The sequence below is a fragment of the Enterobacter cloacae complex sp. 2022EL-00981 genome (genome assembly GCF_028737495.1).
GTDB classification, from domain to species: domain Bacteria; phylum Pseudomonadota; class Gammaproteobacteria; order Enterobacterales; family Enterobacteriaceae; genus Enterobacter; species Enterobacter cloacae.
This window is the reverse complement of the sequence record NZ_JAQZRK010000001.1, coordinates 171837-287179: the sequence shown is the minus strand read 5'-3', so window position 1 is coordinate 287179 and position 115343 is coordinate 171837. Positions and strand designations below refer to the sequence as shown.

The window sequence follows — 115343 nt, the reverse complement described above, 5'->3', positions numbered from 1 at the left end:
GCTGACAGTATCAACGCTGACCTCATTATCATTGCGTCCCATCGACCGGATATCACAACCTACCTTTTAGGTTCAAACGCGGCGGTTGTGGTACGCCATGCAAAATGCCCGGTGCTGGTTGTACGTTAGCGAGGCTGGTGAGAAACTTAAGCCCCGGAATCCCGGGGCTTATTTAAATCGTTGTACAATAAAATAATTTCGATAAACGGACTTAACAATGAAAAAAGTAGTGATGCTGGTATGCCTTGCCACAGCAATAACGGGCTGTGCCCCTCTCGCGCCTGAAGGTTGTCAGAAGAAAACCGCTCTCGACTCGTGCTCCTATAAGCAGTCCGGTAAAGTCTCCGATAAGGATATCTATGGTCAACAGGCTGCCGCGATAAAGAAAGCGCTGGACTCGGCGCTGACCGATCCGCACGCCTGGAATGGTAAGCGATGCAACATGCATCTCGACTTCACCGTCGACGGGCTACTGCAGAACCTGGAGATAAAAGGCGGAGACAAAGCGTATTGCCAGGCTTTAGCCGACGCGGCAACACGGGCCACCTTCCCGCCCTTCACAGACGAGCGTGTATTTCAGGATATGGGTTCTGCCCGCTGGAACATGCAGGGGCAACCGTAGAGGTAAGCCGCTAGAAAGACTGGCCATGTTCTGGCCAGTCCCGGAAAGTAGAATCAGAAACGATAACCTGCAGAGAACATAAATACCCATGGATCCAGACGGGTACTGATGCTTTGTTGCTGTCCGCCTGCCTTGAAGCGGACATCGGTATCGATATCCATATACCAGACTGAGGCGTTAATTAACCAGTCGCGGTTAATGAGATAGTCCATCCCCACCTGTCCTGCCACGCCCCATGAATCTTTCAGGCTGAGATCGGTCAGCCCGGCCTCTTTACCGGTATCGTTGAATTTCTCATCAAAGAAGGTGGTGTAGTTCACGCCTGCGCCAATATAGGGACGCAGTTTACTGCTTGAGTCACCAAAGTACCACTGCGCCATCAACGTTGGCGGCAGATGGTGCACCGTGGCGATATCACCGGTTGGGCCTAAACCAACGCGATGACGGAATGGCGTCGCTGCCAGCAGCTCAACGCCAATGTTATCCGTCGCCATATACGTGAATGTTAAACCTAACTGGGTGTTGTTGCTGACGTTGAAGCCGCCCATTCCCAGCACGTTATCAGAACCTTCAGTTGGACGTACCGTTGCCGAACCGGCACGAATAAAGAATTCACCTGCTTCATGCGCATACGCGCCGCCAGAGAGACTGCTTAAGATAAGGGCTGCCACCGCTAATTTTTTCATATCCGCTCCATCGTTGTGGTTTTAGCTGCGGATGAGAATATACTCACAAATGAGTAATAAGTGATCTGTCACAGATCACATTAAAACCAGTAACTTAACATTCATTGATCTGGGTTAATTTTTGGTGACACGCCGTAAGGCCAAAAGTTGTTCTTACGTCAATTTTTGGCATTTCCCGGTTACAAAATTTTCTGTTTCCCCCCTCTTGCTCTTCGAATGGCGGCTGGATAATTTAGCGCTCTCACAATGTGATTTGATGCGTTCTTTTTTGCAGGTGTGCCATGAGTGATATGAACCCGTGCATGACGTGCGGAGCCTGTTGTGCGTATTTTCGAGTCTCTTTCTACTGGGCCGAAGCCAGCGATGGCGGCGGCACCGTTCCGGTTCATCTCACTGAACCGTTATCCCCTTTTCTGCGCTGCATGAGCGGTACGAATCAAAAGCAGGCCCGCTGTGTGGCGTTACAAGGCGAGCCAGGCGTGTCGACCCGCTGCTCCATCTATGAGGATCGCCCCAGCCCGTGTCGGGACTTTACGATGTCTGGCGAAGAGGGTCAGGTCAACGAAGCCTGTAATCGCGCCCGCGCGCGCTTCGGATTACCGCCGCTTTACAAAGATATGCTTTTCCATACAAGCCTTGATGCTGCCACGACCGCGTTATCCGGTGTACAATTGCCGGCTAATTAACACCTGCAATACTCAAGGAGAGTGCATGTCTATCACGGCGAAGTCTGTCTACCGTGACACGGGAAACTTTTTCCGCAATCAGTTCGTAACCTTTTTACTGATCGCGTTGTTATGCGCCTTTATTACGGTGGTTCTGGGTCACGCGTTCTCTCCGAGTGACGAACAGATCGCCAGCCTGAGCCAGGGCGACCATCTTGCAGGTAGCGTGGGGTTGTTTGAGCTGGTGCAAAACATGACGCCAGAGCAGCAGCAAATCCTGCTGCGGGCCTCTGCGGCATCGACTTTCTCTGGACTGATCGGCAATGCCATTCTCGCGGGCGGCGTTCTGCTGATGATCCAGCTGGTTTCTGCAGGCCACCGCGTCAGCGCCTTACGGGCGATCGGTGCCAGCGCGCCGGTATTGCCTAAGCTGTTTATCCTCATCTTTTTAACCACCCTGCTGGTGCAAATGGGGATCATGCTCGTTGTGGTTCCAGGCGTGCTGCTGGCTATCGTCCTCGCGTTCGCTCCGGTGATGGTGGTGCAGGACAAAATGGGGATCTTTACCGCCATGCGCAGCAGCATCAAACTGGCATGGGCCAATATGCGCCTGGTGGCACCGGCCGTAATTAGCTGGCTGCTGGCCAAAACGCTCCTGCTGCTGTTTGCCCCAAACTTTGCAGTCTTAACGCCGAACGTCGGTGCGGTGGTAGCCAACACGCTGAGTAATCTGATTTCAGCGATACTGCTGGTTTATCTGTTCCGCCTGTATATGTTAATTCGTCAGTAATCCTGTGGCCGGGTGTATCGCAGCACCCGGCCCCACACAGAAGATGGAATCACAGAATGAAGCAGTTTCTTGATTTTTTACCGCTGGTCGTGTTTTTCGCGTTTTATAAGCTGTATGACATTTATGCAGCCACGATGGCGCTGATCGTTGCTACCGCTATCGTGCTGATCTACAGCTGGGTTCGCTATCGTAAAGTCGAAAAAATGGCTCTGATTACGTTCGCACTGGTGGCCGTGTTCGGTGGGCTGACGCTGTTCTTCCACAATGATGAATTCATTAAATGGAAAGTCACCGTGATTTACGCGCTGTTTGCCGGTGCGTTGCTGATCAGCCAGTGGGTAATGAAAAAGCCACTGATCCAGCGCATGCTGGGTAAAGAGCTGACGCTGCCACAGGAAGTATGGTCTCGTCTGAATATCGCCTGGGCGCTGTTCTTTATTCTTTGCGGCCTGGCGAATATCTACATCGCCTTCTGGCTGCCGCAGAGTATCTGGGTCAACTTCAAGGTCTTTGGTCTGACGGCGCTGACGCTCATCTTCACTCTGTTAAGCGGTGTCTATATCTACCGGCACATGCCGCAGGATGATAAACACTGATGAATCCCCGACCAGAACGTGCACAACAGGCGTTCTGGTCTATTCTCTCCTGCCAAAAATCATAGTAGCATCCCGCCTGAAGTCTTCAGTTACGAGTTTAAAACAATGACAACAAATGACGCCCCTCAGGGCGAACTGGTTTTACGCACACTGGCAATGCCTGCGGACACGAATGCCAATGGCGATATTTTTGGCGGCTGGCTGATGTCGCAAATGGATATGGGCGGCGCAATTCTGGCAAAAGAGATCGCGCATGGTCGCGTTGTGACCGTCCGGGTGGATGGGATGACCTTCCTGCGCCCGGTCGCGGTGGGTGATGTGGTCTGCTGCTATGCACGCTGCGTCAAGCGCGGTAATACTTCCATTTCCATTAACATTGAAGTCTGGGTGAAAAAGGTCTCATCTGAACCGATTGGACAGCGTTATAAAGCAACAGAAGCGCTGTTTATTTATGTGGCAGTCGATAGCGAGGGTAAACCCCGCCCGCTGCCTCAGGCCTGATCGTCAGACATAAAAAAGCCTCCTTTCGGAGGCTTTTCTTATTCCATCTGCGCCCCGCCGTTCAGGCGGAAAACAATATTAACGATCAACCCACTGCCTGGTTTGCCTGGCTCATAACGCCATCTGCGCATCGCCGATTTCACTTCACGCTCAAACATATTTGAAGGCTGAGCAGACAAGATTTCCACGTTATCAACACGCCCGTCCGGGGTGACGTCAAATTTGACCCGCACGCGACCTTCAATGCGCAACGCCTGAGCACGAGGAGGATATTGCGGCTGGTTGCGGCTCACGGCGCGCGGGCCAGCGGGCGCGGTTGGCGTCGTTTTTGCGGTCGCGGGCGTGTTATTCATCAACGGACGCGAAGGCGCAGTGTTTTCTACCCTCTGCGTAGCGCGTGGTTCAACCGGACGTTCTTCCCGTTTAGGGCGCTCCTCCACCTTTTTCACCGGTTTTGGTTTCGGCTTAGGCTTCGGTTTGGGTTTGGGTTCGGGCTTATGGATCACCACCGGCGCTTCCTTTGGTGGCTCCGGAACCGGCTCAGGTTCTGGTTCTGGCTCCGGCTCAGCAACCGGCTGCGGCGGTGGTGCAACCTGCGGCGGCTCAAGATCCGCAGGCGAGACCATCGTCACTGAAATGGGCTGCGAAGGCGCTGGCATTTCAATAACCTGATGAACCGAGGTATAGAGCAAACCCGCCACGACAGCACCGTGAATCACGACAGAAAGCAGCGTCGGCCAGGGAAAGCGGCGAGGTAAATCAAGGGTCATCGAAGTCATAATCATCAACGTTAAAAAACCGAATCCTGATTTTAAATGCAAATAGCAATCATATTCAATAAGACACTTTGTTCTGGCGCAATTTAGGCGCGGGAGAGGCCAAAAAAGAGGCATTCAGATCAGGGTAGTAACATTGTTTTTATTTTACATTGCAGTCAGTTGTCCTTTCACATAACGTAACTGACACTTTTAATGGTTAAGGAGCTTCACCGTGTTTTACGTGATTTACTCTGAAGATGTCGCTGATTCCCTGGAAAAACGCCAGTCTGTACGCCCTGCTCACCTCGCACGCTTACAGTTGCTGCAGGATGAAGGGCGTTTACTGACTGCGGGCCCTATGCCGGCCGTCGACAGCAACGATCCGGGTGCTGCCGGTTTTTCTGGCTCCACGGTGATTGCCGAGTTTGAATCCCTGGAGGCCGCTCAGGCCTGGGCCGATGCCGATCCGTACGTTGCTGCGGGTGTTTATGCGAAAGTGACGGTTCGACCGTACAAAAAAGTGTTCTGATACTAAAAAAGGCTCCCTCAGGAGCCTTTCTTTCAATCAATGCAGCGATGCTAACCGCGCCGCAAACCCGACAAACAACAGTCCTATCAGGCCGTTCCCCAGCTTTGCCAGTTTCTTTTTCGTTTTCAGATAACGTGTGACAAAAGCGCCTGAGAAGATCAGGAAGCTCATATACATAAAGCTTATTAGCTCAAGCGTGGTCGCGAGGATCAGGAAAGAGGTACCGGTATTCTTCGCATTCACATCGATAAACTGAACAAAGAACGAGACGTAGAACAGAATCGCTTTCGGGTTCGTCAGGCTCAATACCAGCGAGCGTTTCATGATCATGCTGGCAGGCTCGGTACCGCTTTCATGTGTATTATTCTGACGGGTAATAACCGACCAGAGCATTTTACCGCCCAGCCACAGCAGATAAAAAGCACCTAAATAACGTACGATATTAAACAGTACCGGTGTGGTCTGAATTAACGCGGCAACGCCCGCCCAGGCCAGGAACATCAGTACGGCATCGCCGATAAACACGCCGGTGGCGGCGAGATACCCTTTTTTAACGCCGTGACCAATCCCGGTTTTCAGCACAAATAAAGTATTCGGCCCTGGCACCAGCACGATAAAAAATGCGCCGACAACGTATGTCCAGAAATTCAGTACGCCAAACTCCGCAAACACTTCTCCCTCCTTTTGCTCAACACAACAGGAATAGCGCTGCAAAGACGCTATTCCCAACAACCAGACGCCATAAAATCATTGGGCACCTTGCGGTGCCCTGATGGTTCTCAGAAATCCTGGACTGCGAACAGCAACGCATTGCGGTGCCGGGTCATTCCACATTTCCTGATGGCGTGTATACGCATATTGCGGCGGGATTGTGCTTCCAGCCAACGAGCCTTACGACGGTTCACCTGTCGCAACATGCGCCAGCGCCCTACTTCAGTTCTACTGCGCTTCATGTCTACAACTCTTTCTTTAAAAGAGAGGCCATTATAAACCCAACCCTGCAGCAAACCAGCGCTTTTACCTGGCGTTTTTATTTGCCAGATGATTCCTGATGCGTACACTCATAACAATACGCTTTCAAAAGGATTTTTTTACCTATGACAACCTTCTACACCGTGGTGAGTTGGCTGGTCATTCTGGGATACTGGCTGTTAATCGCGGGTGTGACATTGCGCATCCTGATGAAGCGCAGAGCCGTACCCTCTGCCATGGCCTGGCTTCTTATAATTTATATCCTGCCGCTGGTAGGAATTATTGCCTATCTCTCTTTCGGTGAACTTCATCTGGGCAAGCGTCGTGCCGAGCGTGCCCGGGCCATGTGGCCTTCCACCGCCAAATGGCTGAGCGATCTCAAAGCCTGTAAACACATCTTCGCAGAAGAAAACAGCAGCGTTGCCTCCTCATTATTTAAACTGTGCGAACTCAGACAAGGTATTGGTGGGGTAAAAGGCAATCAGCTCCAGCTGCTGACCTCTTCTGATGACGTCATGCAGGCCTTGATCCGCGATATTCAACTGGCTCGTCACAATATCGAGATGGTGTTCTATATCTGGCAGCCCGGCGGGATGGCAGACCAGGTAGCGGAATCACTGATGGCTGCCGCACGTCGTGGCATTCACTGCCGTTTGATGCTCGACTCCGCAGGCAGCGTCGCCTTTTTCCGTAGCCCCTGGGCAGGGATGATGCGTAATGCCGGCATCGAAGTGGTCGAGGCGTTAAAGGTCAATTTACTGCGCGTTTTCCTGCGCCGGATGGATCTTCGCCAGCACCGCAAGATGATCATGATCGACAACTATATTGCCTATACCGGCAGCATGAACATGGTTGACCCCCGCTTCTTCAAGCAGGACTCGGGGGTCGGCCAGTGGATTGACCTGATGGCAAGGATGGAAGGGCCGATCGCCACCTCCATGGGGATTGTCTATTCCTGCGACTGGGAGATAGAAACCGGTAAGCGTATTCTCCCGCCGCCACCGGATGGCAATATCATGCCCTTTGAAGAGGCCAGCGGACATACCATCCATACCATTGCCTCCGGGCCGGGTTTCCCGGAGGATTTAATCCATCAGGCGCTGCTGACCGCCACTTACGCGGCGCGTGAATATTTGATCATGACCACGCCCTACTTCGTTCCGAGCGATGACCTGTTGCACGCAATCTGCACCGCAGCACAACGCGGTGTCGATGTCAGCATCATTCTGCCACGCAAAAATGACTCACTTCTGGTGGGCTGGGCCAGCCGTGCGTTCTTTAGCGAACTGCTTGCCGCCGGGGTAAAAATCTACCAGTTTGAAGGCGGGCTCCTGCATACCAAAAGCGTCCTCGTGGACGGTGAGTTAAGTCTGGTGGGCACGGTAAACCTGGATATGCGCAGCCTGTGGTTAAACTTTGAAATCACGCTGGTCATTGATGATGCCGGATTCGGCGGTGATCTGGCGGCGGTACAGGACGATTATATCTCCCGTTCGCGCCTGCTGGATGCCCGGCTGTGGGTAAAACGTCCGCTGTGGCAGAGAATTGCTGAACGACTGTTTTACTTCTTTAGTCCGTTGCTGTAAAACGTGCCCAACGATGTTTAACAGGTAGTCATCATGGAAATGGATCTGAACAATCGCCTGACCGAAGACGAAACGCTCGAGCAGGCCTATGACATTTTTCTCGAACTGGCGGTTGATAACCTCGATCCCGCAGATGTGATCCTCTTTAATCTGCAGTTCGAAGAGCGCGGCGGTGCGGAGTTATTCGACCCTGCAGAAGACTGGGCTGAGCACGTGGATTACGATCTCAATCCTGACTTCTTTGCCGAAGTGGTGATTGGGCTGGCAGATGAAGATGGTGGCGAAATTAATGACATCTTCGCCCGCGTGCTGCTCTGCCGCGAGAAAGACCATAAGCTGTGTCATATCATCTGGCGCGAATAGTAAAAGGCTGCGGATGCAGCCTTTTTGTTTAATCCGGTAGCGCACTCCCGCAACGGTTACAGAAGCGGGCGTTAAGCTCATGTTCAGCCTGGTGACAACCCGGACATTTTCGCTGCTGTTTGCGGCTCTGAAATGCGCTGCTCATATGGGTTGTGATAAGACCTGTCGGAATGGCAATCACCGAATACCCAATCAGAATCAGCACCGATGCGACGATACATCCAAGCGGCGTATGCGGCGTGATATCCCCGTAGCCAACGGTCGTGACGGTGACAATGGCCCAATACACAGAGGCATTCAGCGTTGTGAAGCCATATTTTGGACCTTCTATCAGGTACATCAACGCACCGAAAACAATCATGACGATCGCGATAAACGAGTAAAACAGAATGAGCTGATGCCGGGCACTGACTATTGCGCTCCAGAAGACCCGCAGAGACGGCATAAAACGCAGCAATTTCAAAATACGTAATACACGAATAACGCGCATCGCCCGCCATGCAAAGACATAGCTCAGGCTAATCTCGGGCCACAACCACATGACGTAGAGCGGCAGGACGGTGGCTAAATCGATAAATCCCCAGAAGCTGAAAACATATCTCGCCGGGTTGGGCCAGCAGACGACCCGCAGCAGATATTCGGCAGTAAAGACCAGGGTAATAATCAGTTCGATCCAGACAAATATATGCCATTCATCATAGGTCAGGTGATACTGCGTCCCGGCTCCCGATTCAAAGAAAATAACCACCACGCTGATGAGTGCAAACAGCCCGCAGATCCCTTCGAAGCGGCGTCCGGATATCGTTTTAGGATCGAATAAAAAATGATAAAGCCGCCGACGGGCAGAGGTGAATAGACTCGACACGGTAACCTCGCAAAAAATAAGGGCTGACATCATGTCAGCCCTTGCGATTATAACGGGTCTACTTTCAGGCAGGAAACCGCATGTCGGAAACTGCCTTCCAGAACCGGTCGTGTTTTCGCACACTCCGGCCCGGCCAGTGGGCATCGCGTACGGAACACGCAGCCTGATGGCGGATTAATCGGCGACGGCAATTCGCCTTCCAGCAGCTGGATGGTTTTATTTTTTTCCAGATCGGGATCGGGAATTGGCACCGCGGACATCAGCGCTTTGGTGTAGGGGTGCAGTGGATTGTGGTACACCTCATCATAGGTGCCCAGCTCCACGGCATGGCCCAGGTACATGACCAGTACGCGGTCAGAAATGTGCTTCACCACCGCCAGGTCGTGCGCAATGAAGATCAGCGACAGCCCCATTTCACGCTGCAGCTTCTGCAGCAGGTTAACCACCTGCGCCTGAATCGACACATCCAGCGCGGAGACAGGCTCATCGCAGATGATCAGCTTCGGCTCAAGGATTAACGCGCGGGCAATACCGATGCGCTGACACTGGCCGCCGGAGAATTCGTGCGGATAGCGGTTGATGAGGTTTGGCAGCAGCCCCACTTTCATCATCATCGCCTTAACACGATCGCGTACTTCCTGACGTGGCATCTTCGGATGATAGGTCCGCAGCGGCTCGGCAATGATTTCACCAATGGTCATACGCGGGTTTAAGGAGGCCAGCGGATCCTGGAATATCATCTGAATATCGCTGCGTACGTCGCGCCACTCTTCGGGCTTCATCCCCAGCAGATCTTTACCCAGCCACGCCACTTTACCACCGGTCGCTTTCACCAGACCGATAATGGCACGCGCAAAGGTCGATTTACCGCATCCGGACTCACCCACCACGCCCAGCGTTTCCCCTTCATACAGACGAAGCGTTACGCCATCCACAGCTTTCAGGGTCTTGGGCGGCTGCCAGAACCACTGTTTACCGTCTTTGATGTCGAAATGCACTTTAAGATCGGCAATTTCGAGCAGCACATTTCTTTTTTCATCTAATGCGTTCATACCAGCTCCTCCTGCGGCTTAAAGCAGGCGCGCAGACGGCCTGGTGCAAACTCTTCCAGCGGCGGAGCGCTGTTACAAATCTCCATCGCGTGCGGGCAGCGCGGCTGGAACGGGCAGCCTTTCGGCAGGCGCAGCAGGTTTGGCGGGTTGCCCGGAATGGTCAACAGGGATTCCCCTTCCGCATCAAGTCGTGGCACCGCATTCAACAGGCCGATCGAGTACGGGTGCGCAGGCTGATAGAAAACATCGCGCGCTTTGCCATATTCCATCGTACGGCCGGCATACATCACCAGCACTTTGTCACAGATACCGGCAACCACGCCCAAATCGTGGGTGATCATGATAATCGCCGTGTTGAACTCACGCTTAAGCTCGTTCAGCAGGGTCATGATTTGCGCCTGGACGGTCACATCCAGCGCGGTGGTGGGTTCATCGGCAATCAGCAGTTTTGGACGACACAGCAGCGCCATGGCAATCATCACACGCTGACGCATACCGCCAGAGAACTCATGCGGGAACATGCGCATGCGCTTACGCGCCTCTGGCATTTTTACCGCATCGAGCATTTTAACGGACTCTTCAAAGGCTTCAGCTTTGCTCAACCCTTTGTGCAGCATCAGGACTTCCATCAGTTGCTCACCGACGCGCATGTACGGGTTCAACGAGGTCATCGGATCCTGGAAAATCATCGAAATCTGCTCAGCACGCAGCTTGTTCAGCTCGTGTTCAGGCAGGTTGAGGATCTCACGTCCGTTGAATTTGGCGGATCCGCCAATTACACCGTTTGCGGCCAGCAGCCCCATCAGCGCGAACGCCGTCTGAGATTTCCCGGAGCCGGATTCGCCCACGATACCCAGCGTTTCACCCGCGCGCAGGTTGAAGTTGAGATCGTTTACGGCGGTGACATCCCCGTCCGGTGTCTTAAAGGTGACGCGGAGATCGTTTACATCCAGCAGAAGGTCACTCCGCTGTTGCGCCTGTGGCGCAGTTGCCGTTTCAATAATTGTCATGACGGCGCTCCTTAACGGTCTTTCGGGTCGAGGGCATCACGCAGGCCATCGCCGATAAAGTTGAAACAGAACAGGGTCACGACCAGGAAACCCGCCGGGTATAACAGCAGCCACGGTGAAACTTCCATTGAGTTTGCGCCGTCGCTCAACAGCGCGCCCCAACTGCTCAGCGGCTCTTGCGTGCCCAGCCCCAGGAAGCTCAGGAAGGATTCAAACAGGATCATGCTTGGTACCAGCAGTGAGGCATACACCACCACCACGCCCAGTACGTTAGGAACAATGTGGCGGACAACGATATTCCCTGTCGATACCCCCCCCACCTGCGCCGCTTCGATAAACTCTTTGCGTTTAAGGCTCAGCGTCTGGCCACGTACGATACGCGCCATATCCAGCCAGGAGACCATGCCGATGGCCACGAAGATTAACAGGATGTTCTGGCCGAAGAAGGTCACCAGCAGGATCACGAAGAACATGAACGGGAAGGAGTTTAAAATTTCCAGCAGACGCATCATGACCGAGTCCACTTTCCCGCCGAGATAGCCGGAGAGCGAGCCGTAGAGCGTACCGACGATCACGGCAACCAGCGCCGCTGCAATCCCCACCATCAATGAAATACGGCCCCCAATGGCGACGCGGACCAGCAGGTCACGGCCGGACGAGTCCGTACCAAAGTAGTGGCCGGACTCCATATCCGGCGCGCTGGACATCATGCCCCAGTCCGTATCGAAATAGGTGAATTGCGACAGCATCGGCGCCAGGGTCACAAACAGCGCGATCAGCACCAGAACAACCAGACTGGCGACCGCTGCGCGGTTATGCATAAAGCGACGGCGGGCGTCCTGCCAGAGGCTACGACCTTCGACTTCCAGTTTTTCACTGAAGTTTTCCAGCGCCTCGCTGTTTTTCTTACTCAACATCATGGCGTGCTCCAGTTAGTAACGGATTTTCGGGTCGATAACGGCATACAGCACATCGACAACAGCGTTAAAGAGAATGGTCAACGCACCCACGAGGATCGTCAGGCTCAGCACCAGAGAATAGTCGCGGTTAAGGGCACCGTTAACAAACAGCTGGCCAATACCCGGCAGACCGTAGATGGTTTCAATAACCATTGAACCGGTAATAATACCGACGAACGCCGGTCCCATGTACGAGAGCACAGGTAAAAGAGCCGGCTTGAGCGCATGTCGGAAGATAATCCGGCGCATCGGCAACCCTTTCGCGCGCGCGGTACGGATGAAGTTTGAATGTAACACTTCAATCATCGAACCACGGGTGATACGCGCGATACTGGCGATGTAAGCCAGAGAAAGCGCCACCATCGGTAAAATCATGAATTTCAGTGCCCCGCCGTTCCAGCCGCCGCCGGGCAGCCATTTCAGCGTGATGGCAAATATCATCACCAGTAACGGCGCGACAACGAAGCTGGGGATAACCACCCCGGTCATTGCGACCCCCATTACCGTATAATCCCATTTGGTATTTTGTTTAAGCGCGGCAATAACGCCTGCGGTGACCCCGAGAACCACGGCCAACAAGAATGCCGCAGCACCCAGTTTTGCCGATACCGGGAAGCTGGATGCCACCAGGTCGTTAACGGAATAGTCTTTATATTTGAATGACGGCCCGAAATCGCCATGCGCCAGTTGCTTCAGATAGTTGAAGTATTGCGTGGAGATAGGATCGTTTAAATGATATTTCGCTTCGATATTCGCCATCACTTCAGGTGGCAGCGTACGTTCACCCGTGAATGGACTTCCCGGCGCGAGACGCATCATAAAGAAGGAAATTGTAATTAGAATAAATAACGTTGGTATCGCTTCTAAACAGCGACGCAGGATAAATTTCAACATTGCCCGTACCTTCTGGCGTGTGCCTGATGAATGTTACAAAGTAGACACGGTGGGGCAAGCCAGGCCCGCCCCACGTATTGCCATTAATGCTTGATAATATAAAGATTCTTAACGGAAATATTATCCAACGGGTCTTTACCGGTATAGCCGCCAACCCATGGTTTCACCAGGCGGGCGTTCACGTAGTAGTAAACCGGTACAATTGCCGAGTCTTTATCGAGCTGTTGTTCTGCTTTGGCGTACAGGTCTGCGCGTTTTGCATCGTCAGTAACCTGCAGCGTTTCAGCGATAAGCTTATCGAATGCCGGGCTCTTATAGTGCGCCGTGTTGTTCGAGCTGTCGCTGAGCATGGTATTCAGGAAGGATGTCGGTTCATTATAGTCCGCACACCAGCCTGCACGCGCCACGTCAAAGGTGCCCTGATGACGGGTATCCAGGAAGGTTTTCCACTCCTGGTTTTCCAACTTAACGTTCGCGCCCAGGTTTTTCTTCCAGATAGAGGCAACGGCAATCGCCAGTTTTTTATGCAGATCGGACGTGTTGTACAGCAGGTTAAACGTCAGCGGCTTATCTGCGGTGTACCCTGCTTCGGCCAGCAGTTTTTTCGCTTCTTCGTTACGTTTTTCCTGTGACCACTTGAACCACTCAGGTTCAACCAGTTTCATGCCGTCGGTGTACGGTGGAGTGTAACTGTAGGCTGGCAGATCGCCCTGGTTTTTCACTTTGTTCACGATGATATCGCGATCCAGTGCCAGCTTCAGCGCCGTACGGACACGTACGTCGGTGAACGGTGCTTTCTGGTTGTTAATTTCGTAGTAATAAGTACACAGGTATGGATCGACGTGAACTTCTTTCGGGATCTCTTTCTTCAGTTTCTGGAACAGTTCAATCGGCATGTTGTTATAGGTCATGTCGATTTCACCGCTGCGGTAGCGGTTCACGTCAGTCACTTCAGAAGAGATTGGCAGGTAGGTCACCTGGTTAATCACGGTTTTGGCGTTATCCCAGTATTGCGGGTTACGCTCCAGAACCATACGTTCGTTGACCACCCAGTCTTTCAGTTTATAAGCACCGTTGGTCACAATATTGGCAGGCTGAGTCCATTTTTCACCGAATTTTTCCACTGCGGATTTCGGTACCGGGGAGACAGACGGGTGAACCAGCAGCTTATAGAAGTACGGAACAGGTTCGCTCAACGTCACTTCAAACGTGTTGGCATCAATCGCTTTTACACCCAGATCGGTGACCGGTTTTTTACCGGCGATGATGTCATCGATATTGGCGATATGGCCATATTGCAGATAGCTCGCATACGGAGAGGCGGTGTTTGGATTCGCCAGGCGCTGCCAGCTGTAAACGAAATCTTCGGCGGTAACCGGTGTACCGTCGGACCATTTAGCATCTTTGCGCAGATGGAAGGTCCAGACTTTAAAATCTTTGTTTTCCCACTTTTCGGCGACGCCCGGCGCCGGGTGGCCTTCTACGTCAGTGACCAGCAGCCCTTCAAACAGGTCGCGGTTGACGTTTGACTCTGGCACGCCCTCAATTTTATGCGGATCAAGAGATTGTACTTCCGCCCCGTTGTTACGTACCAGCGTCTGCTTCTCAGCCAGCTGTACCCCTGCAGGCACGTCCGCAGCCATTGCAGCGTTGCCCGCGATTAGCGCAGTTAAAATCCCCGCCGCTACCAGATTTTTTTTTGTGATGATGGACATTGTGTTGGTACTCCACTCATTATAATTACTGGCCTTCGCCAGCTGTGTAATCCCCTGTTGGGGCCTGTACAGCGCAGGAGTTTTTTTTGCTGCTGTCAGGTTCTTTTTTTACTTCTTGCTATCACCGACTTCTTTATTACTGACCGCTCGTATGGCCGTCTTGCGTCGATTCTTTACACGTCTCCCCTGTCTGAGACATGTGTTGGATATTCGCGAAGATGACTATATGAAAATAATTCTCATCTTCTTGTTTTATGCTGCAAAATATTAGGCCGGAAAGTATCAAAAGGCGTAAACGCACGCCAATACATTTTGCAAATTTGTTAAGCAATTCTCTTTTACGAAGTGTACTAAATCGTTGAGGGCAGCCCTGCCTGACATGAAAGGACAAGAAAAATCTTTTCATTCAAAGAGATAAAAAAATCAGTCTCTCTGCGCGCGTCGCTGCGCTACCATCACGTCATTTTGTACAAAAATTTAACAACTGATTATTATTTAGCACATTCCTCTAAGGGAACGTTGAATTTACTAATATCATTTCGGTTATCACTCAGCAAGCCCCAGAGTATCGTGTGAGTAAAATAACAGAATGATCGCAGGTTTTCTGTGCAGGCGGGAAACGGTGGGATTAATAACTTGTTGAAATATAAGAATTGAACATTATTAGTAGAATTTATTATGACAGGTTAGCATTTCAACTTTATTTATATGATTTGCTGATATTCACGTAAAAAAACGGAGCCGTTGGCTCCGTTCTTTCGTACGAAATGTCAGTGCAATAAGCCGGGGAAAATGCTTTTGATGCCGGTCACAATGAATTCGATGCCCAGGGCCATCAATAGCAACCCCATAATACGGGTAATGACGTTGATGCCTGTCTGCCCAAGCAGACGCACCAGCCAGGGTGCCATGCGGAAGACGCCCCAACAACAAAGCGCAAAAATGGCAATGGCGACAGAAAAGCCAATCAGATGCATCCAGTTGTGGTAGCGCGTACCCCAGACAATCGTCGAGCTGATAGCGCCGGGACCGGCCATCAGCGGTAACGCCAGCGGCACTACGCCAATGCTCTCGCGAATGGCGGTTTCTGATTTTTCCTGCTTGTTCTGTTTGTCTTCCCCCAGCTTACCGCTGATCATCGACATAGCGATGGTGACCACCAGGATCCCACCCGCAATACGGAAAGAATCAATCGAGATACCGAACACCTGAAGAATGGCATCCCCAAGGTAAAGGGAGGTCAGGAGAATAATCGCCACTGACAGGTTAGCGGTAAGATTGGTTTTGTTTCTGGCCGCCGCCGTCTGGTAACTGGTCATACTAATGAAGACAGGAATGATCCCCACCGGGTTGACCAATGCAAACAAACCAATAAAAAACTTAAAATATGTAGGAAAATCAAAGAGCGATAAGATCACATTTTGCTCCGCTTATGCGTATGCCCCGGGGCTGACAACTGTCAGTGAAAATCGCGCTGAAGATACGCTTTTTATCAGCATACTTCACCAGAAATCTGTGCCAAAACGTTATCAATTCATGATGTTAAATATTTGTATAAGCAATGATAGCGCCACTTCCAATAGTTACTTAATTATTTAACACTGGAATAATCTCAAAGAAATAACCCTGCTGAAAGGTATCAGCTTGGGGGAAAATTGACGCAGATCATGATTTTCGTACTCAGAAGTGAGTAATCTTGATTACGCCCCCAGGGAGATGACCTGCCAAAAAAGGATGATGCTAAGGTAAGGCTCTTTTAGTAAATTAGTGTGCTGGTGCAGGAAGTAACCCATTGTTTTACTGTGTGTTACGCAAGTCGTATTGGCTCTGTCTATACTGTCTGACGTATCGAGCGCTGGTTTACTAAAAGAGTTTAAACATTATCAGGAGAGCATTATGGCTGTTACTAATATCGCTGAACTGAACGCCCTCGTCGAGCGCGTTAAAAAAGCCCAGCGTGAATATGCCAATTTCACCCAAGAACAGGTTGATAAAATCTTCCGCGCGGCCGCTCTGGCTGCTGCAGATGCTCGAATCCCTCTCGCTAAAATGGCCGTTGCCGAATCCGGCATGGGTATCGTTGAAGATAAAGTGATCAAAAACCACTTCGCTTCAGAGTATATCTACAACGCCTATAAAGATGAGAAAACCTGTGGCGTGCTGTCTGAAGACGACACTTTCGGTACTATCACCATTGCAGAACCTATCGGCATTATTTGCGGTATCGTTCCAACCACCAACCCAACGTCTACCGCTATCTTCAAATCTCTGATCAGCCTGAAGACCCGTAACGCAATCATCTTCTCCCCGCACCCACGTGCAAAAGATGCGACCAACAAAGCCGCTGACATCGTTCTGCAGGCTGCGATTGCTGCCGGTGCCCCTAAAGACCTGATCGGCTGGATCGACCAACCGTCCGTTGAGCTTTCTAACGCGCTGATGCACCACCCGGACATTAACCTGATCCTGGCGACCGGTGGTCCTGGTATGGTTAAAGCGGCATACAGTTCCGGTAAACCTGCTATCGGCGTAGGCGCGGGTAATACCCCAGTGGTTATTGATGAAACGGCCGATATCAAACGTGCTGTTGCGTCCGTGCTGATGTCCAAAACCTTCGACAACGGTGTTATCTGTGCTTCTGAACAGTCTGTTGTTGTTGTTGATTCCGTTTATGATGCTGTTCGCGAACGTTTCGCCAGCCACGGCGGCTACCTGCTGCAGGGCAAAGAGCTGAAAGCGGTTCAGGATATCATTCTGAAAAATGGCGCGCTGAACGCGGCTATCGTAGGTCAGCCAGCGTATAAAATCGCTGAACTGGCAGGCTTCACTGTTCCGGCAACCACCAAAATTCTGATTGGTGAAGTTAAAGTTGTCGACGAAAGCGAACCATTTGCTCACGAAAAACTGTCCCCTACTCTGGCGATGTACCGCGCCAAAGATTTCGAAGACGCAGTAGAGAAAGCAGAGAAACTGGTTGCGATGGGTGGTATCGGCCACACCTCTTGCCTGTACACTGACCAGGATAACCAGCCAGAACGTGTTGCTCACTTTGGTCAGATGATGAAAACTGCACGTATCCTGATCAACACCCCGGCTTCTCAGGGTGGTATCGGCGACCTGTACAACTTCAAACTCGCACCTTCCCTGACTCTGGGTTGTGGTTCCTGGGGTGGTAACTCCATCTCTGAAAACGTTGGTCCAAAACACCTGATCAACAAGAAAACCGTTGCTAAGCGAGCTGAAAACATGTTGTGGCACAAACTTCCGAAATCTATCTACTTCCGCCGTGGTTCTCTGCCAATCGCGCTGGATGAAGTGATTACTGATGGCCACAAACGTGCGCTCATCGTGACTGACCGTTTCCTGTTCAACAACGGTTACGCTGACCAGATCACCTCTGTTCTGAAAGCCGCTGGCGTAGAAACTGAAGTGTTCTTTGAAGTTGAAGCTGACCCAACCCTGAGCGTTGTGCGTAAAGGTGCGGAGCTGGCTAACTCCTTCAAACCAGATGTGATTATCGCACTGGGTGGTGGTTCCCCAATGGACGCCGCGAAAATCATGTGGGTGATGTACGAGCATCCAGAAACCCACTTCGAAGAACTGGCGCTGCGCTTTATGGACATCCGTAAACGTATCTACAAGTTCCCGAAAATGGGCGTAAAAGCGAAGATGATCGCCGTTACCACCACTTCCGGTACAGGTTCTGAAGTTACGCCGTTCGCGGTGGTCACTGATGACGCAACGGGTCAGAAATACCCACTGGCTGACTACGCGCTGACCCCAGATATGGCCGTCGTTGATGCCAACCTGGTGATGGATATGCCGAAATCACTGTGTGCATTCGGTGGTCTGGACGCTGTGACTCACGCCCTGGAAGCCTATGTTTCCGTACTGGCTTCTGAGTTCTCTGATGGTCAGGCTCTGCAGGCGCTGAAACTGCTGAAAGAAAACCTGCCAGCGTCTTACAACGAAGGGTCTAAAAACCCGGTTGCCCGTGAGCGTGTCCACAGTGCAGCAACCATCGCCGGTATCGCGTTTGCTAACGCCTTCCTCGGGGTTTGCCACTCCATGGCTCACAAACTGGGTTCTCAGTTCCACATTCCTCACGGTCTGGCGAACGCCCTGTTGATCAGCAACGTTATCCGTTATAACGCGAATGACAACCCAACCAAGCAGACTGCTTTCAGCCAGTACGACCGTCCGCAAGCACGTCGTCGTTACGCTGAAATCGCAGACCACCTGGGTCTGAGCGCACCGGGCGACCGTACTGCTGCGAAGATCGAGAAACTGCTGGCATGGCTGGAAAGCCTGAAGGCTGAACTGGGCATTCCTAAATCTATCCGCGAAGCGGGTGTTCAGGAAGCTGACTTCCTGGCACACGTTGATAAGCTGTCTGAAGATGCATTCGATGACCAGTGTACAGGTGCGAACCCGCGTTACCCACTGATCTCCGAGCTGAAACAGATCCTGCTGGATACGTTCTACGGACGTGAGTTCAAAGAAGGTGACGTTGCTGCTGTGAAAACAGAAGCACCAGTCATTAAAGCTGACAAAAAAGCGAAGAAAAGCGCTTAATTGACCGCTGTTAAAAAACCCGCCTCTGGCGGGTTTTTTTATGTCTGAAGATCAGGCTTTGAGTTCTTTGAAACTACTTCCGGTTATCGTGCTGAATCGCCGTCAGGGAGCCCACAGACAACGCCTCTTTATAATGCTTACGACAGACCGACACATAGCGTTCATTGCCCCCTATCACCACCTGCTCACCGTCTGCATAGGGTTTACCAGACTGATCAAGACGAAGCACCATACTGGCTTTACGGCCGCAAAAACAGATGGTTTTCAGTTCGACCAGTTTATCGGACCAGGCAAGCAAATACTGGCTACCGGCAAATAGCTCCCCGCGAAAGTCCGTGCGCAAACCATAGCAGAGAACGGGAATATCAAGTTCATCTACGACCTCTGAAAGCGCATGCACCTGTTCACGCGTCAGGAACTGGCTTTCATCGACCAGAACGCAATGAATGGGCTGGGAAGTATGCTCGGCACGGATATCCTGCAACAGGTCCGTTTGTGGGTTAAACAGTCTGGCCGGAGACGAGAGACCAATTCTTGAACTCACCTTACCTGCACCGAAGCGATCGTCGATTTCAGCGGTGTAAACAACGGTGCGCATCCCTCGTTCCTGATAATTGTAGGAGGATTGCAGTAACGCCGTGGATTTTCCGGCATTCATTGCCGAATAGTAGAAATAAAGTTGTGCCATTGGCCGTCAAACCCTAATCAATGTGTAATATTCCCAATGATTCATTGTACCATATTTTGTCTGGTCATCAGCGATACACCACACAGAGTATGGGGTTCAAGCCGCTGTTAACCACGAGATGCACAGGAAAATAATGCGATAAAACAGGAGGTAAACGGATTCAGCATGCTCTATTTGTCGCGAACCCACTAAACATAACACTTCTTTTTATACTGGAATCCACGTTCATTAAAATTCACTATTTATTAACTATTTTTGCTCTGGCAACGCTGGCAGAAACTAATACAAAAGGCTGATATTTATCCGCCGCAACTATAATTCCTGCGGTAAATGTCACAAAAAAAAGATGCAACCGAACGGGTTAAGCAGGTAAGCGTGATAACAAGCGAGCCTGTGTGGGTATGAAATTTAAGTTAGCGTAATTAATAATAGCGACCATTATTCCGTATTTTTTGAATTCCTTACATTCCCACCTATTGCACAACTGAATTTATCGCTCTATTATTAGGACAACAAACCACCCCCCATTATAAGTTTGAGATTACTACAATGAGCGAAGCACTTAAAATTCTGAACAACATCCGTACTCTTCGTGCGCAGGCAAGAGAATGCACCCTGGAAACGCTTGAAGAAATGCTGGAAAAATTAGAAGTTGTAGTTAATGAACGTCGCGAAGAAGAAAGCGCTGCTGCTGCTGAAATCGAAGAGCGTACACGTAAACTGCAGCAATATCGTGAAATGCTGATTGCTGATGGTATCGATCCAAATGAATTGCTGAACAGCATGGCTGCAGCGAAGACCGGTACTAAAGCAAAACGCGCTGCTCGTCCTGCTAAATATAGCTATGTCGACGAGAACGGCGAAACTAAAACCTGGACTGGCCAGGGTCGTACACCTGCTGTTATCAAAAAAGCCATGGATGAGCAAGGTAAACAGCTGGACGACTTCCTGATCAAGGATTAATCCTAACGTATTCAGAAAAATCCCGCTTAATGCGGGATTTTTTTTATCCTCAATTCCTGCAAACATCCCCTTACATGCCGTCATATTGGGACATCGTACTATTTAACGTTCCTTACAGACCGGCGTGGTTACCCTGAGTTGTGGGCATAAAAAAACCGGTGGGCATCGCCTCACCGGTCTTGATCATTTGCAGACGGGGTTATTTTTTAATACCCACGCTCTCTTTCAGCCAGGCTTTAAATTCTTCACCCAGTGAATTGTGGCGGATGCCATATTCCACGAACGCCTGCATATAACCGAGTTTATTACCGCAGTCATGGCTCTTACCTTTCATATGGTAGGCTTCAACGGTCTCTTTCTCGATCAGCATATCGATAGCATCGGTCAGCTGGATCTCATCTCCTGCTCCTGGAGGCGTTTTCGCCAGCAGTGGCCAGATTTCAGCACTCAGGACATAGCGACCTACTACCGCCAGATTAGACGGCGCTACGTCGGCTTTAGGCTTCTCTACGACGCCTACCATTGGCACGCTTTCACCGGGTTCAAGATTAACGCCTTTACAGTCAACAACACCGTAAGCCGTCACGTCTTCAACAGGTTCAACCATAATCTGGCTGCTACCCGTTTCGTCAAAGCGCTTGATCATCTCAGCAAGGTTATCCTGAGACAGATCGGATTCATATTCGTCCAGAATGACGTCTGGCAGAATGACCGCAACAGGTTCATTACCCACAACAGGATATGCACAAAGTACCGCGTGGCCCAGACCTTTCGCCAGCCCCTGACGCACCTGCATAATGGTAACGTGCGGAGGGCAAATAGACTGAACTTCTTCTAACAGCTGACGCTTAACGCGTTTTTCCAGCATGGCTTCGAGTTCGAAACTGGTATCGAAATGGTTTTCGATAGAGTTTTTAGATGAATGTGTAACCAGCACAATTTCAGTGATGCCGGCCGCGATACATTCGTTTACGACATACTGAATTAATGGCTTATCAACCAGTGGCAACATCTCTTTAGGAATTGCCTTAGTTGCTGGTAACATCCTGGTCCCCAATCCCGCTACCGGGATGACGGCCTTTCTGACTTTCGAATTTAGGGCAGCCATTCAAATTCTCCTGAGCTGTTCAAGTTTTGAACTTTTATGCATTAAATAACGCGTTGAGTATATCAGCCTCATCACACAGTCCGGGTCTGAAAAGAACGCGTTGCCGATCAATTAGGATAAATACGCATGAATCTGGGCAGCGATAGTAGCACTCCCCACAAAACACAGGTAAGGCAATCTTAAAATTAAGATCCAACTGCTTATTCCGTGGACAACATTAACCGCAACCGCCCGCCGGCACCCCAAATTTGGCACTGCCAGGAAGAACAGCGATGGCTAATTTGATTAAGATAAGCCGTACCCAATGTCCCCAGCGGGACACCGTTGCTAACCTGAATATGATGTTCCCCGGTATTCAGAGAGGCGTTCAGACCCGCTGAAACGAGGATAAGATTTTTCAATCCACTATGGTAATAGCCAACCAGCAATGGAAATTGTCCTGGTAAATTGGCCTGGCGAAAAAGCTGGTTAACCTGTTTAAGTAAACTGCCTAACTCCGGAAGCCGTTGCCCCTGATGCGATAACTGTTCCTGCAACAGCCCGTTAAATAGCGCACGAAGTAATAATGCTGCTAATACACCATTATCCCCTGCACGGGTAACATCCAGGGAATAAAACGCAAGATCGGAATCCGATAATGGCGCAATATCCAGCACCAGACCGGGCTGATCTGCGGCCACAAGTTGGCGATAATTTATTCGACAGTGTGAAAAGGTCTGTTGTACCGGCGGCTGAAGTTCCTGCAATAGCTTGGCCGCGGCAGGCGGATTACTGACTAAAGCATCCCAGTCCTGGAAAAGGCGCTCTTCTTCCTCGACGCGGGAATTAAACATATTCGGATAAAGGCAGGCCAATACCGTTTCACGCAAACGGTTCAGATCTTTTACTGGTTTCAGCAGAATATCCTGCACCCCCAGACGCAATGCTTTGGCAATATCCGCCATATTTTCCGTCGCGGAGATCACCAGTATGGGCGTCTGGTTGCCCTCATTACGCAGATGTTCAACCAAATTCAGACCATTCATCCGCGGCATTGCAATATCACAGATCATCAGATCGGGCGTGATACTGACCATTTTTTCCAGGGCATCAACACCATCTTCAGCCAGGGCAGTGGTTGCCCCCAGCGAGGATAACCACGAATCCAGTAGCGATCGGAAAACGGGCTCGTCTTCAACAATCAAAATGTGTTTTCCGGCCAATGGCTGCGTCATGGTTCCTCCCCTGGCTGACAGTTACTAAATAGTGGCATGCTATCGGCACTATCGCCTGTCAGATTTTGCTGAAGTAGTCAAAAAAAGGTGCTCAACGTGCGGTTCGCACAAATGGCAATAATTCGTCCATTTTCTTTTCGACGGCTAAAGAGCCCGCTGCGATGGCGGCCTCAGCCCGATGGAAATCAAGGGTAGAGATTTGTGGACAATAGGGTTGAATCAGAATATCCGGTGGGTCGCCCGCCATACGGTTACGTTTCAGGCGGTTTTCCAGCACCTGGATTGAGGTGGTCATAATCTCCATTGCCGTGGGTGCAGCGACCGAGCGGCGCGCGGCTATCCGACCAATTCGCCCGCGTAAGCGCTCATGCCAGGCCAGTTTTTCCGCCTCGGCATCTTCGCTTTGCAAATTGACCGGCATGAGGTCTTGCTGCATCAGGTGAGCGTCGTGTTGTAAATCGACCGCGATCACGATGTCAGCCCCCATTGCCCGCGTCAAAGAGATTGGCACAGGGTTAACGACACCGCCATCAACAAGCCAATAACCATTATGCGGGACAGGAGCCATAAGGCCCGGCATACTGCAGGAGGCGCGAACGGCAAGGTGGATATCCCCTTCGGTCAGCCACAGCTCACGTCCCGTACTGAGATTCGTCGCCACGGCGCCAAATGGCAACTGACAATCGCTGTAGTCCTGAAGAGGCATAATCTGACGGAACTGGTTAAAGACGCGTTCACCGCGAAGCAACCCACCGCGCTGCCACGAAAGGTCCATCAGGCGCAGCACGTCCCAGTAACTGAAGGATCGCACCCACGCTTCAAGTTCAGGCAATTTGCCGCACGCATAGGCGGAACCTACCAGCGATCCAATCGAACATCCTGCAACAATATCGACATCGACGCCCATCTGGTTTAAGGCATTTATCACGCCGATGTGTGACCATCCGCGGGCTGCACCTGAGCCCAGCGCCAGTCCAATTTTAACCTTTCTCATTAGCCCTGTTTTACTTCCCCTGGATTCCCGACATAGCGTCAACGCAACAGCTCAGTTAACATGGTGCTACCCGAAGCGTTTTACGCCCTTAATTTTTTGTTCCAGGAAGAGAATCGTGTCTCAACTCTGCCCCTGTGGTAGCGCTCTGGAGTATAGCCTATGTTGCCAGCGATATCTTTCTGGCGATCAGGTTGCACCAGACCCATCACACCTTATGCGTTCACGGTATACCGCTTTTGTGATCAAGGACGCAGACTACCTGATTAAAACCTGGCACCCCTCATGCCGAGCCGCCAGTTTCAAACAGGAGATCGAAGCCGGGTTCGCCAATACCCAGTGGCTCGGTCTTACCGTTTATGAATCCGCACCCGGTAGTCACGAAAATGAAGGTTACGTCAGCTTTGTTGCCCGGTTTACTGAACACAATAAACCGGGTGCCATTATCGAGCGTTCCCGGTTCTTAAAGGAAAGCGGGCAATGGTATTATATTGACGGAACGCGCCCGCAGTTTGGTCGTAACGATCCCTGCCCTTGTGGTTCTGGTAAAAAATTTAAAAAGTGTTGCGGGCAGTAACGCCCGACAACCGAGACTTCGCAAATACTCAAACAGGATTTCCCGGCGATGCAATCACTACAACGTAAAGTTCTGCGCACCATCTGTCCCGATCAAAAAGGACTGATCGCACGAATTACCAACATCTGTTACAAACATGAATTGAATATCGTGCAGAACAACGAATTCGTTGACCACCGTACCGGTCGTTTCTTCATGCGTACCGAACTGGAAGGTATTTTCAACGACACCACTCTGCTTGCCGATCTGGACAGCGCGTTGCCGGAAGGTTCCGTACGCGAGCTGACGCCAGCAGGCCGTCGTCGCATCGTGATTCTGGTGACCAAAGAAGCCCACTGCCTGGGCGATTTGCTGATGAAAGCAAACTACGGCGGTCTGGATGTCGAAATCGCCGCCGTTATCGGTAACCACGAGACGCTGCGTACGCTGGTAGAGCGTTTTGATATTCCCTTCGAGCTGGTGAGCCATGAAGGCCATACGCGTGAAGAGCACGACAACCTGATGGCTGAGGCTATTGAAGCGCACAACCCGGACTACGTTGTCCTGGCGAAATACATGCGCGTGCTGACACCCTCCTTCGTGGCGCGTTTCCCGAACAAAATTATCAACATTCACCACTCCTTCCTGCCCGCCTTTATTGGCGCACGTCCCTACCATCAGGCCTATGAACGCGGCGTGAAGATCATCGGCGCAACGGCGCATTACGTGAATGACAATCTGGATGAAGGCCCAATCATCATGCAGGACGTGATTCATGTGGATCACACCTACACGGCGGAAGACATGATGCGTGCCGGACGCGATGTTGAGAAGAACGTTCTGAGCCGCGCACTCTATCAGGTGCTGGCGCAGCGCGTATTCGTGTACGGTAACAGAACGATCATTCTTTAATCGACAGTGAAATGAATTGGTTAGCTTTACAGCTTTGCGGGTAAAAATCAGGCAACCAGTTTATTTTTCTTGTGGTAACGCTTTACAGGGGCGTGTCATTTGATATGATGCGCCCCGCTTCCAGCAGGAAGCAGGCCAGTACAAGCATTACCCCGTGGTGGGGTTCCCGAGCGGCCAAAGGGAGCAGACTGTAAATCTGCCGTCATCGACTTCGAAGGTTCGAATCCTTCCCCCACCACCATCTCTCAGCACGACCTCAAAATTTGAATTACCCCTGGTGGGGTTCCCGAGCGGCCAAAGGGAGCAGACTGTAAATCTGCCGTCATCGACTTCGAAGGTTCGAATCCTTCCCCCACCACCATTACTTCCATGTCGTATCAAACTCACACTTCGCTAAGTGCTCTATATTCATCGCATGCGGGAAGGATGAGAAGCTTCGACTAAGGTTCGATTCGAGCGTAGCGAGAAAGCGTTGCCGCAGGCAACGACCCTAAGGGCGAGGCGCAACGCGCCGAGTAATCCTTCCCCCACCACCAATACTTCCATGTCGCATTAAACCCACACTTCGCTAAGTGCTCTATATTCATCGCATGCGGGAAGGATGAGAAGCTTCGACTAAGGTTCGATTCGAGCGTAGCGAGAAAGCGTTGCCGCAGGCAACGACCCGAAGGGCGAGGCGCAACGCGCCGAGTAATCCTTCCCCCACCACCATTAATTCCAAAAATCATAATAAAACCTAACCGAGCAAACTTTCGTAGGCCGGGTAAGGCGTAGCCGCCACCCGGCGACAGACGGCTACATCGGCGGCAAGCGTCGCTTCACCGGTGAGCTCTTCACAATCGACGTATTACACTGGGCATGCTCCGCCAGCCCGTCCAGCAACACATCCAGTTGTTCAATCGACCGCACCACCAGCCGGATGACAAAACAGTCTTCACCGGTCACTTTGTCGCTTTCAATGCACTCCGGCATCGCCTGGATGTATTTATCCACTTTATGTAACAGTCCAGGCAACGGGCGAACCCGCACCAGCGCCCGTAGCGTATACCCTAACGCCGCCAGATTGACCCGGGCACCGTAACCCTGAATCACTCCACGCTCTTCCAGCCTTTTCAGGCGTTCTGCCGTGCTGGGCGAGGTCAGACCGATACGGCCGCTGAGCACCTTCAGCGACATACGCGCATCGTCGACCAGACAAGCCAAAATTTGCCGATCGATATCATCGAGAAGGTATTCCATCGTTTTAACCTAATTTTAAAAAGTCATTCGCGTATTTAACCTTATCTCAACCCTGTAAAACCCGACAGCAATTTTCGACAATAGCGTCATCAACCAGGAGGTGAATGATGCGTGACTTACATAAAGGCGTCTGGCAAATGAGCCTGGCGATGTTAATTTCCGGCTCGATTGGCGCGTTTGTTTTACTCTCCGGACTGCCAGTGTCAGAAGTGGTTTTCTGGCGCTGTCTGATCGGCGCAATCGCACTGTTCATTTTCATTCGGATGAGCCAAAAACCCTTTAGTCCCCTCACCCGTACCTCTCTGCTGCTGGCTATTCTCGGCGGGGTAGCATTAGTGGTGAACTGGCTGCTGCTGTTCGCTGCCTATGAACGTATTTCGATAGGCCTTTCCACTGTGGTCTATAACACTCAGCCCTTTATGCTGGTGATGATGGGTATGTTATTAGGCGAACGCGTCAGTCTGGTCAAATGGGGCTGGCTGTTTCTTGCCTTCGGCGGGGTTGTAATTTTGCTCTCAGGCGAACTGTCCGGTTCCCATGGCTCAGCCTGGCTCGCGGGGATCGGTCTGGCACTGGGTGCGGCGTTCTTCTATGCGTTGACGGCGATTATTGCCCGCAAACTGAAATCCATCGCGCCACAGCATATAGCCTTTATTCAGGTGCTGACAGGCGTAGTAATGCTACTGCCGTTTGCCCATATGCCCGCTTTGTCCGCTGATTTTCCGTGGCCACTTTTACTGACGCTGGGCATTGTCCATACCGGTATCATGTATCAGCTGTTGTATAGCGCCATCCAAAAACTTCCGACGCCCATTACCGGTTCACTGTCCTTTATCTATCCGGTAGTAGCCATCGTTGTCGATAACGTGGTCTTCGGGCATTCGCTGGATATTACCCAACTGGCGGGCGGCGCGCTGATCCTGTTTGCTGCGGCAGGCAATAATCTGGGCTGGGGCGAAAAAAAACCCCGCGAATGCGGGGTTAGTATCAAAACGACAAATTAGCGACGGGCACGCACAATCTGGTATTTGCGCGTCAGGTACTCCACCGGCGCGCTCCAGATGTGCACCAGACGAGAGAACGGGAACAGCACAAACAGGGTCATACCCAACACCAGGTGCAGGCGGAAGATAAACGCCACCCCATCCAGATGTTCAGATGCGCCTCCGTGGAAGGTCACTACGGACTGCGCCCATCCCACCAGCTTCATCATCTCGCTGCCGTCCATATGCTGCGCCGAGAATGGAATGGTCAGCAGACCCAGTGCGCACTGAACCATCAGCAGAGAGAGGATCAGGATATCCGCCGTGGTCGTGGTAGCCCGCACGCGCGGACTGAACAGACGGCGTTTCAGCAGCAGCAGACCACCAACCAGGGTCATCACGCCGCAAGCGCCACCGGCGATCATCGCCATCTTCTGCTTCACTTCGATGGGCAGCCACGCTTCATACATCCAGTGTGGCGTCAGCATTCCCAGGAAGTGACCGGCAAAAATCCCCAGAATACCGATGTGGAACAGGTTAGACGCAACGTGCATCCCTTTACGATCCAGCATCTGGCTGGAGGCAGCACGCCAGGTGTACTGGCCATAGTCATAACGCAGCCAGCTTCCCACCAGGAACACGGTGCCCGCGATATACGGGTAAATGTCAAAGAAGAACATATTCAGGAAGTGCATTAGTGCCGTCCTCCGTTAGAGATATTCAAATATTGCGGGGCAACCGCGCCGGCAAAACGACGCTGGTGAGCCGAAATTTCAGATTCGCCGCAGCTCTGGTCAGCAAAGAATTTCACCTGCTCTTCTTCCCAGACTGCATCCAGCGCCTGTGGCGTGTCGTCGCGGGCTTCGTCCGCAATTTTCTCCGCCACTTTTTCACTGTCGACCGAGGCATTCGCCAGCTTCACCAGCACCCCGAACAGCGCCGCATAGCGGCTCTCGCGCTGCTGAAGACGGGCGCTGAGCAACGCCAGAATCGGCGCGATGTCCTGCAGACCACCCAGCGCTTCTTCTTTTGGCAACTGCGCCAGATACTCCAGGTACAGCGGCAGATGATCCGGCAGCTCGCGGCTGTCGAGCTGCAGGCCGTGCTGCTCGTACTGGGCCATCAGGTCCACCATCGCCTGCCCCCTATCGCGGGATTCACCGTGAACGTGTTCAAACAGCAGCAGCGAGGTTGCGCGACCGCGATCAAACAGCTGGCTGTAATCCGCCTGCGCATCGAGAAGATCACGCGCTAACAGGTCGCGGAGGAAAACGCCCAGTGTCTGGGCATCTTCTTTATCCAGGTTTTCAGAGGACGCGAGCGCATCAAAGAGTTCCTGCTGATGCTGCGCCAGCGCGGCATCCGGGTACTCCAGCAGACGCGAAATAATCACGAGTTCAATCATGGGTGCGGCTCCGTTTTGCTGGTCACATCCATGGCGTCGATGCGGCGGCTGTTGAACAGGTTGAATTTGCTGTCAGACCCGTGGCAACCGTCGCCAAAGCTAAAGCCACAACCGTTTTTCTCCGGGAAGGCTTCGCGGGCCAGTTCACGGTGGCTGCTTGGTACCACGAAACGATCTTCGTAGTTGGCAATGGCCAGGTAGCGGTACATCTCCTGCGCCTGCGCTTCGGTCAGGCCGACCTCTTCCAGCGCACGGGTGTCGGTCACGCCGTCCACGGTTTCCGCACGTTTGAAGTGGCGCATCGCCAGCATACGTTTCAGCGCCAGCAGTACCGGCTGGGTATCGCCTGCGGTCAGCAGGTTTGCCAGGTACTGTACCGGGATACGCAGGCTCTCCACGTCCGGCAGAATGCCGTTGCTGCCCAGCTCGCCTGCATCCGCGGCTGACTGAATCGGCGACAGAGGCGGCACGTACCAGACCATCGGCAGCGTGCGGTATTCCGGGTGCAGTGGCAGGGCCAGCTTCCAGTCCATCGCCATTTTGTATACCGGAGACTGCTGCGCCGCGTCGATTACGCTCTGCGGAATGCCGTCTTTCAGCGCCTGCTCAATCACTTTCGGATCGTTCGGGTCAAGGAACACGTCCAGCTGACGCTGGTACAGATCTTTCTCGTTCTCGGTGCTCGCGGCATTTTCAATCGCGTCCGCGTCATACAGCAGCACGCCGAGGTAACGAATACGGCCTACGCAGCTCTCAGAGCAGACAGTCGGCATACCGGCTTCGATACGTGGGTAGCAGAAGATGCACTTCTCAGACTTACCGCTCTTCCAGTTGAAGTAGATTTTTTTGTACGGGCAGCCGGTGATGCACATACGCCAGCCGCGGCACTTGTCCTGGTCGATCAGCACGATGCCGTCTTCTTCACGCTTGTAGATGGCACCGCTCGGGCAGGTCGCCACGCACGCCGGGTTGAGGCAGTGCTCACACAGACGCGGCAGGTACATCATGAAGGTGTTTTCAAACTGGCCGTACATCGCCTTCTGCATGTTCTCGAAATTCTGGTCTTTGGCGCGCTTTTCGAACTCGCCGCCCAGAATTTCTTCCCAGTTTGGACCGCTGGTAATTTTGTCCATGCGCTGGCCGGTGATCAGCGAGCGAGGACGGGCGATCGGCTGGTGCTTACTTTCCGGCGCGTTATGCAGGTTCTGGTAGTCGTAGTCAAACGGCTCGTAATAATCTTCGATACCCGGCAGATGCGGGTTGGCGAAGATTTTACCCAGCAGCATCGCACGGTTACCCATGCGCGGCTGCAGCTTACCGTTGATTTTACGGATCCAGCCGCCCTTCCACTTCTCCTGGTTTTCCCAGTCGGTCGGGAAGCCGGTACCCGGCTTACTTTCCACGTTGTTGAACCAGGCGTATTCCATCCCTTCACGGCTGGTCCAGACGTTCTTACAGGTGACTGAGCAGGTATGACAGCCGATGCATTTATCCAGATTCAGCACCATGCCGACTTGTGAACGAATTTTCATTTTACGCTCTCCTGTACCTGGTCATTACCTTCGCCATCTAACCAGTTAATATTTTTCATCTTACGTACCACCACGAACTCATCGCGGTTAGAACCTACCGTACCGTAGTAGTTAAAGCCGTAGGCCAGCTGTGCATAGCCACCGATCATGTGGGTCGGCTTCGGCGTAATACGGGTCACGGAGTTGTGAATACCGCCGCGCTGCTCGGTGATCTCTGAACCCGGCAGGTTCACGATACGTTCCTGCGCGTGGTACATCATGGTCATCCCGGCCGGTACGCGCTGGCTCACCACCGCACGCGCCGTCAGGGCGCCGTTGCTGTTGAACACTTCGATCCAGTCGTTATCTTCAATACCCAGATCTTTGGCGTCCGCTTCACTCATCCACACAATCGGACCACCGCGGGACAAGGTCAGCATCAGCAGGTTGTCGCTATAAGTAGAGTGGATCCCCCACTTCTGGTGCGGCGTCAGGAAGTTCAGCGCCTTCTCCGGGTTGCCGTTCGATTTCGCGCCCATCACCGCTTTCACGGAGCGGGTGTCGATTGGTGGACGGTAAACCAGCAGGCTTTCACCAAAGTCACGCATCCACTGGTGATCCTGATACAGCGACTGACGACCGGACAGAGTACGCCATGGGATCAGCTCGTGAACGTTGGTATATCCGGCGTTATAAGAGACATGTTCATCTTCCAGGCCAGACCAGGTCGGGCTGGAGATAATTTTGCGCGGCTGCGCCTGAATATCGCGGAAGCGGATTTTTTCGTCTTCTTTGTTGAGCGCCAGATGCGTGTGGTCGCGACCGGTAAATTCGCTCAGCGCTTTCCAGGCCTTCACGGCAACCTGGCCGTTGGTTTCCGGTGCCAGGGTCAGGATCATTTCTGCCGCATCAATCGCCGTATTCAGCATTGGCTGGCCTTTGGCCGGGCCGTCCGCTTTGGTGTAATTGAGCTTGCGCAGCAGATCCATTTCGCTCTGGGTGTTCCAGGCAATCCCTTTCCCGCCGTTGCCGATTTTCTCCATCAGCGGGCCGATAGAGGTAAAGCGCTCGTAGGTCGCCGGGTAGTCACGTTCCACCGGAATAATGTGCGGTGCCGTTACGCCCGGGATCAGGTCACACTCGCCTTTTTTCCAGTCCTTCACGTCCAGCGGCTGCGCCAGTTCAGCAGCGGAGTCGTGCTGGATAGGCAGCGTCACCACGTCGGTCTCTTTGCCCAGGTGCCCTACGCAGACTTCAGAGAATTTCTTCGCGATGTCTTTGTAGATATCCCAGTCGCTTTTTGATTCCCACGCCGGGTCAACGGCCGCAGACAGCGGATGAATAAACGGATGCATATCCGAGGTATTCATGTCGTCTTTTTCGTACCAGGTAGCGGTAGGCAGCACGATATCGGAGTACAGGCAGGTACTGGAGAGACGGAAGTCGAGGGTCACCACCAGATCCAGCTTGCCGTCGAGACCGTTGTCTTTCCACTCCACCTCTTCCGGCTTCACGCCGCCCTGCTTGCCGAGATCTTTACCCTGGATACCGTTTTCGGTACCGAGCAGGTATTTCAGCATGTACTCGTGGCCTTTACCGGACGAGCCCAGCAGGTTGGAACGCCAGATGAACAGGTTACGCGGATGGTTTTTACCGTTTTCCGGCTGCTCGGCCGCAAAACGGATTGAACCGTCTTTCAGAGACTTAACGGTGTAATCCACCGGCGACATCCCTGCCTGCTTCGCCTCTTCTGCAATACGCAGCGGGTTAGTACCCAGCTGAGGCGCGGACGGCAGCCAGCCCATGCGTTCGGCACGGACGTTAAAGTCGATCAGATGACCGCTGTAGCGGGATTTATCTGCCATTGGCGACAGCAGCTCCTGCGCGGTAACCGTCTCATAGCGCCACTGGCTGGAGTGGTTATAGAAGTAGGAAGTGCTGTTCATATGACGCGCCGGACGCTGCCAGTCAAGGGCAAACGCCAGCGGCTGCCAGCCGGTCTGCGGACGCAGTTTTTCCTGGCCCACGTAGTGCGCCCAGCCGCCACCGCTCTGACCGACACAGCCGCAGAAGATCAGCATATTGATCAGGCCACGGTAGTTCATATCGAGGTGATACCAGTGGTTCAGACCGGCACCGACGATAATCATTGAACGACCGTGGGTTTTGTCGGCGTTTTCTGCGAACTCACGGGCGATACGGGTGATCTGCGCACGCGGTACGCCGGTGATCTGCTCCGCCCAGGCTGGGGTGTACGCCTTCACATCGTCATAGCTGGTCGCGCAGTTTTCATCGTTCAGACCGCGCTCCAGGCCGTAGTTGGCCAGCGTCAGGTCATACACGGTGGTCACCAGGGCGCTAGAGCCGTCGGCCAGCTGCAGGCGTTTCACCGGCAGTTTGTGCATCAGGACGTTCTGTAGCTCGACCTTGTTGAAGTGCTCAGAACCTTCGCCGCCAAAGTACGGGAAGCCCACTTCTGCGATCTCATCCTGGCTGCCCAGCATGCTCAGACGCAGCTCGGTCTCTTCGCCGGTTGTACCGTTACGTTGTTCAAGGTTCCATTTGCCCTTCTCACCCCAGCGGAAGCCGATTGAACCGTTTGGCACCACCAGCTCACCGTTGCTGTTATACGCGACGGTTTTCCACTCAGGGTTGTTTTCCTGGCCCAGCGCATCCACAAGATCCGCCGCACGCAGCGTACGGCCTGCCGCGTAGTATCCGTCACGCTCTTCCAGCATCACCAGCATTGGCATGTCGGTATAACGACGCACGTAATCGGTGAAGTACTGGCTTGGTTTATCGAGGTGGAATTCACGCAGCATGACGTGGCCCATCGCCAGCGCCATCGCGGAGTCAGTACCCTGTTTAGGCGCCAGCCACAGGTCACACAGCTTGGCAATTTCGGCGTAGTCCGGGGTCACCGCAACGGTTTTGGTGCCTTTGTAACGCACTTCAGTAAAGAAGTGGGCATCCGGGGTACGGGTCTGCGGTACGTTTGAGCCCCAGGCGATAATGTAGCTTGAGTTATACCAGTCGGCGGACTCTGGCACGTCGGTCTGCTCACCCCAGGTCTGTGGAGACGCTGGCGGCAGGTCGCAGTACCAGTCGTAGAAGCTCAGACAGGTTCCCCCAATCAGGGAAAGATAGCGCGCGCCAGAAGCGTAAGAAACCATCGACATCGCCGGGATCGGCGAGAAGCCTGCCACGCGGTCAGGACCGTAAGTTTTGACGGTATAGACGTTAGAGGCGGCGATCAGCTCATTCACCTCTTTCCAGGAGGAGCGAACAAAACCACCGCGGCCACGCGCCTGCTTGAAGCTTTTCGCTTTGTCGGCGTCTTCGATGATGGATGCCCACGCCTCTACCGGATCGCTGTGCTGCACCTTCGCTTCACGCCACATTTTCATCAGGCGCTTGCGCATCAGAGGATATTTAAGACGGTTCGCACTGTAGAGATACCAGGAGTAGCTGGCACCACGCGGGCAGCCACGTGGTTCATGGTTCGGCATATCCGGGCGGGTGCGCGGATAGTCGGTCTGCTGCATTTCCCAGGTCACCAGACCGTTTTTAACGAAAATCTTCCAGCTACACGAGCCAGTGCAGTTTACACCGTGGGTTGAACGGACGACTTTGTCATGCTGCCAGCGCTGGCGGTAACCGTCTTCCCAGTCCCGGTTGGTATCCAGAACCTGGCCGTGCCCATCGGCAAAAGTTTCACCCTTCTGTTTGAAGTAGCGAAACCGGTCCAAAAATTTGCTCATCGGGTATCTCCTGTGTGGAGCCTGTGGCTCTCTAAATCGACATTGCTGATTTGCAGCGAAGGTAACGTCCTGTAAGAGAGGGAGAATTGATAACGATCAAGACGGAGGGGGACTATGAAGTAAGGTGTTATAGCGAATACCACCAAAGCGGTAGAATTTTTATTTTTATATCATACTGATTTTTAAAGGAATCTTCTATTTATCGTACAATAAGCCCGCCTGTTTTTAACATCTCGGGTATTAAGGGGTAGGCTCGGCTGAAAAGCGATGGCGATCACAGAGTTACCTGCGGGCGGGACGTTAGAAAACTCATCAGTATGTTGTAACTACTGAGAAAACAAAAAAACGCGACCCGAAGGTCGCGTAAACGGATAATCAAACTTACTTATTTTTCTTGGAATTACGGCCATATACCAGCCACGTGATGGCGACACAGGCGATATAGAAAACGAGGAATACTTTCATTGCTCCTGCCGGGGAGCCGGTCAGGTCCAGAGAGATCCCGAACGCTTTTGGAATAAAGAAGCCACCGATAGCGCCAATCGCGGAGATAAAGCCCAGCGCTGCCGCCGTATCCGTTGCCGCTTCGCGCATGGCCTGCTCTTCGCTACCGCCCTGCGCTTTCACGCGGTCCATGGTCAGCTTACGGAAGATGACGGAGATCATCTGGAAGGTAGAAGCACTTCCCAGCCCGGCCGTCAGGAACAGCACCATAAACACGCCGAAGAAGGCGATGAAGTTACCGCCCTGTCCGTCGGCTGGCAGGGTCAGGAACAGCAGCGCACAGAAGACCGCCATCACAACGAAGTTAATCAGCGTCACGCGGGTCCCGCCCAGACGGTCAGAGACCATGCCGCCCAGCGAACGCGCCAGCGCGCCAATAAACGGTCCGAAGAAGGCGAACTGCAGAATTTGCACCTCCGGGAACTGGGTTTTCGACAGCATGGCAAAGCCCGCAGAGAAACCAATGAACGAGCCGAAGGTCGCCAGATAGAGCAGCGCCATCACCCACAGGTGGCCGCGTTTCAGCACCGGCAACTGCTCGCTCAGGGATGCCTTCGATGCAGACAGGTCATTCATAAAGAACCAGGCCGCAAGGGTAAAGACCACAAGGAACGGTACCCAAATCCAGGCCGCGTTTTGCAGATAGAGGGAAGAGCCATCTGCCTGCGTCACCCCACCGCCGCCAAACGCCGCGAAGATAGAGACGGAGATCGCCAGCGGTGCAATCAGCTGCATTACGCTGACGCCCATGTTACCCAGGCCGCCGTTAATCCCCAGCGCACCGCCCTGCTTCGCTTTCGGGAAGAAGAAGCTGATGTTTGCCATGCTGGACGCGAAGTTTGCGCCCGCAAAGCCGCAGAGCAGAGAGATGATCACGAACACGCTAAATGGCGTGGAGGTGTCCTGCACCGCAAAACCGAGCCACACGCAAGGCACGATCATGATACCGGTACTGAACGCCGTCCAGCGACGGCCGCCAAAAACCGGCACCATGAACGCGTAAGGCACGCGCAGCAAGGCTCCCGACAGCGACGGCAGCGCGGTCAGCATAAACAGCTGATCGGTGGTAAAGGTAAATCCGACCTTAGGCAGGTTCACCGCTACCGCGCTGAACAACATCCATACGCAAAACGCTAACAATAAACATGGAACGGAAATCCACAGATTTCGGCTTGCGACACGGTGGCCGCGCTGCTGCCAGAACGCCGGATCTTCCGGACGCCAGTCAGTTATAACGGCACCATTTTCCCTTTCGGGAGCGGATGTGTGACTCATAGACACCTCTGATTCTCGAATGATGCTGCAAACATTAGGGTTTTAGGGCGGCGGTAAGTTGATATAAATCAAAGGAAAAGTGGGAGGATTTGCGGCGAAAAAAAAGCCATCATCCTTAGTGAGTAGAGTAAAACGGTAAAAAAGACGTGGTTTTTCACAGAACTGACGTCTCGCTGTCCATTCCTCCCCCTGAGCCTTACCCCATTGGCAATTTAGAGGTAATCCTTTATTGGTATGGGTATACTCCAGGGTATGCACCAGAATAACGCCATTCCTGCAAGCAGGCCACGTCAGGAGCCCGGCAACTCTATGTTAAAAAGATGTTTATCTCCGCTAACACTCGTCAATCAGGTCGCCCTGATCGTTTTGCTGTCCACCGCCATCGGCGTGACCGGCATGGCGATTTCCGGCTGGCTGGTACAGGGTGTACAGGGTAATGCCCATGCCATCAACGAGGCAGGCTCACTACGCATGCAGAGTTATCGTCTACTGGCATCGGTGCCGTTAACCCAGGACGATCAGAAGCTGCTGGACGATATGGAACATACCGCTTTTAGCACCGAACTGGAAAGTGCCGCGATTCGTGCCGGTCAGGAATCCCAGCTTAAAGCCCTACAGGGCTACTGGCACACTCAGCTGGAGCCGGGGTTAAAGCAGGCGAAAAATCCTGATACCGTTGCCCATGATGTCGCCGGGTTCGTTTCCCGCATCGATACCCTGGTCTCCTCTTTCGATCAAACCACCGAATTACGCATCGACCGGGTGGTGATGATCCACCGGGCGATGGCGCTGTTTATGGGGCTGCTGCTGATTTTCACCATTGTCTGGCTGCGCGCCCGGCTGCTGAATCCCTGGAAGCAACTGCTGGCGATGGCCCGCGCGGTGACTGCCCGGGATTTTACCCAGCGCACCCACATCAGCGGACGTAACGAAATGGCGATGCTGGGCCAGGCGCTGAACACCATGTCAGATGAACTCGCCGAGAGTTATGCGGTACTGGAAAAACGCGTACAGGAGAAAACCGCGGGGCTGGAGCAGAAAAACGAGATCCTCTCGTTCCTGTGGCAGGCTAATCGCCGCCTGCATATGCAGGTGCCGCTGTGCGAACGTCTCTCCCCGGTCCTTAATGGCCTGCAGAATCTGACCCTGCTGCACGACCTGGAGCTTCGGGTGTACGACATGGAAGATGAAGAAAATCACCAGGAGTTTACCTGTCAGTCAGACATGACCTGCGATGACAAAGGCTGCCACCTGTGCCCACGCGGCTTACCGCCGCTGACCACCAGCGGCACGACGCTAAAATGGCGGCTGACAGACAGCCACACCCAGTACGGTATTCTGCTGGCGACCCTGCCCGCCGGGCGTCATCTGAGCCACGACCAGCAGCAACTGGTGGATACGCTGGTTGAACAGCTGACGGCCACGCTGGCCCTAGACCGCCATCAGGAGAAGCAGCAGCAGCTAATCGTGATGGAAGAGCGCGCCACCATCGCCCGCGAACTCCACGACTCTATCGCCCAGTCGCTCTCCTGTATGAAAATGCAGGTCAGCTGTCTGCAAATGCAGGCCGCAGAAATGCCGGAAAGCAACAAAGCGCTGCTGAGCCAGATCCGCAACGAGCTGAACACCTCCTGGGTACAGCTTCGCGAACTGCTGACCACCTTCCGCCTGCAGCTCACCGAGCCCGGCCTGCGCCCGGCGCTGGAAGCAAGCTGCCAGGAATTTAGCGCCCGACTGGGGTTCCCGGTGAAGCTCGATTACCAGTTACCGCCTCGTTTTGTGCCTTCTCATCAGGCCATTCATTTACTGCAGATCGCCCGCGAAGCGCTGAGCAACGTGCTAAAACACGCTGACGCGACGGCGGTCACCGTTACCGTTAGCCAGCACGATAATCAGGTGAAGCTCACGGTTCATGACAACGGCCGCGGCGTGCCGGAAAATGCCGAACGGACAAACCATTACGGTTTAATTATCATGCGAGACCGCGCCCAAAGCCTGCGCGGTGATTGCCAGGTTCGTCGGCGAGAAACAGGTGGCACAGAAGTGGTTGTCACCTTTATCCCCGAAAAACCCCTCACAACTATCCAGGGAGAAACCCATGACTAATCAGGAACCGGCATCCATCCTGTTGATTGACGACCATCCGATGCTGCGTACTGGCGTAAAACAGCTGGTCAGCATGGCACCTGATATCACCGTGGTTGGCGAAGCCAGCAACGGTGAACAGGGTATTGAACTTGCCGAATCGCTTGATCCTGATTTGATCCTGCTCGATCTGAACATGCCAGGCATGAACGGTCTGGAGACGCTCGATAAGCTGCGTGAAAAATCGCTGTCGGGACGCGTGGTGGTCTTCAGCGTCTCAAACCATGAAGAAGATGTGGTCACGGCGTTAAAACGCGGTGCAGACGGCTACCTGCTGAAAGATATGGAGCCGGAAGATCTGCTCAAGGCCCTGCAACAGGCTGCCGCAGGCGAAATGGTACTGAGCGAGGCGTTAACCCCGGTGCTGGCCGCCAGCCTGCGGGCAAACCGCGCCACCTCCGACCGCGACGTCAGCCAGTTAACCCCGCGCGAGCGCGATATTCTGAAGCTGATTGCCCAGGGTCTGCCGAACAAAATGATCGCCCGTCGTCTGGATATCACCGAAAGCACGGTCAAGGTGCATGTGAAACATATGCTGAAGAAGATGAAGTTAAAATCCCGCGTTGAAGCCGCAGTGTGGGTGCATCAGGAACGCATTTTCTGAGGATTACTCATCCGGGAGTAACTTCCAGCGCGGGTCGTCGTCAGGTAACGCGACAAGCGGCTGAACCACAGTAAGCGTGATCTCATTGGATGAGACGCGCTGTCCTTTTTCATCTTCAACCACCGCCGACAGGTGCCAGCGGTTCTTCGCCCCGTCACTGTCATCCCAGGCAGGCATAATCACACTCCAGCCATCGCTGCTGTGCGTGTTGGCCGGTGCGGTCAGGCTCAGTGCCTGGGTATCGCCCTGCCAGTGGATCTGCCGAATACCGTGAGTGCTGCGTACCTGAAGCTTGAGCATCACGGTCTCGCCCCCTTTCAGATCCCACGGCGGGGTCGCCAGCCAGACGGAGAGCGTTTTGCGCTGGCGGAACTCCATTACCGGCAGGTTATCCCGCTCCGGTGAATCATAGCGACTGCCGCGCAGGGAGCGCGTGGCGGCAACTTCGCTGGCGGAAAGCTGCCTGGCAAGGGGCACACCAAAGCGGTAGTTGAGCTTAAGCCCGAGGTTGTTCTGACTCGCACCGCTCTCCCCCTGCTTATGCGCCGCCGTCAGGGTGACCAGCGGAACAGGCGTATAGTTAAGCCCCAGGTTGACCGCCACCGGGTTGTGATAGCCGGTTCCACTGTTGAACAGGTCAACGTTGTCACCAAAGTACTGCTCAAAGCTGACGCTGGTGTTGAAATGATGAAACCACGGCAGCCAGGCTTTAGCGGTCACGTCATAGCCACGCGCCATGCGCTGCTCCTGCACGTCCGAACTCTCGCGCCAGCTGGCCAGCGGTTGATAGTAATTGGCAGACAGACGCAGATTCTCGCCCCACGCCTCCGCACCCAGCCCGGCACGCTGCAGGTTTTCATCAAGCAGGTTATCGTAAAAGGTGTTGTAGCCGAGCAGCCATTTTCCGGCAACCCAGCGCTGACCGATGCCGGCATTGCTCACCAGGCCGTCACTCTGCTGCGTCAGCCCCAGCTGGCTCCAGCTCAGGTAACGGTTGTTATCATTCCAGGGGATGAACCAGCTCCCGCTGCTGCCGTTAAAGTTCCCCTCGTCATCCACCAGTAAATTGACGCTGGCGTTGCCCCAGGGCGAGAGCCAGGACTCAATCTGCTGATTCACCTCGCCGCTCACCGCGTCACGCACCTTACCAAACGCGAACTGACGCGCCTGCTCGCCGGTGGTGAGGCCGTTATCGGTCATACTGGCTTCGCCAAAGGCTTTTGCCATTTCGGCCAGGTGCTTTTCCCCCTCGTCTGTTGGCGTCGCCATGCCGAGATCGGGCAAACTGTCCCCGTTGTTATCAAAGGGGTTTTCTGCCTGATGCATAAAGGAATTCGGGGCACCGTGAACGGCACCCGCCGTAAGAAGTGGGAGTAATAACAGAAAGCGAATGCGGGACGATACAGCCATCAACGTCGTAAATAAGAACCTGTGTTTATGAGGCAACGCTTTTAATGTTAACGCGATAAGCTGTGAAATGCAGTCTTAGCGCAAATTTCAGGAATATCCTGAACATTATTGTCGCTTTACCCGACACTATTAGACCATTATCCAAACAGCCCTTTCAGCTCCGGCACGCAGGAGCCGCAGTTGGTGCCACACCGTAGTTTCGCCCCCAGCGCGGCAACGGAATCGCACCCGCCGACAATCGCCTCCCGTATCGCATTTTCCCCGACGCAGTAACAGCTGCAGATTATGCGTCCCGGATCGACACTCTCCCCCACGCCCGCGCCGTTCAGGAGCGCATGCCGCTCCGCAAGCGTCTCTGGAGCCCGACGAAAAGCCTCTTCAATAGTCACATGCGCCAGCGCTGGCAACGTAGTCCCTTCCCAGAATCCGAGCATCAGCTCGCCGTTATGCCATGCCAGTACGCTGCTGCGCGCATCCGTCCGGGCAAGTTGCAGCTGCCAGCCCTGCTGTTCAGCATACTCTTTCACCCACGGCATCAACGGTTCGTCAGCCGCCACCGTCAGGCGTGATGCTTTGCGCCACCAGTGTACCGAAGGCGGCAGTTCCGGCAGCACACGGGCATACAGCTCTCCCTGCCATTCAGGCTGCCATGGCATGATCCTGACGGCGGTCTGTTTACTCTCCGGCTGGCCAGACTGCGGATCGCAGCGCCCCTCCACCAGCGTATTGACCTTTCCCTGACGGGCAAACTGCGCATTCCAGTGCATGGGCGCGAATACTTCACCTTCCCTTTGTCCATCGTTGATACGTACTTTTGCCACCATCACTCCACGCGGAGAACTGATCCGTGCCAGTTGCCCGTCGCAAAGGGCGAAACGCGCGGCATCTGCAGCGCAGATCTCAACGCAGGGCTCAGAGATATGCTGCATCAGCCCGGGAACATATCCCGTACGGGTCATGGTATGCCATTGATCGCGGATGCGTCCGGTATTCAGCAGCAACGGATATAACGCATCTGGCACCGCGCCGTGCGGACGCGGGTCAACGGGCACCACATTCCGGTGGGGAAAATCGCCCGCCGCCCACTGATAAGGCTCAAGCTGATCCCAGTCCTCACGGGTAAGCCCCGCCAGCGCATGCAGATTAAACGCCCGTGCCCCGTCATTCTCAAACGCCGACAGCGCCGCATGTTCACAAAAAATCTCCTGCGGATGTTCCCAGGCAAAGGCCTCACCATAGCCCAGCTGTTTCGCCACCTGGGCAACAATCCACCAGTCCGGTTTTGCCTGGCCCGGGGCAGCCAGAAAGGCGCGCTGGCGCGAAATCCGCCGTTCGGAGTTGGTGACCGTACCGTTTTTCTCTCCCCAGCCCAGCGCCGGGAAACGAATATGGGCGTAGCGGCTGGTGTCGGTCTCCTGCATCACCTCAGAAACAATGACCAGCGGACAGTTCGCCAGCGCCTGGCATACCGCGTGACTATCCGGCAGCGAGACAGCCGGATTGGTGCCCATGACCCATACCGCCTTTACCTCACCGCGGGCAATGGCGTCAAACAGCTCAACGGCCATCAGGCCCGGCGTTTGCGCCAGCCGTTCGGTTCCCCAGAAACGTGCCACCCGCGAGAGATCGTCCGGCTCGAAGTTCATGTGCGCCGCCAGCTGATTCGCGAGGCCACCTACTTCCCGTCCCCCCATCGCGTTTGGCTGGCCGGTCAGCGAAAACGGCCCGCAGCCCTGACGGGCAAATTTCCCGCTGGCAAGATGGACGTTAATGATGGCGTTGCACTTGTCGCTGCCGCTGGAAGACTGGTTGATCCCCATGGTGTAGAGCGTAATGGCACGCGGCGCCGTGAGGAACCAGTCGTAAAACGTGGCAATCTCCTGTGCATCAAGACCACAAAACCCGGCCACGCGGGTAATCGGCCAGTCGTCGGTACCCTGGATCAGGTTGAGCAAACCGACAAACAGTCCGGCGTCACTGCCGGGCGCGAGCGCCAGATGCAGGTCGGCGATATCACAGGTGGCGGTTTTACGCGGATCGATCACCACCACTTTCATTTGCGGATTGTTTTGCCGCGCCTGAACCAGCCGCTGATAAAGCACCGGATGCGTCCATGCCGCGTTTGAACCCACCAGCACCACCAGATCGCTGTTCTCCACGTCCTCATAGCTACACGGCACCACATCTTCGCCAAATGCGCGCTTATAGCCTGCTACCGCCGACGACATGCAGAGCCGCGAGTTGGTATCGATGTTCGCCGCGCCGATAAACCCTTTCATCAGCTTATTGGCGGCGTAGTAATCCTCGGTGAGTAGCTGGCCGGAGGCGTAAAACGCCACCGCCTGCGGCCCCCAGGTGTCGATAATCGCCCGCAGCCGCTCGCCGGCCGCGCTTAACGCCTGCGGCCAGTCCACCTCCAGCCCGTCCACCACCGGGTGCAGCAGCCGCCCCTGCAGGCCCGTGGTTTCACCTAACGCCGCGCCTTTGACGCACAGCCGTCCAAAACTGGCGGGATGGCGTTCATCGCCGCGCACCATGACCTTGTCGCCCTCAACCCGGGCCACCACGCCGCAACCGACGCCGCAGTACGGGCACGTTGTTCGGGTTTCATTCATGATGCCTCCGCACGGACCAGCAACGCGTCGTTCCTCACCCACACCTTGCCGTTTTCGATTTTCACCGGCCAGGCGCGCACCGCAGGCTCACCGTTATCCACCTGGCAGCCGTCGCGCAGGCGAATACGCTGTTTATAGAGCGGCGAGATGACCACCGGCTCACCCGCCGCATCGCCAAGAATACCGCGTGACAGCACGTTCGCATCGCTGCCTGGCTCCCGATCGTCAAGGGCATAGACCGCTTTGCCAAAGCGGAACAGCGCGATCGGCTTACGCCCCAGCCGGGCGCCGATCCCCGCCTGCTCCGGGATTTCATCCAGACCGCAAATTTCCTGCCAGCGTTTGCTCTCTTCCGTCGCCGGACCGTTCACCGCCGTGCGGAACAGCGCCAGACGGTTCGGATCGTTAAGCGTGGTCTGCCATTCACACTGATACGTTTCCACCACACGGGCCATCTCCTGCTCCAGCTCCTGCGCAATACCGAGGCTATCGTCGAGGATCACCTCCCGCAGATAGTCTAGACCGCCTTCAAGGTTGTCCATCCAGGTGCTGGTCCGCTGCAGGCGATCCGCCGTGCGAATGTAGAACATCAGAAAACGGTCGACGGTACGGATCAGCGTCTCTTCATCCAGATCGCTGGCGAAGAGATCCGCGTGTCGCGGCTTCATGCCGCCGTTGCCGCACAGATAGAGATTCCAGCCCTTGTCCGTGGCGATCACGCCGACATCTTTGCTTTGCGCCTCGGCACACTCGCGGGTACAGCCGGACACCGCCATTTTGATTTTGTGCGGCGCGCGCAACCCCTTGTAACGGTGCTCCAGTTTGACCGCAAGACCAGTGGAGTCCTGCACGCCATAGCGGCACCAGGTTGACCCGACGCAGGATTTCACGGTCCGCAGGGATTTACCGTACGCATGCCCGGTTTCAAATCCGGCCTCCACCAGCGCCTGCCAGATCTCCGGCAGCTGCTCCAGCGTGGCACCAAACAGGTCAATACGCTGGCCGCCGGTGATCTTGCTGTACAGCCCGTAGCGCTTTGCGATCTGCCCGATAGCAATCAGCCCGTCGGCCGTTACTTCCCCGGCGGGCATTCGCGGAACGATGGAGTACGTTCCGTCCTTCTGAATATTGGCAAAGTAGCGGTCGTTGGTGTCCTGCAACGGCAGATGCGCCGGTTTCAGCAGGTATTCGTTCCAGCAGGAGGCCAGCACTGACCCCACCAGCGGTTTACAGATCTCACAGCCGTGCCCCTGGCCGTAGCGGCTAATCAGCTGGTCGAAGGTACGAATATGGTTGACCCGCACCAGGTGATATATCTCCTGACGTGAGTACGGGAAGTGCTCACAGATATCTTTTTTCACCTCCACGCCCTGCTCAGCCAGCTGGAACTCCATCACCTGTTTCACCAGCGCGCTGCACCCACCGCAGCCGGTCGCCGCTTTGGTGCACTGCTTGATGGCACCGATGTCCGTCGCACCGACGCTTACTGCCTGGCAGATATCACCTTTGCTGACGTTATGACAGGAGCAGATCTGCGCGCTGTCCGGCAGCGCCGCCACCCCCAGCGCTTTTGGCGCGTTACCGGAGAATGCTGGCAAGATGAGCGTTTCAGGCTCTTTCGGCAGGCTGATTCCGTTAAGCATCATCTGCACCAGCGTGGCGTATTCGCTGGCATCCCCCACCAGCACGCCGCCGAGCAGGGTTTTGTTGTCATGGCTGACGACAATTTTTTTATAGATTTGCTGCGGGCCGTGGGTCCACTGGTAGCTCAATGCCCCCGGCGTACGGCCATGGGCATCCCCAAACGAGGCCACGTCCACGCCCAGCAGCTTAAGTTTGGTGCTCATATCCGCGCCGGTGAAGGATTTCTCCTCACCCGCCAGCGTGGCCGCCGCCACGCGTGCCATCTGATAACCCGGCGCCACCAGGCCGAAGATTTTACCTTCCCACAGCGCGCACTCCCCGATGGCGAAGATGTCCTTATCTGAGGTCTGGCAGGCGGTATCAATGCAGATCCCGCCGCGCTCGCCGATCGCCAGGCCGCTGCTGCGCGCCAGCGCATCCTGCGGGCGGATCCCGGCAGAGAAGACCACCATATCGGTGTCCAGCTGTTCACCGTCGGCAAAACGCAGGACCAGTCCATCGTCGGTGGCCGCAATTTCAGTGGTGGCTTTGCTGGTGTGAACCCCGACGCCGAGCGCTTCAATTTTTTTACGCAGCATCGCCGCGCCGTCGTTGTCGAGCTGTACCGCCATCAGGTTGGGGGCGAATTCCACCACGTGGGTTTCAAGCCCCAGCTGTTTGAGGGCGTTGGCCGCCTCCAGCCCGAGCAGGCCACCGCCAATGACTACGCCGCGTCGGGATCCCTTCGCATGCGCGGCAATGTTATCGAGATCGTCCAGCGTACGGTAGACAAAGCAGCCCGGCAGCGTGTTGCCCGGCACCGGCGGCACAAACGGATACGAGCCGGTCGCCAGCACCAGTTTGTCCCAGTGGATTTCGTGACCGCTGGCGGTACGCACCACGTGCGCGTCGCGATCGATGGCGATAATTTGCTGCGACAAACGCAACTCTATGCCGTGTCTGGCAAAGAAATCGCCCTCCACCAGCGAGAGGGACTCCGCGCTGCGGCCGCCAAAATACTCTGAGAGATGTACGCGGTCGTAAGCGGCATAACGCTCTTCGCCAAAGACGACAATCTGGTATTGCTGATGCAGATTGCGGTTTACGCAGTCTTCAAGAAAATGGTGGCCGACCATACCGTGCCCAACCACCACCAGAGTAGGTTTTGTCATAGCGTTCTGTCCTGCAACCTGCGGTTGCGTCGTAGTGAATCGATCGAACAGCCAGTCCACGTGTGCGGGCGCAGCCGTTGCCAGTAAATCGGTAAATGTTGCCGCGCTGCGGCAATCTCCCATCAGCAGTACGCCAGCCAGCGCACCGCGATGAATCAGTAAGCGACGGTAGTGACGGGTCAGCGGATCCCACGCGTCCCAGACCGTATCCTCCGGTTGCGCCGTTACGCGCCCGGCGCTGAAGAGCTCCACACCGGTGACCTTCAGGCGCATCCCGCTGTCGGTATGGGCAAAAGGCACAGGGGCGTCCCCTGCCAGCCGGGCGGCGAGAATGTCCGCCTGTGTCAGGCAGGGGGCAACCAGGCCAAACGTCTGACCGTCGATTTCGCAGCACTCCCCAATGGCGCTGATAGCCGGGACGGAGGTCCGCATCTGCTGGTCGACCACAATGCCACGGGCGCAGCGAATACCGCTGGCGCTTGCGAGGGCGATGTTGGGCTGTACGCCAGTGGTCAGCACCACGCGCGCAGTATTAACCCGGTGTCCGTTGAGCAGCGTCACTGAATCCGGCGCGATTGCCGCGATCCCGGACGACAGCTCGCAGCGCACGCCTCGCTCCGCCAGCGCCGTCTCCAGCAGCAGCCCCGCCTGCCGATCCAGCTGTTGTTCCATCAACCACGGTCCACGATGCACCAGCGTGACGTTGTCACAAGTTTGTGCCAGCGCCGCTGCCGTCTCAACGCCCAGCACGCCACCGCCCAACACCACCGCTGGCCCCGGGATCTGCGCAATGGCTCGCGTATCCTCAAGGCGGCGGAAGGTAAAGACGTGTGGCGCATCGCCCCCGGGGATCGGCGGCACGAACGGTATCGACCCGGTGGCGAAGACCAGTTCATCCCACGCCAGCGTGGTCTGCGCGGTACGAATTTCCCGTTTCGCCACATCCACGGCGAGCACCTTTTGCCCCCTGAGCACCGTGACGCCGCGCTCGCGGTACCAGGCATCGTCCTGCAGGCGGATCTGTTCCGGACGTTTTTCCCCACCCAGCACCGGCGAAAGCTGGATGCGGTTGTACGCATGCTCAGGCTCCTCACCCAACACGGTGATCGCGAAGCGGCCAGGCGTACGCCCGGTCAGCGAGGCAATCAGCCGTGTCGCTGCCATTCCATTGCCGATAATGACCAGTCGCATCGTGGTGCCCCCACTACGCCGCTTTGGGCTGTTTTTCATAGAGGAAATGGAGGATCTGCTGGCGCATGTGGTGGTAGCGGCTGTCGTCCGCCAGCTGCACCCGGTTACGCGGACGCGGCAGGTCAACCTCCAGGATTTCGCCGACGGTCGCCGCCGGGCCGTTGGTCATCATCAGCACGCGGTCAGAGAGCAGCACCGCTTCGTCCACGTCGTGGGTGATGAGCACAATGGTGGTGTTGAGCGCCTGCTGGATTTGCATCACGGAGTCCTGCAGATGGGCACGCGTCAGGGCATCCAGCGCGCCAAACGGTTCATCCATCAGCAACACTTTCGGCTTCATCGCCAGCGCACGGGCAATGCCCACGCGCTGCTTCATACCGCCTGAGATCTCCCCCGGGCGTTTATGCAGGGCGTGCCCCATCTGCACGCGATCGAGGTTGTGTTCAATCCACTCACGACGCTCCGCCTTGCTCATGGTGTGGCGGAACACCTGATCGACCGCCAGCGCAACGTTGTCGAAACAGGTCAGCCACGGCAGCAGGGAGTGGTTCTGAAAGACCACCGCACGCTCCGGTCCCGGACCCGCAATTTCACGGTTGTCACAAATCAGTCCCCCTTCCGTCGGCAGGGTGATCCCGGCGATCAAGTTCAGCAGCGTTGATTTGCCGCAGCCGGAGTGGCCAATCAGGCTCACAGTTTCCCCTTCGTGGATATCAAACGAGACGTTCTGCAGCGCCAGAAATTCTCCGCTGGCGGTAGAAAAACGCTGGCTTACGGCCTGGACCTGAATGATTGGTTTCATGTTCGCTCCTTATTTTTCCTGCCAGCTAAAGCGACGGGCGATCAGCATCAACCCCTGCTCCAGCAGTAACCCGACCACGCCAATGATGACGATGGCGATGAGAATGTTTTCGACGTTGAGGTTGTTCCACTCATTCCAGATCCAGAAACCGATCCCTAAGCCGCCTGTCAGCATTTCGGCGGCGACAATCACCAGCCAGGCGATACCGATGGAAAGACGTACCCCGGTCAACACCGCCGGCAGCACCGCCGGGAAGAGGATCCGACGCAGAATGGTCCACTCAGAAAGCTGCAACACGCGGGCGACATTGAGGTAATCCTGCGGAATACGGCGTACCCCTTCGGCGGTGTTAATCACCATTGGCCAGATCGAACAGATAAAAATGGTCCAGCTGGAAGCCGGCTCTGCTTTCTGGAACAGCAGCAGGCCGATAGGCAGCCAGGCCAATGGGCTGACCGGGCGCAGCAGCGCAATCAGCGGGCTGAACATGCGTGAGAAAAAGGTGAAACGGCCAATCAGAAAACCGAGCGGGATACCGACTAACGCGGCCAGGCCAAAGCCCACCGCCACGCGCTGCAGGGAGGCAAGCACGTTCCAGCCGATCCCCATGTCGTTTGGTCCGTCGCGATAAAACGGATCGGCAAACAGGGTGATGGCAGAATCCAGCGTGCTCAGCGGCGTCGGAAAGCCTTTGCTGTTGATTGCCGCCAGTTGCCAGAGCACCACCAGCAGCCCCAGCCCCAGCAGCGCCGGAACGATACGCTGGAGCACATCGTTAATCCGGCGGGCAATCGCCGGAGGACGACGGCGAACCTGAACCGGTGGCAGGGTAATCACCTCGCCACTCACCGGCGTCTCGTGTTTTGCTTTCGTGCTGTGCAGATGCTGCATAATCAGGCCCCTTTACGGTGAATAGCGAAGCGGTTGGCATAGCCTTCAGGATCGGTACCGTTCCAGACGGTGCCGTCCATCAGGGTGCTACTGCGTAGTGGTGAAGTCGGTGTGGTAATGCCCCCCACCGCGGTGGCGGCATCCTGCCAGACCGCGGTCTGGTTAATGCGCTGCGCGATGCCCGCGTAGTCCGGCGAGGCTTTAAGCAAACCCCAGCGGCGGAACTGGGTTAAGAACCACATGCCGTCGGAGAGATACGGGTAGCTCACAGCCCCCTCGTTGAAGAAACGAATCGGATGCGCGTCCTGCCAGCGCGTGCCCACCCCGTTGTCGTACTCACCCAGCATCCGTCCGGTGAGGTACTGCTCTTTGGTGTTCAGCCATGCGCGACGCGAGAGGATCTGCGCCGTTTCACGTTTGTTTTCCGGTGAAGCGTCGATCCAGCGCGCGGCTTCCAGTACTGCGCTCACCAGCGCTCGCGCGGTGTGCGGATTTTTCTCCACCCAGTCGCGACGGGTACCGAGGATTTTTTCCGGGTGGTCAGCCCAGATAGACTGCGACGTTGCAGCGGTAAAACCGATGCGATCGTTAATGGCCCGGGCATTCCACGGCTCGCCGACGCAAAAGCCGACCATATTGCCAATACGCATGTTCATGACCATCTGCGGCGGCGGCACCACCACGGTGCGAACATCGTCAAACGGGTTAATGCCCGCACTGGCCAGCCAGTAATAGAGCCACATGGCGTGCGTGCCCGTCGGGAAGGTATGCGCGAAGGTGTACGTGCCCGGTGCCTGCTGACCAATCAGTTTCTTCAGCCCGTCGAGATCGCGAACGCCCTTCTCTGCCAGATCGGCAGAGAGCGTAATCGCCTGGCCGTTCTGGTTGAGGGTCATCAGATTCGCCATCTGCTGTGGCTTACCGGCGATCCCCAGTTCCAGTCCGTACAGCAGACCGTAAAGAATATGCGCCGCGTCCAGCTCCCCCGCGACTAACTTATCGCGCACGGCCGCCCAGCTCGCCTCTTTGGTGGGCACGATGGTAATGCCATGCTTTTTATCGAACCCTTTCAGCGCCGCGATGACCACCGGAGCGCAGTCGGTCAGCGGGATAAACCCGATGCGCACCGTCTCCTGCTCGGGTTTATCCGAGCCTGCCGCCCACGCGGCCTGCATGACACCCGGTAACAACATTGCACTGCTCGCCAGCACGCTGGCCTGCAAAAACCGCCGTCTCGACAAATCCGCCATGACCACTCCTGAAAAAAAGACAAAAAAAAGCGCCCGACAGTGCCGAAGCACCGCTGGACGCCTTTATCCCGAAGACTGATGCACCGCCGTTGGCGCACCGTCAAAATTGGTTACTGAATTAATGCAAAGCTAATGCCAGGTTTTAATGCCTTGTTTTTGTGGCTTTTGCCCCACTGGCTCTGCAAAAACGCACCTCAATCAGGCACAACGTGCCCACTGATTGTGCAGCTACTCCTTAGGAGTTAGCTGCCATAACCGCTTCACGGTGAGCAGCGCACGGGCGATATCCACCATGCGCTGATTCTTGTCCATCGCCATTTTGCGCAGCGCCGTCCACGCCTGTTCCTCACTCATATTGTGGTGGGTCATCAGCACGCTTTTGGCTTTATCAATGGTCTTGCGCTCTTCCAGCGTATCGCGCAGCGTCGCGAGCTGGCGGGAAAGCTGTTCTATTTCACGAGCCTGCTGGCGAACCAGCGGCAGCAAAGGTTTGTCCGGATAAAGCGCGAGCGGATCGTCATTCTCATCGGCACTTACCGGATGTTGAGGGTCATGATGGATACGCTCATCAACCGCCAGCATCAGGTCGGCGATAACCATCTCCTCCAGGGTGCGCAGGTGCTCAAGACGCGACGTTTGCAGGGCGAACCAGTTCAGCGCCGTATCGCCATTATCCGCAGCAGGCTGGCGGGTACAGGCCACACGCCGGAGTTGCTCCGTCTCGCGGTCGGGCTGGCAGTCCCGGGAAAAGGTGCTCTGCACATCCGCCGGGCTGTGGCTTAAAAAGATCTCAAAACAGGCCTGCTGCCCGTCAATGCGATCCACCAGCCTCTGGCGGGTGACATCATCAAAAAAACCCTGCGTGAAGCCGATAGCCCCCAGCGCCCGCTCTTGTCCCGCCAGCTCTTTGCCCTGCATCAGGCTGTACAGGGCAACAAAACGCCCCGCCAGTTGCGGATCGTCAATACTGTCGTTGAGCTGCGGCACGATACTGAGCAGATGGCGAAGCATGCGACAGTAATGTTCCATCGCCTGCGGGGCGGTAACGGTTTGTTGATTCACCCCTTCTCGCAGGGCGCGGAGTGATTCAAGGCTCTGCAACGCAGCGGCGATGCGCTCACATACGGCGCTGCCCGGCACTGGGGAGTGTTTATCCAGAATGCCATACAGTATAGTGAGATTTTCATCCACCAGCGCCCGGCTGGCTTTGCATTCGGGGGCATAGAGCTTACCCTGTGAGCAGAGCCAGACGTTTGATGCACCGCGCTCGCACTGTAGCATATGCACCAGTTGGCTAATGCCATTCACCAGTACGCCCAGCTGTGCCAGCTTGCTGAGCTGCTCCTGGCGCAACGCTTTTGCGCGCTGGAGCCATTCGGTTGCACCCGACGAATTGCCAGCCATTAATGTCATGCTTACTCTCCCGGATAACCCTACCTGGGAGAATCAAGCAATATTCGTGCCTTAATATAAACAGGAGTTAACATGCAGAAGATTGTGATCGTCGCCAACGGGGCGGCCTACGGCAGCGAATCCCTTTTTAATAGCCTGCGTCTGGCCATAGCATTGCGCGATAACGCGAGCGAGCTGGATCTGCGGATCTTTTTGATGTCCGACGCGGTCACCGCTGGCCTGAAAGGCCAAAAACCGGCAGAAGGCTACAACATTCAGCAGATGCTGGAGATCCTGACGGCGCAAAACGTGCCGGTTAAGCTCTGCAAAACCTGCACCGACGGGCGCGGTATCACCGGGCTGCCGCTGATTGACGGCGTGGAAATTGGCACACTTGTCGAGCTGGCCGAGTGGACGTTAGCCGCCGAAAAAGTATTAACTTTTTAATAATAAACCCGTAAAAATATTATTTTCTTATGGACGCGGTTTCAGCATCAAGTTTACCTGCGGGGTTGCCGATAGGCATGGAAACAACACAGCAGGTATTTCACTTATGTTCAGATCGATTCGTGCTCGCATCATTGCCGCGACGACAGGCTGTCTGGTCGTCGCCCTTCTTCTCAATACCGTCATTAATTTCCAGGTCACGCGCCAGGATAATCAGCAGTCGCAGCGTGACATTCTGACCAGCACCAGCGCCAGCCATAACATGGCGATTGCCGACTGGGTGAAAAGCAAAATGACGGTCATTACCTCCGCCCAGAGCGTGGCGCTGAGTGACGACCCGGTACCGGTCTTTAAACAACTCGCCCAGGCGGGAGGCTTCACCAACGTCTATGTGGGCTATGCCACTAAAACGGCGAAATTCTCTGAGCCTGCGGGCGTGCCTGCGGATTATGACCCGACCATTCGCCCCTGGTATCAGCAGGTGGTCAGCCAGGACGGACCGGTGGTGACCGCGCCTTACGTGGACGCCGGAACCGGAAAACTGGTGGTAACTTTTGCGGTACCGGTAAAAGAAAACGGGACCCTGAAAGCGGTGGTGGCGGGCGACGTGGCCATGGATAGCGTGGTGGCTAACGTGCGCGGCATTCACCCGACCCCGGCCAGCAGCGGGTTACTTCTGAACAGCGACGGCAGCGTTATCGCCGCCAACGATCCGGCCCTGACGTTAAAACCGTTTGCAGAGACCATTACCGGCACCGATTTAGCGACCCTGAAAAGCGGTGAACCGGTTGATGGCACATTTGACGGCGGTGATAAAACCCTCGTCGCCACGGCCGTTCCGGGAACAAACTGGATGCTGGTGGTCGCGCTCGACAATAACGACGCCACCTCCGGCATGCGCTCGCTGCTGAAAGCCTCGGCACTCTCGCTGGTGATCCTCGCCCTGCTGAGCGGCGCGCTTGTCCACATTCTTATTGCCCGCCTGCTCAAGCGATTGTCCGATATCCGCGACGCGATGCATAACATCGCCAACGGTACCAACGACCTCTCCCAGCGCCTGCCGGAGAGCGGTAACGACGAAGTGGCGCAAATCGCCCAGGCGTTTAACGCCTTTAGCGATAAGCTCTCGGTGGTGATGATCCAGCTGCGTGACGCCAGCGCCTCGGTGAAAAATGCCGCCCAGGAGATTGCGGCTGGCAATCAGGACCTCTCCGGGCGCACCGAGCAGGCAGCCTCCAGCCTGCGTGAAACCGCCAGCGCCGTAGAGCAGATCACCGCGTCGGTGACTCAGTCAAATGAGTCCGCGGCAGAAGCGAATGAACAGGCCAGTAAAGCCTCCGCTGCGGCCTCACGCGGCGGTGAGGTCGTCTCTCAGGCCATCAGCACCATGCAATCCATTGAAGTGGCTTCGGCAAAAATTGGCGATATCACCAGCGTGATTGACGGCATCGCCTTCCAGACCAATATCCTGGCGCTGAACGCCTCGGTGGAAGCGGCGCGCGCCGGTGAGCAGGGCCGCGGATTTGCCGTGGTGGCAGGCGAAGTGCGTAACCTGGCGAGCCGCAGCGCCCAGGCGGCGAAGGAGATCAAATCGCTTATCGACTCCACCACCGACAGCGTGGCAACCGGCTCCCGCTATGTACACCTGGCCGGGGAAAGCATGGATGAGATCCGCGCCAGCATCGGCAGCGTCTCGGGTATCATGCGTGAAATTTCCATCGCCACCAGCGAGCAGATGAAAGGCATCCATGAGATCAACCATGCTGTCACGCACCTCGACAGAATGGTGCAGCAGAACGCTGAACTGGTGGTGCAATCCGCCGCAGCCGCCAGCGCCCTGCAGAGCCAGGCGGGCGACCTTGCTGAAACTGCCGGACATTTCCGCATTTAATTTTCTTCTGGCGCGCCTTCACCGTGTAAATGCGCTCCAGCTGAATGCTTTCAGGTATTTTGTCATTTTTGTTTAAACGTTATGCCATTTTTTGATCAAAATCAGCATCCCGACGCTCCCCCTTTGGTGTTATGCCATGAGTGAATTGTGAACAACATCACGCTCGGAAATGGCAGCAGGGAGAGCGTTGTTTAAGACTACGGGGTAAATAAATGGCACTGGTAAAAACAAGTTTGAAACTGTTTGGCGGGGATACGGTAGTGGTGCGTTGTTCAGAGCGCTGCCGTATTCATTTGATGAGTGCGAAGGCACAAAAACAATCGCAGGCAGATATCCTGACCGTGCAGGATGATAAGGCGTGGCTAACCGTCCCTTATACCGGCACATGGGATGTCCTGATTGACAGCCATAGTCAGTCACTCGAACACTCAGTCAGCTACGTGGCCGCTTAAAAACAGACGCCCGGTCTGCACTCTCGCAGCCGGGCGTATTATCAGGCAAAACCCGGACGCAGCGGGTTATTCAGCGGATTTCCTTCCAGCAGTGCTTTCACCTTCGCTACCAGCTCATTCAGACACTCGTCCTGCATGCCGAGGCGCGTCAGTTCCTGATCGAGTGAAAACAGATACTGCGCGTTTGTGCCGAGCGGTCCACTGGCCGCCGCAATCAACGGCGCGATCACCTGCGTGCGGGTATCCGCTTCATACAGGGGATGGCGCGGATCCATAATAAACACCAGCGCGTTGACGGTGCGTCCGTCATCAAGTTCCAGCTTGCACCAGCTTGGCATATAGCAGCCGGTGATCATCTCGCGCTTCCAGAGCAGCGTCAGCTCCTCTTCGAGGGTGGCATCCGGCAGGCGATACGCCACCCCCGTGGTGCGTCCGCCCTCTTTCAGTGCAAGCATACGTCCCGGCTGACAGGCACTTCCGCGTCCGGCGGTTAATCGCAGACAAAATGCGCGATGCCACCCCGGGAGCGTACCTGTCGCCGATTCGACAAATTCCAGAGCCGGGTTCCACATCAGCGAACCGTAGCCAAAAATCCATACCGGGCCATCATCCGGGCGGCAGGCAAGCGTGGCAGCGAGCGATGCCGCACGTTGTTCAGCTGACCAGAGAAGCGATTCCTCAATAGCACCAAATGCCGTCTTACAATCTGCCTTCATTAAGAAATCACGCGTTAACACTTTACACCTCCGCCACTGCATGCTTCCTTGCGACATCTGTAATTCACCTTCCCGGCATTATCTACTGGTCATTTTGCCAGCAGTTGAATAACGATAAGCAATTCGCGGGCCAGTTGCAATACAACGGCAGTTCAACCGCCTGAAAAGTCAAAATGAAGGCAGCTTATTATTTTACGGCTATTTCTTTTTATGCCATTTATCATCGTCTCCTTTCTCGTAGTCATGTTTTACTGCCGCCCAGGCCACTTTATGCGCCGTCTCTTCCCGGCTGGCATCGTCCCGACGATCGTCTTTATCTTTGTATTGATCCCAGGCGCTGTTAAACGCCTCTTTATAGATATCCTGCGCATGTGCGGGCAGTACGTTTTGCACGTTATCGGGTAAATCGCGTTTCGTTTTATATGGCATCACTAACCTCTCTTTTGCTTAAAAACATAAGTGTGGGCGACGATGCTGCAAGCTGCCAGTCGTGGATCAATTTTGAAGAATTAATTAAGTTAATTACATGTTATTTAATATGTATTAATCAAAAATATGACATTATGGATATCAGGAGACTTAAAACAGGATTAGGGTAAAATTAAGTAAAATATAAAGGGTATTTAACAGAGATCTGTTAATGTAATGACCTCAAAATTCTATCTATAATTACAAGCACCTGCATTGATGGAGAAGCACATGACAGCAGCACACGAGGCGGTAAAAACCCGCCACAAGGAGACGTCGCTCATTTTCCCGGTTCTGGCACTGGCTGTGCTGCTCTTCTGGGGAAGCAGTCAGTCACTGCCAGTGGTGGTTGGTATCAATATTCTTGCGCTGGTAGGGATTTTAACCAGTGCCTTTAGCGTGGTTCGCCATGCCGATGTCCTGGCCCACCGTCTGGGCGAGCCGTATGGATCGTTAATTCTCAGCCTTTCCGTTGTGATTCTTGAGGTCAGCCTCATTTCCGCGCTGATGGCGACCGGCGACGCCGCACCAACCCTGATGCGCGATACGCTCTATTCCATCATTATGATTGTGACCGGTGGTCTGGTGGGCTTTTCACTGTTGCTGGGCGGCCGTAAGTTCGCCACCCAGTATATGAACCTGTTTGGCATTAAACAGTATTTGATCGCCCTGTTCCCGCTGGCGATTATCGTGCTGGTTTTCCCGATGGCGCTGCCGGGAGCAAACTTCTCTACCGGTCAGGCGCTGCTGGTCGCATTGATTTCCGCCGCCATGTACGGCGTGTTCCTGTTGATTCAGACCAAAACGCACCAGAGTCTGTTTGTGTACGAGCATGAAGACGACAGCGACGACGATGACCCGCACCATGGCAAACCATCTGCCCACAGCAGCGCGTGGCACACGGTTTGGCTGATCGTACATCTGATTGCGGTTATCGCCGTCACCAAGATGAACGCCAACCCGCTGGAGACACTGTTAACCGAGATGAATGCCCCGGTGGCGTTTACCGGCTTCCTGGTGGCGCTGCTGATCCTCTCGCCGGAAGGGCTGGGCGCGCTGAAAGCGGTGCTGAACAATCAGGTACAGCGCGCCATGAACCTGTTCTTCGGCTCGGTACTGGCGACCATTTCGCTTACCGTTCCGGTGGTGACGCTGATTGCCTTTATGACCGGTAACGAGCTGCAGTTTGCGCTGGGGGCGCCGGAGATGATTGTGATGGTTGCATCACTGCTGCTGTGTCAGATTTCGTTCTCAACCGGGCGCACCAATGTACTCAACGGCGCGGCGCATATGGCGCTGTTTGTGGCGTACTTAATGACAATTTTTGCGTAGCCTTTTTGCCCAGCGGCGCTTCGCTTGCAGGGCCTACGGGTTTTGTAGGCCGGGTAAGCGCAGCGCCACCCGGCAATATGTCCCATAAAAAAACCCGCCGAAGCGGGTTTTTTTATTAGTTGCTGGTATCCAGCTCGTCGAAGCTCTTCACCAGATCGTCAATCGCTTTGATCTGTTTCAGGAACGGCTCCAGTTTGTCCAGCGGCAGCGCGGATGGACCGTCGCATTTCGCATTCGCCGGATCCGGGTGCGCTTCAATGAACAGACCCGCCAGCCCGGTCGCCATACCGGCGCGCGCCAGTTCGGTCACCTGCGCACGACGGCCGCCAGACGCGGCACCAAACGGGTCGCGGCACTGCAGAGAGTGGGTCACGTCAAAGATCACCGGAGACTGGTTAGAGACGTTTTTCATCACGGTGAAGCCGAGCATATCCACAACCAGGTTGTCGTAACCGAAGTTGGAACCACGGTCGCACAGGATAACCTTGTCGTTGCCGCCTTCGATAAACTTATCGACGATGTTCCCCATCTGGCCAGGGCTCACGAACTGCGGCTTCTTCACGTTGATGACCGCACCGGTTTTGGCCATCGCTTCCACCAGGTCAGTCTGACGAGCCAGGAACGCTGGCAACTGAATAACGTCAACCACGTCAGCCACAGGCTGCGCCTGAGACGCCTCGTGAACGTCGGTGATCACTTTCACGCCAAAGGTCTGCTTCAGTTCCTGGAAAATTTTCATCCCCTCTTCCAGGCCCGGGCCACGGTAGGAGTGAATGGAAGAGCGGTTGGCTTTGTCAAAAGAGGCTTTAAACACGTACGGGATGCCCAGCTTCTGGGTCACGGTCACGTAGTGCTCGCAGATACGCATGGCGAGATCGCGGGATTCCAGCACGTTCATACCGCCAAACAGCACGAACGGCAGGTCGTTTGCCACGTTGATATCACCAATGCTAACCACTTTTTGTTTCATAGGATCGCCTTATTCAGGTGTGAATCGGAATTAAGATTAATGCAGTGTAATTTGTTTGTGCGAGATCGCGTTGATCTGCGCGCGAATCATTTCGCTGATCGGGTCTTCCGGGCATTGCTCGACGAAATAGCTTAAATCGTTCAGCGCCACATGCTCACAGTCGAGCTGGGCATAAATCAGCCCGCGGTCGCGAATTTCGTACGGGTCTTCCGGATTAAACTGCAGCAGCACTTCGCTGGCGCGCAAGGCCAGCTCCATCTGCCGCTCTTCCATCAGCGCAGATTTCAGCGTATCCAGCAGCTTGCGAATAACCTCGGCGTTATCGGCCTCGTCGAGATCTTCGTTAAAGAGCTCGGCCACCGGGCTGATATTACCTTTCAGCCAGACATCCAGCGTATGTTCATCCAGCGTATCGCCGTTAAACGGATTGATTAACCACATCTCCCCGTCCAGCCACTCGGCACGCAGGATCATCTGCGTCGGGAAAATGACCGGCACCAGTGGAATATCCAGACGGTGCGCGATCCACAGCAAAATAGAGCCCAGCGCAACGGCGCTGCCCTGACGATTTTTTAAGACCTGGTCCAGCCATAATGCGTCAGACAGGCGATACACGCCACGCGTGTCGCAGAAACCCCACTCGCCGTAGAAAAGCTCCAGCAGCTTTTCCAGTTGCCAGTCCTGCGGACGCGCCTGATTGATCTCTTCGCGCGCCAGGCTGACCAGACTCTCCAGCTCATCGTAGACATACTGCGACGTAAAATCGTCGCGAATCATCTCCGAAATCAGGATCATGCCATCGCAGAGCGGCACTTTATTAAATTCGAAATCGGCTAAGGACCTCATGACTTACCCCAGTAACGGTATTCTAGTGGTGGCGAGTTTAATGATGATGTACAGCACCACCAGACCCAGCAGAAAGGCGATAAACCCGACCTGCTGGCTGCGCGGACGACGACGTCCAGGCGCGATAAAACCCAAAACGATATATACCCATCATACTTCAAGCTGCATGCGCGTTGGCTGCGCTCGCTCACCTCAGTCACATAGTTAACTATGCTCCTGAGGACTCGCTCTCTTGCCGCCTTCATGCAACTCGAATTATTTTGGGTATAGATGATAACGCCAAACAGCTTTTCAGTCAGCCATGCGCCTTTATCAGTAAATGGCAGATAACCTGTTTTCACTGCCACTGCCCCAGCGTCAGACGCTCGTTACCGCCGTAGTCGCGGCAGGTCTCGACAGCAGCATAACCCGTCTGCCTGAAGAGCCCACGCACCGCCTCCCCCTGCGTCCAGCCATGCTCCACCAGCAGCCAGCCGCCGGGCAGGAGATGTTGTCGTGACGTTGTCACAATGTGTTCCAGATCGGCCAGCCCTGCATTACCTGCGACCAGCGCCGTCAGCGGTTCAAAGCGAACATCCCCCTGCGCAAGATGCGGGTCATGTTCGTCAATATAGGGCGGATTACTGACAATCATCGCGAACGTCTGCTTCTCCAGCGCACTGAACCAGCTGCTTTGCTGCACGGTCACATTAGTCACGCCCAGTCGCTCAACGTTACGCTGCGCAAGTGCCACCGCGTCGGGCATCACATCGACAGCCGTTACCGCGCAATCGGGCCGCTCGGTGGCGAGCGCCAGCGCGATTGCGCCAGTGCCCGTTCCGAGATCGAGAATGCGGCTGGCCACTGCGGGTAACCGCGCCAGCGCCTGCTCCACCAGACATTCGGTGTCGGGACGCGGGATCAGCGTCGCCGCTGAGACGAACAAGGGTAACGACCAGAACTCGCGCTCCCCGACCAGATGCGCCACCGGCTCGCCGGTTTTACGGCGGGCGAGCAGCGCGGCCAGTTGCGCTTCCTGCTCTACGGTCAGTTCGGTTTCACCGAAGGCCAGCAGATACGTGCGGGCTTTTCCCGTCACATATTCCAGCAAAATTTCGGCGTCGCGCTTCGGGCTTTCACTGTCAGGGAGCGCGCCGGTGGCCAGGCGTAACCAGCTCTGAAAATCCATTATTCCTGCTCGGACAATGCCGCCAGCTGGTCGGCCTGGTATTCCTGCACGATAGGCTCAATCAGCATATCGAGCTTGCCTTCCATCACCTCATCCAGACGGTATAACGTCAGGTTGATGCGGTGGTCGGTCACGCGGCCCTGCGGGAAGTTGTAGGTACGGTTACGGTCGCTACGATCGCCGCTGCCCAGCAGGTTACGACGGGTTGACGCTTCCGCCTGCTGCCGTTTTGCCATTTCCGCCGCGTGAATACGCGCACCCAGCACGGACAGCGCTTTGGCTTTGTTTTTATGCTGAGAACGTTCGTCCTGACACTCCACCACAATGCCGGTTGGCAGGTGGGTAATACGGATGGCGGAGTCGGTGGTGTTAACGTGCTGACCACCCGCCCCGGAAGAACGGAAGGTATCAATACGCAGATCGGCCGGGTTAATGTCTGGCAGTTCCGCTTCCGGCAGCTCTGGCATCACCGCAACCGTGCAGGCTGAAGTGTGAATACGGCCCTGCGACTCGGTCGCCGGTACACGCTGCACGCGATGGCCGCCGGACTCAAACTTGAGACGGCCGTACACGCCGTCACCGCTGATTTTGGCGATCACCTCTTTAAAACCGCCGTGCTCGCCTTCGTTGGCGCTCATGATCTCCACGCGCCAGCGACGCGATTCGGCGTAACGGCTGTACATGCGGAACAGGTCTCCGGCGAACAGTGCCGCCTCATCACCGCCCGTTCCGGCGCGGACTTCCACAAACGCATTACGCTCGTCGTCTGGATCTTTCGGCAGCAGAAGCACCTGCAGCTGTTGCTCCATCTCTTCTGAGCGCGCTTTGGCATCCTGCAGCTCTTCCTGCGCCATTTCGCGCATTTCAGGATCGTCGAGCATCATCTGCGCGGTTTCGATATCTTCCTGAACCTGTTGCCAGTCGGTAAAGCATTTTGAAACATCACTTAACTGCGCATATTCACGCGACAGTGCGCGAAAACGTTCTTGGTCCGCAATGGTCCCGGCATCGCCGAGCAGCGCCTGGACTTCTTCATGGCGCTCGTGCAGAGCTTCCAGTTTAGCGACGATAGAAGGCTTCATAGGCGTAAGTGCACCTTGTAATAGAAAATGGGTATAGAGCGCTATTCCAGCCCGAGGCTGTTGCGCAGAATAGTCAGGCGTTCATCGTCCCCGTCACGGGCAGCCTGCTGGAGTGATTTGGTTGGTGCATGGATCAAGCGATTGGTCAGTTTCCAGGCCAGATCCTGCATAATAGCGTGTGCGTCGCCGCCCTGTTCCAGAGCTGCTAACGCTTTGGCAGTCAGGTCATCACGCACCTGCTCCGCCTGACCGCGATATTCGCGGATGGTCTCGCTGACGCTTTGCGCGCGCAGCCAGGCCATAAATTCACTGGCTTCCTGCTCGACAATGGTTTCCGCCTGCACCGCTGCCGCTTTACGCTGGGCAAGGTTGTGCGAAATGATGCTTTGCAGATCATCCACGCTGTAGAGATAGGCGTTGGCCAGTTTGCCGACCTCCGGTTCGACATCACGCGGTACGGCGATATCCACCAGCAGCATTGGCTGATTACGACGGGATTTCAGCGCGCGCTCTACCATCCCTTTACCGATAATCGGCAGCGGGCTGGCCGTCGAGCTAATGATGATGTCCGCCTCTTTCAGACGTTCGTCGATCTCGCTCAGCGCAATCACCTCGGCCCCGACTTCGTCTGCCAGCACCTGCGCACGCTCGCGGGTGCGGTTAGCGATAACCATCTTTTTCACTTTATGCTCGCGCAGATGGCGCGCCACAAGCTCAATGGTTTCGCCCGCGCCGACCAGCATCACGGTGACGGTCGACAGGGATTCGAAAATTTGACGTGCAAGGGTACAGGCCGCGAACGCAACAGAAACCGCACTGGCACCAATGTCGGTTTCGGTTCGCACACGCTTCGCCACGGAGAATGACTTCTGGAACATACGCTCCAGCTCGCTGGCTTTCAGATGCCCTTTTTGCGAATCCGCAAACGCTTTTTTTACCTGACCGAGAATTTGCGGCTCGCCCAGCACCAGCGAATCCAGACCACTCGCGACACGCATAAGATGGCTCACCGCATCGTTATCCTGATGCCAGTACAGGCTCTTACGCAGCTCGTCTTCGTTGAGATTGTGGTAGTCGCATAACCAGCGGATCAGCGCTTCATGCAGGTTATCCTGCTCTTCCACGCTTAAGTAAAGCTCGGTACGGTTGCACGTCGAGAGCACCACCCCGCCCTGCACCATCGGTTGTGCAAGCAGGCTATCCAGCGCCAGGTCAAGCGTATCCGGCGAAAACGTGACGCGTTCTCGCAGCGAAACCGGGGCGGTTTTGTGGTTGATGCCGAGTGCTAATAGGGTCATGTTGAGCGGGAGTAGTACCAGCGTTAATAAGGTTAGCAAGACGCATCATACAGGATGCGCGAGATCAATAAAAGAGACTGCCCCCTTTCGGAGTAATAGGTTACTCAACGCTTTGAGATAATTTGAACGTAGACGGTGACACCCTTCAACGCTAGCATTAACAGTTATAACTGCAACGTATCTCAAGGATTTGTCCTCATTATGACCCGACTGATTCGCCTGCTGCCGCTGGCAGCACTGGTTCTGACCGCATGTTCTGTCACTCAACCAAAAGGCCCGGGCAAAAGCCCTGACTCACCACAGTGGCGTCAGCACCAGCAGGACGTACGTAATTTAAGTCAGTACCAGACCCGCGGCGCGTTTGCTTATCTCTCTGACGAACAAAAGGTTTATGCCCGCTTCTTCTGGCAGCAAACGGGGCAAGATAACTACCGCCTGCTGCTGCTGAACCCGTTGGGCAGTACCGAGCTGGAGCTTAACGCTAAGCCGGGTGAAGCGCAGATCACGGATAACAAAGGCCAGCACTACACCGCCACCGACGCGGAAGAGATGATTGGCAAACTAACCGGAATGCCTATCCCGCTGAACAGCCTGCGCCAGTGGATCCTGGGCCTGCCGGGTGACGCCACCGACTACACCCTGGACGATCAGTACCGTCTGAGCCAGGTGAACTACACGCAGAACGGTAAAACCTGGAAAGTAATGTACAGCGCCTATGACAGCAACAGTAAACCGTCGCTGCCATCGAATATGGAGCTGACGCAGGGTAGCCAGCGCATCAAGCTGAAAATGGACAACTGGATCGTTAAATGATGACCCACTGGCCCTCTCCGGCAAAACTTAACCTGTTTTTATATATCACCGGCCAACGTGCTGACGGGTATCACACCCTGCAGACGCTGTTTCAGTTTATCGATTATGGCGACACGCTCTCGATTGAGCTGCGTCAGGACGGGCAGATCTGTCTGCTGACGCCGGTGGAAGGCGTAGCGCATGAGGATAACCTGATCGTGCGCGCCGCGCGTCTGCTGATGAACGCAGCGGCTGACACCGGGCGCTTGCCCGCCGGGAGCGGTGCGGATATTCGCATTGAGAAGCGTCTGCCGATGGGCGGTGGGCTGGGTGGCGGTTCATCCAATGCCGCGACCGTCCTGGTCGCCCTGAATCATCACTGGGGCTGCGGATTGTCAACGGATGAACTGGCCGCGTTAGGGTTAACGCTGGGGGCGGATGTCCCGGTGTTTGTGCGCGGTCATGCAGCATTTGCTGAAGGGGTGGGTGAAATCCTCTCCCCGGTTGAACCGCCGGAAAAATGGTACCTCGTAGCCCATCCAGGCGTCAGCATTCCGACTCCGGTCATCTTCAAAGATCCTGAGCTGCCACGCAATACCCCGGCGCGGTCAATAGAAACGTTATTAAATTGTGAATTCAGCAACGATTGCGAGGTTATCGCAAGAAAACGTTTTCGCGAGGTTGATGCGGCGCTTTCCTGGCTGTTAGAATACGCGCCGTCGCGCCTGACTGGTACAGGGGCCTGTGTCTTTGCTGAATTTGACACCGAATCCGCCGCTCGTCAGGTGCTTGAGCAAGCGCCGGATTGGCTGCATGGTTTTGTAGCCCGCGGGATGAACATCTCCCCTCTACAGCAGACCATTCTGGCGCAGACTGAGTTTCGGTGACAACGTCACCCTGTTCCAGACGTTGCATCGCGCTCTTTAATACACCGCCTGGATAGCATTTCGCCTGGCCCCGCACAGTTTGCGGCGAACGCTATCCACCACTGGACGCATGCCTGAGGTTCTTCTCGTGCCTGATATGAAGCTTTTTGCTGGTAACGCCACCCCGGAACTAGCACAACGTATTGCCAACCGCCTGTACACTTCCCTCGGCGACGCCGCTGTAGGTCGCTTTAGCGACGGCGAAGTCAGCGTACAAATTAACGAAAATGTACGCGGTGGTGATATTTTCATCATCCAGTCCACCTGTGCTCCAACGAATGACAACCTGATGGAATTGGTTGTTATGGTCGATGCCCTGCGTCGCGCTTCTGCAGGCCGTATCACTGCTGTAATCCCTTACTTTGGCTATGCCCGCCAGGACCGTCGCGTCCGTTCCGCGCGTGTGCCAATCACCGCTAAAGTTGTCGCGGACTTCCTGTCCAGCGTTGGCGTTGACCGCGTACTGACCGTTGACCTGCACGCAGAGCAGATTCAGGGCTTCTTCGACGTCCCGGTTGATAACGTATTCGGCAGCCCAATCCTGCTGGAAGATATGCTGCAGCTGAACCTGGACAACCCGATTGTGGTTTCTCCGGACATCGGCGGCGTGGTACGTGCCCGTGCTATCGCTAAGCTGCTGAACGATACCGACATGGCAATCATCGACAAACGCCGTCCGCGCGCTAACGTTTCTCAGGTGATGCACATCATCGGTGACGTTGCTGGCCGTGACTGCGTGCTGGTTGACGACATGATCGATACCGGCGGTACGCTGTGTAAAGCCGCTGAAGCGCTAAAAGAGCGTGGTGCCAAGCGCGTGTTCGCGTACGCGACTCACCCGATCTTCTCCGGTAACGCGGTAAACAACCTCCGTAACTCCGTCATTGACGAAGTTGTGGTATGCGATACCATCCCACTGAGTGACGAGATCAAGGCACTGCCAAACGTGCGTACCCTGACCCTGTCCGGGATGCTGGCCGAAGCGATTCGTCGTATCAGCAACGAAGAATCCATCTCTGCAATGTTCGAACACTAATCGAACACGGCCGAAAAACCCGCTGCGGCGGGTTTTTTTGTTTCTGATATTTATTAATGCTCTAAATAATTCGGGTTGCAGGAAGGCGGCAAGTGAATGAATCCCAGTCACTTACTTAAGTAAGTGACTGGGATGAATGAACGCAGCCAACGCATCTGCAGCGCGAAGTATGACGAGCAATGATTAATGCCTCCTTCACCTGCCATTGATATGACAGATGATGCGCATACGGATGATAGATAATTGTGAAAAACATCACTTCCTCACATGTTCTGCCCTTTCGCGCCCTCATCGACGCATGCTGGAAAGAGAAATACACCTCGTCACGCTTTATCCGTGACCTGATTGCCGGGATCACCGTTGGTATTATCGCCATTCCGCTGGCCATGGCGCTGGCGATTGGCAGCGGCGTGGCTCCACAGTATGGCCTGTATACCTCGGCCGTCGCCGGGATCGTGATTGCCCTCACGGGCGGTTCGCGTTTCAGTGTGTCCGGCCCTACCGCTGCTTTTGTGGTGATCCTCTATCCGGTATCACAGCAGTTTGGTCTGGCAGGCCTGCTGGTTGCCACGCTCATGTCTGGCCTCTTTTTGATTCTCTTTGGCCTGGCCCGCTTTGGCCGGCTGATTGAATATATTCCCCTTTCCGTAACGCTGGGATTCACCTCCGGGATCGGCATCACCATCGGAACGATGCAAATTAAAGATTTCCTGGGGCTGCAGATGCCTCACGTTCCTGAGCACTATCTGCAGAAAGTGGGGGCACTGTTTATGGCACTGCCCACGGCCAACATAGGCGATGCCGCCATCGGGATCGTTACGCTGGGTACGCTCATCGTCTGGCCGCGCTTAGGCATTCGTCTGCCTGGCCACCTGCCCGCGTTGCTGCTGGGCTGCGCGGTGATGGCCATCGTCAACATGTTTGGTGGTCATGTCGCCACCATCGGCTCGCAGTTCCACTATGTTCTGGCGGACGGTTCTCAGGGCAGCGGTATTCCCCAACTGTTACCGCAGCTGGTTCTTCCCTGGGACATGCCCGGCTCCAGCTTTACCTTAAGCTGGGATTCGCTGCGCGCACTGCTGCCCGCCGCCTTTTCAATGGCGATGCTGGGGGCGATTGAATCTCTGCTCTGCGCCGTAGTGCTCGATGGCATGACCGGTACCAAGCACAAAGCCAACAGCGAGCTGGTCGGCCAGGGCTTAGGTAACCTCATCGCTCCGTTCTTCGGCGGTATTACAGCCACCGCGGCTATCGCCCGTTCTGCGGCCAACGTGCGCGCGGGTGCAACCTCACCGGTTTCAGCGGTTATCCACTCCCTGCTGGTGATCCTCGCGTTGCTGATCCTCGCGCCGCTGCTCTCCTGGCTGCCTCTCTCCGCCATGGCCGCCCTGCTGCTGATGGTGGCCTGGAACATGAGCGAAGCGCATAAGGTGGTGAACCTGCTGCGTCGCGCACCGAAAGACGACATCATCGTCATGCTGATCTGTATGTCGCTGACCGTGCTCTTCGATATGGTGATCGCCATCAGCGTCGGCATCGTGCTGGCCTCCCTGCTGTTTATGCGCCGGATCGCGCAGATGACGCGCCTTTCCCCGGTAAACGTGGAGGTGCCTGATGATGTGCTGGTGTTGCGGGTAATCGGTCCGCTGTTCTTCGCTGCGGCGGAAGGCCTGTTCAGCGATCTGGAATCCCGCATTGCGGGCAAACGGATTGTGGTGCTGAAATGGGATGCCGTACCGGTGCTGGACGCCGGTGGGCTGGACGCCTTCCAGCGCTTTGTAAAACGTCTGCCGGAAGGCTGTGAGCTGCGGGTGAGTAATCTGGAATTTCAGCCGCTGCGCACTATGGCGCGCGCTGGCGTGCAGCCGATCCCTGGCCGCCTTGCCTTCTATCCCAACCGCGACGCCGCGTTAGCGGATCTGTGATTCATCTGATGCGGAGAAACGTCTCTGCATCATTATCCCTATCGCCTGCTGGAGCCATTCAAGCACAGCAGGCGTCATCCACGTCCCTTTCATCAGATGCGGCTCCTGCTGCATAGCAGCGCGAAACTTTTGCTGCGTCTCAGGGTTTGTTCCTGCGTATGACTGGAACAACGCCAGCCAGGTTTCAGCCAGCTTTTGCGCCTCGTCAGAGGTGGGATCGAGATTTTCCCGCTGCGCCTGGTGCAGCTTCGCCACCAGCGGCGGCCACTCCATCATGCGGTCAAAGTAGTGTTTCTGGGTAAAAGCCATCTCATCGGCAGAGAGATATTTTTCCCAGATGACCAGCTTCGATTCGGCAAACGCCCGCGTGATGTAGTCGGTCATCTCTGCGGTGATGCCCGTTTGCTCACGCATTTGCGGTTCGACGCTGTGCATCTCGTTCAGCCGGGTGAGAAACTCCGGCTTGCCGGCAGTGTCCTGCTCCAGGCGCTCCATCCAGCGCGTCGCGAGATCCATCGCCCGCGGGTCAGAAACGGGTATGTGCTGTTCCAGCAGCGTGTTGGCCTCGGTAACCAGCCCTGACCATACAGCCGCCAGCGCATCTTTCTGCACCGCAAACGGCAGTTGCTGTAACTCTTCTTTGCTAAACCAGCGATCGTACATATTCATTAACTCCAGAGTCTGTAGCCAGGATTCCAGATCGGGCGTTTCATCGCCGGTAAGCCCGGTGCGCAAGTCCACCAGCCTGTCACGCAGCGTGTTAATGCTGCGCAGCTGTTTATCCAGCAAACTGATTTGCGCATCGAGGAGTTCCGTTAACGAAAGCGACTCCTGCTCCAGAAAATCCCTGATTTCAGCAAGCTCCAGCCCCGCTTTTGCCAGTGCCTGAATCATATGCAAGCGCTGTACATCCGCCAGATTATAAAGCCGGTAGCCTGCCGCGCTTCTGGCAGAAGGCAGCAATAACCCTGTTTGCTCATAGTGATGCAATGTGCGCACGGTGATCCCAGCGCGTTTTGCCAGTTTACCCACCTGAATCAACATAACTGCTCCTTTTATTTTGCCAGTGACGCCACTCTGGTGCCTTACGTTACGTGAGGGTCAACCCCTCAGGCAAAAAAAAACGACTCCATCTGGAGTCGTTTCAGTGTTCTTTATTCTATGCGCACTAGCTGTGCTTATGCTGGTCGCGGCGGCAGCGTTTGTCGTAATGGCGCACCCACCAGTATTTATCACACACTTCCTCATGACCGCTCACACGCGCCCCGGCGAGCCACAGTACCGCCCCCAGGAAGATGCTCAATACCGCACCATGCGCGAAGTATTGTGGGAGATCAAGCTGCGGCAATTGGTTTAAAATTGAATAACCCACACCGGCTACCATCACGAACAGCCCCAACCCCATCAGCACGTTACCGAGTAACGAAGCGTTTTTGCGTTTCATATGTCACCTCCGGAACTTTGGGTTGTAGGGAATAAGTCCCTATTCCTTGTGTGTAAAGTATAGACAACGCCACTTTTATGAGTTGCGTGAATGATCACAATTACAGATTACTCCCAAACAAAAATTTACAAATAACGCATTGAACAGCTTGAAATTCTAATTGTTCAAATAAGTAATTATTCGTATTTCGCTGTTAAGGTCGCAGAATTTTGTCAAGCGGCGCGCCAGACAGTAAACTACGCGCCAGATCTGGAACCCATTAGGAATTGAATCGTGACGATTAAACTGATTGTCGGCCTCGCCAACCCAGGCGCAGAGTACGCTGCAACCCGCCACAATGCCGGGGCCTGGTACGTTGATCTGCTGGCCGAACGGTTACGTGCTCCCCTGCGTGAAGAACCAAAATTCTACGGGTATACCTCACGTATCAATCTCGCCGGTGCGGATGTGCGCCTGCTGGTGCCTACCACCTTTATGAACCTGAGCGGCAAGGCCGTGGCGGCAATGGCAACGTTTTATCGCATCAATCCGGATGAGATTCTGGTTGCTCACGATGAGCTGGACCTGCCGCCAGGGGTGGCAAAGTTTAAACTGGGCGGCGGCCATGGCGGACACAACGGTCTGAAAGATATCATCAGTAAGCTGGGTAATAACCCGAATTTTCACCGTTTGCGCGTAGGAATCGGCCATCCGGGCGATAAAAACAAAGTTGTTGGTTTTGTGCTGGGTAAGCCCCCGGTTTCTGAGCAGAAACTGATTGATGAGGCGGTAGACGAAGCGGCGCGCTGCACTGAAATCTGGCTCAAAGATGGGTTAACCAAAGCGACAAACCGCTTACATGCTTTCAAAGCGCAATAATCTGCCCGATACGGCATTTTTACCGCGCGGTAGGCGGGTTACGTGTATAATAGGCGTAGTTATTTACTTTTCATCAGTCGGTTATCGTTAACGGATTGATTATCAAGATATTAAGGTGATTTAGAAATGGGATTCAAATGCGGTATCGTCGGTCTGCCAAACGTGGGCAAATCCACCCTGTTTAACGCGCTTACCAAAGCGGGTATCGAAGCGGCGAACTTCCCGTTCTGTACCATCGAACCTAACACTGGCGTTGTGCCAATGCCTGACCCGCGTCTGGACCAGCTCGCGGAAATCGTGAAGCCGCAGCGCATTCTGCCAACCACCATGGAGTTCGTGGACATCGCGGGCCTGGTGAAGGGTGCATCCAAAGGTGAAGGTCTGGGTAACCAGTTCCTGACCAACATCCGTGAAACCGAAGCGATCGGTCACGTGGTGCGTTGCTTCGAGAACGACAACATTATCCACGTAGCGGGCAAAGTAAACCCGGCGGAAGATATTGATGTCATCAACACCGAGCTGGCGCTGTCGGATCTGGATACCTGCGAACGTGCGATCCACCGTATCTCCAAAAAAGCCAAAGGTGGCGATAAAGACGCCAAAGCCGAATTAGCGGTGCTGGAAAAATGTCTGCCACAGCTGGAAAACGCAGGTATGCTGCGCTCACTGGACCTGAGCAAAGAAGAGAAAGAGCTTATCCGCTACCTGAGCTTCCTGACGCTGAAGCCAACCATGTACATTGCCAACGTGAACGAAGACGGTTTTGAAAATAACCCGTACCTCGATCAGGTTCGTGCTATCGCCGAGAAAGAAGGTTCTGTCGTTGTTCCGGTTTGTGCCGCTGTAGAATCCGATATCGCCGAGCTGGATGACGAAGAGCGTGACGAGTTCATGGCCGAGCTGGGTCTGGAAGAGCCAGGTCTGAACCGCGTTATCCGTGCAGGTTATGCCCTGCTCAACCTGCAGACCTACTTCACCGCTGGCGTGAAAGAAGTGCGTGCATGGACTATCCCTGTTGGCGCAACGGCTCCACAGGCTGCGGGCAAGATCCACACCGATTTCGAGAAAGGCTTTATCCGTGCGCAGACTATCGCGTTTGAAGACTTCATCACCTACAAGGGTGAGCAAGGCGCGAAAGAAGCTGGCAAGATGCGTGCTGAAGGGAAAGACTACATCGTTAAAGATGGCGATGTGATGAACTTCCTGTTTAACGTCTGAGTCGTTATGAATGAAAAAAATCCACGCTTTGGCGTGGATTTTTTTATTATTAGAAGTAATCGGCGGAATTATCTTTATATTATGGCTTTAGCGCCTAAATACACGGCACGGGAGAATAACCGTACTATGTTGTATTTATAAAAAAGTATCCTCAGGTGCCCTATCGAACAATTCACCTGCCATTTGGAAAATTCTATCGTGCTGGACCAGCTTGTTTTTCCACTCCAGCGGAATACCGGAATAACCATACAACGCACCTGCTATTTGTCCCGCCGTCGCCGCAACGCTGTCAGCGTCATCGGCAAGATTGGCAGCCAGCAGAATCGCATCCCGGAAATTATCAGTATTCCATACGGACCACATCGCGGCCTCAAGCGTATCGATTACATAACCACTTGAACGAATCTGATCGCGTTTTTTTTGCTTATACTCACCTGCGTTGATAATCATTACACGTGGTTGAAGCGGCATAACGTGCGGAGAAAAAACAAAATTTTTGTTGCTACCGTTAATCATATGCACAAGTAAATAACTTAAATACTGTGTGCTATTTATTGCTTCCGCGGCACCGTGTGTTGCGATACTTTGTTTTTTAGCTTCATAAAACGCTTTGCTTAATGATTTTCTAAAAAAAATAGAGACAGGTGCTTGTCTGATAATGGAAGCATTACCTGCAGTTTCTGGCGCAGTATTACCGCTCCACCCAGGACCAACAGTTAAATATTGCTCTAAAGCAAATCGAGTTGTATTACCTATATCAAAACAGATGCCATTTGAACTGTTATAACCATGCTGATACCATTCCAGAAGCTTATTCCTGAAGCATATAGTATCAGCATCACCTTTCTCAAGTAGAGTTTCCGCAAGACATAATGCCATGGATGTATCATCCGTCCATTCGCCTGCGCGGAGTCTAAATGGCCCACCACCTATCATATCCTTAACGTGTGCTCTGTCACGTGGTAGAAATTCAAGTGTGGTACCTACAGCATCTCCAACCGCAAGACCAATAAGCGCACCGACAGCACGATCCCGTGATTCCGCTAGTGAGATGTTACATGATGGTGTTACATCCCATTGTTTTTGAGCATCACTATTTGAGGATGATTCTAGGGGTTTATCATCATATGTATACTGCATCCTCCGCTGTACTGAAGCACTGCTAACGGGTAAGTATTGTCGATATTTATCCACGTACTTTAATAACGTATTTAAATCAGAGTGCAGATCGATCATTATAATTCCTTATACGTGAGCTCGGTTTTACCACCAGAATCAACGCGCTCAATAACTTCAAATTTGGTGCCAGGTTTAAAAAGTACTTCCGTTTCAGTTCCTTTATATTCGGAGAGAAAATCAATAGGCTTGCCCGTTTTACCATTAATCTTGATTGTGGTATCGCCGGAAAAAGGAACTTTCTGATCGGTACTCATAAATGCGGGATCAGAAACAACACGACCAACCTGGTTTTCCATTAGTACGTTTTCAGGTAACGTTGCCCCTCGGTATGTTATCCCCTCATAGGAAGGAAGCTTATCAAGAGCGTTGGTGGCATGATCCGCAAAAGCCTGAATTTCTGGTGTCAGTTCAGTCTGGCCTCTTAGCGCATTGTTAACCATCGGATAACCTTCATTCGTAGTATAACCGTAAAGAGCCCCTACTTCATCATCGGTTAGCAGGGAGGAGAGTCGTTTATCCCCTTGTTCAGCAAGTTGTCTTCCCCTTGTTACCCAAGTATTTGCAAGGTCTTTACCTACAGCCTCGGATAAACTCATTTTCGGTTTATTTAAAACTGTAGCGCCTAATGGATTTGCTTCAACAGGTTTAACTGCCGGTATTTTACCAGCACGCCACGCATCAAACCGTGCCCCGCCCTTCATGCCAGCCCCGCCGCCGATAACGGAGCCGATTAGCATCCCCCATTTCTGACCGTCGCTACCTTCGCCAAAAAGCATCCCACCCGCGTAACTACCAATAGTTCCACCGCCCATTGCACCGAGAGTGCTCAGAAGTGCAATTGCCGGACTGGCCAGCACCGCCACCGCTCCGGCACCAACGGCGAGCATCGTCCAGTTTACCCATTCAGGAATTTCAGGACTTATTTCATCGGTCTGGACCTTGCCTCCACCAATGATAACATTACGCGAACCCTGGCTAATCTCAGCGCTGCATGTCAGCTTATCGCCAGTGCGAGAAGCAGGAAAGTTGTTGATGTAAACCTTTATCGAACCTTCGGCAACCCGTTGCAGGCTGCCGCTGTGTTCGTCACACTCTCCAGCCGATAGATGAGCGCGGATAGCCTTTCGGCTGTTGATAAAAACATTGGGCGAACCTTCTTTCAACGTACCCGTAGTGTGACGCGGTGCCCATGACATACTTCCCAGGACCTCACCCAAACCACCGGCAGCACACGCCCCTGCGGCGACAGCAGAAACGGCTACCAGAGCGGTCCCACCGGTAACAACAACGGCAGCTGCTCCCAGAATTGCCCCACCTACAAGCCCAGCGATCATCCATCCTTTTGAGGCTGTATGAGCAATCTCGTCATCTACACGTGCGGCCAGACATTCGGACATGACTATTTGGCTCTCTGCGCCATCAGATACTTGCGGATCTGATCTGTTGAGTTAAGGTCGTCAGAACCTGAGACCTGGCGGCAAACAGAAAGCTGTGAAACTAAGTGGTGGGATTTTTCTGCAGAAAGGGTCCACAGCGCGTAACGAAGAGGCTGACTGCCCGGGACAGGCGCAATACTTAAAGGTGCCCCCTGCTTATCAAAAAGTAAATAGTGTCCCTCTTTCGCCCGCTGAAGCGAAAGATGCCCGTAAAGCTCCTGAATGTTTTTAAACACGCTGAGTATCTTACTCTCGCTATCAAGTGCAAAAAATGGCCCCTCTGTGTTGGCCTCAAGCATGTCTCTGGTTTCGGTCGGAGCTGGCTTATGGAACTTGATACTGCGGATAATTGCTTGATATTGATTGTGATAATAATCGCTAAACTCACCAGGACAGGTACCGATGTAACACACCATTTTTCGCCCAGCGGGATGCTCGTCCATTAAAATAATGGTCTGCTTCTGAAAAACGGTCGTACCATCATTTTTAAAATGATAAAAAAGCTCCGCAGCCGCGTGATTATCAACAGTGGTCATATGCGAGGACGTCAGGTTAAAATCTGGTACGGTAATTTCTAACTCACGCACCAGACGAGTTGCCACATCATGCACACTCTCATCTTTTTTTACACTGGCACGAGAAACAACGAAGGTAAACTCACTGGCACCATTTTCGCTCAGGGTAAATAAATTCATGGTTCTGTCTTTATATACATCTGGTAACGCCAGGGTAGCTTCCTGGAGAATATATTCAGCCATTTGAGTTACTCTTATTTGTTGGCATTAATAACAAAAAAACCATCCACTTCCTGCTGAATTGCCGTCTGGTGGGATGCCCCTGGTGCATCAATGGCATTGCTGCCATCAGCAGGGTTAAGATGCAATTCCCCGGAAAGCGTGTTTATTTGTGCACTCTGTTTTGCGGTAAAGTTAAAGTTATTGCCAATGATGTTCACGCTCCCGTCTTTTGATAATTCGATGGCGCTTTCACCACACTCCAGCCTCAACGTATTGCCCGCTGAAATAATAAAGTTATTAACAACTTTATCGCTGCGACTGTTGCCCGTCAGGCAAACCACATCTCCTTTAACCCCTGCCTTCTGATTTTTTGCCACCCGTAAGGTTTCATCCTCTCCCACAAATTGGGTTCGATTTTTTTCCGTGGCATGCGATTCATCATTTTTGACGTTGATATCGAGATTGCGCTCGGCCTGAATCCACACCTGTTCCGCACCCGCCTTGTCCTCAAACCGCAGGGCGTTGGCGTTATCCACGGAGCCATCTTTCGTGCGGCTCATAAAGCCCATCTGCGTCGCCGCTGCCGGCAGCGCCCACGGTGGCATGCTGGCATCGTTGTACACGCGCCCGGTAATAATCGGACGGTCCGGGTCACCGTTGATAAAGTCCACCACAACCTCATCGCCCACGCGCGGGATCTGCACCCCGCCGTAGCCCTGGCCCGCCCATGCGCTCGACACACGCACCCAGCAGGAGCTGGTGTCGTCCCCTTTTGCCAGACGGTCCCAGTGGAATTTCACCTTCACGCGGCCATATTTGTCCGTCCAAATGCTCTCTCCCTGTGGCCCGACAACCTTCGCCGTCTGCGGGCCGTAGGTACGCGGCCATGCCGTGCTCTGCGCCGGACGGAACGACACCGACGCCGGGATAACCGTGAAATCGATGCGGTGGATGGTTTCACCTTCGCCGCTGGCATAGCGGTTCTCTTCCAGATGATACCCGGCCGCCGTCACCAGATAGTCACCGTTATCGCTGAAGAACGGTGCATTGGTCAGGGTGAAGGTGTGACCCGGCGCAATACCCGCTGCCGTGGCGGTGGCCTGAATCTGCTGATGCTCCACCTGCCAGCGCTCCTGGCGAATGCGGGCGTAGAACTCCGCATGCCCGGTCTCCACAAAGCGCCCCGGCCAGTCGTACACGTCAATGCTGCCCGGTGTCGGTGACGCCGGGTTCTGCTGCGCCTGGAACAGCCACGCGTTCGGCTTGCGGAAGTCGTAGTCGTCGAGGCTGTAAATGCCCGGCGTGACGCTGTCCTCCAGCGCCCACTGGCTGATGCCCTCTTCGTCCGTGCTGCCGCCGGACGGCGTCTGGTGATAGGGGATGACCTCGTAGCCGCTGAAGGGCTGATGCTGCGTCGCGGCGTCGGTGAGCACCAGGGTGTGTTTGTCGGCCTCGTGGCTGAAGTAATACGCGATTCCCTCCAGCTCCATCAGGCGGCTGATAAAGTCCAGGCTCGACTCCTGATACTGGACGCAGTAGTCCCATACCCGGTAGCTGCCGGTAAGCTTATCTTCCACGTTGACCTGATGCTCGCCCAGCAGGGTTTTCACAATCTGCGGCACCGTCTGGCCCTGGAAGATACGCAGGTTACGGTCGCGCTTCATCGGCCACAGGTCCGGCTCCACCATCAGCTGGTACACCGCATAGCGCGTGCCCGTCAGCTCAACGGCGCTCACCGCCACACGCGTGACTTTGCCGTTGATGTAGCGCGGGGTAAGCAGGTTCTGGGTCGGGATGGTCACCGTGACCGGCTGGCCCAGCAGTTTGCTGCGGTCGATACGCGCATCCGTGCCGAGCAGGGTCAGCGTCAGGGCGAACGACTCGGACATCGCCTCACGGCCGGAGAGTTTCCAGAAGAGCAGCCCCTCGACGGGGAGCTGAACGGTAATTCGGTTGAGCATAATCGTTATTCCATATGGCTTATGCGACACAAATGATTACGTCAGTAGATCTGACATGCTGAATACTATTCTGATTCAGCCGACTTATTTATGGCGGATTGACTTTTTATGAGATAAATAAGTGAACCTATCTTTACTATTTCAGACAGGACAAGAAGAGAGATATTTACTTTTAAACCACCCCATCCTAATCCACCTGCAATCATAGGAAAAAAAGGTACTGAGCTTCGTAAAGTGATAATGCGCAAAACCTCAAGCGCCAATGAAAATTTGACAGCATAATGCTTTTTCTTGAAAAAAAACCACGCAGAAAAAAGCAATACCAGCGGTATCAACACATAAACAAGGTAATACGTCCCCTGCAACGTATCATCTACCCCTCCGAACCATGTCATGTACACTAGCAAAGCCAGATTCACTAATGCTGAAACCCAGTTTCCACCCAGAAAACTCCAAGAATCAATGGCGTAATACACAGCCCCAATGACATCCATGCCCCCCCAAAAGTAGAATATTTTTTCTCTCGCAGTCATACTGGGCACCAACGTATTTTAAATTTCGCAAAAAAAAAATTATTTCCAGCAATCAACGCAAGCCATTTAAACTACGTTCTGTTTGCCTGTTGCTCATCACATAGAGCATAGAATATAATTTCAGACACTCAGATAAAATAAACAACCCTAAATTCAGCCAAATGCTTGATATTCCAAACACGGTTACTAACAGAGGAAATAGTGTTACCGAACATCTGAAAGAAATAAGCCGCAAAACCTCTTGGATAATCGCAAACTTAATCGCATATGTTTTTCTTTTAAAGAAAAACCAGGCCGAAGCAAATAGCGAAAGTAAGAGAAGCAAATCCAAAATAAAAAAAAGCAATACCAGAGCGCTATAACCACCGCTTGCAACATCGCTGGAAAGGCCACTAAACGCCACGATATCAGAAATAAATGGAATTCTATCCTGTCGAATTGTATTCACACAATAAAGCATGACTGCCAGGACATCCATACATCCCCAGAAATACCATAATTTATTTTTTAAATTCATAATCTTCTTCTCTGACTCCCGGTATCCATTGCCATGATTTACCACTTACAGCCCAGGCATCATCCCCTTCCTGATACTTTTGATAAATCGATCGTGCTTCACCATACCGCCTGATTACAGATTTTTCCGATATTAAGGCACGAGAAACACTATCCAAATCAGCAGGTAAAGGCGTCCAATGTTGAATTTTATCACGTGACGTATTCATATAATCTTTACCGTCAGATCCAAAAACTCGCCCCTCATCCCCCATACTCGTCAGTCGGTTTATCGCCATAATCAGAACATTTTTTGTGCCATGATAATCATTGTCTACCGTCTTCCAATATCCAGGCCCATATTGAGCCGTGGCGGGAACAAACGTATCTCTCGTTGGAGAAGGTTTTCCGAACAGAGCCACATTATGGCGATAGCGTTCGATGATGTAATTTACAAAAGCCGAGTTGTACATCGCCGGATCAACACAAAATAAATCACCCGATTCAGCGATGAAAAAAGGGTAAGTGGATTTTGTGCGTTGGCGTTGAGCAATTAAAACCACTTCCCCTGAGTCAATTAATCGCTCAATCTTATTCAGGTTCTGAGCATATAGCGGATCGAATACCGCATTAGGGTTAAATTCGAAGCGATGTCGTAAACTCAGGCCGTCTATGCTGTGAAATGGATTCGATACTCCACGAACCACGACAAATTCACGACCTACATCGCTCCGTGCATACACAGGAGAGACAATCTTTTCGAATTCCTTTGGATGAAGTCTTTGGCTTCTAAGATCGTACACTTCCATAACATCTCCTGTTTATATTCCTACGGATTCAACAGCCAGGTGCCAGGCTTCACGATATCCAGCGTCTGGCTACGGGTTCTGCCGTTGCCCTGCAGTTCAATGCTCACCTCACCCGCTGGCAGCTTGAGTGATGCATAACCGTTGTTCGCCGGACGCAGCGCTTTCGGCTCGCCGTTCACTTTCAACGTCTCTCCGTCAAGAATGCGAATGTAGACCAGAGCAATCGGGCTGGCTTCAACCGGTGGCGGCGTCGGTTGCGCTGTCGCAGGCGTTGCCGCTTGTTCGCTCACCTTCGCGGTCTCCGGTTTGACATCTGGCGCGTTCGATGCGGTTTCCGTCGTGCGGGATGCTTCCGGCGCTTGCGCAGCCTGCTCTGGTGCATCGTGGCCGCCGCTGAACAGCATCGCGCCAGCGACCACCCCGACCAGCACACCCGCGGCAACCATCCCGGGGATCTTGTAACGACGCCAGTCAAACGCCGAAGCAGGTGCCTCTTCTTCCACCGGCACCAGCATGGTGCCCGGTTTTTTAGCAGTCAGCACGTCATCGATACCGGCGACCGGCATCTCGATTAACGCCGCGAACTCATCAATAGACTGCGGACGGTCTTCCATGTGCAACGCCAGGGCACGGTCAATAGCCTGCAACAGCGACAGGGAGTACCCCTGCGGCTGGATTTCCGCCAGCGGTTTGCAGGTATCCTGAATGGAACGCACCACGCTGACCGGCGGCGGTGAGCCCACGATCAGGGTGCGCAGCACCGCGCCGAGGGCATAGATATCCGTCCACGGTCCCTGCTCGCTTTCGTTGTCGTCGGTGTACTGCTCGATAGGCGCAAAACCCGGACGCAGCATGGTTTCGGTTTCGTCAGAGAGGTTACCGATAGTGCGACGCGCGGAGCCGAAGTCCAGCAGCACCGGCAGGCCGTTATCCTGGATCTGGATGTTATCCAGCGAAATATCGCGGTGCAGATAGCCCTCGTCATGGATGGTCTTGATTGCGCCAAACAGCATCGGCAGCGTACGACGGATCCATGCCTCGTTAATCAGCTCCGGCTTCTCTTCGCGCAGGCGAGAAAGCGTGGTGCCGCTGTAAAACAGCGTCCCCATGTAGGCCGTATCGTTTTGCACCCAGAAGCGCAACACGTGCAGCAGGTTCGGATGGTTGAAGCGCGCCAGCAGGCGGGCTTCCTGAATGAAGCTGTTCAGCCCCGCCGAAAACGCTTTGCCAAAGCGTTCGCTGCGCAGTACCAGCGTCATGTCGTCGCCGCGCACGGCGAGCGAGGAAGGCATAAATTCTTTGATAGCGATAGTGCGTTCGAGCTGGTGATCCCAGGCGCGATAGACGATGCCGAATCCGCCGCCGCCAATCACCTCTTTAATTTCAAACTCGTTGAAGCGATACCCGACCGGGAGCGCGTTTGGGACAGTCCGATTGTTATCATTATCCGTCATCTTTTACAGTTCTCTTGATGATTATTACGCGGCAAACTGACAGTGAAACTCGCCCTGCTCGCAGGTGACATGCAGACGTCGGTACTGCTCGTCGCTGCGGCTGGCGGTAAGTAATATCTGACTCATCTGAGGCAGCAAGGTGTTGGTCAGGATCGCATCCACCATACGTCCACCTGATTCCACCTCGGTACAGCGTTGAACAATCTGTTCTACAACGCTGTCATCAAACTCGGAAATAATATTGTGATTCTCTTCCAGGCGACGCTGAATGCGTTTGAGCTGCAGGCGAACAATCTGCCCCAGCATCGCGTCGCTCAGCGGATAGTACGGCACCACCAGCAACCGGCCCAGCAGCGCCGGTGGGAACACCTCCAGCAGCGGCTGGCGCAGCGCCCCGCTTAACGCCTCCGGCTCCGGCATCAGTTCCGGATCGGCACACATGGCGCTGATAAGCTCGGTCCCGACGTTAGACGTCAGAATAATAATCGTATTACGGAAATCAATGTGACGACCTTCGCCGTCCTCCATCCAGCCTTTGTCAAAGACCTGGAAGAAGATCTCATGTACGTCCGGGTGCGCTTTTTCGATTTCGTCCAGCAGCACCACGCTGTAAGGACGGCGACGGACGGCCTCGGTTAACACCCCGCCTTCACCATAACCGACGTATCCCGGCGGTGCACCTTTTAAGGTTGAAACCGTATGCGCTTCCTGGAATTCACTCATATTAATGGTGATGACGTTCTGTTCGCCACCGTACAGCGACTCCGCCAGCGCCAGCGCGGTTTCGGTTTTCCCCACGCCGGACGGACCGCAGAGCATAAACACGCCGACCGGCTTGTTCGGATCGTCGAGTTTCGCCCGGGAGGTTTTCACCCGGCGGGCAATCAGATCCAGACCGTGACGCTGGCCAATCACCCGCTGGTTCAGCGTGTCGGCGAGGTTCAGTACCGCATCAATCTCGTTTTTCACCATCCGGCCCAGCGGGATGCCGGTCCAGTCAGAGACTACGGCCGCCACCACGTTTTCATCCACAGCGGCAAACAGCAGCGGTTCATCACCCTGTAAGGCGTTCAGCGCCTGCTGCTGCTCTGCCAGTTGGCTGCGCAGCTCAGCGGTATCCTCATCGCCCGCCGCAAACAGTGCGGCACGCAGGCGAATGATCTCCTGCACCAGGCTACGCTCGTCTTCCCAGCGCCGGGCCAGGGCCTCACGTTTCGCCTCATACGCGTCACGCTCTGCGGTTAATGCCGTGACGCGCTCAGATTCCCCTGCACCGACGCGCGCTTCGCGCTCCGCTATCTCAATTTCTACGTCCAGCGCCGCAAGATGGCGCAGGCAATCTTCCAGCTGCGCCGGAGGTGCACTCTGGCTCACCGCCACGCGGGCGCAGGCCGTATCCAGCAGCGCAACGGCTTTATCCGGCAGTTGACGGGCCGGAATGTAGCGATGCGAAAGCTTCACGGCTGCGCTAACCGCTTCGTCGAGCAGTAAGACCTGGTGGTGGGTCTCCAGCGGCGACACGGTGCTGCGCAACATCAGAACCGCTTTGGCCTCATCGGGTTCATGTACCTGCACCGTCTGGAAGCGACGGGTCAGCGCCGGATCTTTCTCGATGTATTTTTTGTATTCCGCCCAGGTGGTGGCGCCAATGGTACGCAGTTGTCCACGCGCCAGCGCTGGCTTCAGCAGGTTGGCGGCATCACCGGTGCCCTGCTGACCGCCCGCACCGATCAGGGTGTGGATTTCATCGATAAACAGAATGACTGGCGTGGCGCTGGACTGCACTTCATTGATTAATGCCTGCAGACGGGCTTCGAACTCGCCTTTCATCCCGGCACCGGCCTGCAGCATGCCGATATCCAGCAGCCACAGCTGAATGTTTTGCAGCGGCTCCGGCACATCGCCGTCGGCGATGCGCAGCGCCAGCCCTTCCACCACTGCCGTTTTTCCGACGCCGGCTTCCCCGGTCAGCAGCGGGTTGTTCTGGCGGCGACGCATCAGGATATCGATCATCTGGCGGATCTCTTCATCGCGCCCAACCACCGGGTCAATTTTGCCTTCACGGGCACGGGCGGTCAGGTCCTGACCATACTGGGCCAGCGTTCCCTGGGCAGCAGGCACCGAACCGGCTGGCGCATCCACTGCGGCAGCGGCCTGCTGCGTCTCTTTGCTGTTGGCACAGATAGTATCGAACTGCTCAATCAGCACCTCGACGTTAAGACGGGTAAACTGCGCCGAGATGCTCTTCAGCACGTTCGCCAGATTCCAGGTTTTCAGAATGCCGATCAGCAGATGGCCACCGCGGATACGGCTGACGCCAAACTTCAGCGATCCATAGACCCAGGCGCGCTCGACGGCGCTGTCGATATGTTCGGAGAGATCGGAAACCGAACTGGCTCCGCGCGGCAGGGCATCGAGCGCCGCCACGATATCGCGCGTCAGCTGCTGTTCGTCGAGGGCAAAATGACGGATCACCTGTTGCAGATCGCCATCCTGCTGCTGCATCAACTGATGCAGCCAGTGCACCAGCTCGACGTAGGGGTTGCCGCGCAGCTTGCAGAACGCGGTGGCGCTTTCCAGAGAGGTAAATAACAGCGTATCCAGTTTGCCGAAAAGCACGGCACGGCTAATTTCTGACATGTTAGTTTCCATTAACAATGATTCGGTATACGGAAGGATTACCGCTCTGCGCGATACACCAGATCGCCACGCGGGACAGGCTGCGGCTGAAGGCCCAGCCAGGTGTTATACCCCAATCGCCCGGTGCTGCCGAGCGTGGCGCCCTGCACGGCGTCAGCGCGCAGGATCACCCGTGTTTCCCATTCAAATTCCACCCCTGCGTACTGGCGTACCCAGTCCCGCAGTTCGGTTACCCATGCTTCACCGGGCAAAAACCGGTTGTACTCTTCCGCGCTGAGTGGGCCAATCTCGATGCGAAATTTATGCTGCACGTCGCGGACCGCCACGCCCAGAAACGCAGATTCGCCCATCCGCGGCACGCGGCGTCCTGCTCCCAGCTGCGCCTGCTCGCGCGGTGAAAGCGGCATCCACTGCGGTACGTTGGCGATCAGTTTGACCGGGGCTTTAAAATAGTTACGCAGGATTTTTTCCAGACCCTCAGGATCCCGTCCGTGGCGGGTCAGGTGTCCGGCGTGGGTAAAGCGGGCATGGGCGCTCAGGCTGCCTTTGTCCATCTGGCCGGGCTGCCCCATACCAATCAACGACGCCAGATATCCCTCAAAACGTTTATTGTCGGCGCGGTCGAGGGAGACGGCAGGCTGCGCATCGGCCCAGGCGCGATAAAACAGCAGCGTCAGACGATGATGGAACAGATCGGCAAACGCGCTCAGGCTGGTGTCCTGATGATGATGGATCCGCTCGCGGGCGTACTCGGTCATGTGAACCGGCAGCGGCCCGTTAGGACCAAACAGGCCGAAGCTCAGAATGGAGACCTCGTGCAGCCCGTTGCCTTCGCGCTGGCGTACCTGCGCCACCGTCGAAGGTGCAAAACTCATCGACGGCTGCTGGCCCAGGCGTAGCGGCTCGAATTTTGGCAGCGGCGCACGCCCCAGTGGGTAGCGTTCCCCGCCCTGAGCATCAATGCGCCTTAACAGCTGGAACAGATCGTAGCGCCATGGCGTCTCGCGAACCCCGCGCCAGAAACTGTCCGGCAGCGGCGTCAGACGATGGACCTTCAGTGGCGCAGTGACTACGTCGCTCATACCAGTGCCCTTTTGCCCATACGCGGCGCCCAGTAGCCAATCTCGCCGCGCTGCTGACTTTTCAGGGTGAATTCCGTGAAGCTGTTGATCGACACCAGACGGGCAAACAGCCGCTCCAGCACGCTACCGAAAAGCCAGGGACTGGCACCGGAAAACGCACGTTCATCCACCGTCAGGGTAATGCCGATGCCACGGGCGAAGACGACCGGTCCCGGCTCGGGCACGCGGCGGTGAACCGGCTCCAGCACGCAGTGACGAACCCCTTCTACCTGACGCGCAACCGGCGTCTCCGCGAGATTAGCGTACAGCCCTAACAGCTGACGCAGCGCGGCGGCGCCCTCTTCGTTTTCACTGTCCATCAGGCTGAGGTAGTTCATCTGTAGCTGGCTGATCAACCGCCAGGTGCTGAACCCTTCTGCCAGTGCCGGACGCGGCGGCGTCGGCCCCTTACGCAAGGTCAGCGACTTCACCGGCATGGAGTCAGCCATAATGAACTGTCCCAGCTCCTGCTGCAGCATCAGCGGCAGATCCCGGCTGGTGCACAGCACCTCGGCGGAGATGTAGCGCAGGTTCTCCTGCCAGGGCGCATGCTGCTCATCCACCAGCGAGACAAAGACCTCCGAGCCAATGTAGCCGGTGCGGGTGCCGTAACGCAGGGCATGCTCAGAGAGCACGCGTTGTTCCCGGCGCAGGGAAAAGTAGGCCCCGTAGTTGCCCGCATCACCGCTCCAGGTGCTCCAGAACGGACGAAACGTCTGGTCGTCGCGCTGACCATCCGCGCTGCCGTATATCTTGTTTACCGCGTAAATTTCATAATCCAGCGGGCGGATGTTATCCACCACCAGATGATATTCATGCTGGCCTTCGCTCAGCTTCTGACGCGCCGCTACCTTCGGGAACAGGTTGATCACCGGCGTGCAGTGCAGGGCCAGATGGCTGGCATCGACAACGCGCTCCAGCTGTTCATCGGTTTTATCCAGCAGAATGAAGATATCGAAGGCTTTTTCGTTTTCGCAGCGCTGGATCAGTTTGCTCAGCCCGCTCAGGCTGATGAAGCGGAAACGGGCCGGAAAAGCAAAGTACTCCTGCAGCAGACGGTAGCCGTCAAAGTTGCGCAGATCGTCCGGGAGTAGCGACTGATCCGCGTCAAACCCTTCCTGACGCAGGGCATCAGACGCCAGCACATCACGCTGCGGATGTTTGCTGACGGTCTGGCAGACCACCCCGACATGGTGCTCCATTACCAGCTCCAGCAGCTTTAACGCCTCGATATCCGGGCCGCTAAGGAAAAACTCCAGCCGGTCAAAATCAAGGTGGCCGAGGTTTTGCGGACCGTCGCAGGCAATGCGGATCCGTAAGGCGCTGCTGATCCCCTGCTGGCCCAGACCAAGCTGTGTCAGGGGCAGGTCGGCAGGCACACCGCCCAGCTCAACCTTGTCGATTTTCAGCGGCAGCAGGTTCACCTCATGCGCCGTGGTGTAGCTGCAGGTCACGCCGGTTTTCTTCAGCGCCAGGCTGTCCATCATTGTGCCGCGCGGCACGATAAAACCGTTGCTCAAATCGCCACGGCTGCTGTCAGGCTGAATTTCAGCAATCGCCATGGACGGAGTGGGCGCGAGATAGTTAGGCGCAATCATCTCCAGCAAGCGCTGGGAGAAGCGCGGAAACTCCGCGTCCATTTTCATCTGCACGCGCGAGGTCAGAAAGGCAAAGCCCTCCATCAGTCGTTCGGTGTACGGATCCGCCACTTCGATGCCGCGCATGCCCAGCCGTCCGGCCACTTTGGGATAGCGCTCGGCAAATTCGGCGCCCATCTCACGCAGATAGGCCAGCTCACGGTTGTAATATTCGAGCAGTTTACTTTCCACGATCACCCCGCATCTTTCAGTTCAAAGTGGCCGTTTTCCAGATCGACATCGGTGCGAAACAGAAACTCCAGCGGGTACGGCACACACCACAAACGCCCTTTTATCTCGATGGAGAGCACGTTGTGCAGATCCAGCGAGGAGGTGTCCGACACACAGCGGACCTGCAGCCCCTGGGGCAAAATGCGGGGTTCAAAGTTGACAATGGCCTCAGTGAGTTTGCGCTGAATGTCGTGCCATTCGATATCCGACATGCGCTTTCCAGCCAGCGGCGCAACGCCAAAATTCACTACCGAACGACTTACGTGTGGCAGCATGCTCAAATCGCCGGAGGCGTCGTGATTGATGGTATTAAACAGCCACTGCAGATCCCGCAGCACGTTGCGACGCAGCGCGGCATGGGTGATCAGGTTGCTGTTGGCCGACTCGCGCTTTTTCTCCGGGTCGTTATCGGTGAGGCGATCGAGCAGCGAGGGCTGCATTTTATCGCGCGCCCCCACCTTCTCCTGCTTACTGCGGGCTTGCCAGCCGCTGCGCAGCAGATCGCCTTCGCCAGCAGGATTACTCATGGGCTCCATCCGTTGCAAAAGTAACGAGACTCAGCGACAGCAGCGGGCTTTCGCTTTGCTCGCTGAGCCAGGCTTTCTGCCCCAACCCTTCATACAGAGTGCCGTCATCATCGAGCGGCAGCCACTCGGTGGTGCGTGCGAGTTTAACGGCGTCAGAGGCATCGGCGGCAAAAGGATAACGCGCCGGGATCTGACACACCTGCTCCGTCCCATCGGTCAAACGCACCAGCGCATGACGCCAGACCAGATCGGTGACGCTGGCCGGAGCCTGGAAACGGATCTCCGCGATAGCGCTAAACGGCAGCCAGAAGTAACGGCCGTTAACAAGGGTTTCGCACACCGGCCCCAGACGGGCATCGCCGTCCATCAGCCATTCAAAGGTCTGCGTCTCATCATTCTCTAGCGTCCATTGCCCCGCGCTCGCCTGCGCCTGTTCAAGGGCTTCCAGACGCAGCGCGTGAGCGCGTTCATCGCTCTCGCTCAGCGCGGCGGCAAGGGTGGTCAGCCATGGCCACTGGGCTTCCGGCATGGCCGGACGACGTTCTCCCGCCATCACCTGCGCGCGTTGCAGCTCTCCCTGAATGCACTGCTCCAGCAGGGTGACGGTGGGTTTCGCCTGCGGCTTAAGCGCCAGCCAGCTTTTCAGCTGGGTCAGCGCGCGTGTCCAGTTACCGCTGAGGGTGAGAAACTGCACAAACGCGGCACGGAGATCGGCATCCGCCGGACGGGCTTTAATCTCGTTTTCAAGACGCACCAGCGCGTCGCTGAGCGACTCACCCGCCAGATGTTGATAGAGCGTATTCATAGCCATTCCTTAGTTTGCCGCGCGCCAGGCGCCCACTGCAGGGTCACGCAGCTGAGGACGCAGGGTATCAATCAGGACAATATTCAGCGTGGTGCCAGGGGTAACCCAGGCGCTCCAGACCTTCTTCACTGCAGCAATACGCGCCTGCAGTTTTGCATCGTCGCTGGCGGTTTCACGCGAGATCTCCACGGCCACCGTGCCGTTGCTTTTCCAGCCGTTCAGGGCGCTGTCGTAAGGCAGGATCATCCAGCTCTGGTCGCTGTTCGGGGTGCTGAAGACCATACGCTCTTTGTTGACGGAGGTGATCAGGGCATGTTCCGGGTCGACGCTTTGATTCAGCCCCATCACCGGGAAGCCGTGAATGTAGGTCACCGCTATCTCTTTTTGACCGCCGCTGCGGGTCTGCGAGATAACCGTGTGGCCGCTCAGCCAGCTGCCGTTGCCGCAGCGGGTCGTGTCGGAATCCGGGATAAACAGCGCCGGCGCGGAAGATCCCCCTTCCCAGAAGGTGCGCAGATGGCAGCCGTCCTGGAGGGTAAACTCCTGCCACGGTGTGCGGTCAGCGGCCACCGTGTTGATTTCAGAGTTCTGGTCAGATGGCAGTAACGCGCCGCTGGTCTGGGTCGCAGCGGGCGCCGTCTGCTGCTGTTTCACCACCAGCTTCCACTCCTGAGCTTTATCTGCCGTTCCCTGCGCAAGCGTAGTCCCTGCCGGATCGTTGAGGGCCCAGCTCAGCTTATTCACTTTGCTGCACTGGTGTTCCAGCAGCGAGCCGAGACGCGGAACAAAGTTTTCCAGCACTGAAACGTCTTTATTGCCGTTGGCCACAATGCGCAGCGCAATCTCTGATTTACACCAGCTCTGCGGGGTGTTGTCTTTGATGTTGTCGATCCAGATATCCAGCTTCTGCGCAGGAGACTGCACGATGCGGAAATTTTCAGCCTGGGCGGTGGAGGCCACCGCCAGAAGTGCCAAACCCGATAGCCAAAGTTTCATATCGTTCCTTGTGTGTCTAGTCAGTTCCGCAGGGAAGAAATTGTGCTGCGTCAGAGAGCGTATGCAGCAAAGTGGTGTCCTGAGGGTTGCCCATCCATACCGCCAGCGCCGTATAGTTATCCTGAGCATTCCCCTCCTGTTCAGCATTCTTTTGAATGATTTGGTTCATTAAGGTCAGCCACTCCTGTGGGGTGTTGACCATATGCAGCGACTGTTTCATCTGCTCTTCGCTGACGCCGTGCCAGAAACCGTCGGTGCAGAGTAAAAAGGCATCGCCGTCTTCAACCTGCACCACGTCGCTGTAGCTCGCTTCCGGGCCACCGTTTTCAATACCCAGCGCCAGATACAACAGGTTGCTGTTGAGGTTATCGGTCTGGTGACCGGCATCTTTCATCTGCTGAACCAGGCTGTGGTCGGTGGTGACATGCCACAGCCAGCCGCGACGAAACAGGTACAGACGGCTGTCCCCGGCGTGTGCCCAGTAGGCCAGACGGTAATCCCGGTCGATAAACAGGCTGACCAGGGTGGTACCCATCCGGCGATAGTCCTGCACCGCCTGCTGTTCGCTGAGAATGGTGCGATTCGCGGTTTGCACATAGTCACGAATATGCTGCGCATTAAGGTGTTTGTCGCCATCAAAACGGGAGATGATGCTGTTGCGGGCCAGTTCAGCGGCCACCTCACCGCCCGGCAGACCAGCGATGCCGTCACAGACGACAAAGCAGGCTGAACGTTCCCCTATGGTTTCTCCCGTCTGGTCCTGATTGCTGGCGCGCGTTCCCTGGCGGGAGAGAGAAGCCGTTGCGATATTCATTTTTCTTCCGATCCGCTCTGTGAGTCTTTGTACTGATTGACCTCCATGTCATAAGCATGAAGGAACGCTTCGCCAAACAGGGTGTGGAAGTCATCCTCAATCTCACCGGCCGTCTGGCCATAGCTGCGAACAAAGTAGTCCCACAGCGCGGCTTTGCGGCTGCCCGGCAGCGCCAGACGAGAGGTCATGCCGTTCTGCTTCGCCTGCTCTTCCAGTTGCTCCGGGTTAAAGGACTGCAGCATCGCGGCGATGATGGCGCGGATACCGGAGATCATCCCCAGCTGATGCGCCTGCAGATCGATCAGCGCGTCACGCACTGATTTGGTGGGTGGCATAAAGCCCGGCATCGGCGTACCGAACATCTGAATCAGGACCGTTTTCCCGGTCGGCAGCAGCTTGAACGGGTTGTTGGCATCGTCCAGCACCATGGTCATATCGGCTTTTACGCCGCGCTTGAGGATAGAGCGCGAAGAGAGCAACGCCACGGTGCCCTGCGAGAACATGCCGAGGATCTGTCCCAGCTGACGCATATTTTCACGGTCAAACTGCGGCACCGGTTGCATTTCGCTCAGGCCCATCCCCTCCAGCAGCGCCTCCAGCAGCTCGCCCTGCAGCACCTCGCCTTTCTCACCGTTTTGCGCCGTAGCGCTTGGCGCTGCCGCGTTTTTGACCGGGTCGATACGCAGACGTCCCTTCGGCGTCTGTGCGCTGCTGCGTGCGACGGCCTGCGGCGTAGGCATGGTAAAGCCTGCGTAATCGGTACGTACCGGCTCTTCCTCTTCCACACGCGGTGGATCCTGTGGCTCAGGGGCAAACAGCGGAGAATCCGCCAGCGGATCGTCCTGCGGTACGGCCTCTGGCTCTGGCGCGGGTGCAGATGTCTCAGGCACGATCTCATCCGGATGGGTTAACGGCGCCCCGCCCATCAGCCCGAGCGGATCATCGTTACGTGCGGCTGGCGCGCTGGCCGAACCACCAAACAGGGCCAGCGGGTCGAGTTCATCCGTCGCCTCTTCTGCAGGCACAGGTTTGCTCTCTACCGGCGGCACCAGCGTTGAAGGGGTGACATCGTCAAAAATGCTCTCTTTTTTGAACAATGCTTCATCGCTGAACAGCGTGTCGGGATCGACATTCTTACGCTCAAGCTTCGGCTCGCTGTCGTTGAACATTGCCAGCGGGTCTTCAGCGTTACGCTCGGGTGCCGCGGGTTGCGAGAAGGGATCGTGGGACGCCGCAGGCTGCGGTTTCGCGCGGTTGCTGGAGATGCTGTCAGAGATAGAGAACTCCTGCATCAGGCTATCCCAGATTTCCGACGGCACGGCCGTTGGCTCCGCCTTGCCGCGCGGTGCGGCACTGGCTGGCTTCGGCTGCGGAGCAGGTGTCGGTGCCACTGTCGGACGAGCCTGCTGCTGCATACTGGCGGCCATGCGGCTCACCGGCTGCGTGTCGTGGATAAGTTCCGTCACTTCGATGCGGTAGTCATCAATACCGAGAATATCCCCGTCCTGCAGCTCTACCTGACGCCCCCGCTCCAGCGGGATGTCGTTCAAAACCACGCGGGTGACGCTGCCACGGTTGGTCACGCGGCATTCGCCCTGGGCGTCAACGTGAACAATAGCCTGCAGGCGCGAGATGGTGCGGTCATTGTCCGGCAGTACCAGATTGTTATCCGTACCGCGCCCAATAGTGCCCCCGGGGGCATAAAAATCACAACTGCTCTGCGGCGGCTGATGACCGGGTTTCGTAGAAATAATCGTGAATCGCATGGCGTATTCCTGCTGGTATGATTAGCGCTCAAACGCTGCCGCTCTCAGGGGTGAGAACGGCGGCGTTTGAGAAAGTGAATATTAAAACTATTTAATGAAGGTTATAAAATATAATCCAACAATGAGCCATAGAGTGAATATTAACGCCTGGAATTTATAACGACGATGTAACTTTAGTATCCAGCCAATTCTTTCTTCCGGTAACGATTGTACGTATTTATAAGCGTCTTCCTGCACCAATCTGTCATGATTAAATTTCATTCTGACGCCTTTATAAAGGCGTACAAACCAGATTATTTTTTGGTAATTAGCCAGTGAACCAAAAAAAGAAGCGTAGTCTGTTACAAGATCCAGATCATAACCTTTGCGCCGGTAGTCAGAAAGTAGCTGATTATAATCAGTCTCGTGTTTTTTGAAATAACGAGAACTGAACAGATCCATAACTACCACGATCAGAAATAAAGCTACGATAAGGAATAATAGTAAATTCTCAATATTCACCATATTTTATCCATCATATACTCAGTCGCTCCACCTGCTATCTCGCCACCAACGTATCCACCCGCAGCCGCCCCGACTATGGAGCAGGCGAGCAATCCGGCGCCCCCCGTCGCAACACCAAGCGCAACGCACACACCTGCACCTGCCATGGCTCCGTATTTACCACCGTAAATACCCCCTGCCAGGCTTGCACCAAAGCTACTGTATTTTTTCACAGCGACTTTAGAGCAACTCTGCTCACGTCCTACGGTGCATGCATTGTAAACTTCATTGGTGGTATTTGCACCAGCAAAACCTATTGCAAGCCACCCCCCTGCTTTAAGAAAGCGAGCGGCCTTAGAGGCATTATCGATATAAGTTGAATAACCACGAATAGAAGCGACTCCAGCTGTGCTCCATTCATGTACAATTGATCTACTTGACAACCCTAATGCATGCTTCAATTCGTTATAGGGTTTCATCTTTAACGTCAACCTTGATAATTTGTTTAATAATCCATCCAACTCCGAAAACAGGCGCTGACGCTCAACAAAAAACTGCTGGCTTATTAATGTTCCTTGCGTCCTGTACTGATTCTGGTAAGCCAACTCAATGGATTTAAGTTTTTTTTCTATTTCGCTGAAATATTTTTCGCCTGCATCAGCAACGACACCAAGGGACTTATCCATAAAATTAGTGACTGCTGCGATGGTACTACAGTGTTGATTAAAGAAATTCGCTTCTCCAGAGTTAAGATCGGCCAGAGCATTATTGACTTTCTTTTTTGCAAGCTGTAGTTGCTTAAGTTGCACAGAATTATTACTTCCCGGTGCAGCAAGAATCAACATCTGTCCAGGTTTGGACCATTGCGCATCGCTATTAACCTGCATGAAATAACGTGCAGCATCACTATTGGGATTATTGAATAAAAACCTTGTCTGGAAATCCAGAGTTCCGGGTTGCTGGACAATACAATATCCCGGGCTAACTAATGATTGACTCGTCATATTCATTCCCTTTGATTTTCACGAAAACGCTCAGATATCAGCACTCACATTCAAATAGAAATGGAGTTGAATTAGCATCCAGACGTTGACACTTTCTTAAAAAACGCCAACATTTGAAAACTTAATTATTCTATTTTAGCGAGCGACAATTCACCTGTAGCATTTAAATTGAGAATAACACGAGTCGAATATCGAAGATCCATATTGATTGCCATTTCTCGACTTTAATACCACATCATACTTACTTGACTGCCAGTCCACTTTATCCCAGCGTAGACACTCTTCAGATTTTGAAGGCTGGGAGGAAATGCCCCTAGAGAGAAAATTGTTTTCCATCCGTTACCTACACGTCGGGATATCGAAGGCTCGTAAACTCACACAGGCTCAATGATCCAGGTGTCATTCGAAACACCAAAACAGGGAGCATTTTTTCTACCTTAACAGTTAAACTCTGAAACTGTGCAGGATGGGATATACAAGCGCTACACGAGAATACAAGAGGTATAACCGCTAACGCTCTTTCCATTGCAAATACACGCCGGATAATGAACCAATCATAAAGACCGGGGAAAACTCCCCGGTCAGATACGCAATTACGCTTCTTTGTTCTCTTTGATGTTCCATCCAGCGCTGCTTTCAGCACCTTTACCACCAGAGGTGGTCTGCTCCCAGTACTGCTGTTTCACTTTCGCAGCCTGGAATGCATAGGTCACACCAACGGTATCGCCGTTGTCTGCACCGGTGTACTGAACAGACGTTACCAGAACGTCTTCCAGCGTGATGCGGGAATATTCCACCTGCTGGCCACCGGCTTTACAGACGGACAGCTCAACTTTGGTCAGGTGTTTACCGCTGGCGCAGTGTTTCAGGATTGCTGTAGTGGATTTGTCGATCAGAGCGTTAACGTGCAGATCGTTAAAGTTAACTTTACCGGCACCGCCGCCACCGCCAACGCTCATATTACCTGGCTGGGAAGCGCCCCAGGAGAAGGAGGTAATATCAGTCCAGCCGGTGTGGTTAGAATCTTTAGATTCGCCCGTAACACCCTCGACCTTCAGAAACATATCAATAGCCATAATATCTACTCTTCGTGGATGAACAATATTGCTTTCGAAAAAGCACTTATATGGCAAACAGGAAAGCATGGGGCTGAATAAAACCGTCCATATTTTACCTCTGCCTCACATCAAATGACCCGTGTCATTTGACAGTCTTACATTCCCCCTGAATGAAAGGAAAGAATGTGAAGTCTTTTACTACTGCGGGTTATCCTGAATCCAGGTACGATCAGGATCGCCAATGATGACCTGCGGAACCAGTTTATTCAGTTCGTCACTATGATAAAGACGAAGACAATTTAAGGTTACACCTTTGATTTTTTGAGAACGTTCGGAGTGAAAGCTGTTCTTTTCGTCTTTATATTTTTTTATAACAGCTTCAACTTTCTCCATGCCATTTTCCACATCGAAAGGCATCCATTCCAACAATGCACTTGCACTCAATCCTGCATCAGCAGAAAACTGCCCACCTTTATCTGCCACCTCAGCAAGACAGCGTGCCAGAACATAATCTTTCATCACCTGTCTGTAGGTTTGCTGGTGTTGAAAATCCGGGTAGTTATTTACGCCATACGCATACGATGTCATGCAGATAAGTAAAAAAAAGAAAACTCTCATTTAATATCCTTCCGCCATCCAATGGAATCGCGAGTTACTCCATCTCTCGTCTTAACCTCAGTTAGGCCGGGTTTTGCAGGGGCGTAATGTTTTCATGCCTTCAGTTATAATTTTTGAAGCTTGTTGTTTCCCTTCATGCTTTGACAAATGTGCAAAACGAGAATAAAAAAATTCATGCAGAGAACCCGGCAACACTGGCTTGCCTTTGCACCAGACACTCCCTTCGGATGCATCAATTACGCCCAGCAAATACATATCCGCTTTAATGCGCTCACGTTCATTCGTTTTTGAAAGCCATGCTCTGGCGAAGCGCTCAGCGGAGAGATTCAAATCAAATCCAGTTAACAAATCAGGATCGCGCAGAAAATTGGAGGTATCATCCTGCGGTAGTGCCTCTGCGCGTGGATAACTATAATTTTGTACTTCACCGAATGCCTGCAATGAGATAAACAACAAACTCATCGCTACGAGAGTTTTTATTCTCATCGTTAATTCCACAGCCGCATCCATTATCTGTCTTGTATTCACAGACATAGTGCCGGCCCCTGCGGGCCGGCAGCTATCATTACGCGTCTTTCGTCTTCAGCGATGGCAGTTTAGATACCAGACGCAGAGAAACGGTCAGACCTTCCAACTGGTAGTGCGGACGCAGGAAGAACTTCGCGGCGTAGTAGCCCGGGTTGTCTTCAATTTCCTGCACCTGGACTTCTGCAGCGGCCAGTGGCTTGCGGGACTTGGTTTCCTGAGAGGAGTTGGCCGGGTCACCGTCCACGTAGTTCATGACCCAGTCGTTCAGCCAGCGTTCCATCTCTTCGCGCTCGCGGAAGGAGCCGATTTTGTCACGCACGATGCACTTCAGGTAATGCGCAAAGCGGCAGCAGGCGAACAGGTACGGCAGACGGGAGGCCAGACGCGCGTTGGCGGTGGCATCCGGGTCGTGGTACTCGGCCGGCTTTTGCAGCGACTGCGCGCCAATGAAGGCAGCAAAGTCGGAGTTTTTGCGGTGAACCAGCGGCATAAAGCCGTTTTTCGCCAGCTCGGCTTCGCGACGGTCGCTGATAGCGATCTCGGTCGGACATTTCATGTCCACGCCGCCGTCGTCGCTCGGGAAGGTATGGCACGGCAGGTTTTCAACCGCCCCGCCGGACTCCACGCCGCGAATTGAGGTGCACCAGCCGTACTCTTTGAAAGAGCGGTTGATGTTGGCCGCCATCGCGTAAGCGGCATTCGCCCAGGCGTAGCTGTTGTGGTTCGCGCCGTCGGTCTGCTCTTCAAAGTCAAAGCTGTCGACCGGGTTAGTACGAATGCCGTAAGGCAGGCGCGACAGGAAGCGCGGCATCACCAGGCCCAGATAGCGGGCATCTTCCGATTCACGCAGTGAACGCCAGGCGGCATATTCGGTGTTCTGGAAGATTTTGGTCAGATCGCGTGGGTTAGCCAGCTCCTGCCAGGACTCCATCTGCATCACGCCCGGTGCAGTACCGGTGATGAACGGACAGTGAGCCGCAGAGCCGATACGCGCCATTTCACCCAGCAGTTCAACGTCCTGCGGGCTGTGGTCAAAGTAGTAGTCGCCGACGATGCAGCCAAACGGCTCACCACCAAACTGACCGTACTCCTGCTCATAGATTTTCTTGAAGATCGGGCTCTGATCCCAGCCCACACCCTTGTAGCGTTTCAGGGTACGACCCAGCTCCTGCTTGGAGATGCTCATAAAGCGGATCTTCAGCATCTCGTCGGTTTCAGTGTTGTTCACCAGATAGCTCAGACCGCGCCAGGCGCTCTCCAGCTTCTGAAACTCTTCGTGGTGAATGATCTGATTCACCTGCTGAGAGAGCTGTTCGTCGATACCCGCAATCAGGTTCTGGATGGTGCGATAGGTGTCGTTGGAGAAGGTAACGGTGTTTTCCAGCGCCTGCTGCGCCAGAGTTTTTACCGCGCTCTCGACGGCGGAACGCGCCTGGTCAGTTTTAGGACGGAACTCTTTGTTCAGCAGTGCGCTGAACTCGTCCTGACTGAACGCCTGACCTGCCTGCTGCTCGTGTTGTTGAGTCTGGTTGCTCATCGATTACTCCTCGCTACCTTTCGCACTTTCGTCATTTTTCGGCAACTGGCTCAGGGATTTGAGCAGCGTCGGATCCTGCAGAATTTTAGCGATCAGCTCTTCCGCGCCGTTTTTACCGTCCATGTAGGTCAGCAGATTGGAAAGCTGAGTACGCGCTTCCAGCAGCTTGTTCAGCGGTTCAACCTTGCGGGCCACCGCATCCGGCAGGAAGTCGTCCATGCTGTCGAAGGTCAGATCGACGTTGAGCTTGCCTTCGCCGGTCAGGGTGTTGTCCACCTGGAACGCCACACGTGGCTTAAGCGCCTTCATGCGTTCGTCAAAGTTATCGATGTCGATTTCGAGGAATTTACGCTCATCGACGGCCGGCAGATTTTCCACCGGTTTGCCGACCAGATCGGCCATAACGCCCATCACGAACGGCAGCTGAATTTTACGTTCTGCACCGTAGATCTCTACGTCATACTCGATCTGCACGCGGGGGGCACGGTTACGTGCGATAAATTTCTGCCCACTGTTACTCATTGCCATGATGTTCTCCATCAAAGATGCGCGGTGAAGGTGAAACGACAAGCTCCGTGCCTGTCGTCATAATGCCTGGACGCGTTATTCGCGGCGTCCAAAGATGTTTTCCAGTTGGTTAACGCCGTCTGGCGCCAGGTCGCGAATAATGTCCATAAAGTTAAGTTCTGACAGCCGCTGCACCCGTTCAATCATCAGCGGTGCAGGGTGGCTCGGTTCGTACTGCGCAAAATACTGTTTCGCTTTCTCCAGCATCAGCTGGGCGTCGGCGCGACTGGTGACCTGCACGCTGCGCCAGTCGGTGACCTGCTGCACGAGTTGTGTTGCCACCGTCTGCGGCTCAGCGTGGTGTTCGGCCTGTGCATCCCGATTGGGCAGCAGCTTGCTGATGTCGGTCACCTGACAGGCGCTGGCGACCAGCCCCACGGTTTTCAGCAACTGCTCCATTTCTGGTACGCCGCTTTCACCAAGGTAACCGCTGAGCAGATCGCGAATGGCCAGCAGCCTTTCATTAATCAGGATGACGGCCTGTGTACCTGGCTGGTCGCCGCGCGCCAGTTCGTCAATCAGTCTTGGGCGGCCGCCGGGATAATCCGGGCATTCGGTTTTGCTGCCATCCAGCAATGCCTGCGCGTCACGCAGCGAAATTTCATCGCCGTTTGAGCGCAGCAGCGAGGCGTTACGCAGCGCGACAGTCAGGTCAGATTTATCGCTCAGCGCGGCAAGGGCGTTAATGCGATAGAACGGGTCCGTTTCGCCATACTCCTCCAGCAGTGGATAGAGCGGCTCCCAGTAGCGGGTGATCGCCTCCTGTACCAGCAGCAGGCCGTCCGCGTAGCCCGGCAGCCCACGACGTCGGGTCCAGGCGTGGGTTAACGCCAGCATGACGCGAAGATCTTTGGTGCGCCCCAGCAGGCTGGTGGCGAGCTTTTCTACCGTATTCCAGTCAGCGGGTTCGGCGGGAATGATCGTGTCGCCGAACTGCTGTTCCGCTTTACCCTGGCTTGCCTGTCCCATAGCCTGAAAATCGGCGTCGTACTCAAGGTTGTCGCCGCAGGGTTTTTCGGGGCTTATCGGCGCGAGAAATTCTTCGATATTCATGTGATCCCTGCTTATTCAAACATAGGCGGATAAAGACCGTGACGGCCTGGTCGGGCGCCGCCAGCCGGATCGAACAGCAGCGTAAAGAGCTGCCCGGTGAAGTTTCCGCTGTGGACGTGGGTGTAGAGCGGGTAGCCGTCGCAGCGGTTGGTCCACCAGTAGCTGGTCTGACGCAGCGGATCGAAACACTCTGCCGCCTGCGGCCAGCCCAGCGTGCTCTGGCCGTCTTCGTCATAACCAATCACATCAAGGATGTCGGAACGCTTCTGCGGCTCGACGGGCTGCGGCGCCGGAATCGACATCAGCATCTCATCCAGCTGCGAGGCGGAAAAACTGTTGCGCACCGCATGCAGCCCGAGACGGCCAATCTGCTGATACCAGCTTCCAGCCTGGCTGAGCAGGTTGGTCGACCACTCTGACGGGGCGAAGCTCAGTTGAATGCAGATCGGGTACTGTCGGCCCACGCTGTCGCGGCCCGGCAGCAGGCAGCCCATCTGGATCATCTGGCTGCCCAGCATCGGCGGGACAACAAAGTTCCACACCGGCGCCTTATTAAACTGGCGTTCGCCGCTGCGCTGCTCTTCCTGTTGCCAGGCCAGCAGGCCGACCTGAAACCAGTGTGACCACTGACGCTGTAGGGTGTCAGGAAAGCGACGCTGCAAAAAATCTCCGGCGCTGGGTAATTTGCCATACCAGCTGTAGCGGTTCATCGCAGGGGTATTCGTCATACGGCTGTCCTTGCGGTTATGGGCATGAGAAACGAGGAAGCTGGAACGGATTGCGAATGCTGTTCGGCGCAAACTCCAGCGTGACCTGATGGCCATCGACGTTGAACGTGGCCTGACGGCTCAGACTACCTGCCCCAGGGCTGGTGCGCGCTTTATCGAAGAAGCGGTTCAGCGCCCAGGCGCCGTTGGTTACCAGCGTCGCGGTGCTGCCGTTGGCCAAACCCAGCTGCATACGCACCTGGTTGGTGCCGCCCGGCCCTGGCCAGTTCATGATCTGCACCGCCTGTGGACCGTGGCTGTAACGCAGCAGTTGGCCGTCAACGTCCAGCGTCAGGTTAAGAATGGTGTTATCCATCCGCACGGTACGCACCGTCACCTTGAAAGAGGGGGTCGTCGCACCGTTAGCAAAGAAGGCATCGCGAATGGACTGGGCCTGCTGGAACGGTCGCAGCAGTCCTTCACTTCCCGGCAGCGTTTTCCCGTCGATCCCCGGCATAAAGCGCCAGTTCGCCTGAGTGGTATCCACTTTGTTGGTCAGGTTGTCGCGAAAGAAGGTATCCATCAGCCCGGTACCCGGCGCAAACATGCGTGCCAGATCGTCCGGCGTCACTTCGGTGCTGGCGCTGCGCACCAGCGGGTAGCGACCGGAAATTGCCTGACGGCAGAAACCGCCCACTTCGACGTTAATGCGCTTACGGACGTTTTCCAGATCGCGACGCTGGGTATCACTGCTGGCCCCCACCGCCATGTTGCTGAACATGGTTTGCAGCCCGCCCGGCAGACGCCCGGCGCTGGCCTGCAGACGGCTGATTGCTTCACCACCCGGGGCTGGCATGCCGCTGTTAGCAGCGTCCTGCACCGCGGTCAGGTAACGATACAGCTCATCCACCTGTTTGAGGAAATCATCAAAGACGATGGTCTTGCCGCCCTTCTCCAGCGGCTGAGCCAGCTCGATCATCGGCGCGTAGTGGTCGGTCACCAGCTGTTCAGGTGCCTGCGTCACTACTGCCCCCTGCGTCGGAGCATTGTCGTTATTGCTGAACAGCGCTTCGAGGGTACGGGTGGCGCGGTTACTCTGGTCTTGCGCTTTCCCCGCGTCCTCCGGCGCTGGCGCGTTGCGCGACAGCGTCAGCACCTGGCTCAGGTTCTGCACCAGACGGCGCAGCGGCGAGTTTGCGCCGGAGAGCAGGCGCGCCGTGTTGATGCGCTGCGAGAGATCGGCGCTGTTGTTAAGCTGAATGTCGGCGAGGAAACGATCCCAGTTTGCGATAAAGTCGCGCATGTAGAGCTGACGCACGGCGTTATCGATCTGCTGCTTGTCTTCCCCGGAGGTGGTCGCGCCCAGCACCCAGGCATCATCTTCGTGCAGCGCCGTGGTCACGCTGTCAATCTGGCTGTTAAAGCTCTTCCAGTAGCCGTCCGGGGTGTAGAGCCCCGGCACGCCTTCGCTCACCGGTTTGCCGCTTTTGCGGGAGAACACCAGTTCGCTCTGCGGGCCCCCCAGGTCGGACAGGGAGACCGGCTTCAGGTTGTCGTCATGCTCCAGCAGACGCTTCAGACGCCCATACACGCGGGTGGAGAGCGGCTGCTGGTTGATGAGCGCCCTCTCGCGAGCCACCAGCGCTTCGTCCTGGGCATACGGCGAAGCCTGAATTTTTGGCTCCAGCAGCTGCGTCAGGTGCCACTCCAGCTGTTGCAGCTGCGCCTGCGTCACGTTCTGCGGCAGATTGCGCTGCAAATTGAGCATCACCCAGGAATGCAGGAATTTGCCGTCGTAGTGTTTAGGCTGATACAGCATCTGGTAGGCTTTCAGCGCCTCGTAACTGTATTCCACGTCGCTGCCGTTGTCGTTACGCAGCCAGGTGGTGATATGCATCGCCACGGCGGGCAGCAGCATCTGATCCAGCGCTTTCTGATACAGCGACTGGGAAGCATCGCTGACGTCATCCCCACGATAGAGTCCCATACGGCGGGAGACCGGCGGGTCGTTGACATCGAAGGCCTCGCTTTTCGGCAGATCGACCAGGCTGTTCAGCAGTGGCAGGAGCGCGAACAGATCGCGCTGAGGCTGATTCTGTAACGCTTTACTCTGCTGCTCCAGCTGCGGGACTTTAGCGTCCACCTCTTCCAGATAGGCCTTATTTTTGGCATAGCTGGTCAGCCACAATCCGCCGAGGATCACCAGCAGCGCCAGCAGCGCCGCGTATCCGGACCAGATCACCGCGCGGTTGCGCAGTTCCCACCAGCGGTTTTCACCGGCAATACCGGCTTCCTGGAAAATGACGTTTTGCAGCAGGTTTTTAATGAAGAAGCTCTGCCCTTTTGCACCGGGGATCGGCGCCTCTTTACTGACCGAATCCCACTTCTCTGCCTCTGCCCCTTCCGGCAGTGACAGGGCGCGGTTCAGTTCACCCATGACGCGGTCGAACGGCATGCCTTCCTGGGTGCCGCTGGCGAAGTATATTCCGCGTGGGGAGAACTCGGTCTCAAAGTTAGAGCGGGCAAAGACCGTGCTCAGGTAGTCTGCCAGCAGCGGGCGCAGCGCCGCGAACTCCTGCGGGAAGAGATACGCTTCGGCACGGGTTTTGGCGTCATGCTCTTTCAGCATGGTCTCCGGCAGCCCGGCGTCCAGACGCTGCTGCAACAGCGAGAACTCCTGGTGGAAGTTCCCCATCAGGTCGAAATCGGCGTGTTTGGTCTGTTCCCACGGCAGCGTGAAGCCCCAAATCTGGTCGCGCTGCGCTTTGTCGTAGTCAGCAAACCAGGCGCGGAAGCCTTTAAGCAGGTCCGCCTTGGTCACCATCACGTAAACCGGGAAGCGGATACCCAGCTGTTCATGCAGCTCAGACAGCCGCTGGCGCAGGTTGACCGCCTGCTGGCGCGCGGCTTCCGGCGAGAGCGTCAGCAGATCGGAAATGCTGATGGTGATAATGACGCCGTTAATAGGCTGGCGGCGGCGATACTTACGCAGCAGGCCGATAAATTCCAGCCACTCCCCGGCATCCTGAACCTGCTCGCTCTCCTGAGTGGTGTAGCGCCCCGCGGTGTCCAGCAGGACGGCTTCATTAGTGAACCACCAGTCGCAGTTGCGGGTGCCGCCAATGCCGCGCAGAGCGGTTTTACCGAAGCGATCCGCCAGCGGGAATTGCAGGCCGGAATTGACCAGCGCCGTGGTTTTACCGGCGCCCGGTGCGCCGATAATGACGTACCACGGCAGCTGGTAGAGATATTGCGTACTGAAGCGCTGCGTCCACTGGGCACCGTGTCCCGCTTTGCTGAAGTGGGCTTTTTTCAGCATTTGCGCCGCTTCATCAAAACGTCCGGCGAGGATCTGCTCCTCGCTGTTCAGCCGCTTCTGGGGATCGGCCGCGTCCGGTTTGGCGGTGTTTTCATTGAGCTTGTCCATCAGCTTGCGATTCAGCCAGGCGTTGTATAGCCGCGGCAGAATATGCCCCTGCGCCCAGAGCAGATAAACCACCGCAATACTGATGATGCGGTTTTGTTCAGATTCGAGCGGGCGGGTATCCACGATGGATAACAGCGGCCCAATCATCCAGATCACCGCCGACAGCGCGGTAACGCCCAGGAAGCTCCACAGAATGCGATTGGTCAGTATGGAAAGAAGAGTCGTCAGCATCCTTAGTTTCCTTGCGGCAATCCGTTCAGCTCAGCCTGCGTATTTTCAGGCGACACCAGCAGAGTTATTTCCACACGGCGGTTACGGGCGCGGTTTTCAGGCGTATTGTTTGGCGCCACAGGATTGATCTCTCCCCGCCCTTCCGCTTTCACGCGGTCAGGCTGCGAGAGGCTTCCCTGCAACATTTTTTGCACGGACCGGGCGCGATCCAAAGAGAGTTCATAGTTGGAGGCGAAGCGCGCGCTGCGAATTGGCACGTTATCGCTGTAGCCCACCACCAGAATTTTGCCGCTGACGTTGTTCATCGCCTGGGCAATCCGGTTGATGACCGGCTCATAGCGGTCACGCACTACGGTAGAGGCTGAAGCGAACAATCCGTCTCCTTTCAGGATCACCACGCTGCGATCCGCTTCATCTTTCACCGCCACCAGACCGGCGTCGATTTCCGGCTTCAGGAAGCCACGCAGGTTAAGCACCGCAGGCAGTTGACGCGCAGGTTGCTGAATGGTGGTTTCAGGAAGCTGAGACTGGTAAATCTTCGCCAGTACCGGGTTGGTGTTGTCGCCAAGACGCCAGTTGAGAATGATGTAGAACAGGCAGGCGATAAACCCGGCCAGCGCGACACAGGCCCACAGCGGCACCATCGGCCGCCACAGCTTGCGCAGCACGGGACGATCTTCCGGGTGTGGAGAGAGCGGTGCCGGATAGCTGCCGCGCACGCCACGGATCATCTGCCACAGCCGCTGCTTGATGGTTTCAAGCTGGGTGCGGCCATTATCCAGAACCCGATAGCGCCCTTCGAAACCGAGCAGCAGGCAGTAGTTGATCATCTCCAGCAGGAGGATATGTTCACGCGGGTTCTGCGACAGACGCGCCAGCAGCTGGAAGAACTTTTCGCCGCCCCAGGTTTCGTTATGAAACGTGACCAGCAGACCATTGCTTGACCAGACACCGCTGCTGCCCCAGGGGGTCAGCGCCGCGGCTTCATCCAGCGCCGTGCAGAGGCAATAGCGCGCCCCGACGATCACCTCATACGCCAGCCCTGCCTGCTGGCAGCGGACTTCAAAACGGCGAATCTCGTCTATCAGACGCTGGCGCAGTGCCACCTGATCGTCATGAGACACCGAATGACGGATTTGCGGAATCGCGTTGAGCAGCGGATTGGCGGCCGCCACCAGCTGATTGTTGCTACTGGCTCCGGTAAACGCGGCATCACTGCCGGTATCCTGTCGTTCCTGCATATTAAGCGCTCGCTTTATTATTCAGTCGGGCTACGGATGGCCCAAAACTCCATATCAAGACCCGGGAACTCCCCTGCGAGATGCAGGGCGAATGCACCGGACTTATCCATCTCGTGCCACAGCTCGCTGCCCTTCTCCAGTTCAAAGTAGCTGTAGCCCGCATGCCATGGGATTTGCGGCGGCGCAACCGGCATAGCGCGCAGCATGATGCCCGGCAGCTGTAACTGAACCAGATCGCGGATTTTCGACACCGGCGCGACTTTCATCTGGGCAGGGAAATGGGTTTGCAGGTGTTCGCCCGGCACGTTGGCTTTGACTGCCAGGACGAAGCCGAACTCGCGCACCATGCTGGTCTCCGGCACCGTGGCGATGTTCAGGCCATGAGAGCGCTCGTTCAGCGGCAGCTGAATGGCCTGATCTTCCATCACCAGCGACAGCCCCTGACGCAGCATCAGCATCAGCTTGCTGAAGCATCCCGCAAGGTCGTCGTGATCGTAAATCGGCAGTACGCTTTCGGCGGTACGTTGCGAGGTCCAGGTGGCAAGCTCCGTGGCAAACGGCAGCCAGCTGCGCCAGAGCGTTTCCGGGTGCAGTAGCGGGAGCGTTTTTAAATGGGAGACTTCGCCCAGGTGACGGTTAACCAGCGACAGCAGCGTAAATTCGATCAGCTCTGAGGTGTTAAAGCGGCCAGGCTGGCGCAAACGCCCCCCAATCTGCTGGCTGCGCTGCACCAGCAAGCCGTGGAGATCGTTGACCATGCTGTAGAGTTGCGGGCTGTTGCAGGCGTTCAACATCGGCGGAATGTAGCTGCTATCCAGACGCACATGGTTGTCGTTGCGCTTTTCCGCGACAAACACGATGCCAATCGCCGTCCATTCGGCCGTCAGATCTTTTTCCAGCATCAGGGTCAGACGTAAACGGCCAAACTGCACCGTGGCATCCCCCACCGACATGGCGTTATCGTCTTCCACTTCCTGCTCGAAGGCGATAAAACGCGCCAGTGACGCGGGCTCTTCGCTGAAAATAACCTCTTCACGCTCTCCCCTACGTACCGGCAGCGCGAGCACCACCTTTTCGTTGGTGAGATTGTCGGGAATTTTCAGCGGGGCCGGGCCATTGCGCCCATTGCGAACCTGGAAAAACGTACCGTCGGGTAGCACACCGCTGGCATAGCTCAGGGCAATGCAGCCCTGGCGAAGCATCGCTTCGTCCAGTTCAACATCGAGGAAGCCCCAAAGATACGATCGCTGCAGCGCACCCCATTCCCGAACGTGGTTGAGCAGATAACTTTCTGTCCGTTGAAAATGGTGTGGACGCAGGAACATGCCTTCGGTCCAGACGACCTTCTCTGCTTTGGTCATGATAGGTTTCCTGTTTTTAAGCGCGTTACTGGCTGATGACCCGGATGCCATTTATGTCGAGAAAGACATTGGCCTGGAGTTCATCGGATGACCATTTCCAGAACTGGTAGAGATGGTTTTCGCCCGGAACAGGCAGTGGGAGTGAGACACGCCATTTCTTTCCATCCAGCATCTGATATTCGGCCATAACACCGATATAGCGCGCCTCGGGTGAGCTTTGTCCGCTAAGGGTTTTCGAAAGCTGGCCCGGCATCAGGAAGAAAACATCGCTGTTCAGCAGATTCGCGCCAAGCGTGGCTGACGCGTTGTTCTGCAGGGAATAGAAGTCACTGGACATGAAATCCGCATCGGACTTCAACAGCAGCACTCTGACTTTAAGCGGCGCAGAATCATTGATTTGTGGATGAGCCTGAAACTGCAGATTGTAGCGGGAGGGGTCGCTGTGTGAAGACGACGAACAACCACTGACCAGGGCGAATATCACCGCGTAAAAGACGAACCACAGCTTATGAAAATTTTTATTATTCATAAAAATACGCTCAGAAAAGCCGTTTAGTTCAGGATCCAGGTACCGTTAGCGCTGTCTTTGCAGGCTTTGCTGTTACCATCGACATCGACACAGGTCGCTTTTTTACGCGCCTTAGGACGAATAGCCTGTTTACGCACGGTGGCTTCGTACTGATCGGCTTTGATTACCGCACGCATTGGAACGTAACCAATCAGCTGGTCTTGTCCTTCATCGGCAAGCGCCATCCAGTAGTGTTCAACCTGCCCCAGTACCACGTAGGTTTTACCGGTGACAAGCGTACTGACCACTTTCCCACCGAAATCAGGGCGGCTCATCAGGGAGGCCGGATACATGGCACGGTATGGCTCGTTAACCTGAGTGAACTCAGCAGGAGGCGTGATGGCATGACGGTGGGTTAAGGTGACGCCGTTGACCTGGCTGGTCACGATCGTATCGTCGGTGATCACAGGTTTCTGCGGCGCTTTACAGCCCGCCACCGCCATTACAAACAGAAGTGAAAACAATACGCGCATTTTCATATGCTTTTCCGTAGCGATATTTCGATGATGAGATAAAGGGGATGAAGTTTGACTTAAGTGCTATCGTTAAAATAGCCAGGATATTTTCGGGGCGTTACTATTATTCGGGCATAGCTACCGCACGAGCCCTTCAGAATAAGGCCCAGCGTCTTCCTGACATATTTTGACAAACGGTAAACAAGTTTACATGAGCTTGTCACCAATTCAATATTTCCTTCCTCACAACTGCTGCTTAATGAAGCACCCGACTCATTATAGGATTAATCTGAGAAAAAAAGCTTACTTTGCTGAATTTGTCTTATTATTACGCGTTCCTCTAACACAAACCATTGATTCAGAAATGAAAAAACCAAAAGAGAACCATTGTCATTAACGCAATACTGCTATTATCGCCACTACCATAATTAGTAGAATGGGGATTTTTTCAGGGGGAGTATGAATATATCTTCCATGAATTATTTGTTGCATTGATAGCGTATCTTTAATAGCGATGACTTTTCCGCCTTGAATTAAGACAATTCATAGAGGATGAAAAAAATTAATTTTACGGCGCAAAATAACCTGGTACCTTTAATCCCTTAGAGGCACGATTTACACCGCCCGCAGTGAATTAACAGTTAAGCAGGACTACATCTTTATTCCCCGGCGCATTGTTCACTTTATCGCCTTCAGCATCGTCGGGTAAATATATTGCAGGTTCCCCTGCCCGCCTTTCGTTTGAAATTTTACTGTCACTAACATTGTCGCCTTCACGCCACCTTGGTCAGGACACACTATCGACATGATAAAAATTTGTTATGATTTCTTTAATTTTTCTCAGCCTCATCATGCATGACCGGCGGTTTAACAGGGTAATCTGGAATGAATAACAAACGACGTGCCGTTCCCGGCATCAGACCTTACGACGGCCCTGCAGGCGGCTGGGGAGCATTAAAAGCGACGGCAATTGCCGTGCGAACACAGATGGATGCCCTGGATGCTCCCGCCACGCTGCTGCGCACCAACCAGCCTGACGGCTTCGACTGCCCGGGCTGCGCGTGGCCAGACAAAGAGCATAAATCCACATTTCAGTTCTGCGAGAACGGGGCAAAAGCGGTCACCTGGGAAGCCACCAGCAAACGGGTGACCCCTGAGTTCCTCGCTCATAACACCGTTACGTCGTTACTGGCAAAATCTGACTTTGAGCTGGAAGGATACGGGCGCCTGACCCATCCCCTGCGCTATGACCAGGCAAGTGATACCTTCCGCCCCGTTGAGTGGGAGGATGCCTTCGAACGCATCGGCGAGGTTCTGCGCAGGCTTGAACCAGACCAGGTGGAGTTTTATACCTCCGGCCGCGCCTCCAACGAAGCGGCCTGGCTGTTCCAGCTTTTTGCCCGTGAGTACGGAACCAATAATTTCCCCGACTGCTCCAACATGTGTCACGAAGCCACCAGCGTCGGTTTACCGCGCTCTATTGGTATCGGGAAAGGCACCGTCTCGCTGGACGATTTTGACAAAACGGAGCTGGTGATCTCCATCGGGCATAATCCCGGCACCAACCATCCGCGTATGATGGGCACCCTGCATGAACTGGCTCGCCGCGGCGTGCCGATCATCGTCCTGAACCCGCTGCGCGAGCGCGCGCTGGAACGGTTTGCCGATCCGCAGAGCGTGATTGAGATGGCGACCTACAGCTCTACCGACATCGCCTCTACCTACTTTCAGGTTAAAGCCGGTGGCGATGCCGCCGCGCTAAAAGGCATCGCCAAACACCTGCTGCAAATGGAAGCCGGGCGTGGCAACGTGCTCGACCACGCGTTTATCGCTGGACACACACAGGGCTTTGATGACTTTGCGGCAGACATTGCGCAAACGAGCTGGGACGCCATTGAACGTGAGTCCGGGCTGAGCCAGGCGGCGCTGAAACAGGTCGCCGATGCCTACGCGAAATCGAATGCCACCATCATTACCTACGGCATGGGCATTACGCAGCATAATAAAGGGACTTCCAACGTCCGCCTGATCGCCGATGTGCTGCTGCTGCGCGGCAATATAGGCAAGCCCGGTGCGGGGATCTGTCCGCTGCGCGGCCACTCTAACGTTCAGGGAAACCGTACCGTCGGGATAAGCGAGAAACCAACCCCGGCATTTCTGAACCGTCTTAAGGAGGTGTTTGGCTTTGAGCCGCCCTCTCACCATGGCCACGACGCAGTGCAGGCAACCCAGGCCATGATTGACGGTCGTGCCAGAGCGCTTATCTGCCTCGGCGGCAACTTTGCGGTGGCGATGCCCGATCACGAAAACGGCTTCCCGGCGATGAGTAAGCTGGATCTGAGCGTGCACGTTGGCACCAAGCTGAACCGTACGCACCTGCTGGTGGGTAAAGAGACCTTCATTCTCCCCTGCCTTGGCCGCACGGAACTGGATATGCAGGCCAGCGGACGTCAGTCCATTACCGTTGAAGATTCCATGTCGATGGTTCATGCCTCCTCAGGCAAGCTGAAACCCGCCTCTCCCCTGCTTCGCGCTGAACCGGCTATTGTGGCCGGCATGGCGAAAGCGACCCTGAAGACAACCCGCGTGGACTGGATGCACCTGGTTGCGGATTACGATCGCATTCGCGATCTGATTGAGCAGACCATTCCGGGCTTTGAGGACTATAACGCGCGGATCCGGGTACCCGGTGGATTCCGTATGCCGCTGCCGCCCACGAAACGTATCTGGCCGACGGCGACGGGCAAAGCGATGTTCTCGGTATTTGAAGGGGTCAATGAGGATGCCAGCGGTGAAGGCGATAACGTCCTGCGTCTGATCACGCTGCGCAGTCACGACCAGTACAACACCACGATTTACGCTCTCGACGACCGCTACCGGGGCGTCTTTGGCCGTCGCGACGTGTTGTTTATGAATGAAGGCGATATGGAACAGTCAGGACTGGAGCACGGCGACCGGGTGGATATCGAAACCGCCCTGCCGGGCAGCACTCAGCGTCTGGAGGATATCACGGTGGTGGCATACGCCATCGCCCCGGGCTCGGTCGGGGCCTACTATCCTGAGGCCAACGTGCTGGTTCCGCTCGACTATCTGGATAAAGAGAGCGGCACGCCATCGTATAAATCGGTGCCCGTCCGCCTCACCCTGCGCTCGAAAGAGATCCGTCCGCTGTAACCCCGGTTAACACAGACCAGGCCTCGCGCGCCACGACGCTAAACCCGCCGATAAACAGCGCATCACACACGCCCCGGTATTCCGGGGCGCTTACCAGCGTGGTTAGCGCATCACGAATGGCATGAAGCGTTTCGGGGGTGGTGCCGGACGCAGTGATCAGCGGCAGTCCTGGCGTAAGGGGCGTCTGGTCAATCACAGTTAGCCCCGCCAGCAGGGTCGGTTCATGCCGCTGCAACAGCGCATACGTCACGCAGTCGATCGCTGCGATATCCCCTCCCCCACGTTTTACCTCGATCAGCGACTGGCGATGGCTGCCGCTAAAGATAACCTCTGAGAACCAGGTGTTTAACGCACGTGACGGCACGCGGTTGCGCAGCGCATTGTAGCCAGACTGGGAATCGGGCGCGTTACATACCACCCGCCGTCCGCGAAAATCAGCCAGCGTGCGGTGTTTATCCTCATCACGTACCACCAGAAAACTGCGGTAGTGAATGCCTTCGCAGCCCGGTACCCGGTAGTGAAAACAGCCGACGACCTGCACCTCAGGCAGTTGTGTCATCAGCGGGTAGCCGCAGGTCTGGCTCAGGATAAGATTAGGCTGCTGCCAGTGTGCCAACAGGTCAGGCTCAGGCCTGCCGGGAATAAGCTCCTCCACCGGCAGACCACGCGCCACCAGCAGACGCTGGACGGCCCACCACAGGGCAAGAGTATCGGTACTATCCACCGCATACATCGGAAACGCCAGCCGGTTACTCATCTCCTTCCTCCTGTTGACGCCAGGGATGTACGGTGACGTCCACCGACGTTTTCCAGAACCGTCGCATCCATTCGCCATACCCTCTCACCAGAAACCCGTGGTTACGCTCCCGGTACGCCTGCTGGTTTTGCAGGTAGATCGTCTTAAGCCCATACCAGGGCACGCCGGGTAAATCGTGATGTACTGAATGGTAGTTAAGATTTAAAAACAGCACGCGCCAGAACAAGCCTGCTTCGTTAATCACCGAACGCGCCAGCGGGTCGTCCGCCGCGCGATGTTCCAGAAAAGAGCGTACTTTTGTCAGCGCCAGCGCCGGGTAGCTTACCGCCAGCACAAACCAGAGCGGAGAGAAACCGTTGTGCATCATCCAGGTAAAAAGCAGCGCCAATAACGCTATATGCACAAGCCACATCACCATCGCCCGCAGTTGAAGATGGCGAAACGCCGCCACCGCGCTGCCCAGCGTCTGGAGAATATCCAGCAGCGGCGCCAGCAACAGTCGCCCGGTAAAGGTGTTTCGGGCGTGGATCACCCTCTTCTGCCATGGCGACAATCGCGCCCAGCTCGCCTGCGTAAAGTAGTATGACTCCGGGTCATCCACCGGAATGGTGAGATGGTCGTGACGATGGTGGGCCAGATGAGAATCCCGGTACAGGCCATACGGATACCAGACTGCCAGCGGCAGCGTGCCAAAGAGCTGGTTCAGCCACACGAAACGCGTGGGATGGCCGTGGATCAATTCATGCTGAAGGGACATATACCAGGCGGTAAACCCAATCAGCAACAGCGTGGCAGGCAGCAGACCGAGGGTGTGCCAGAACGCCAGCGTCGAGAACCAGCCGCCATAAATGGTGGCGATCAACAGCCACGTGGGCAGTTCGGTTCGCCAGAGAAACCCCGAGGCGAGATGGTGAATTTGGTCGCGTTGCTGCGGATGTAAATAGAGGGAGCTTCGTTTACCCATTCCTTCAGAGCCGTTTCGCCAGAGATAATATGCTGACGATCCGGGATAACGCCTGAAATAACAAAGAACTTAAATCACTTTGCTTTGCCAGAAAGGCGCGTAGCGCCCGTTAACTCCCTTGCCCTCCGCTTGACTTATTTTGCAATAAAGGTACTTTTCAGGACATGAAGAAGATCCTGATTATTGTTCCTGACGGCGGCATGTTGTTTGAAGCCGCCGGCATCGCCGACATTCTGATGCAGGCCAACCGCCTGCACCCGGGAGGCCTTGCGCAGCCCTGCTATCGCATCATCATCGCCACGACCCAGCCGCACCAGGTGATCCACGGCCAGTCTGGTCTCAATCTGCTGGCAGATTATCGCCTGCCGGAGCTGGATCCCCGTGAGCCGCTTGATACCATCATCATTACCGGGCGCGGCATGAACGAGCAGGAGAGCTCCGCCGTGGTGGACTGGCTGCATCTTGCAGCCCCCCATGCGCGGCGGATCGCCTCCATTTGCGGTGGCGCAATGCTGCTGGCCCAGACCGGTTTGCTTGACGGCCGTCGGGCAACCACCCACTGGCGGCTGCTGGAAACCATGCAAGCGCAGTACCCCACCATCCGTGTTGAGGGGGGGCCGCTCTATATTCAGGATGGCCCTGTCTGGACCTCCGGTGGCGTGAGTTCCGGCTTTGATCTGACCCTGGCGCTGGTGGAAGACGATTATGGCTTCAGCCTCGCGCGCGACGTGGCGCAGGATATGGTGATGTATCTGCGCCGCCCGGGAGGACAGCTACAGTTCAGCCGCTATAACCTGTCGCAGTCCGGCTCCTCCGGCCCCATCAGCGAGCTGCAAACCTGGATCCTGCAAAACCTGACGGCCGATCTGTGCGTCGAAAAGCTGGCGGAAAAAGTAGCCATGAGCCCGCGCAACTTCACCCGGGTATTCACCCGCGACACGGGGGCGTCTCCGGCACGCTATGTGACCGAAGCGCGCCTTGCCGCAGCCCGACAGTTGCTTGAACAGACCGACGATCCGCTGTCCGTTATCGCCGAGAAAAGCGGATTTGGCACCAGCATCAACCTGCGTCGCGTATTTGAAAAACAGCTCCACCTCACACCCGGTGAATACCGTCAGCGTTTTCACTGCCGCAAAATGGCGTAATGTGATCCTTTTTTGTCGTTTACGCCATCCGGCCTGAAGCCTACAGTGACTCCAGACAACAGAGATAAGGAGTGCATTATGGTTAAGGTCGGCATTAACGGTTTCGGCCGTATCGGACGTAATTTTCTGCGCGCAGCGCTGGGCAATCCGGACCTGCAGATTGTGGCGATTAACGATCTGACGGACAGCAAAACCCTCGCCCATTTGCTTAAGCATGATTCCCTGCTCGGCACACTACCGGCACCCGTTGAAGCGGCGGACGGCGCGCTGCAGGTTGACGGCCAGCGCATTACCGTCTTTAGCGAACGCGATCCGGCGAATATTCCCTGGCGCGATGCGGGCGTTGACGTGGTGATTGAAGCGACCGGTTTCTTCACCGAGCGCGAAAAAGCGCTGGTGCATATCACCCACGGTGGGGCGAAGCGCGTCATCATCTCCGCGCCGGGTAAAAATGACGATCTGACGGTGGTGATGGGCGTTAACCACGAGCAGTACGATCCGGCTAAGCACGTGGTAGTAAGCAACGGGAGTTGCACCACGAACGGCCTGGCCCCGGCTGCTCAGGTCCTGCATCAGCAGTTTGGTATTGAGCATGGCCTGATGAACACCACGCACGCTTATACCAACAGCCAGGCGCTGCACGACCAGCCGGAAAAAGATCTGCGCGGCGCACGTGCAGCAGCCCTGTCGATTGTGCCGTACTCCAGCGGTGCCGCGAAGGCACTGGGGAAAGTCATTCCGTCTCTGGACGGCAAGCTGACCGGTTATTCCCTGCGCGTACCGGTTCCGGTGGTCTCGATTGTGGACTTAACGGTAACGCTGAGCCGTGACGTTACGGCCGAAGAGGTGAACGATGCGTTCCGCAAAGCCGCGGCCAGCTGGCCATTGAAAGGCATTCTGGGATACAGCGATGAACCGCTGGTCTCCAGCGATTATCAGGGCGACCCGCGCTCTTCGATTATTGACGGTCTCTCCACCCTGGTGATTGGTGGTCGGATGGTGAAAATTCTGGCGTGGTATGACAACGAGTGGGGCTTCTCTAATCGCCTGGTGGATCTGGCGGTGCTGATGGATAAGAAAGGGTTGTAAGGTTTAAGCCGGGTGGCGCTTGCGCTTACCCGGCCTACGGATTATGTCACCATCCTCGCAGAATAAATAATACTTGATAAATTTAATTATATTCATCGTTTCCAAATTCATCACATCAATTATATATAACCACCAATTTATTTAGAAAATAAATTGGTGGCTATTCTTGCTTTCACTTTTTATAAATGCGAGTGCGATCACTGTCCCCAGTCGACAACGTAGCCCATGATAAACTCTGTACACAACAGGGACAGGCTATGTATTACAGTAAATCGATTATCGAAAAAATTGGGTCCGATAAAGAACTTGCATTAAGGCTTGATCGTGCCGTAGCTGGAGTGAGAGATGCTGATGCGCTAAATAAAGTGATCCGATAATGTGGGAATCTATAAAAGAATTTTTGATGAAATTTTTAAAAAGTTTTTTACAAGATATTATGGATGATTTCTTTTGGTATGGCACTGGAATAGTCGCTGTCATTCCAGGTGCTGTCATAGCGAGTTTTATAGAAGATGAAGAAATTGCACTGTTTATTTTTTGCATTATTATATTAGCTGTTTACTTCATTGCATTTCGCTACAAAAACAAAGAATGAATAAATGTCTACACCACACATATATGGTTTACAAGTGAAAATAACGCTCCAGTTACAGGAGAATGTTTAACGCCCTCAAGATTGGGTTCTACCGAACTAAAATCATTTAACCATTCGGTGTGAATTCCCACCGAGTCCAACACAGGAAAACTGACAGGGACACGTCTTCATGTGCCAATTATCTTTGAAAAAGAACCAGGTTGCATCACACCCTATCTCTTTCGTGCCGTCTGTACAGATTAAACCTGCAAAACGGCACTAATTAAAAGAAAGAGCGATCGCATAACGCAATCAGCACTCATGACTTCCCTCTCCCACAGGAGAGGGAAAACAATCACTCCGCTTTAACCTTCACGCCCATCAACACAATCACCATCGCCGTTACCAGCAGGAAACCGCTTCCGGCAAAGACGCCGCTGGCGCCGTTGAGGTCAAATACCGCCCCGCCCACGGCCGCACCGGCGCTGATTGCCAGCTGGATAGAGGCCACCAGCAAACCACCTGCGCTTTCGGCTTCATCTGGCACCGTCGTGGCAAGCCAGGTTGACCAGCCCACCGGAACCAGACCAAATGCAAAGCCCCACATCGCCACCAGTAATCCATCCAGTATCGCCAGATGACCAAACGCCACCATGGTGAGTGCCAGCACGCCCATGGCGAACGGTACCAGGGCCAGCGTCAGGCGCAGATTACGCGCCAGCAGATGTCCGGCTACGGAGGTACCGATAAAGTTGGCAATCCCAAAGCCCAGCAGGATCAGCGAGATGCTCTCCACGCTTGCCTGCCCCACCGTTTCAAGGAACGGACGCAGATAGGTGAAGAAGGCAAAATGACCGCTGAAGATCAGAATGGTCGCCAGCATTCCACCGATCATTCCCGGACGACGCAGCACGCGGAACAGTGTGCCCAGGCTGCCGCTGCTCTCCGGCTTCATTGACGGCAGTACCCAGAGCTGCCACAGCAGCGCCAGCATGCTCGGCAGAATGCAGAGGATAAAGACGTTACGCCAGCCAATCAGGCTGCCAAGATAGCTGCCCAGCGGGGCCGCGACCACCGTGGCGATCGACACACTGGAGAAGATCACCGCCAGCGCTTTCGGCACTTTATCGGCAGGCACCAGACGCATCGCCGTGGCGGTCGACATCGCCCAGAATCCCCCGATGGCAATCCCTAACAGCAGGCGTCCCATCAGCAGTACGTGCAGCGTGGGTGCAAAAGCCACCAGCAGGCTGGAGACGATTTGCAGCACCGAGAAAAACATCAGTACCCAGCGACGGTCGATACTTTTGGTCGCCGGGGTGATCAGCAATCCGGTGACCAGCGCGACCAGCGCGGTGGCGGTCACCGCCTGCCCAGCCATCCCCTCCGTTACGCCCAGGCTTGCGGCCATGGGCGTTAACAAACTGGCGGGCAGGAACTCCGCCGTGATCAAACCAAACACACCCAGCCCCAGTGAATAGACGGCCCGCCAGGCGGGTTTTGCAGGCACAACAGCCTCTCTCGCCGCGACACATGAACTCATCTGTTGATCTCCCGTTATGAAAATGTGACAACTGTCGCAAAAGGATAGAGTGTTCACCCTGGACGATCTATGACATATAATCTCCACTTATTGATTATTCGTCCGGAGTTTTGCCATGACCGCTCAGTCCCCCGATCTGATCAGCGAGCTGTTGCGCGGAATGCGCCTGTCGGGCGTGAAATACCGCCGCATTGAAGCCAGCGCACCTTTCGGCGTGGCGTTCCACCAGGCGCCGGGCAAAGCACAGTTTCATTTTGTCAGCCGCGGCAGCGCCCTGCTGCGTATGGAGAGTGGCGCAACGTTCACCTTAAGCGGCGGCGATGCCCTTTTTATTCCGAACGGTAATGCGCACGCCCTGCTGTCTGACGAGAAGGCAACCATCACGCCGGTTAGCGCGTTTCCCAGCGAGCCTATCTGCGGCTCGGTCTGCGCCATCACCTGCGAACCCTGCCCGGACAGCGAGAACACCGTGATTTTCAGCGGATGCATGGACTTTGAACTGGGCGGAATGCAGCCGCTAATTAAAGCGATGCCGGAAGTAATGATGGTGAGCCGGTTGATGTCCACCTGGCCGGAGATCCACCCGCTGCTGGCGGCGATGGAGCGCGAATCCATGACGCGTCAGGCCGGATTCGCCGGGATCCTCGCACGGCTGGCGGACGTGGTGGCGGCGCTAATCGTGCGGGGCTGGGTTGAAGGAGGCTGCGGAAAAGCCACCGGCTGGGTGCAGGTACTGCGTGACCCGCGTCTGAGCCGGGCCATTTACGCCATGCACCAGCAGCCAGGTCTGAACTGGAGCGTGGCGGATCTGGCAAAAGAGGCTGGCACCTCCCGCTCGGTGTTTGCGGAACGTTTTCTCGCCGCGACGGGCACCACCCCGGCGAAATACCTCAGCGAATTGAGGATGCGCCTGGCCATTCAGTACATTCGCCATGAAAATCAGCCTATTGAAACGGTCGCGCTGCGACTGGGGTACGGATCCCTTGCGGCGTTTAGCCGGGCGTTCAAGCGAATTATCGGCCATGCGCCGGGCACGCTGCGGGAGACCAGCCAGACCCCGGAAGAGGCCTGACTGGCGCAGGACATCAGAAGTAGTATTTGAAGCGCACGCGCCCGCCATAGCGATCGTCGTTACGGTCATCGCCGTCATTCGGATGTGCTTCAACCCACGAAGCATACGCGCCAAGATAGATATTGAAATTCTTCATCTTCATGACGTTCGGGATCAGGTACGACGCATGAATGGTGTGAATATCATAATCACCGGGATCGGTCACCCAGCAGTCGCCATCACAGTCCGCATTAAAGTTGGCGGTGTTGAAATTATCGATCTGGTTATGCGCGTAGATATAGCCCAGCTCAACATTGCGCCATAAGGCATTCACGCCCGCGGTGAAATCCGTCTCGTCGGTAGCATCCATGTAGGCGGTATTCAGGTTCGCCACGATACCGTCATCCGGATCGGTTTTTTGCCCGTTCCAGGTCATGGTAAAGCCATAGCCGGTGCGGTCAGACTGGTCGACCCATCTTCCGGACGCATCGTGGTAGCCGTAGGCATTGTTGACGAGGTTGCTCTCCATCGCGATGGCGGTCGAGAAGTTTCCTTCCTGCCAGGCAATCACCGGACGGACGTAGGCGACGTTTTTATCGTTATCCAGGTCCATGCCATGATACTGCTGGTCAACAAACAGCGAGCTGCCGTCTTCCAGCAGCGTGTTAACCTCGAGATACCAGTTGCCCAGGGTTTTACTAAGCAGGAAGTTACCGCCGCTGTCGCTACGCCCCCGCCCCTCTTTCATCATATAGATATAGCCGTAACCATCGCCGTAGAGATCGTTAGCGGTGTTGCCGGAATATTCAACGAAGGTATCCTGGTTTAGCGGGAACATATCATAGGCTTCAAAGC

At 55.0% G+C, this 115343-nt stretch carries 103 protein-coding genes, 2 tRNA genes, 2 other RNA genes and 2 pseudogenes (2 of these 109 cut by a window edge); 36 read left to right on the top strand and 73 right to left on the bottom strand.

Going from position 1 to position 115343, the window contains the following annotated elements:
• Window positions 1–129, top strand: partial view of a universal stress protein UspF gene (gene uspF, locus PUZ33_RS01400; protein ID WP_013096287.1) — the 3' end only. Its footprint begins 306 nt before the window's first position; the window shows 129 of its 435 coding nt (coding positions 307–435); the start codon falls outside the window, past its left edge; the stop codon is at window positions 127–129.
• A gap of 88 nt (window positions 130–217) precedes the next feature.
• Window positions 218–622, top strand: coding sequence for a cell envelope integrity TolA C-terminal domain-containing protein (locus PUZ33_RS01395; RefSeq protein WP_058681326.1), 405 nt, complete (start codon window positions 218–220; stop codon window positions 620–622).
• A 53-nt stretch (window positions 623–675) separates the two neighbouring features.
• Here PUZ33_RS01395 and ompW read toward each other — a convergent pair whose 3' ends face one another.
• Entirely contained in the window at window positions 676–1308 is a 633-nt protein-coding gene (gene ompW, locus PUZ33_RS01390; protein WP_013096285.1) for an outer membrane protein OmpW, read from the bottom strand.
• Between the two features lie 281 nt (window positions 1309–1589).
• Between ompW and PUZ33_RS01385 the strand changes: the two genes are divergently transcribed.
• From PUZ33_RS01385 to yciA, 4 genes are all read left to right on the top strand, one after another.
• A complete protein-coding gene (locus PUZ33_RS01385; protein ID WP_013096284.1) occupies window positions 1590–1994 on the top strand; it encodes a YkgJ family cysteine cluster protein in 405 nt (134 codons plus the stop codon).
• Window positions 1995–2019: 25 nt separating this feature from the next.
• Window positions 2020–2763 (top strand): YciC family protein, encoded by a 744-nt coding sequence (locus PUZ33_RS01380; protein ID WP_013096283.1) that lies wholly within the window; start codon window positions 2020–2022, stop codon window positions 2761–2763.
• 56 nt (window positions 2764–2819) lie between these two features.
• Window positions 2820–3359: a septation protein A gene (locus PUZ33_RS01375; protein WP_038419778.1), complete on the top strand. Its 540-nt coding sequence runs from the start codon at window positions 2820–2822 to the stop codon at window positions 3357–3359.
• A gap of 105 nt (window positions 3360–3464) precedes the next feature.
• On the top strand, window positions 3465–3860 hold the full coding sequence (gene yciA, locus PUZ33_RS01370; protein WP_047024092.1) for an acyl-CoA thioester hydrolase YciA: 396 nt from the start codon (window positions 3465–3467) through the stop codon (window positions 3858–3860).
• Window positions 3861–3898: 38 nt separating this feature from the next.
• Here the strand turns inward: yciA and tonB are convergent, their stop codons facing one another.
• The gene (gene tonB, locus PUZ33_RS01365; RefSeq protein ID WP_058681327.1) at window positions 3899–4630 is read right to left on the bottom strand and encodes a TonB system transport protein TonB; all 732 of its coding nucleotides are present in this window, start codon (window positions 4628–4630) and stop codon (window positions 3899–3901) included.
• Window positions 4631–4850: 220 nt separating this feature from the next.
• Between tonB and PUZ33_RS01360 the strand changes: the two genes are divergently transcribed.
• On the top strand, window positions 4851–5147 hold the full coding sequence (locus PUZ33_RS01360; RefSeq protein WP_013096279.1) for a YciI family protein: 297 nt from the start codon (window positions 4851–4853) through the stop codon (window positions 5145–5147).
• A gap of 36 nt (window positions 5148–5183) precedes the next feature.
• Here PUZ33_RS01360 and leuE read toward each other — a convergent pair whose 3' ends face one another.
• Window positions 5184–5819 (bottom strand): leucine efflux protein LeuE, encoded by a 636-nt coding sequence (gene leuE / locus PUZ33_RS01355; protein WP_013096278.1) that lies wholly within the window; start codon window positions 5817–5819, stop codon window positions 5184–5186.
• A gap of 107 nt (window positions 5820–5926) precedes the next feature.
• Complete coding sequence (locus PUZ33_RS01350; RefSeq protein ID WP_086528096.1) at window positions 5927–6100, bottom strand: YciY family protein; 174 nt, start codon at window positions 6098–6100, stop codon at window positions 5927–5929.
• Between the two features lie 144 nt (window positions 6101–6244).
• On the opposite strand from PUZ33_RS01350, the gene cls reads away from it, so the two are divergent.
• Both cls and PUZ33_RS01340 read left to right on the top strand, forming a co-directional pair.
• Window positions 6245–7705, top strand: coding sequence for a cardiolipin synthase (gene cls / locus PUZ33_RS01345; protein ID WP_020690926.1), 1461 nt, complete (start codon window positions 6245–6247; stop codon window positions 7703–7705).
• 33 nt (window positions 7706–7738) lie between these two features.
• Window positions 7739–8068, top strand: coding sequence for an HI1450 family dsDNA-mimic protein (locus PUZ33_RS01340; RefSeq protein WP_013096276.1), 330 nt, complete (start codon window positions 7739–7741; stop codon window positions 8066–8068).
• A 28-nt stretch (window positions 8069–8096) separates the two neighbouring features.
• On the opposite strand, the gene PUZ33_RS01335 is transcribed toward PUZ33_RS01340, so the two are convergent.
• The 7 genes from PUZ33_RS01335 to PUZ33_RS01305 form a co-directional block, all read right to left on the bottom strand.
• Window positions 8097–8966 carry an ion transporter gene (locus tag PUZ33_RS01335; protein ID WP_252107549.1) on the bottom strand — a complete coding sequence of 290 codons (870 nt, stop codon included), beginning with the start codon at window positions 8964–8966 and terminating at the stop codon, window positions 8097–8099.
• Between the two features lie 14 nt (window positions 8967–8980).
• Complete coding sequence (oppF, locus tag PUZ33_RS01330) at window positions 8981–9985, bottom strand: murein tripeptide/oligopeptide ABC transporter ATP-binding protein OppF (RefSeq protein ID WP_020690924.1); 1005 nt, start codon at window positions 9983–9985, stop codon at window positions 8981–8983.
• Window positions 9982–10995, bottom strand: a complete 1014-nt coding sequence (locus PUZ33_RS01325; protein ID WP_013096273.1) for an ABC transporter ATP-binding protein — start codon at window positions 10993–10995, stop codon at window positions 9982–9984. Before PUZ33_RS01325 ends, oppF begins: the two co-directional genes overlap by 4 nt.
• A gap of 11 nt (window positions 10996–11006) precedes the next feature.
• On the bottom strand, window positions 11007–11915 hold the full coding sequence (oppC, locus tag PUZ33_RS01320) for an oligopeptide ABC transporter permease OppC (protein ID WP_013096272.1): 909 nt from the start codon (window positions 11913–11915) through the stop codon (window positions 11007–11009).
• Between the two features lie 12 nt (window positions 11916–11927).
• Window positions 11928–12848 (bottom strand): oligopeptide ABC transporter permease OppB, encoded by a 921-nt coding sequence (gene oppB, locus PUZ33_RS01315; protein WP_013096271.1) that lies wholly within the window; start codon window positions 12846–12848, stop codon window positions 11928–11930.
• An 83-nt stretch (window positions 12849–12931) separates the two neighbouring features.
• Entirely contained in the window at window positions 12932–14563 is a 1632-nt protein-coding gene (gene oppA, locus PUZ33_RS01310; RefSeq protein WP_020690922.1) for an oligopeptide ABC transporter substrate-binding protein OppA, read from the bottom strand.
• Window positions 14564–15333: 770 nt separating this feature from the next.
• Window positions 15334–15981: a YchE family NAAT transporter gene (locus PUZ33_RS01305; protein ID WP_020690921.1), complete on the bottom strand. Its 648-nt coding sequence runs from the start codon at window positions 15979–15981 to the stop codon at window positions 15334–15336.
• Between PUZ33_RS01305 and PUZ33_RS01300 the strand changes: the two genes are divergently transcribed.
• Entirely contained in the window at window positions 15887–16162 is a 276-nt protein-coding gene (locus PUZ33_RS01300; RefSeq protein WP_162185062.1) for a hypothetical protein, read from the top strand. The genes PUZ33_RS01305 and PUZ33_RS01300 overlap by 95 nt on opposite strands.
• A gap of 297 nt (window positions 16163–16459) precedes the next feature.
• Window positions 16460–19138 (top strand): bifunctional acetaldehyde-CoA/alcohol dehydrogenase, encoded by a 2679-nt coding sequence (gene adhE / locus PUZ33_RS01295; protein WP_274205290.1) that lies wholly within the window; start codon window positions 16460–16462, stop codon window positions 19136–19138.
• A gap of 73 nt (window positions 19139–19211) precedes the next feature.
• Here adhE and tdk read toward each other — a convergent pair whose 3' ends face one another.
• Window positions 19212–19826: a thymidine kinase gene (tdk, locus tag PUZ33_RS01290; protein WP_013096267.1), complete on the bottom strand. Its 615-nt coding sequence runs from the start codon at window positions 19824–19826 to the stop codon at window positions 19212–19214.
• Window positions 19827–20375: 549 nt separating this feature from the next.
• Here tdk and hns point away from each other — a divergent pair.
• On the top strand, window positions 20376–20789 hold the full coding sequence (gene hns / locus PUZ33_RS01285; protein ID WP_008502781.1) for a histone-like nucleoid-structuring protein H-NS: 414 nt from the start codon (window positions 20376–20378) through the stop codon (window positions 20787–20789).
• A 199-nt stretch (window positions 20790–20988) separates the two neighbouring features.
• Here hns and galU read toward each other — a convergent pair whose 3' ends face one another.
• The 3 genes from galU to rssA all read right to left on the bottom strand — a co-directional run bounded on the left by galU (window position 20989) and on the right by rssA (window position 24105).
• The gene (galU, locus tag PUZ33_RS01280) at window positions 20989–21897 is read right to left on the bottom strand and encodes a UTP--glucose-1-phosphate uridylyltransferase GalU (protein ID WP_029883446.1); all 909 of its coding nucleotides are present in this window, start codon (window positions 21895–21897) and stop codon (window positions 20989–20991) included.
• 200 nt (window positions 21898–22097) lie between these two features.
• Complete coding sequence (gene rssB, locus PUZ33_RS01275) at window positions 22098–23111, bottom strand: two-component system response regulator RssB (RefSeq protein ID WP_058681354.1); 1014 nt, start codon at window positions 23109–23111, stop codon at window positions 22098–22100.
• A 91-nt stretch (window positions 23112–23202) separates the two neighbouring features.
• Window positions 23203–24105, bottom strand: coding sequence for a patatin-like phospholipase RssA (gene rssA / locus PUZ33_RS01270; protein ID WP_058681355.1), 903 nt, complete (start codon window positions 24103–24105; stop codon window positions 23203–23205).
• Between the two features lie 115 nt (window positions 24106–24220).
• Between rssA and PUZ33_RS01265 the strand changes: the two genes are divergently transcribed.
• The 6 genes from PUZ33_RS01265 to PUZ33_RS01240 all read left to right on the top strand — a co-directional run bounded on the left by PUZ33_RS01265 (window position 24221) and on the right by PUZ33_RS01240 (window position 26281).
• Entirely contained in the window at window positions 24221–24679 is a 459-nt protein-coding gene (locus PUZ33_RS01265; protein WP_062676515.1) for a YchJ family protein, read from the top strand.
• Window positions 24680–24727: 48 nt separating this feature from the next.
• Entirely contained in the window at window positions 24728–25570 is an 843-nt protein-coding gene (gene purU / locus PUZ33_RS01260; RefSeq protein ID WP_013096262.1) for a formyltetrahydrofolate deformylase, read from the top strand.
• A gap of 156 nt (window positions 25571–25726) precedes the next feature.
• Window positions 25727–25811, top strand: a tRNA-Tyr gene (locus PUZ33_RS01255).
• A gap of 35 nt (window positions 25812–25846) precedes the next feature.
• Window positions 25847–25931 (top strand) — tRNA-Tyr (locus tag PUZ33_RS01250).
• 44 nt (window positions 25932–25975) lie between these two features.
• A non-coding RNA gene (locus PUZ33_RS01245) (RtT sRNA) lies at window positions 25976–26106 on the top strand.
• A gap of 44 nt (window positions 26107–26150) precedes the next feature.
• A non-coding RNA gene (locus PUZ33_RS01240) (RtT sRNA) lies at window positions 26151–26281 on the top strand.
• 84 nt (window positions 26282–26365) lie between these two features.
• Here PUZ33_RS01240 and PUZ33_RS01235 read toward each other — a convergent pair.
• Entirely contained in the window at window positions 26366–26809 is a 444-nt protein-coding gene (locus PUZ33_RS01235; RefSeq protein ID WP_252107547.1) for an Lrp/AsnC family transcriptional regulator, read from the bottom strand.
• A gap of 107 nt (window positions 26810–26916) precedes the next feature.
• On the opposite strand from PUZ33_RS01235, the gene PUZ33_RS01230 reads away from it, so the two are divergent.
• The gene (locus PUZ33_RS01230; RefSeq protein WP_252107556.1) at window positions 26917–27813 is read left to right on the top strand and encodes a DMT family transporter; all 897 of its coding nucleotides are present in this window, start codon (window positions 26917–26919) and stop codon (window positions 27811–27813) included.
• On the opposite strand, the gene narI is transcribed toward PUZ33_RS01230, so the two are convergent.
• The 5 genes from narI to PUZ33_RS01205 all read right to left on the bottom strand — a co-directional run bounded on the left by narI (window position 27810) and on the right by PUZ33_RS01205 (window position 36248).
• Window positions 27810–28487, bottom strand: coding sequence for a respiratory nitrate reductase subunit gamma (gene narI, locus PUZ33_RS01225; RefSeq protein WP_013096259.1), 678 nt, complete (start codon window positions 28485–28487; stop codon window positions 27810–27812). The genes PUZ33_RS01230 and narI overlap by 4 nt on opposite strands.
• Window positions 28487–29197, bottom strand: a complete 711-nt coding sequence (narJ, locus tag PUZ33_RS01220; RefSeq protein ID WP_014832259.1) for a nitrate reductase molybdenum cofactor assembly chaperone — start codon at window positions 29195–29197, stop codon at window positions 28487–28489. The genes narI and narJ overlap by 1 nt, the downstream gene beginning before the upstream one ends.
• Window positions 29194–30729, bottom strand: a complete 1536-nt coding sequence (narH, locus tag PUZ33_RS01215; protein ID WP_013096257.1) for a nitrate reductase subunit beta — start codon at window positions 30727–30729, stop codon at window positions 29194–29196. The genes narJ and narH overlap by 4 nt, the downstream gene beginning before the upstream one ends.
• Window positions 30726–34469 (bottom strand): nitrate reductase subunit alpha, encoded by a 3744-nt coding sequence (locus tag PUZ33_RS01210; RefSeq protein WP_013096256.1) that lies wholly within the window; start codon window positions 34467–34469, stop codon window positions 30726–30728. The genes narH and PUZ33_RS01210 overlap by 4 nt, the downstream gene beginning before the upstream one ends.
• A gap of 381 nt (window positions 34470–34850) precedes the next feature.
• Window positions 34851–36248 (bottom strand): NarK family nitrate/nitrite MFS transporter, encoded by a 1398-nt coding sequence (locus tag PUZ33_RS01205; protein ID WP_013096255.1) that lies wholly within the window; start codon window positions 36246–36248, stop codon window positions 34851–34853.
• Window positions 36249–36557: 309 nt separating this feature from the next.
• Between PUZ33_RS01205 and narX the strand changes: the two genes are divergently transcribed.
• Together narX and narL are read left to right on the top strand one after the other, a co-directional pair.
• The gene (gene narX / locus PUZ33_RS01200) at window positions 36558–38354 is read left to right on the top strand and encodes a nitrate/nitrite two-component system sensor histidine kinase NarX (protein WP_013096254.1); all 1797 of its coding nucleotides are present in this window, start codon (window positions 36558–36560) and stop codon (window positions 38352–38354) included.
• Window positions 38347–38997, top strand: a complete 651-nt coding sequence (gene narL / locus PUZ33_RS01195) for a two-component system response regulator NarL (RefSeq protein WP_003856701.1) — start codon at window positions 38347–38349, stop codon at window positions 38995–38997. Before narX ends, narL begins: the two co-directional genes overlap by 8 nt.
• A gap of 3 nt (window positions 38998–39000) precedes the next feature.
• Here the strand turns inward: narL and PUZ33_RS01190 are convergent, their stop codons facing one another.
• From PUZ33_RS01190 to nasR, 7 genes are all read right to left on the bottom strand, one after another.
• Window positions 39001–40407 carry a YchO/YchP family invasin gene (locus tag PUZ33_RS01190; RefSeq protein WP_047023005.1) on the bottom strand — a complete coding sequence of 469 codons (1407 nt, stop codon included), beginning with the start codon at window positions 40405–40407 and terminating at the stop codon, window positions 39001–39003.
• Between the two features lie 137 nt (window positions 40408–40544).
• Window positions 40545–43022 carry a nitrate reductase gene (locus PUZ33_RS01185; protein WP_252107545.1) on the bottom strand — a complete coding sequence of 826 codons (2478 nt, stop codon included), beginning with the start codon at window positions 43020–43022 and terminating at the stop codon, window positions 40545–40547.
• A complete protein-coding gene (nirB, locus tag PUZ33_RS01180) occupies window positions 43019–47008 on the bottom strand; it encodes a nitrite reductase large subunit NirB (protein WP_072203560.1) in 3990 nt (1329 codons plus the stop codon). The genes PUZ33_RS01185 and nirB overlap by 4 nt, the downstream gene beginning before the upstream one ends.
• A gap of 13 nt (window positions 47009–47021) precedes the next feature.
• Complete coding sequence (locus tag PUZ33_RS01175) at window positions 47022–47810, bottom strand: ABC transporter ATP-binding protein (RefSeq protein WP_013096250.1); 789 nt, start codon at window positions 47808–47810, stop codon at window positions 47022–47024.
• 9 nt (window positions 47811–47819) lie between these two features.
• Window positions 47820–48701, bottom strand: a complete 882-nt coding sequence (gene ntrB / locus PUZ33_RS01170; RefSeq protein WP_023620817.1) for a nitrate ABC transporter permease — start codon at window positions 48699–48701, stop codon at window positions 47820–47822.
• Window positions 48702–48703: 2 nt separating this feature from the next.
• Window positions 48704–49951: a CmpA/NrtA family ABC transporter substrate-binding protein gene (locus PUZ33_RS01165; protein ID WP_058680129.1), complete on the bottom strand. Its 1248-nt coding sequence runs from the start codon at window positions 49949–49951 to the stop codon at window positions 48704–48706.
• Window positions 49952–50179: 228 nt separating this feature from the next.
• A complete protein-coding gene (nasR, locus tag PUZ33_RS01160; RefSeq protein ID WP_058680130.1) occupies window positions 50180–51364 on the bottom strand; it encodes a nitrate regulatory protein NasR in 1185 nt (394 codons plus the stop codon).
• Between the two features lie 72 nt (window positions 51365–51436).
• On the opposite strand from nasR, the gene PUZ33_RS01155 reads away from it, so the two are divergent.
• The 3 genes from PUZ33_RS01155 to PUZ33_RS01145 all read left to right on the top strand — a co-directional run bounded on the left by PUZ33_RS01155 (window position 51437) and on the right by PUZ33_RS01145 (window position 54133).
• A complete protein-coding gene (locus tag PUZ33_RS01155) occupies window positions 51437–51790 on the top strand; it encodes a DsrE/DsrF/TusD sulfur relay family protein (protein ID WP_058680131.1) in 354 nt (117 codons plus the stop codon).
• A 106-nt stretch (window positions 51791–51896) separates the two neighbouring features.
• Window positions 51897–53681 (top strand): methyl-accepting chemotaxis protein, encoded by a 1785-nt coding sequence (locus PUZ33_RS01150; RefSeq protein WP_020690904.1) that lies wholly within the window; start codon window positions 51897–51899, stop codon window positions 53679–53681.
• A 212-nt stretch (window positions 53682–53893) separates the two neighbouring features.
• A complete protein-coding gene (locus tag PUZ33_RS01145; RefSeq protein ID WP_013096243.1) occupies window positions 53894–54133 on the top strand; it encodes a DUF1883 domain-containing protein in 240 nt (79 codons plus the stop codon).
• A gap of 41 nt (window positions 54134–54174) precedes the next feature.
• On the opposite strand, the gene PUZ33_RS01140 is transcribed toward PUZ33_RS01145, so the two are convergent.
• Together PUZ33_RS01140 and chaB are read right to left on the bottom strand one after the other, a co-directional pair.
• Window positions 54175–54870, bottom strand: a complete 696-nt coding sequence (locus tag PUZ33_RS01140; RefSeq protein WP_013096242.1) for a gamma-glutamylcyclotransferase — start codon at window positions 54868–54870, stop codon at window positions 54175–54177.
• Window positions 54871–55047: 177 nt separating this feature from the next.
• Window positions 55048–55278: a putative cation transport regulator ChaB gene (chaB, locus tag PUZ33_RS01135; protein WP_013096240.1), complete on the bottom strand. Its 231-nt coding sequence runs from the start codon at window positions 55276–55278 to the stop codon at window positions 55048–55050.
• A 270-nt stretch (window positions 55279–55548) separates the two neighbouring features.
• Between chaB and chaA the strand changes: the two genes are divergently transcribed.
• Window positions 55549–56649 (top strand): sodium-potassium/proton antiporter ChaA, encoded by a 1101-nt coding sequence (chaA, locus tag PUZ33_RS01130; protein WP_013096238.1) that lies wholly within the window; start codon window positions 55549–55551, stop codon window positions 56647–56649.
• Window positions 56650–56764: 115 nt separating this feature from the next.
• Here chaA and kdsA read toward each other — a convergent pair whose 3' ends face one another.
• From kdsA to hemA, 7 genes and pseudogenes are all read right to left on the bottom strand, one after another.
• Window positions 56765–57619 (bottom strand): 3-deoxy-8-phosphooctulonate synthase, encoded by an 855-nt coding sequence (gene kdsA / locus PUZ33_RS01125; protein ID WP_013096237.1) that lies wholly within the window; start codon window positions 57617–57619, stop codon window positions 56765–56767.
• Window positions 57620–57655: 36 nt separating this feature from the next.
• The gene (gene sirB1 / locus PUZ33_RS01120; RefSeq protein ID WP_013096236.1) at window positions 57656–58465 is read right to left on the bottom strand and encodes an invasion regulator SirB1; all 810 of its coding nucleotides are present in this window, start codon (window positions 58463–58465) and stop codon (window positions 57656–57658) included.
• Window positions 58466–58468: 3 nt separating this feature from the next.
• Window positions 58469–58611: pseudogene (locus PUZ33_RS01115) on the bottom strand (siroheme synthase); the annotation flags it as partial.
• 123 nt (window positions 58612–58734) lie between these two features.
• Window positions 58735–58827, bottom strand: a pseudogene (locus tag PUZ33_RS01110) (siroheme synthase); the annotation flags it as partial.
• Complete coding sequence (gene prmC, locus PUZ33_RS01105) at window positions 58803–59633, bottom strand: peptide chain release factor N(5)-glutamine methyltransferase (RefSeq protein ID WP_058680132.1); 831 nt, start codon at window positions 59631–59633, stop codon at window positions 58803–58805. The pseudogene PUZ33_RS01110 and the gene prmC, both read right to left, overlap by 25 nt.
• Window positions 59633–60715, bottom strand: coding sequence for a peptide chain release factor 1 (gene prfA / locus PUZ33_RS01100; RefSeq protein WP_013096233.1), 1083 nt, complete (start codon window positions 60713–60715; stop codon window positions 59633–59635). The genes prmC and prfA overlap by 1 nt, the downstream gene beginning before the upstream one ends.
• A gap of 41 nt (window positions 60716–60756) precedes the next feature.
• Complete coding sequence (gene hemA, locus PUZ33_RS01095; protein WP_013096232.1) at window positions 60757–62013, bottom strand: glutamyl-tRNA reductase; 1257 nt, start codon at window positions 62011–62013, stop codon at window positions 60757–60759.
• A 201-nt stretch (window positions 62014–62214) separates the two neighbouring features.
• On the opposite strand from hemA, the gene lolB reads away from it, so the two are divergent.
• The 4 genes from lolB to dauA all read left to right on the top strand — a co-directional run bounded on the left by lolB (window position 62215) and on the right by dauA (window position 66692).
• Window positions 62215–62826 carry a lipoprotein insertase outer membrane protein LolB gene (lolB, locus tag PUZ33_RS01090; protein ID WP_023620826.1) on the top strand — a complete coding sequence of 204 codons (612 nt, stop codon included), beginning with the start codon at window positions 62215–62217 and terminating at the stop codon, window positions 62824–62826.
• Window positions 62823–63692 (top strand): 4-(cytidine 5'-diphospho)-2-C-methyl-D-erythritol kinase, encoded by an 870-nt coding sequence (ispE, locus tag PUZ33_RS01085; protein WP_058680133.1) that lies wholly within the window; start codon window positions 62823–62825, stop codon window positions 63690–63692. The genes lolB and ispE overlap by 4 nt, the downstream gene beginning before the upstream one ends.
• 127 nt (window positions 63693–63819) lie before the next feature.
• Complete coding sequence (prs, locus tag PUZ33_RS01080) at window positions 63820–64767, top strand: ribose-phosphate diphosphokinase (RefSeq protein WP_003856663.1); 948 nt, start codon at window positions 63820–63822, stop codon at window positions 64765–64767.
• Between the two features lie 245 nt (window positions 64768–65012).
• Window positions 65013–66692, top strand: coding sequence for a C4-dicarboxylic acid transporter DauA (gene dauA / locus PUZ33_RS01075; RefSeq protein ID WP_058680134.1), 1680 nt, complete (start codon window positions 65013–65015; stop codon window positions 66690–66692).
• On the opposite strand, the gene PUZ33_RS01070 is transcribed toward dauA, so the two are convergent.
• Together PUZ33_RS01070 and ychH are read right to left on the bottom strand one after the other, a co-directional pair.
• Window positions 66678–67736 carry a MerR family transcriptional regulator gene (locus PUZ33_RS01070; RefSeq protein ID WP_058680135.1) on the bottom strand — a complete coding sequence of 353 codons (1059 nt, stop codon included), beginning with the start codon at window positions 67734–67736 and terminating at the stop codon, window positions 66678–66680. The two genes, dauA and PUZ33_RS01070, sit on opposite strands and share 15 nt — an antisense overlap.
• Before the next feature lie 124 nt (window positions 67737–67860).
• Window positions 67861–68136, bottom strand: coding sequence for a stress-induced protein YchH (gene ychH / locus PUZ33_RS01065; RefSeq protein ID WP_013096227.1), 276 nt, complete (start codon window positions 68134–68136; stop codon window positions 67861–67863).
• Between the two features lie 273 nt (window positions 68137–68409).
• On the opposite strand from ychH, the gene pth reads away from it, so the two are divergent.
• Window positions 68410–68994 carry an aminoacyl-tRNA hydrolase gene (pth, locus tag PUZ33_RS01060; protein ID WP_013096226.1) on the top strand — a complete coding sequence of 195 codons (585 nt, stop codon included), beginning with the start codon at window positions 68410–68412 and terminating at the stop codon, window positions 68992–68994.
• 126 nt (window positions 68995–69120) lie between these two features.
• A complete protein-coding gene (gene ychF, locus PUZ33_RS01055) occupies window positions 69121–70212 on the top strand; it encodes a redox-regulated ATPase YchF (protein WP_058680136.1) in 1092 nt (363 codons plus the stop codon).
• Between the two features lie 135 nt (window positions 70213–70347).
• Here ychF and tri1 read toward each other — a convergent pair whose 3' ends face one another.
• From tri1 to PUZ33_RS00905, 30 genes are all read right to left on the bottom strand, one after another.
• Complete coding sequence (gene tri1 / locus PUZ33_RS01050) at window positions 70348–71448, bottom strand: ADP-ribosylarginine hydrolase Tri1 (protein ID WP_058680137.1); 1101 nt, start codon at window positions 71446–71448, stop codon at window positions 70348–70350.
• Window positions 71448–72788 carry a PAAR domain-containing protein gene (locus PUZ33_RS01045; RefSeq protein WP_058680138.1) on the bottom strand — a complete coding sequence of 447 codons (1341 nt, stop codon included), beginning with the start codon at window positions 72786–72788 and terminating at the stop codon, window positions 71448–71450. The genes tri1 and PUZ33_RS01045 overlap by 1 nt, the downstream gene beginning before the upstream one ends.
• 2 nt (window positions 72789–72790) lie before the next feature.
• Complete coding sequence (locus PUZ33_RS01040) at window positions 72791–73585, bottom strand: DcrB-related protein (RefSeq protein WP_045903136.1); 795 nt, start codon at window positions 73583–73585, stop codon at window positions 72791–72793.
• 11 nt (window positions 73586–73596) lie between these two features.
• Complete coding sequence (locus tag PUZ33_RS01035) at window positions 73597–75525, bottom strand: type VI secretion system Vgr family protein (RefSeq protein ID WP_058680139.1); 1929 nt, start codon at window positions 75523–75525, stop codon at window positions 73597–73599.
• A 65-nt stretch (window positions 75526–75590) separates the two neighbouring features.
• On the bottom strand, window positions 75591–76058 hold the full coding sequence (locus tag PUZ33_RS01030; RefSeq protein ID WP_058680231.1) for a hypothetical protein: 468 nt from the start codon (window positions 76056–76058) through the stop codon (window positions 75591–75593).
• A gap of 52 nt (window positions 76059–76110) precedes the next feature.
• Window positions 76111–76575 carry a hypothetical protein gene (locus tag PUZ33_RS01025; protein WP_058680140.1) on the bottom strand — a complete coding sequence of 155 codons (465 nt, stop codon included), beginning with the start codon at window positions 76573–76575 and terminating at the stop codon, window positions 76111–76113.
• Window positions 76559–77362, bottom strand: a complete 804-nt coding sequence (locus tag PUZ33_RS01020; RefSeq protein WP_058680141.1) for a hypothetical protein — start codon at window positions 77360–77362, stop codon at window positions 76559–76561. Before PUZ33_RS01020 ends, PUZ33_RS01025 begins: the two co-directional genes overlap by 17 nt.
• Before the next feature lie 20 nt (window positions 77363–77382).
• Window positions 77383–78816 (bottom strand): serine/threonine protein kinase, encoded by a 1434-nt coding sequence (locus PUZ33_RS01015; RefSeq protein WP_058680142.1) that lies wholly within the window; start codon window positions 78814–78816, stop codon window positions 77383–77385.
• A 24-nt stretch (window positions 78817–78840) separates the two neighbouring features.
• A complete protein-coding gene (tssH, locus tag PUZ33_RS01010) occupies window positions 78841–81456 on the bottom strand; it encodes a type VI secretion system ATPase TssH (RefSeq protein WP_013096191.1) in 2616 nt (871 codons plus the stop codon).
• Between the two features lie 38 nt (window positions 81457–81494).
• A complete protein-coding gene (tssG, locus tag PUZ33_RS01005; RefSeq protein WP_013096190.1) occupies window positions 81495–82538 on the bottom strand; it encodes a type VI secretion system baseplate subunit TssG in 1044 nt (347 codons plus the stop codon).
• The gene (gene tssF, locus PUZ33_RS01000) at window positions 82535–84406 is read right to left on the bottom strand and encodes a type VI secretion system baseplate subunit TssF (RefSeq protein WP_038420938.1); all 1872 of its coding nucleotides are present in this window, start codon (window positions 84404–84406) and stop codon (window positions 82535–82537) included. The genes tssG and tssF overlap by 4 nt, the downstream gene beginning before the upstream one ends.
• Before the next feature lie 2 nt (window positions 84407–84408).
• Entirely contained in the window at window positions 84409–84972 is a 564-nt protein-coding gene (tssE, locus tag PUZ33_RS00995; RefSeq protein ID WP_013096188.1) for a type VI secretion system baseplate subunit TssE, read from the bottom strand.
• A complete protein-coding gene (locus tag PUZ33_RS00990) occupies window positions 84965–85777 on the bottom strand; it encodes a type VI secretion system accessory protein TagJ (RefSeq protein ID WP_020690873.1) in 813 nt (270 codons plus the stop codon). Before PUZ33_RS00990 ends, tssE begins: the two co-directional genes overlap by 8 nt.
• Before the next feature lie 9 nt (window positions 85778–85786).
• A complete protein-coding gene (locus PUZ33_RS00985) occupies window positions 85787–86773 on the bottom strand; it encodes a hypothetical protein (RefSeq protein WP_252107543.1) in 987 nt (328 codons plus the stop codon).
• A gap of 16 nt (window positions 86774–86789) precedes the next feature.
• Window positions 86790–87587 (bottom strand): PP2C family protein-serine/threonine phosphatase, encoded by a 798-nt coding sequence (locus PUZ33_RS00980; RefSeq protein WP_013096185.1) that lies wholly within the window; start codon window positions 87585–87587, stop codon window positions 86790–86792.
• Window positions 87584–89353, bottom strand: coding sequence for a type VI secretion system-associated FHA domain protein TagH (gene tagH / locus PUZ33_RS00975; protein WP_058680144.1), 1770 nt, complete (start codon window positions 89351–89353; stop codon window positions 87584–87586). Before tagH ends, PUZ33_RS00980 begins: the two co-directional genes overlap by 4 nt.
• A gap of 87 nt (window positions 89354–89440) precedes the next feature.
• Window positions 89441–89857, bottom strand: coding sequence for a hypothetical protein (locus PUZ33_RS00970; protein WP_058680145.1), 417 nt, complete (start codon window positions 89855–89857; stop codon window positions 89441–89443).
• Window positions 89851–90840, bottom strand: coding sequence for a hypothetical protein (locus PUZ33_RS00965; protein WP_062676518.1), 990 nt, complete (start codon window positions 90838–90840; stop codon window positions 89851–89853). The genes PUZ33_RS00970 and PUZ33_RS00965 overlap by 7 nt, the downstream gene beginning before the upstream one ends.
• A 593-nt stretch (window positions 90841–91433) precedes the next feature.
• A complete protein-coding gene (locus PUZ33_RS00960; RefSeq protein WP_008502640.1) occupies window positions 91434–91916 on the bottom strand; it encodes an Hcp family type VI secretion system effector in 483 nt (160 codons plus the stop codon).
• 180 nt (window positions 91917–92096) lie between these two features.
• Entirely contained in the window at window positions 92097–92516 is a 420-nt protein-coding gene (locus tag PUZ33_RS00955; RefSeq protein WP_058680147.1) for a T6SS amidase immunity protein Tai4 family protein, read from the bottom strand.
• Between the two features lie 57 nt (window positions 92517–92573).
• Window positions 92574–93050, bottom strand: a complete 477-nt coding sequence (locus tag PUZ33_RS00950; protein WP_230201572.1) for a Rap1a/Tai family immunity protein — start codon at window positions 93048–93050, stop codon at window positions 92574–92576.
• A gap of 31 nt (window positions 93051–93081) precedes the next feature.
• A complete protein-coding gene (gene tssC / locus PUZ33_RS00945) occupies window positions 93082–94581 on the bottom strand; it encodes a type VI secretion system contractile sheath large subunit (RefSeq protein ID WP_013096181.1) in 1500 nt (499 codons plus the stop codon).
• 3 nt (window positions 94582–94584) lie between these two features.
• Complete coding sequence (gene tssB / locus PUZ33_RS00940; RefSeq protein WP_008502644.1) at window positions 94585–95109, bottom strand: type VI secretion system contractile sheath small subunit; 525 nt, start codon at window positions 95107–95109, stop codon at window positions 94585–94587.
• A gap of 75 nt (window positions 95110–95184) precedes the next feature.
• The gene (gene tssA, locus PUZ33_RS00935; protein ID WP_058680148.1) at window positions 95185–96201 is read right to left on the bottom strand and encodes a type VI secretion system protein TssA; all 1017 of its coding nucleotides are present in this window, start codon (window positions 96199–96201) and stop codon (window positions 95185–95187) included.
• A gap of 11 nt (window positions 96202–96212) precedes the next feature.
• Complete coding sequence (tagF, locus tag PUZ33_RS00930) at window positions 96213–96929, bottom strand: type VI secretion system-associated protein TagF (protein ID WP_058680149.1); 717 nt, start codon at window positions 96927–96929, stop codon at window positions 96213–96215.
• Window positions 96930–96945: 16 nt separating this feature from the next.
• The gene (gene tssM, locus PUZ33_RS00925; protein ID WP_058680150.1) at window positions 96946–100566 is read right to left on the bottom strand and encodes a type VI secretion system membrane subunit TssM; all 3621 of its coding nucleotides are present in this window, start codon (window positions 100564–100566) and stop codon (window positions 96946–96948) included.
• A 2-nt stretch (window positions 100567–100568) separates the two neighbouring features.
• A complete protein-coding gene (locus tag PUZ33_RS00920; protein ID WP_013096177.1) occupies window positions 100569–101807 on the bottom strand; it encodes a DotU family type VI secretion system protein in 1239 nt (412 codons plus the stop codon).
• Between the two features lie 17 nt (window positions 101808–101824).
• A complete protein-coding gene (tssK, locus tag PUZ33_RS00915; protein ID WP_058680151.1) occupies window positions 101825–103168 on the bottom strand; it encodes a type VI secretion system baseplate subunit TssK in 1344 nt (447 codons plus the stop codon).
• A gap of 25 nt (window positions 103169–103193) precedes the next feature.
• Entirely contained in the window at window positions 103194–103697 is a 504-nt protein-coding gene (gene tssJ / locus PUZ33_RS00910) for a type VI secretion system lipoprotein TssJ (protein WP_013096175.1), read from the bottom strand.
• Between the two features lie 23 nt (window positions 103698–103720).
• Entirely contained in the window at window positions 103721–104215 is a 495-nt protein-coding gene (locus PUZ33_RS00905) for a hypothetical protein (protein ID WP_013096174.1), read from the bottom strand.
• Between the two features lie 861 nt (window positions 104216–105076).
• Here PUZ33_RS00905 and PUZ33_RS00900 point away from each other — a divergent pair.
• Window positions 105077–107365, top strand: coding sequence for an FdhF/YdeP family oxidoreductase (locus PUZ33_RS00900; RefSeq protein WP_062676520.1), 2289 nt, complete (start codon window positions 105077–105079; stop codon window positions 107363–107365).
• Here the strand turns inward: PUZ33_RS00900 and PUZ33_RS00895 are convergent.
• Together PUZ33_RS00895 and PUZ33_RS00890 are read right to left on the bottom strand one after the other, a co-directional pair.
• Window positions 107331–108122 (bottom strand): phosphate/phosphite/phosphonate ABC transporter substrate-binding protein, encoded by a 792-nt coding sequence (locus tag PUZ33_RS00895; RefSeq protein WP_058680153.1) that lies wholly within the window; start codon window positions 108120–108122, stop codon window positions 107331–107333. The two genes, PUZ33_RS00900 and PUZ33_RS00895, sit on opposite strands and share 35 nt — an antisense overlap.
• Window positions 108115–109086 (bottom strand): fatty acid desaturase, encoded by a 972-nt coding sequence (locus PUZ33_RS00890; RefSeq protein WP_058680154.1) that lies wholly within the window; start codon window positions 109084–109086, stop codon window positions 108115–108117. The genes PUZ33_RS00895 and PUZ33_RS00890 overlap by 8 nt, the downstream gene beginning before the upstream one ends.
• A 164-nt stretch (window positions 109087–109250) precedes the next feature.
• Here PUZ33_RS00890 and PUZ33_RS00885 point away from each other — a divergent pair, with 164 nt between their 5' ends.
• From PUZ33_RS00885 to PUZ33_RS00875, 3 genes are all read left to right on the top strand, one after another.
• Window positions 109251–110231, top strand: coding sequence for a GlxA family transcriptional regulator (locus PUZ33_RS00885; RefSeq protein ID WP_058680155.1), 981 nt, complete (start codon window positions 109251–109253; stop codon window positions 110229–110231).
• A gap of 78 nt (window positions 110232–110309) precedes the next feature.
• On the top strand, window positions 110310–111320 hold the full coding sequence (gene gap, locus PUZ33_RS00880; protein ID WP_058680156.1) for a type I glyceraldehyde-3-phosphate dehydrogenase: 1011 nt from the start codon (window positions 110310–110312) through the stop codon (window positions 111318–111320).
• A 403-nt stretch (window positions 111321–111723) separates the two neighbouring features.
• A complete protein-coding gene (locus PUZ33_RS00875) occupies window positions 111724–111915 on the top strand; it encodes a hypothetical protein (protein ID WP_229284395.1) in 192 nt (63 codons plus the stop codon).
• A gap of 334 nt (window positions 111916–112249) precedes the next feature.
• Here the strand turns inward: PUZ33_RS00875 and PUZ33_RS00870 are convergent, their stop codons facing one another.
• Window positions 112250–113437 (bottom strand): MFS transporter, encoded by a 1188-nt coding sequence (locus PUZ33_RS00870; RefSeq protein WP_013096167.1) that lies wholly within the window; start codon window positions 113435–113437, stop codon window positions 112250–112252.
• Window positions 113438–113552: 115 nt separating this feature from the next.
• On the opposite strand from PUZ33_RS00870, the gene PUZ33_RS00865 reads away from it, so the two are divergent.
• Window positions 113553–114509, top strand: coding sequence for an AraC family transcriptional regulator (locus tag PUZ33_RS00865; RefSeq protein WP_013096166.1), 957 nt, complete (start codon window positions 113553–113555; stop codon window positions 114507–114509).
• 13 nt (window positions 114510–114522) lie between these two features.
• Here PUZ33_RS00865 and PUZ33_RS00860 read toward each other — a convergent pair whose 3' ends face one another.
• Window positions 114523–115343 carry the 3' portion of a carbohydrate porin gene (locus PUZ33_RS00860; protein WP_045294419.1) on the bottom strand. It continues 559 nt past the right edge of the window, so 821 of the gene's 1380 nt are visible here — the last part of the coding sequence; its start codon lies off the right edge, out of view; the stop codon is at window positions 114523–114525.

Bases quoted from the DNA above. Each gene is read 5' to 3' on its own strand.
- PUZ33_RS01395 (WP_058681326.1), top strand. From the start codon at position 218: ATGAAAAAAGTAGTGATGCTGGTATGCCTTGCCACAGCAATAACGGGC.
- ompW (WP_013096285.1), bottom strand. From the start codon at position 1,308: ATGAAAAAATTAGCGGTGGCAGCCCTTATCTTAAGCAGTCTCTCTGGC.
- PUZ33_RS01385 (WP_013096284.1), top strand. From the start codon at position 1,590: ATGAGTGATATGAACCCGTGCATGACGTGCGGAGCCTGTTGTGCGTAT.
- PUZ33_RS01380 (WP_013096283.1), top strand. From the start codon at position 2,020: ATGTCTATCACGGCGAAGTCTGTCTACCGTGACACGGGAAACTTTTTC.
- PUZ33_RS01375 (WP_038419778.1), top strand. From the start codon at position 2,820: ATGAAGCAGTTTCTTGATTTTTTACCGCTGGTCGTGTTTTTCGCGTTT.
- yciA (WP_047024092.1), top strand. From the start codon at position 3,465: ATGACAACAAATGACGCCCCTCAGGGCGAACTGGTTTTACGCACACTG.
- tonB (WP_058681327.1), bottom strand. From the start codon at position 4,630: ATGACCCTTGATTTACCTCGCCGCTTTCCCTGGCCGACGCTGCTTTCT.
- PUZ33_RS01350 (WP_086528096.1), bottom strand. From the start codon at position 6,100: ATGAAGCGCAGTAGAACTGAAGTAGGGCGCTGGCGCATGTTGCGACAG.
- cls (WP_020690926.1), top strand. From the start codon at position 6,245: ATGACAACCTTCTACACCGTGGTGAGTTGGCTGGTCATTCTGGGATAC.
- PUZ33_RS01340 (WP_013096276.1), top strand. From the start codon at position 7,739: ATGGAAATGGATCTGAACAATCGCCTGACCGAAGACGAAACGCTCGAG.
- PUZ33_RS01335 (WP_252107549.1), bottom strand. From the start codon at position 8,966: ATGATGTCAGCCCTTATTTTTTGCGAGGTTACCGTGTCGAGTCTATTC.
- oppF (WP_020690924.1), bottom strand. From the start codon at position 9,985: ATGAACGCATTAGATGAAAAAAGAAATGTGCTGCTCGAAATTGCCGAT.
- PUZ33_RS01325 (WP_013096273.1), bottom strand. From the start codon at position 10,995: ATGACAATTATTGAAACGGCAACTGCGCCACAGGCGCAACAGCGGAGT.
- oppC (WP_013096272.1), bottom strand. From the start codon at position 11,915: ATGATGTTGAGTAAGAAAAACAGCGAGGCGCTGGAAAACTTCAGTGAA.
- oppB (WP_013096271.1), bottom strand. From the start codon at position 12,848: ATGTTGAAATTTATCCTGCGTCGCTGTTTAGAAGCGATACCAACGTTA.
- oppA (WP_020690922.1), bottom strand. From the start codon at position 14,563: ATGTCCATCATCACAAAAAAAAATCTGGTAGCGGCGGGGATTTTAACT.
- PUZ33_RS01300 (WP_162185062.1), top strand. From the start codon at position 15,887: ATGAAGACAGGAATGATCCCCACCGGGTTGACCAATGCAAACAAACCA.
- adhE (WP_274205290.1), top strand. From the start codon at position 16,460: ATGGCTGTTACTAATATCGCTGAACTGAACGCCCTCGTCGAGCGCGTT.
- tdk (WP_013096267.1), bottom strand. From the start codon at position 19,826: ATGGCACAACTTTATTTCTACTATTCGGCAATGAATGCCGGAAAATCC.
- hns (WP_008502781.1), top strand. From the start codon at position 20,376: ATGAGCGAAGCACTTAAAATTCTGAACAACATCCGTACTCTTCGTGCG.
- galU (WP_029883446.1), bottom strand. From the start codon at position 21,897: ATGGCTGCCCTAAATTCGAAAGTCAGAAAGGCCGTCATCCCGGTAGCG.
- rssB (WP_058681354.1), bottom strand. From the start codon at position 23,111: ATGACGCAGCCATTGGCCGGAAAACACATTTTGATTGTTGAAGACGAG.
- rssA (WP_058681355.1), bottom strand. From the start codon at position 24,105: ATGAGAAAGGTTAAAATTGGACTGGCGCTGGGCTCAGGTGCAGCCCGC.
- purU (WP_013096262.1), top strand. From the start codon at position 24,728: ATGCAATCACTACAACGTAAAGTTCTGCGCACCATCTGTCCCGATCAA.
- PUZ33_RS01235 (WP_252107547.1), bottom strand. From the start codon at position 26,809: ATGGAATACCTTCTCGATGATATCGATCGGCAAATTTTGGCTTGTCTG.
- PUZ33_RS01230 (WP_252107556.1), top strand. From the start codon at position 26,917: ATGCGTGACTTACATAAAGGCGTCTGGCAAATGAGCCTGGCGATGTTA.
- narI (WP_013096259.1), bottom strand. From the start codon at position 28,487: ATGCACTTCCTGAATATGTTCTTCTTTGACATTTACCCGTATATCGCG.
- narJ (WP_014832259.1), bottom strand. From the start codon at position 29,197: ATGATTGAACTCGTGATTATTTCGCGTCTGCTGGAGTACCCGGATGCC.
- narH (WP_013096257.1), bottom strand. From the start codon at position 30,729: ATGAAAATTCGTTCACAAGTCGGCATGGTGCTGAATCTGGATAAATGC.
- PUZ33_RS01210 (WP_013096256.1), bottom strand. From the start codon at position 34,469: ATGAGCAAATTTTTGGACCGGTTTCGCTACTTCAAACAGAAGGGTGAA.
- PUZ33_RS01205 (WP_013096255.1), bottom strand. From the start codon at position 36,248: ATGAGTCACACATCCGCTCCCGAAAGGGAAAATGGTGCCGTTATAACT.
- narX (WP_013096254.1), top strand. From the start codon at position 36,558: ATGTTAAAAAGATGTTTATCTCCGCTAACACTCGTCAATCAGGTCGCC.
- narL (WP_003856701.1), top strand. From the start codon at position 38,347: ATGACTAATCAGGAACCGGCATCCATCCTGTTGATTGACGACCATCCG.
- PUZ33_RS01190 (WP_047023005.1), bottom strand. From the start codon at position 40,407: ATGGCTGTATCGTCCCGCATTCGCTTTCTGTTATTACTCCCACTTCTT.
- PUZ33_RS01185 (WP_252107545.1), bottom strand. From the start codon at position 43,022: ATGAATGAAACCCGAACAACGTGCCCGTACTGCGGCGTCGGTTGCGGC.
- nirB (WP_072203560.1), bottom strand. From the start codon at position 47,008: ATGCGACTGGTCATTATCGGCAATGGAATGGCAGCGACACGGCTGATT.
- PUZ33_RS01175 (WP_013096250.1), bottom strand. From the start codon at position 47,810: ATGAAACCAATCATTCAGGTCCAGGCCGTAAGCCAGCGTTTTTCTACC.
- ntrB (WP_023620817.1), bottom strand. From the start codon at position 48,701: ATGCAGCATCTGCACAGCACGAAAGCAAAACACGAGACGCCGGTGAGT.
- PUZ33_RS01165 (WP_058680129.1), bottom strand. From the start codon at position 49,951: ATGGCGGATTTGTCGAGACGGCGGTTTTTGCAGGCCAGCGTGCTGGCG.
- nasR (WP_058680130.1), bottom strand. From the start codon at position 51,364: ATGACATTAATGGCTGGCAATTCGTCGGGTGCAACCGAATGGCTCCAG.
- PUZ33_RS01155 (WP_058680131.1), top strand. From the start codon at position 51,437: ATGCAGAAGATTGTGATCGTCGCCAACGGGGCGGCCTACGGCAGCGAA.
- PUZ33_RS01150 (WP_020690904.1), top strand. From the start codon at position 51,897: ATGTTCAGATCGATTCGTGCTCGCATCATTGCCGCGACGACAGGCTGT.
- PUZ33_RS01145 (WP_013096243.1), top strand. From the start codon at position 53,894: ATGGCACTGGTAAAAACAAGTTTGAAACTGTTTGGCGGGGATACGGTA.
- chaB (WP_013096240.1), bottom strand. From the start codon at position 55,278: ATGCCATATAAAACGAAACGCGATTTACCCGATAACGTGCAAAACGTA.
- chaA (WP_013096238.1), top strand. From the start codon at position 55,549: ATGACAGCAGCACACGAGGCGGTAAAAACCCGCCACAAGGAGACGTCG.
- kdsA (WP_013096237.1), bottom strand. From the start codon at position 57,619: ATGAAACAAAAAGTGGTTAGCATTGGTGATATCAACGTGGCAAACGAC.
- sirB1 (WP_013096236.1), bottom strand. From the start codon at position 58,465: ATGAGGTCCTTAGCCGATTTCGAATTTAATAAAGTGCCGCTCTGCGAT.
- prmC (WP_058680132.1), bottom strand. From the start codon at position 59,633: ATGGATTTTCAGAGCTGGTTACGCCTGGCCACCGGCGCGCTCCCTGAC.
- prfA (WP_013096233.1), bottom strand. From the start codon at position 60,715: ATGAAGCCTTCTATCGTCGCTAAACTGGAAGCTCTGCACGAGCGCCAT.
- hemA (WP_013096232.1), bottom strand. From the start codon at position 62,013: ATGACCCTATTAGCACTCGGCATCAACCACAAAACCGCCCCGGTTTCG.
- lolB (WP_023620826.1), top strand. From the start codon at position 62,215: ATGACCCGACTGATTCGCCTGCTGCCGCTGGCAGCACTGGTTCTGACC.
- ispE (WP_058680133.1), top strand. From the start codon at position 62,823: ATGATGACCCACTGGCCCTCTCCGGCAAAACTTAACCTGTTTTTATAT.
- PUZ33_RS01070 (WP_058680135.1), bottom strand. From the start codon at position 67,736: ATGTTGATTCAGGTGGGTAAACTGGCAAAACGCGCTGGGATCACCGTG.
- ychH (WP_013096227.1), bottom strand. From the start codon at position 68,136: ATGAAACGCAAAAACGCTTCGTTACTCGGTAACGTGCTGATGGGGTTG.
- ychF (WP_058680136.1), top strand. From the start codon at position 69,121: ATGGGATTCAAATGCGGTATCGTCGGTCTGCCAAACGTGGGCAAATCC.
- tri1 (WP_058680137.1), bottom strand. From the start codon at position 71,448: ATGATCGATCTGCACTCTGATTTAAATACGTTATTAAAGTACGTGGAT.
- PUZ33_RS01045 (WP_058680138.1), bottom strand. From the start codon at position 72,788: ATGTCCGAATGTCTGGCCGCACGTGTAGATGACGAGATTGCTCATACA.
- PUZ33_RS01040 (WP_045903136.1), bottom strand. From the start codon at position 73,585: ATGGCTGAATATATTCTCCAGGAAGCTACCCTGGCGTTACCAGATGTA.
- PUZ33_RS01035 (WP_058680139.1), bottom strand. From the start codon at position 75,525: ATGCTCAACCGAATTACCGTTCAGCTCCCCGTCGAGGGGCTGCTCTTC.
- PUZ33_RS01030 (WP_058680231.1), bottom strand. From the start codon at position 76,058: ATGACTGCGAGAGAAAAAATATTCTACTTTTGGGGGGGCATGGATGTC.
- PUZ33_RS01025 (WP_058680140.1), bottom strand. From the start codon at position 76,575: ATGAATTTAAAAAATAAATTATGGTATTTCTGGGGATGTATGGATGTC.
- PUZ33_RS01020 (WP_058680141.1), bottom strand. From the start codon at position 77,362: ATGGAAGTGTACGATCTTAGAAGCCAAAGACTTCATCCAAAGGAATTC.
- PUZ33_RS01015 (WP_058680142.1), bottom strand. From the start codon at position 78,816: ATGACGGATAATGATAACAATCGGACTGTCCCAAACGCGCTCCCGGTC.
- tssH (WP_013096191.1), bottom strand. From the start codon at position 81,456: ATGTCAGAAATTAGCCGTGCCGTGCTTTTCGGCAAACTGGATACGCTG.
- tssG (WP_013096190.1), bottom strand. From the start codon at position 82,538: ATGAGCGACGTAGTCACTGCGCCACTGAAGGTCCATCGTCTGACGCCG.
- tssE (WP_013096188.1), bottom strand. From the start codon at position 84,972: ATGAGTAATCCTGCTGGCGAAGGCGATCTGCTGCGCAGCGGCTGGCAA.
- PUZ33_RS00990 (WP_020690873.1), bottom strand. From the start codon at position 85,777: ATGAATACGCTCTATCAACATCTGGCGGGTGAGTCGCTCAGCGACGCG.
- PUZ33_RS00985 (WP_252107543.1), bottom strand. From the start codon at position 86,773: ATGAAACTTTGGCTATCGGGTTTGGCACTTCTGGCGGTGGCCTCCACC.
- PUZ33_RS00980 (WP_013096185.1), bottom strand. From the start codon at position 87,587: ATGAATATCGCAACGGCTTCTCTCTCCCGCCAGGGAACGCGCGCCAGC.
- tagH (WP_058680144.1), bottom strand. From the start codon at position 89,353: ATGCGATTCACGATTATTTCTACGAAACCCGGTCATCAGCCGCCGCAG.
- PUZ33_RS00970 (WP_058680145.1), bottom strand. From the start codon at position 89,857: ATGGTGAATATTGAGAATTTACTATTATTCCTTATCGTAGCTTTATTT.
- PUZ33_RS00965 (WP_062676518.1), bottom strand. From the start codon at position 90,840: ATGACGAGTCAATCATTAGTTAGCCCGGGATATTGTATTGTCCAGCAA.
- PUZ33_RS00960 (WP_008502640.1), bottom strand. From the start codon at position 91,916: ATGGCTATTGATATGTTTCTGAAGGTCGAGGGTGTTACGGGCGAATCT.
- PUZ33_RS00955 (WP_058680147.1), bottom strand. From the start codon at position 92,516: ATGAGAGTTTTCTTTTTTTTACTTATCTGCATGACATCGTATGCGTAT.
- PUZ33_RS00950 (WP_230201572.1), bottom strand. From the start codon at position 93,050: ATGTCTGTGAATACAAGACAGATAATGGATGCGGCTGTGGAATTAACG.
- tssC (WP_013096181.1), bottom strand. From the start codon at position 94,581: ATGAGCAACCAGACTCAACAACACGAGCAGCAGGCAGGTCAGGCGTTC.
- tssB (WP_008502644.1), bottom strand. From the start codon at position 95,109: ATGGCAATGAGTAACAGTGGGCAGAAATTTATCGCACGTAACCGTGCC.
- tssA (WP_058680148.1), bottom strand. From the start codon at position 96,201: ATGAATATCGAAGAATTTCTCGCGCCGATAAGCCCCGAAAAACCCTGC.
- tagF (WP_058680149.1), bottom strand. From the start codon at position 96,929: ATGACGAATACCCCTGCGATGAACCGCTACAGCTGGTATGGCAAATTA.
- tssM (WP_058680150.1), bottom strand. From the start codon at position 100,566: ATGCTGACGACTCTTCTTTCCATACTGACCAATCGCATTCTGTGGAGC.
- PUZ33_RS00920 (WP_013096177.1), bottom strand. From the start codon at position 101,807: ATGCAGGAACGACAGGATACCGGCAGTGATGCCGCGTTTACCGGAGCC.
- tssK (WP_058680151.1), bottom strand. From the start codon at position 103,168: ATGACCAAAGCAGAGAAGGTCGTCTGGACCGAAGGCATGTTCCTGCGT.
- tssJ (WP_013096175.1), bottom strand. From the start codon at position 103,697: ATGAATAATAAAAATTTTCATAAGCTGTGGTTCGTCTTTTACGCGGTG.
- PUZ33_RS00905 (WP_013096174.1), bottom strand. From the start codon at position 104,215: ATGAAAATGCGCGTATTGTTTTCACTTCTGTTTGTAATGGCGGTGGCG.
- PUZ33_RS00900 (WP_062676520.1), top strand. From the start codon at position 105,077: ATGAATAACAAACGACGTGCCGTTCCCGGCATCAGACCTTACGACGGC.
- PUZ33_RS00895 (WP_058680153.1), bottom strand. From the start codon at position 108,122: ATGAGTAACCGGCTGGCGTTTCCGATGTATGCGGTGGATAGTACCGAT.
- PUZ33_RS00890 (WP_058680154.1), bottom strand. From the start codon at position 109,086: ATGGGTAAACGAAGCTCCCTCTATTTACATCCGCAGCAACGCGACCAA.
- PUZ33_RS00885 (WP_058680155.1), top strand. From the start codon at position 109,251: ATGAAGAAGATCCTGATTATTGTTCCTGACGGCGGCATGTTGTTTGAA.
- gap (WP_058680156.1), top strand. From the start codon at position 110,310: ATGGTTAAGGTCGGCATTAACGGTTTCGGCCGTATCGGACGTAATTTT.
- PUZ33_RS00875 (WP_229284395.1), top strand. From the start codon at position 111,724: ATGAAATTTTTAAAAAGTTTTTTACAAGATATTATGGATGATTTCTTT.
- PUZ33_RS00870 (WP_013096167.1), bottom strand. From the start codon at position 113,437: ATGAGTTCATGTGTCGCGGCGAGAGAGGCTGTTGTGCCTGCAAAACCC.
- PUZ33_RS00865 (WP_013096166.1), top strand. From the start codon at position 113,553: ATGACCGCTCAGTCCCCCGATCTGATCAGCGAGCTGTTGCGCGGAATG.